We start from the raw sequence: 115343 nt of genomic DNA on the forward strand, positions 1-115343 counted from the left end.
CCGCGCCGCAGCGCCACCTGCGCTTGGGTCTGCAGCAGCGCGCGGGCACCGGCGAAGTGGCGTTCGTCGTGATAGGTGTCCAGCAGACCCTCCGGTGCCCACCCGTGGATCTCGGCGGCCAGCTTCCAGGCCAGGTTGACCGTGTCGAGCATGCCCGCGTTGAGCGCCACGCCGGTAGCAGGCAGCAGGTGGGCGGCATCGCCCGCCACCATGATCCGCCCGGCCCGGTACCGGTCGACATGCCGAGCCTTGAAGGTGAAGCGCGACAACCGAATCGGGTCGCCCAACGGAATATCCGCGCCGAGCACCCGGCGGACGCTGGCCTGGAACTCGTCCATGGTCATCGGCACGTCGTCGTCGTACTCGGTGGGCTCGTCTTCCACCGTCGACAGGAACAGCACCCCGGGCGTCAACGATCCGACCCCGAGCACGCCCCGGTCCGTCCGAGTGAAACCGGCACTGACCGTGCCGAACCCGGCAACTTCTAGGTCACCGTTGTCGAGCATGGTCACCGAATCCGGCAGGGTGACCATGGCGACCCGGTTGACCTCCGGATAGGTGACTCCGGGAAACTCGATGCCCACCAGCTCACGGACCCGGCTGCGCGGGCCGTCGCAGCCGACCAGGTATCGGGCCGTCACCTCATACACCCCGTCCGGGCCACGCACCTCCGCGGTCACCGTCGCCTCGTCCTGACGCACCCCGAGTACCTCGTGGCCGCGACGGATCTCGGCCCCGAGTTCGCTAGCACGTTCCTCGAGCACCCGCTCGAGTCCCTGCTGGGGCAGCGGCAGCGCCTGCAGCGGCGAATCCGTCAGCTGCGTGAAGTCCAGATGCACACCGCCGAACGGGAATCGGGGCGCGGGCATGGGATCGGTGGTGGCCGCCTCGAATCGGGCCAGTGCACCTCGATAACGCAGCAGTTGCAGGATCTGCCCGGCCAGACCGTGGGCTTTCGGAGTTTCCCGCGCCTGCGGGTGCCGCTCCAGCACCAGCGGCCGCACCCCGGCCAAGCCGAGCTCGCCGGCCAGCATCAAGCCGGTTGGGCCCGCGCCCACAATGATCACGTCGGTGTCCGTCACTCGCCACTCCTAGTTACGCAGTTCTTGCTCAGGACAGCGATTCTGCGGCATCACCCGGGTCTTGCGGCAAGCCCCTGGTTGCGATATAAGTTGAGAGCGGGAAGGGGGCTACCGCGGCCGAACGCGAAGCTCTGGCAATCTCCTTGACGCACCCACTCAGACGAGCGCCGCGCGACCTTGTGCGTAGGCGATAAGGTTTTCCGCGTCGATTGGTGCGTCCTGATCCGCGAGGCACGCCCGGAATCGGCTGACCGCGTCGTCCAGTTCCGGCCCCGGCCCGCGGTCGGCGAGCAGGACGATGATCGCCTCCCAGGTCGCGTAGCGCGGGTCCGGGTCGGCCAGTAGCTCATCGAGGTACATGTCCGGTTCCAGCAGTCGCAGCGCACGCCGCGCGTAAGCGTGCACCCGCTTGGGTAGCTCGGCGCGGATGGTGTCGATATCCGCCTGCAGTGCATGCCGGCCCGGCTGGCTCGGATCGACCCCCAGCGACCACAACTCGGTTAGGTGATCCGGAATGCCGTGATCGTTGATCAAGCCAGGACCGCTCGCCTGCTCGATCGGCACGGGTGGACGACCGTGCTGCGCATTACGCCAGTTGTGGAACTCCCACCAGGCGGTCGGCGTAGCGCTCAGACACAGGCCGAATCGGAGCACCTGCTGCCCGTCGGTCCAGGTGCGCAGCGTGCGGGTGCGCCCGACCGACGCCAAGCCGCCCGGCGTAACGCGCACCCACGTGTCCGCCGAGCCTTCGAAGCCGTACGGCTGTAGCAGCTTGCCTGTCTCACGCATTAGTCGGCGCAGTGCCGAGTCTGTTCCGACCATGTCAGCAGGCTAGCGCCACCTGCCGACATAATCGGATCAGCATGCATCGCACCGTGTTTCGCCCGGTACGGAGGATGTTTCTTCGGCTTACTTGGATTCGACCCGGCCGAGCGGGTCCGGGCCGCCCGTCAGCGCGTCGCACGCCGCCTGCCAAGCGGTATCGCCCGGGAAGAACTGGGCGCGCAGATAGGCGGCGGTGAGGTGCTGGACCGCGGCGACCCGCTCGGGATTGTCGTCGGTGGTCTCGGCGACGTCATATCCCGAGATGCCGCCGAGCCCGTGCTCCGCGTCGAACAGGGTGAGCAGGGACTTGGGGCCGGGGGCGAGGAAGTATGGATCGGCGTGCCAGTCGGGGCCCGCGATCGTCAGGTGGGCCGAGGCGTCCTTCTCGCCTGCGACCACCAGCGTGGGCGTCGTCATGTCGGCGAAGTCCGGGGTCGACATGAACGCATAGTTTTGCGCCACGAACTCGGTGAGTGCGTCGCCGCCGCGCCCGGGCGCGGCAAGCAGCACGCCCGCCGTGATCCGCGGCTCGACCAGGTTCACTTCCGTACCGTCCGCCGGGTCGGTGAGCCGCGCGCCGAGCAGCAGGCTCGCAGTGTGCCCGCCCATCGAGTGCCCCGCCACGGCGACCTTGCCGCGGTCGAGGCGCCCGCTGAGTTGCGGGACGGCGGCCTCGAGCACGTCGAGCTGGTCGAGGATGTGCCGCATGTCCTCGGCGCGTGATCGCCAATACATCGGAGCCCCAGGGGTATTGGGATCCAGCGTCAGCGTCGTCGAGCTCAGATGGGTGGGCTGGATCACGACAAAGCCGTGCGCCGCCCAGAAGTTGACCAGGGGGGCGTAGCCGTTCAGCGAGGAGAGGTGGTGCGAGTGGCCTTGGCCGTGCGAGAGCAGGATGATCGGCAGGTCGTTGCCGGTCACCGGCGCGGAAACTCGTACCTGCAGGTCCACGGGTCGACCGAGGCTCGGCAGCACTACCGGGCTGACCGAGAGGACCGGGGTGGGGGAGCCGAAAACGTCGGCGGGGTAAGTGGATTCACTCATGATGGTATGCCTTCCATGGCCTGAGGTTCAGCAGCGTCCACTGGGGCTCGACCTAAGCGGAGCGCTGTTCCACTAATATATGGAACGTTGCTCCGCTTTGTCAACGTCGGGCTGCTGGTCACCCAGGCAGCGGGTCAGCGCCGAGCGTCCGGGCGCCATTCGCGGCGGAGAGTCGAACCATGCGGAAGCCTTCGTCGGTCATGGCCCGCTCGTAGTCGCCCATCGATGCCAAAAGTGTTCGGCCGGTTGTCATTTCGGTCAAGGCGAGAGCGAGGGCGGCGGCATCCCGTAATGCGATGTTTGCGCCCGCGCCGGCGGCTGGGCTCATGGCGTGGATCGCGTCGCCGAGCAATGTCACATTCGACGTCGGCCACGGCGGGACCGGGACGCTGCTGCGAATACTGATCGGCGAGATCGTCGAGAGAGTCCATCTCTCGACGATCTCGGTCACCAACGGATACCAACCGGCGAGCTGCTCGAGAACCAAGTCGCGCAGTTCCCGGCCGGAAGCCGCGCGCAGTTCCTGATCGGAGCACCCGAGCCGATCGAGGCGACGACCGAACATCACGGCGAGAGTGTTCGTCGCTGGTTCGAGAGCGACCTCGGGTGCCAGCCGGACCGCGGCTGCCGTCGGTCGTTCGCGATACTCCACCGGCGCGATGCCGACGAACCGATTGCCCGGTCCGACAACCGAATTGAAGACGCTGAACATCGTCGGCGGCAGTGCGTGGCGCAGTTCTGGTGTCAGCGGTACTCGTCCGTAGATCAGGCGCGTCTGGGAGTCCACGACGCGCGCAGTCGGTAACCGCTGAGCGCGGATCACCGATCCGATGCCGTCGGCACCCACCAATACCGACCCCTGCGCGGTACTGCCGTCCGCGAATCGAGCTGTGACAATGTCGTCGCGGTCGCGGTCGTAGCCGATGCAACGGCGTCCGAAATGGACGACATCGTCGAGCCCGGTGAGCAGGATTCGACGCAGCACCTGCCGGTCGAGCACCGTGTGTGCGGGCAGCGCGTCCCCTGGCGGATCGTCGAGCGCGAACACTCCGGTCGGGCGCAGTTGATGGTCGAAACCGTTCACCTGGGGCGCCGGTCGTCCGGCGATTGCTCGGACGAGTGAGAATAGCTGCGGTGGAAGGCATTTCGACAATGCCGACCGGCCGCGCGCATCGATATGCAGACGATGGCCTTGGGTGCGCGCCGCCTCGGAGGTGTCCCGTTCGTATATGGCGACACTGATCCCCGCCCGCCGCAGACCTTGGGCCAGGCAGAGCCCGCCGAGGCCCGCGCCGATCACGACGACGTGCGGAAACAAAGATGCTTCGGGGTTGATCAAGACATACCTCACCGGAGTCGACAACGACTCCCACCTTCTCGATGCCACCTGGCACCGAGAAACCATTCGGTGAGGCCGAAGCCTACGAGCGCCCGTCGGGCCCTCCGGTGAGAAGACACCATCAACCTACAAGAAGCTGCGCGCCGCTGCCACCCGATCACGAGTGGTGCGCAACTACTTCCTTCGAGTCACACACCCGGCCGAGCGATGACTTTGGGTCGTCCGCGGCGTCCATATGGTTGAGGACTACAAGGAGGAATCGCGATGGCCAACGCACAACCCTCGGACATCCCTGGCGATAGGGATACCGCGCTCGACCGCCTCGAACCGCTCGTAGGCCGATGGGAGGTGGAGGCCAGTTTCGAGGCGGGCTTCTTCGGGCCGGACACCACGGCCGTCACCGACCGAAGTGGCCGGACAACCTTCGAATGGATGAAAACCAAACGTTTCCTGATCGAGCGATCGACCGTCGACAACCCGATAGCACCGGACACTATCGTCATCATCGGAGTAGGCAGCGACGGCGAATTCATCCGCCACCACTACGATTCCCGCGGCGTAAACCGTACCTACCAGATGAGCTTGCACCAGGACACCTTACGCATCTGGCGCACGGAACCCGGCTTCTCCCAACGGTTTACCGGCACCTTTAGTGCCGACGCCAACCAGATCGCAGGCGCGTGGGAGAAATCCACCGACGGCACCACCTGGGAACTCGACTTCAACCTCACGTACTTTCGAATCATGTCCTAGCCCGGCAGCGGGCGGATGCTGGAAACCGAATTCGCCGCGCTGCAGGACGAACTAGGTCAACCCGAAGTCGGGGTGTTCGGAATCGTTGACAGTGGTGCGGAAGGACCGAACAATGTATGACATGGTCAGTGATGAGCGGCAATTAGATCCTGCTCTTGAAAAATGGTTGCGTGATACGCTGGACGAGAAGGGGTTTCGGTTATTCCGTGACCGCCCGTTGATGGCTATGACGTTACTGCAGAATCATGACGCGATGAGTCGTATGCCGGGTAAGGTGTTGTCGGCGTGGCGGCGGTTGATCGTGGAGATGCGGCGTGAGGTAGACCAGTCTGAGGTTTGTTTCATCGACGTCGCTCTCCGTAATGAGATGACTTGGCAGGATATTGCGGACGGACTGGGCCTGCCGAGTGTCGAGGCAGCCAAGGAGCGCCGGGTCAAACTCGACGAGGAGTTGGATCGAATGCACCCGGGAAACAACCCGACACCGTGGCTGCCGTGAAATCGCCGCGGTGAGCTGAACCCTGAATGGCAGCTCACCGCAGCGTATTTGCGTCGCTATACGACGGCGACCCACTGCTCCACGATGAGGTCTGGGCTGGACGGAGCCGTCATCCAGCAGTAGTAGTCGACGTATCGCCCCTCTTTGACCGCTTCTTCACCGCTTTCAAGGCAAATTTTGCATGCGTACGGCCCATAGTATGTGTACGGTTTGGTCCGGTAATATCCCATATCGGGCGCTGCGGGATTGCACTGACCTCGTAAAAGCGCCGATTGCATCTCCGGTCCTGCGATGCGAACGGCCTCGCGATCGGGGGCTCGGGTCGGGCTCTGCGGTGTCACTGCGGACGCGGTCGGTGCGATCAAGATTGCGGCGGTGACCGCGGTTGCGCACGCCAAAGAGAATAATTTCATTTCGTGAATACTCCGATATCGTCCATGAATAGACGTATTTGTATGCGGGCAACCGGCTTCGGTTTACCGCAGTAGAGTGAACGTAGGCATGAATCCTCTGACGGTAAACATGGCAGTCGCACCTGTGTTACCGATGGAATGATCTGCTCCACGGTTACTGCCTCGATGACTCATCTCGTGGTATGGAGAAGCTTGCGCACTCCGAAAAGCCGGATGCGAGATGTGTCGATCCCCAATGAGGAATAACCGGAACCCACGTGCTGAAATCCGGCTCAGCTCTGCGCATTAGACGCGTGTGCTTGCCGGGTGGCTTCTGCAGCCTGGTTTATTTACTGGTCGCTCGAATACCCAAAGTAGCCCCCTGATGCATGATTCGCAATGCAATGCTTGTTCAGCGATCGCTGCGATATGTACAGAGGAGACGTTACCGCGTGATCCAGTTGGGTGTCCAGCGTTCTCGGATTTTTCGCTGATCATGGCAGCTTCTCAATTGCTCGAAAATTGCTTTATTTCGAGCGGGTTCGCGCATGTCCTGGAAAAGCTGGTGGCCGGTTCGTTGCCGACACGTCCGCGTCCACCGATGTCACCGGAAACCGTTGTCGGTGGGGGGAAGTCAGAGGGAGGGGGATGGAAGTTGCGGGGAGGGGAGTGCCTGTGATGCCGACGGGGTGGCTCAGGAGGCGGCCCGCGGTGGTGATCAGGAGGGTCGTGCCGTTGAACGCGACGGCGGACACGAAGCCGTCGGGGAGATTGATTGTTGTGTCGAGCTTTCCGTCCGGGGTGAACCGGGCGACGGCGCTTCCGGTGCCGAGTGCGACCCATACGCCACCTTCGGTATCGACGGCGAGGCCGTCGCATTCGCCGGACGGTGCGTTCGCGAATACGTGACGGTCGCCCTTGTCTATCAACAGGATTCGGCTTTCGGCGTATTCGCAGACGTACAGCGCCTGTCCATCCGGGGCGAAGCCGAGTCCGTTGGGCCAGCGGATGTCCTCCCGGTGACATCGGCAAACAACACACTGCCGTCGGCGCCAACGAGCGGTGCCTCGAGCAGTCCAGTCGTCGTATACAGCGATGTCGGCATGTCGTCTCCGATCGGTCCGTGGTGTCGAGACAATCCCGCGTGACGCCGGGCCAGCTTGCGCCCACACTCCGCCAGGCGCACACTCTCCCACACCATAGCCAGACATCGAGATCCGACACCCTTTGCACAACCCGCGCAGAGGATGTGCAGCTCACGCAACGGGTGTGCGGCCCCAATTCGCCACGCAGGCAGCGGGAATCCGCACCCACACTCGGGATCCGCACCGACTCTATGGCCCTATTCCGAGTGCGGATCCCGAGAGGGAGTGCGGATTTGTGGTGGCACGGGGCGGGAGGGTCAGGCGATGGCGGCTAGTGGCAGTGGGGTGGTGACGCGCCAGGTGGCCGGGGTGTTGCGCATCAGTAGGGTGCAGTCGAGAGTTGCGCTGCCGGTGGGGAATCGGGCTTGGTTCTCGAAGAAGGTCGAGTGGACGGTGTGGGTGTGGGCCGGGCGCACTTGCCATTCGGGGGTGATCAGTTCGAGGCCGTCGAGGCGGTGTCCGTCGCGGCTTGCGGAGAAACCGACGGATCCCTGACGGAAGAACTCCGAGGCCGCGGTCAGGTCGGGGAACAGCTCGCTGCCGCCGAATTCGTCGACGGTGCGCACGTCCACGCTGACCTGCGTGGCGCCGTCCTGGCTGGTGAAGGCGACGTGCAGGTCCTGTTGGCTCTCTTCCACGTCGAAGCGGGCCAAGCCGTGCACACCGGGGAACAAACGGCCGCCCAGCAGCACATTCAGCGATGACCCACTATCGCGCTGCGGAATGTAGACGCCCTTCTCGACCCCATTCGGACCGTCCCATTCGACCGCGATCCGATGCGCGGCGTTCTCACTGCGCACACCGATCGCGCCGGGCAGCCCTACCGGACGCACCTGACCGAGCCGAACGAGGCAGATCCCCGCGACCGCCCAGTCGCCGACCACCTGGGGTCGCAGCGGCGCCGGTAACAGGCTTGCCGCCACCTCGGGCTCGACTCGGTAGTTGATCAGAAGTCGTCTCTCGATGACGCTCGAAATGTGCGGCATCATGTCGCCAATCCTCCTTCGGGAGTTGGCTTCACCACTGTGGCGGCGGATGCCGACCCCTCTGCATCCGACCGTACTCAGCAACGTTCAGCAGCGCGCCGAGACGTTCGTCGCATTCACAACGAACAACGGCGGGCCCAGCCCGGTAAAGGGCCGAACCCGCCGTTGCCGACGAACTCACATCATCAGGGCAGTCGCGCCTCGATCGCCTCGATGATCCGCGGCCGGAGCTCGGCGGCGCTGATCACCGCGTCGACCGAACCGACCTCGACAGCGCGGTGAATGTTGTGCACCTTGTCGAATTCCGCGGCGACCTCACTGAGCTTCTCCGTACGGACCGACGACCGCGTCTCGTCGAGCTCGGCGGTCAGCGTCGCCCGATCGGTGCCGGACGCGTTCGCGGCACGCGCCGCCAGGTCGCGCACCCGGGAATCGGCCGCGGTACGCCGGTTGACATCACCGGCGAACACCACCGCGGCGGCCGGAGCGCCACCGAGCACCGAGGCGAACGAGCCTTCCAGCGCCAGCACGGTCATATTCGGGTTCAGCTGCTTCGAGAACACCACGAACGCGCCACCGTGGTACCGCGAGATCACGCAGAACACAATGGGCCCCTGGAAGTTCACGATCGCCCGGCCGATCTCGGCGCCGTACTCCAACTGCAGCTTCTTCATCGATTCCGGCGACCCGTCGAAGCCGGACAGGTTGGCGAGCACGACCAGCGGCCGGTTGCCGCTTGCCCCGTTGATCGCCCGCGCGGCCTTCTTCGACGACTGCGGGAACAGGGTGCCCGCGGTGTAGGTGTCGGGGCCGTCGGTGGACGGGAACCCGCGCCGCGGCACGCCCCGCGACTCGATGCCCAACAGGCACACCGGGATACCGCCGAGGTGCGCGTCCTGCACCACCGCGGTCTCGGCGTCGGCCATCCCGGCCCAGCGTTCCAGCACCGGGCGGTCCTGGTCGGAGACCGCCCGCATGACGGACCGAATGTCGAAGGGCTTCTTCCGATCCGGGTTGGCGGCGGCCGAGAAGATCTCGCCGACGGTGCGGAAGTCGCTGTCCGCCAACGCATGCGGGAAGTCGGAGATGTCGCGATCGATGGGATCACTTGTCTGCGACCGGCGCGGCCCCTGCTCGCCGGGTGCGATGTAGGTGTGGTCGTAGTGCGACATCAGCACGTCGCGTGCCGCGGCCAGATCCGGCGCCCAGTACTGCGCCTGCCCGTTCGGGCCCATCACCCGGTCGTAGCCGCCGATGCCGAAGTTGTCCTCGGCCGACACGCCACCGGAGAAGTCCAGCGCCTGCTTGCCGGTGAGCACCATCGCCGAGTCCGGCGTCATCACCAGGATGCCCTTGGTGTGCATGAGCATCGTCGCTTCGGCATTCCAGTACGGCTGCGCGCCGACGTTGATGCCGGCGACCACGATGTTGATTTCGCTGCCGTCCTGGGTGAATTCGACGATCCGCTTGAGCGCGGCCGCCACCCAGTCCATGTTCTCGGTGCCGGACTCCATGGAGATCCGAGCGCCGGAGGACAGTGCGTACCACTCCAGCGGTACCCGCATCTGTTGGGCGAGATCCAATGCGGCGATGATCCGGCGGCATTCCGGTTCCGACAGTGCGCCAAGCGATTTGGTCGGATCACCGAGCAGGATCACCCGCTTGACACCCTCGGGGTGCTGCGTGGTCGGCGTGCTGACCACGCCCGCCACGATCGCGGCGGAGTTGCGTCCCTTCGGCCGGTCGACCGGCACCAGCGTGTGGTTCGCGTCGAGGTCGTACTCGGCGAACTCACCGAGCAGACCGGTCAACTCGTAGGGGTACACCGTGCCGCGGCTGCTGGCCCGCAGCACCTTCTGCCGGTACTCGTCGAGCGGCTCGACTACCTCGTCGGTGCGTTCGCCGACGGTCACCTCGGTGGCGTCGAAGCCGATCCGCAGGGCGACCTTGGTGAGCTCGCCGGTCTTGGGATCGCGCTGGCGCGCGATGAGCAGGATCTCCTCCAGCCCGGCGCCGGCGGTGGTCGGACGCACATGCCGGACAACGGTTTCCAGCTCGGCCGGGGTGACGTCGATCGGCGGCCAGATGTACATCACGATGCGGTTGGTGTTGAACCGATTCGCGGACGGCCGCAGCGACTGCGCACGGCGGATCGAGTCCAGGCAGGTCGCGATGGCGATCTCGGCGGTCGGCAGCGCGAGCAGCCTGCCGTCCTGCTCGCGCAGCGCGGCCAGGTCGCGCACCTGCGCGAACGCGATGAGGCGCTCGTCCGCCGGGTTCTCCTTGGCGACGCAGCGGAACAGGTACACCTCCTCGTCGTCGGAGGACGGCAACCGGGTGAGGTCGAACTTGCGCAGCCGCTGCATCTGCATCCGCTGTGCGATGTACGGGTGCAGGCCGCGGATCAGTCGCTCCTCGACCATGCCGGTTGCCGACGGACGGAAGGTGAAGTGGTGGTGCATCACCGCGCCGCCGCTACCCGCGACCGCGACGGTGATCCGGTGCACCTGGCTCGGCAGCGTGTACGCGCCGAGGACATCGTGCAGCTCCGCCGCCATCGCGTCGTAGTCGGCGGGCTGCTTCTCCCAGCTGAGGTAGATGTCGGCGTCGATGGACGCGGCTCCGCTGGCCAGCTCCTTGAGCCCGCGCAACGCGGTGTCGAGCGCGTCGAAGCGCACCGCCGTGGACACCAGACTCAGGCCGCGACGTTCGGCGATCACGAAGGTGCAGCCGCCGACCTCGTGGGTGCGCACACCGGCGAGGCCCTTGTTGCCGTAGTACCGACGGGTCAGCACCTCGAGCATGACGGTGTTGTCCTGGTTGCCGCGCACCAGTCGCTGGCCGAGCAGCCGCACCAGCGGCTCGGTGCTGCGCACCATGTCGGAGATGCGCTCGGCTCGGTCGGCCGAATCCGGATGAGCGTCCAAGTGGCGCAGGTGCTTACGGATGCTGGTGTACACCCGGGCGCGATTGCGCCGCAGCAGCGGCTGGCCGTACCAGGCGTACACCAGACCGCGCGCGAGGTCGGCGATCACCGGGACGCGAATCTGGGTCGCGGCTACGAGGCGCTCCAGCGCCAGGCCGACCGGCTCGCGGAGCGCGCGATCCGGCATCGGCTCCCGCAACCATTCGCGCAGCAGCGTGGTGATGACGGTGACGGTGTCGGACGGGCGCTGCTGGGCGAGGAAGATACGGAAGACCGCGGCCTCGAGTTCGGGGGAACGTTCCAGCTCGGTGACGCCGTAGTGCCGGAGCGCATTGGCCAGCTTGGCTTGGAACGACGCCGACAGCCCGGCCCGCTCGACATCGAGACTCTGCAGGTAGGTGTGGAAGTACTCGCGTGCGCTGTGCACGTGGCCTTGGCTGCCGTCCTCATCCGCCGAGCGGTTCTGGCTCAGCTCGGCGAGGTCGGCGAACACCTCCATGAGTTCGAGTTCCTCGGCGAGCGGCCTGCGACCGTCCGCGAGGGCAGCCTGGCGCGCGGTGAGGTAGTCGCTGAGCACGCGACTGTCGTCGTGCGGGTCGACGTCGTAACCCAGCAGCAGGCTGCGCAGATCTTCCTGGCCACGAGTGGTTCGTTCGTGCGGTTGCACCTGCGCGGGACCGACGGGCAGGTCCAGCTCGACGGTCCCGACGGCCTCGGCCTCGGCCTCGTCCGCATCGCCGAGCGGCTCGAGCCACAGCAGCGGCGCACCGGTCTCCACCTGGGTACCGACGGATACGGCGCATTCCTTGACCCGGGCCTTGAACGGCGCGCGCAGCACCGTTTCCATCTTCATGCTCTCCAGCACGAGGACCGGCGCGCCGGCCTCGACCTCGGCGCCGACCTCGAGTGGTGTGGCGACGACCAGCGCGGGCGCGGGGGAGCGGACGACACCGCCCTCGTCGCGGCTGATCCGATGGGTCACTCCGTCGACATCGACGAGGTGGACCGGTCCGTGGGTGCCGGTGGTCAGGCGGTAGCGGGTGCCGTTGACCATGATCTGCCCGGTGTGCCGGTCGAAACGCTCCAGATCGACATCGGCGGTGCGGATGTCGCCGTTGGCCTCGATACCGATCCGGAACCGGTGCGCACCGATCCGCGCGACGCGCACGCGGTAGCCCGCGCCGCGCAGCTTGAGGTCGAGCGGTCGACCACTCTCGTGCTGTACCTGCGGTCGCCCGCCGGACGCGGTGGACAGCAGCCGGTGCTGCTCGGCCCGCTCGTCCTCTTCGTAGGCGTCGATGGCGGCGGCGGCCAGCGCGATGGCGGAGTGCCGATGCGAGACGAGCCTGCCTTCACCGCGGACGCGGTCGATCCAGCCGGTGTCGGCGCTGCCATCGATCACCTCGGGCTGGTTGAGCAGGTCGAGCACGAAGCTCTTGTTCGTCGCGCCGCCCTCGATGATCACCCTGGTCTGCGCGACGGCCCGGCGCAGCCTGCCCAGCGCCTGCTCGCGGTCGCTGCCGTAGGCGATGATCTTCGCGATCATCGAGTCGAAGTCGGCGGGGATGGTGTCGCCCTCGCTGACACCGGTGTCGACGCGAATGCCAGGGCCCGCAGGCAGATTCAGCCGCGCGATGCGGCCGGGGGCGGGCGCGAAGTCGCGGTCGGGGTCCTCGGCGTTGAGGCGGGCCTCGATGGCGTGCCCGCGTTCCGCGGGCATGTCGCCCTCGAGCCTGCCGCCGGATGCCACGTGCAGCTGCGCGCGGACCAGGTCGAAACCGGTGGTGTATTCGGTGATCGGGTGCTCGACCTGCAGGCGGGTGTTGACCTCGAGGAACGCGAACAGCTGGTCGCCGGGATGGTAGAGGAACTCGACGGTCGCCGCGCCGCGGTAGTCGACCGCGATGGCCAGCCGCTCGGCCGAGGCCTTGAGCTCGGCGGCCTGATCGGAGCTGAGCACCGGCGAGGCCGACTCCTCGATGACCTTCTGGTTGCGTCGCTGTACCGAGCAGTCGCGGACGCCGAGCGCCCACGCGGTGCCCTGGCCGTCCGCGATCACCTGGACCTCGACGTGCCGAGCGCCGGTGACCAGTCGTTCCAGGAACACCACGCCGCTGCCGAACGCCCGCGCGGCCTCTTGCCGGGTGCGCTCATAGGCATCGACGAGGTCTTCGTCGTTGGTGACGACGCGGATACCGCGCCCGCCGCCACCGGCGGTCGCCTTGAGCATCAGCGGGTAGCCGATCTCGGCCGCGGCGGTCATGGCGGCTTCCACGGTCTCCACCGCGCCGCGGCTCCACGGCGCGACCGGCACGCCGACTTCCTCGGCGATCAGCTTGGCGCCGATCTTGTCGCCGAGCTTGCGCATGGCCTCCGGGCTTGGGCCGATGAAGGTGACGCCGATCTGTTCGCAGAGCTCGGCGAAGGCCGGATCTTCGGCAACGAAACCCCAGCCGACCCACGCCGCGTCGGCGCGGGTCGCGACCAGCGCCTGCTCCAGCGCCTTCAGGTCGAGGTACGGCCGCGCGGACGCGGGCCCGAGATCGTAAGCGATATCGGCCTCGCGCACGAACGTCGCGTTCCGGTCGACGTCGGTGTACAGAGCGACGGTTTCGATCGGACGCGCGGTTGCCGCGGCCAAATCTCGGACGGCGTGGATGAGCCGCATTGCGGCCTCTCCCCGGTTCACGATGGCGATGCGGCTGAACACTCGCCGACTCCTTTCTCTCCAGAGCTGGCCCGATCGACGGGCGTGGGTGACAACTCACGGTCCCGCGTAGTGTGCACCTCTAATCCAAATATGTGCACAGCGAACGGGTGTTACCGGCCCGTAGCGTGCAAGAAGCCGGGGTCGGCAGGTCCAGGATGGGGCTCATCCGGCGGGCCGGTGTCCAGAATCGGGCCGGTCGCGTGGACGAATCACCTTGGGTACAAACAGTATCTGTCCTCTATGACAGATACGCCTCCGCTGGCGTGGTGCGGACCAGAACTGGTCATCGGTCCGGCGGTTGGCGGTCGCACGTTCCTGTCCCGATGATTGAGCGAAGCGGTTGCGTTTCAGTTCGCGTCCTGACCCGCGGAATTGGTCGGCAGTGCCAACTTTCGCCGGATTCAACTGGGGAGCGGTGGCATTGTCCCGTCGTCCGCGCAGCGATACTGTGCGGCTATGAGCGAATCCCGGTTCCGCCGCGGTCTCGTGCAACCGCTGTTTCTTTCCGCCGTAGTCGCGTTGCTTCTCGCCTCGGCCGCCTGCGGTGGCACCGGCGAAACCCAGGCCAAGCCAAGCGATCCGCAGGCGACCAGCGTCGAGGTGAACCAGACCGGCGGCTTCGCCGGAGTCGACCAGCGCTACGTCGTCGACGACAAGGTCGAGAACCAGCGCCGCGGTTCGTTGTTCGACATGGTCGACAGCGCGCAGTTCCAGACACTGACCGACGCCTACACCGGTCCGAACGACTGTCGCGACTCCTACTTCTACGCGGTGACCGTCACCTACCGCGACGGCACCAGTAAGCGCGTCACCACCGACGAATGCAATGAATCCCCGAAATTGCTGACCGACATCATCGCGCTCACGAAGGAAATCGGCCAGCGCCGCGACGGGAACTAGCCACTGACGCGAGTGTCCGGCGTCACTCTGCGCAGACGATTATGCGTGGTTGAATGACTTGGTCCGTATCCAGCGTCTCCTGAAGGACCGCTGAGCGAGGCCGAGTGTTGGGCGTTGCCCCGATTCAGGAGGTCGTCGTGAGCGAAAGGTTCGAGGTTCTCCTGCACGGCCCCATCGAGGCTGTTTTCGATCTGATCACCCAGGCGAGATTCTGGCCGCAGTGGCACCCGTACACCCGTTCGGTGGGCGGGGTGACCGAGCGGCCTTTTCGGCTGGGCGACGCCGTATACGAGCACGGCGTTACCGACGGAATCGACTTTCACCTGTACTGGGAGGTGCGCGAGTACGAGCGTCCGTTGCGCGTGATGCTGTATGACCGCGGGCACGATGCCACCTTGCGATACACCTTCCAGGAATGTGGTGCGGACACGCTGTTCAGTCGCGAGCAATGGATCAATCCCGACCGTGCGCAGGGAGTCGCCAACAGTCCGGTGTCGTTCACCGATCGGGTAGCGGAGGCGTCCGAAGCCGCTGTTATCTGGTTGGCAGATCACATCAATGGATTGCTGGAAGCTGAAAAGTCGAGCATTCCGCGGGTTCGAACGCTGGGGCTTCACCCCTGACGCTGATGTCCACTTCCTAACACGAATGCGGTTGACGGAGTTCGGATCTCAGGTCAGGTGGTCGAAATCGCCACGCACCCAGCCGATGTGGCGTTCGGCGGAGCGCCGGATGGCGGCGCGAGCGTCACTGTCGATGGTTTTGCCGAAATTGTCGTAGAGCCGGTCGAATTCGAACTCTTCGGCGGCCGTCGCGACACGTTCCACCACGGCGGGTGAGAGTGGAATGCGGTTGGGGTAGCTGCGCATGAAGGCAACCGTTTTGCGGTCCGGGTTGGCCTGGATGGTGTCCGCGCTGAACAGCACGCCCCTGCCCTCGGCTCCCGCCGCCCAGTGCAGCACCGAGCTGCCCTGGAAGTGTCCGCCCAACTGGCGCAAGGTAATCCCCGGCAACAGTTCGAGCCGACCGGACCACGGGCGAATCACCGGATCCGGCCGGGCGATCCACCGCAGATCGGATTCCGGGACAAGCACCGGCACGCCACCCAGCGCCCGGCTCCACTCCACCTGCACGCCGTAATGGTGCGGATGACTCGGCACGATCGCGACGACCTCGCCGAGCTCCCGCACCTGACGTGCGCCGTCCTCATCGACATAACCGGTCACGTCCCACAGCACATTCCCCGCCGGTGTCCGCACCAAGTGGGACTCCTGCCCGATCCCCACCGCCGGTTCGATCGTCACGCCGAACATGTCCGGCTCCAACTCCCGCATCACCACCTTGTGCCCCGCCGCGACGAGCTTCTCGAGCGTCATCCACTGCTGGCCCTCAGCAGGCACCCACTGCCGCTCATCAGCGCAGATACGGCAAACCTCCGCCGCAGCCTCATGCTCGACCGCACACGTCTGACAGATCTTCCACATACCCGGCATTTTAGCCTCAGGCGCCGACGATCTTTGCGGGCTTCAGTGCCACGTGCCGTTGCGGCTCAGCCGAAGCCGATCCCTTGGCGTGAATTATCTTCAGTGTCCCGCGTGCTGAGTGGCGAGCCGTCTGGGGGTTCGGCAGTGGTCCGGCTGAGTATCATTGGCGGACAGCGCAATCAACCACGCCAGGCGGGTATTGTATTGGTGCAGAACATAACTGGGGACAATTCTCTCGGTTATGCTGCTACGGTTGCGGAACGCCCAAGAAGTAGGCGGGGATGGGACCCGACGCTCGGCGTGATGGGGGCTCTGCGCGGTCTGAATTCCTTTCCGACACAAAAGGAAGTCGTGTTATGGCCGATTATCTTCGGACCGCCGAACGGCGGCCCCTCATGCCCAGGAATTGGATCATGAAACTGGCGGTAGCCACGGCGGCCGCGTTCGCGGGCGTCATCATGCTGGCCGGCCCGGCCATGGCGGACCCGTCCCTCAAACTCACGGTCGACAACAAACAGCACCTCAACGCCGACGGCAGTGCGCAGATCACCGGCACCTACACCTGCACCGCCGTCGGCCGGGCCAACACCGCCAGATTCGCCTTCTTGAGACAAGATAACGTCCAGGGCGACGCGCCTGGGGGTAGGGGAATGGTGACCTGCGACGGTGCCGCGCACCCTTACACCAGCGACGTCGCGGCACCGGTGACTTACCCCTACCAACCCGGCCCCGCCACCGTCGACGTCACCTGGGATCTGTACAGCGCCGACGGGAGCACCGAGGTCAGACTCACCGACGTCCCCGTCACCCTGCAGTAGTGCGCTCCTTGACATATGCGACCGGCCACGGCCATCGACGATGTCGGCGAATCGGTAGCTGCGCTACCCGCCGGAACCCGAGCTCTCGATACTGCCGTCTGCAGCGGGCCGTGAATGCTGGATCGCACGATTGCCCGGGCGCGAAAAGCGGTCGCCACGGCGGCTCGCCGCTGCTAGCTTGCCGCCGTGGAACTCTTCTCACGCTCGTGGACGGCATTGCGCTCCGCCGTGGCCGAACTCCCGGACCATGACTTCGCGCAGCCGTCCGGCTGCACCGGCTGGCTGGTCCGGGACCTGGTGTGTCACTTGATCATTGACGCGCAAGACGTGCTGATCACCCTGGTGACCCCCACCGAAAAAGAAACCACCCGCGACGCGGTGACCTACTGGAAAGTCGTCGAACCACCGACAGGCGACGATCCACTCGACGCCCTCATCGTCCGGCTCGCCGCCGCCTACGAGCAGCCGGAACTGCTGAAGATCCACCTCGACGACGTCGGCTCCGCCGCAGGCCGTGCCGCCGAACTCGCCAACCCCGACGCCCGAGTCAGCACCCAAGACCAGGTACTCACCGTGGCAGACTACCTCGCCGCGTACGTCATGGAATGGACACTGCATCACCTCGACTTGATCTCCCACCTCCCCAACGCCCCGGAACCGCCCACCGAATCCCTGTCGCGCGCCCGCGAGATGCTCGAAAAGATCGCCGGATCACCCTTTCCTGCCTCATGGTCCGACAAGGACACCCTCCTGATCGGCACCGGCCGCCGACCCCCAACAGCCGCCGAACAAGCCGAATTGGGCGACCTGACAACGAAACTCCCCTTCGCCCTCGGATAATCCTTCGAGATTGAAAGTGCTTCTTAAAGAATGTAAGTACGGCACTGCCGGGAGTTCATGATTCGGGAAATTGATTTACCGTGGTCCGGGATCGACCAGTCGGAGTGAGTGCAATTCGCTTGCTTCGTGGCGGCGGACGGCTCGGTGATGCGCGTGTCCGCGCGGCGATCGGACAATCGAGTTCGGCAGTGAGGGTGCAGGTGTCAGTCATGCGTTCGTCCATGCGGTATGTGGTCACCACCGTGGTGACCGTCGGTGTTGCCGTCGGTTCGTCTGCTGTCACCGTCGTCGCGAGCGCGGAGCCGAATGGCTGCGCGACGACGTTCAATTTGTTCATTCCCGGGACCTGGGAGACGGATGAGGACGCCGATCCGGCGCGACCCGTCGGCATGCTCGCGCCGATCGCGGACGCTATTCAACGCCAGCAGGGTCCGCGATCCGAAATCTATTTCACGCCTTATATGGCTCGCGCATTCGACAACGGCTACACCTATGCCGACAGCAAGAATACCGCGCTGGCCAACGCGACCGCCGCGTTGCGTGATTACGGAAGTCGCTGCCCCACCACCAGGTTCACGATCAACGGTTACAGCCAGGGTGCCGACGCCGCCGGCGATCTAGCTGCCGACATCGGCAACGATCGCGGCCCGGTCGCCGCCGACAAAGTCCTGGCCGTCGGCCTGCTTTCCGACCCGGGAGCGGGCACCAAGGGCGAGGTCGTTGTCGGACCCGGCACCGCGGGCACCGGGATCGCCGATCCCCGGCCGCAGGGTATGGGCAAACTGTCGGGTCGGGTGACCTCGATCTGCGACCCCAAGGACCTGTACTGCTCGATCCAGAAGGGCATCAACCCTTTGCTCGGGGCGTTGGGCTCGATTTTGAGCAAGACGCTGAGTATCGGTGCGCCACAGACAGACCCCAATCTTCCCGTGGCCGCCGCCCTGACCTCGGATTTCTCGAAAGCCGATCTGCCGGGCCTGGCGGCCGATGTTGCCGGTCTGACCACCGGTCTCGCCGCCCCCGCGGGCATCGACCTGGCGCGGGTCCGCACCAGCGCGAACAAGCTGTTGGACACCCTCAACCCCTTAGTCGACCTGGTCGATTCGGGTGCGGCCAACCCGGCCGCCACGGCCCGGCTGGTCGCTGCCTCCGACGGCACCGCGGAACACAACGCGGGCGAGGTTCTCACCATGGCAGGGGAATCCGACCTATCGGGTGCCGTATCCGCGGTGAGCATGATCGCCGACACCGCGACCAAACTGCTGAACCGTGGCGTCGGCACACTGCGCGCGGGCTCTCCCAGAGCGCGCTCGCTTCGCGCCGAAGCCCACGCCGTTCGCGACGGGATCGCCCCGCTGGCAGACACACCGGCCGACACCCTTGGCTCGGCGACGAGGATTCTGTCGCTGCTCAAACCGAGTGTGATGGTCGACCAGGCACTCGACGTCGCCGCCGATGTCACCTCGTTCGACTTCCCCGGCATCCTCGACAACCTCACGCTGCTGCCGCAGAAGATCGTCGCGATGGACGCCGGTGGCGCCAACGAGATCGCCGGTGCGCTGAACAACCAGCTGCGACCACTGGCCGAACTCGGCGGAAGCGTTGACCTGAAATGGATTTCGCAGGTTCTGTCGATCATCCCGGACTCGCAGGGCTATACCGAGGTCGCGGCGAAGGTGACCTCGATCATGGCCAACGTCGACATCCCGCGACTGGTGAACATCGTCAGCCGGATCCAGGACGTCGCCTGGTCGGTGCTGCAAAAGGTGGTCCCGCCGCCCGGGCAGGCACCTGACCTGATCGGCGCGGGCGTCGCGTTGTCCGGCCTGCTGCCGATCGGCGCCGACCTTGCTTCGGCGGCTGCCGACATGTTCGCGGGCAAGGCGCAGCAGGCCCCGCCGCAGGTGCTCGGCAAGAAGGCGCCCACCCCGGCGCGCACCATCGCCGCGCAGGAGGACCTCGATCTCGGCGCCCTGACGGCCCCGCTCGGCCGGATGGTGCCGTTCCACGACATCAACCTGGTCAACCTCGTCGTCGACGGCCTCAGCGCCGCGAACTTCGTCGCCTCCGGTGTACACACGAACTACGGTTCTCTCGTCGTCGACGGGTCCGGCCGCAACGCGGTCCAGTGGCTCGGCGACTGGATGAACCAGCGCATCGGATACGTCAAATAGACCCGCCGGACAGTGCCATGATGAGGGGAGCACGGTCGGTTTCCGGAAGGGGATGACGATGTCGGAACGGTCTGGCGATCCGTTCGGTGGTCGGCAACCGACCAGCCACGAGCGGATGACTGGACTGCCCTGGGACGCGTCGTATCAGGACGGTCCCGCGCCCTGGGACGTCGAAGGTCCGCAACCAGCGATCGTGCGGGCAGCCGCCGACTTCACCGGCCCGGTGCTCGATGTCGGGTGCGGTTCCGGGGAGAACGCCCTTTATGTTGCCTCGCTGGGGTTTTCGGTGCTTGGCGTGGACGTGGCGGAGACCGCGTTGGCGATCGCTCGGGACCGTGCCGCCGAGCGGGGGATCGAGGCCGAGTTCCTGGTGGCCGACGCGTTTCGACTGGACCGGTTGGGTCGCAAGTTCGAGACGGTCTTGGACTGCGGTATGTTCCACACCTGTGACGCGGCCGAACGTCCGCGATATGCGGCAAGCCTCGGCTCGGCCATCGAGCCCGGCGGCACCCTGTATGTGTTGTGCTTCAGCGACATTGGCCCCGACGTCGGTCCGCATCCGGTCAGTCGCGACGATCTCGGCTCGGCGTTCGAATCCAGCGCTGGTTGGAATGTCGTTGCCATCGAACAGGATCGAGTGCTGACGAGATTTCACGGCGACGACGGCGCCCCGGCCTGGTTCGCGACGATCAAACGGAGCTAGCCCACAGGTAGACGCGGGAAAATCTGTTGGTCGTCCTTGGCCGGGTCAATACAGTGCCTGGAAACCACTGTGAAAGGCCATCGCCATGCATATCGCCATCCTCACTTTCGAGGGCTACAACGAACTCGACTCCCTCATCGCCCTCGGCGTCCTCAACCGCGTCAAGAAGCCGGGCTGGCGCGTGTCGATCGCCAGTCCGACGGAGCGGGTCCGCTCGATGAACGGCGTGGTCATCGAGTCGATGGCCACCCTCGACGAAGCCTGCGCTGCCGACGCGGTGCTCGTCGGCAGCGGCAGCCAGACCCGCGAAGTCGTCGCCGACCAAGCGCTGATGGCGCGATTGCGGCTCGACCCATCCCGGCAGCTGCTTGCCGGACAGTGTTCCGGCACACTGGTATTGGCCAAGCTCGGACTGCTGGACGGCGTCCCCGCCTGCACCGATCTCACCACCAAGCCCTGGGTCCAAGCGGCGGGCGTCGACGTGCTCAACCAACCCCTCTTCGCCAAGGGCAACATCGCCACCGCTGGCGGCTGTCTCGCTTCGCCCTACCTCGCGGCCTGGATGATCGCCCGCTTGGAGAGCGTCGAAGCGGCCGAGGAAGCGCTGTATTACGTTGCGCCGGTGGGGGAGAAGGAAGACTACGTCGCCCGCGCGATGGGAAACATCACCCCGTACCTGCACGACGCCACCGTGCCAGCGTGACGCAACCGCCAGCAGGCCGCGAACACCGTTGACCCTGGCCTAGCGATTGCGGCTAAGCCGGAAGGTTGTCGGCGCGAATGTTGCGGAGGGCGTAGTCGACTGCGGGGTCCGCGCGGAGTTTCCAGTCCGGTCCGGTGAAATAGCTTGCGGCGGTTTTGTCGCCGTCGACGAGGTAGCGCAGCCAGGCGAGGGTGATGGTTGCCGTGGGGTTGTGGGCGGCGTCGTCGAAAGGGGTCCAGTGGGTTACGCCCTTGAGGCACACCAGGATTGCGGGGGCGTTGAACGCGAGTTCGTATTCGACCAGGCGCGGGAGGAAGTGCGGGACGATGAAATCGGCGGCGCCGGTGAGGTAGAGGGTGGGGACGTTGACGAGGAAGGCGGCCGCGACCGGCCCCGGTTGCGTGGGGACGGCACCGATGATGCGAAAATCCGGATCGATCAGCTGGTAGATGTTCGCTGGGATACCGGCGCCGTTGATCGCGGCGCCGCCGCCGCCGGAGTGGCCGCCGATCACGGTGCGACTGAGATCGAGCTTGCCGTGCAACACATTTCGGGGATCGCGATTGGCCGCCGATAGGGCTGCCGCGGCGGCGAGGGGGAGTTCGTCCAGCGAGTTGATCAGGTCGTGCGGCATCGCGACGACGAAACCGTTGCTCGCCCACAGCCGGGCGCTGGCGTCGTAATTGCCTGGCTCGGAGGTGAATCCGGGAATCCAGACGACCGTCGGCACCCGGGTCATCGTGGCGATGTCCTTCGGATAGTAGAAGTCGACGCCGACAGGCGAGTCCAGGCCGCCGGGGAATTCGCGGGTGCAGGTCATCGCCGAATGGTTACCGAGCACGTGACCGACGGCGTCGTACACCGCGTACAGCGCCTGGCACGGATACACCGCCGCCGTGCTCACCGCCTCGTGCTCGCCGGCAGGCGCGTATCGGCTCAGCGGGACGGGGCCGGGATCGTATGAATCGGCGGACGCGGGCGCGGCGAGCGACACACCGGCGAGCGCTCCAGCGGCGAGCACGGCCGCGATACCACGCCGAAATCCGAACCAGGACATACGCCACCCTCCGTAACCCAAGATCCGCAGGCCGCTCCGATCTGCCAGCGGCTGTAGGGGATCGACAATCGATCAGCACGCAGTGAACGAAACTAGGTCGACCGTCCAGTTTCCGTGATGCGTCGAAGCGGTAAATGCGGTGAGAACTTGACCGCGGTACGTGACCAATCGGGCATCACAACTGGTCGGCGCGCCGATTGTGCGGAATGCCAACTTCGGCTCGGTCCATGGAATCGAGACCTTCGCCGGTACGTCTCGGTTTACAGTGGATCGACGGTCCAGCACGAGATGTCGGGGGCGTTAGGCCTCGCCGGTGGGTTCTCGTCGGGAATCTATGGAGGTCGATCATGGGCGTCGCGGTCAGGGCGGAAGGCTGTACCAAATCCTTTGGGTCACAGCGTATTTGGCAGGACGTGTCGCTGTCGCTGCCCTACGGTGAGGTGAGCGCGTTGCTTGGCCCATCGGGTACCGGCAAGTCCGTCTTTCTGAAGTCGCTGATCGGGCTGCTGCGTCCGGAGCGCGGCTCGATCTATATCGGCGACACCGATATCACCACCTGCTCCAACAAGCAGCTCTACGAGATCCGCAAGCTCTTCGGCGTGCTTTTCCAGGACGGTGCGCTGTTCGGTTCCATGACCCTGTACGACAACGTCGCGTTCCCGCTGCGGGAGCACACGAAAAAGTCGGAGTCGCAGATCAAGAATATCGTCATGGAAAAGCTGGAGCTGACCGGTCTGCTCGGCGACGAGGGCAAGCTACCCGGTGAGATCTCCGGCGGCATGCGCAAGCGCGCGGGCCTGGCGCGCGCACTGGTTCTCGACCCGCAAATCATCCTGGTGGACGAGCCGGACTCCGGCCTGGACCCGGTGCGCACCTCCTATCTGAGCCAGCTGCTGATCGACATCAACGCGCAGATCGATGCCACCATCCTGATCGTCACGCACAACATCAACCTGGCCCGCACCGTGCCCGACAACATCGGCATGCTGTTCCGCCGCCAGTTGGTCATGTTCGGCCCGCGCGAGGTGCTGCTGACCTCCGATGAGCCGGTGGTCAAGCAGTTCCTCAACGGACGTATGCAGGGCCCGATCGGCATGTCCGAGGAGAAGGACGAGGCCCAGATGGCGCGCGAGCAGGCGATGTTCGACGCGGGCCATCATCACGGCGGTGCCGAAGAGGTCGAAGGCATCGCCCCGCAGATGCAGGCGACCCCCGGCATGCCGGTGCGTCAGGCGGTACTGCGCCGCAAGGACCGTGTCCGCGAGATCATGCACACCCTCCCGCACCCGGCCCAGGTGGCAATCCGCGAATCACTCGACCGCAACGACGATTGATCACTCGCTGATTGCCAGACGACGCGGATCGGCCGATCCTGAACAAGGGAGATGCGGTTCTACCGCCGATTTCCGGGCGGTTCGTCCTAGCGGAGGAGTGGCCGTGGCGACAGTGCGAGAAGCGTCCTACGAGGTGTTACGTGTGCACGGCATGACGACATTCTTCGGTAATCCAGGCTCCAACGAATTACCCTTTCTGCAGGATTTTCCGGCGGACTTCCGCTATATCCTCGCGCTGCACGAAGGCGCCGGACTTGCCATGGCCGACGGATACGCACAGGCCACCGGCAATCCAGTGCTGGTAAATCTGCACTCGGCCGCCGGTGTCGGGCAGGCGATGGGGAACCTGGTCAACTCCTATATGGCGGGCACCCCGCTGGTCATCATCAGCGGCCAGCAGTCCCGTCAGCTGCTCACCTCGCAGGGCATGCTCGCCAATCCCGATCCGACGACATTGCCTAAGCCACACGTCAAGTGGAGCTTCGAGGCGCCGTCGCCGCAGTCCGTCCCCGCGGTGCTCGCCCGCGCCATCGCGTGCGCGACGTCGGCGCCGACCGGCCCCGTCTATGTGTCTGTGCCGCTATCGGATTGGCAGGAAACAGCGGACTCCGACAACCAGCCGTACCTGGTCGCTCGCACGATCCAAGGGCGGCCCGTCGCCCCCGCTGCCGCGGTACAACGGCTCGCTCAGCGGTTGAACGCCGCGCGAAATCCGGTGCTGGTGCTTGGCCCCGACGTCGATGTGTGTGGCGGCTGGGACGCGGCGGTCGCGCTGGCGGAACGGGCCGCGCTACCGGTGCTGCTGGGTAGTTTCGAGTACTCGCGGATCGGATTCCCCACCGACCATCCTTGTTATCAAGGCACTTTGGGCCTTTCCGTCGAACAGATCCACGAGCAGCTCGCACCGTACGATTTCATCGCCTGGATCGGCGGAGCCGTGCTGCCGTATCACGCCTGGACGCCGGGCCCGTATCTGAAACCCGGCACCGAACTGGTGTCGGTGACCGCCGACCCGGATCATGCGGCGCGTAGCCCGGTTGGCGATGCGATAGTCGGTGACCCCGCCGATGCGCTTGCCCGGCTGGCCACACTCGTCGAATCGGGTAAACGTCGTGCACCCCAGCCGCTTTCGCGGCCATCAGGGCAGCCAGGCAGTGCTCTCACCAATACGCGACTCAAGCAGGTCCTCGCTGAGCTACGCCCCGCTGATGTCTCCTGGGTGTACGAGGCTCCGTCCCTGGGCTGCTGGTGGGACATGGTGCCGATCAACCAGCCCAACAGCTACTTCTACGCTGCGGCAAGCGGATTGGGCTACGGACTACCCGCCGCGGTCGGCGTCGCACTCGCGCAGCCGGACAGGCGGGTGATCGCGCTGATCGGTGACGGCTCCGCGAACTACAGCATCACCGGTCTCTGGTCGGCGGCGCAACAGCAGCTCGACATCACCTATGTCATTGTCCGCAACGGCATTTACCAGGTCCTCGCCGATTTCGGCTCGTGGCTGAACGCTCCCGAACTACCCGGGCTGACGCTACCGGGCATCGACTTCGTCTCCATCGCACAGGGTTACGGAGTGCCCGGCGTTGCCGTCGCGGGTCCGGACGCGCTCGCCAGTGCATTGAAGAACTCGTGCACCAGCCAGGGCCCTTCGCTGATTCAAGTCGATGTCGTGCCGGAAACGAGCGACATCTTCTCCTGATCCGGCGAGTTGTGAACGCTGCGGAGTGTGGCGAGCGGCCGTACGGGGCCGACTCGCCAATTACCTTGCTGCCCAACTATGTAACTAGGCTGGCTTGCCGAACTCCTCGATCAGCACCGGATACTGCTCGCCGCCATGCCCGGCGGCGATCGAGCGGTCGGCCATCGCTTTGAACAACTTCGGCAGTTCGGCGTTGACGCCCAGCGCCTCGCTCTCCTCGATCAGGTGCGTCATCGCCCGCGCATCGGTCTCCAGCGCCGACACCTCGGCGGGAAAGGAACCGCTGTCGATTTGCTCGGCGTAACCAGGCAGCCATTCGGCCACCCCGACCGCCATCTGCTTGGCAAACAGCGCGTACGTCGCGGCGTCAACCCCGGCCGTTCTGAGCATCGCGGTGCCTTGGAGCCAGGCGTTCAGAACGCTCCACATCATGGCCAGACCCGCCACGTCGTATAGCGACGCCAGCCCATGATCCGCGCCGAGGTAGGTGAGTGCGCCGAGTGCGCCGAGTGTCGGCTGGTGCGCCTCGAAATCCGACTCCGGGCCGCTGTGCAGAATCATCGCCTCCTCGGTCCCGATCCCCGCCGGGATGGCCATGATCGCGCCATCGAGATAACGCGCGCCGCGCTGCTCGGCCCAGCGCGCGGTCTCCCTGGCCTGGGCCGAGCTGCCCGAGGTCAGGTTGAGCAGGGTCGTGCCGTCGAGTTCGCTCGCGTCGAGCAACTCGTGCATGGTCGAGTAGTCGGTGACGCAGATGATCGTCAACGCGCTCGCCGCGAGCGCGTCGCCGACCGTCGGCGCCAGTCGTGCGCCTTGGGCCACCAGCTGATCAGCCTTGGCGGGCGTGCGGTTCCATACGGTGGTGCGATGCCCGGCCTTCAGGAACGCGCCGGCGAGTGCCTGGCCCATCAGCCCCAGCCCGAGGACGGTCACGGAGGTTTCGGTTGTCTTGGTCATGGCAGCATCATCAACGTTGATATCGGTGTGAAGGTCAAGTGAGGTTTGCGATGTTGATCGGGGAACTGAGTAGTCGGACGGGCGTCAACGCCCATCAGTTGCGCTACTACGAGGCTCAGGGGTTGCTGGAGGCCGACCGCGGCGCGAACGGTTACCGCGAGTACGACGAGACCGCTGTGTTGCGGGTGAAGCAGATCCGGCATCTGCTCGGTGCCGGTCTGTCCTCCGATGACATCGCGTATCTGCTGCCCTGCGCGGTGGGCGAGGCCCCGGAGTTGCCGGGGTGCCCGGAATTGCTGGCCGCCATGCGGACTCGGCTTGGCAGGCTGAACGATCAGCTGGACCGGCTCGCGCAATCCCGCGACGCGCTCGCCGATTACATCGATGCGGCCGAGCGAACGGGCGGCGAGAGCTATCCACCGTTCGAGAATGCTGACCCGTTGCCCGTCTCGGCCTGAGTAGCTGGCGCGCTCGGCTTCCCGAGTGCACAAATGTTTGCGGCACGTTTCTCGTGTTCGTCAATGGAAATGCGACTGGCCTGTGTAATTTGCTAATTGATAGCTCGGGTGGCCTTAATTCATTGAGACCAGGAGAGTCGATCATGGCAATCAGGAAATTCGCTGCTATCGGCCGGCGTGCGCGCCGGAAACCGGTGGCGCGACAGGTGGCGGAATGCCCGCATACGCCCGCTGATTCATGGCCGTTGGCGGTATTGGTCGCCGCGCTCGCCCTGGCCGCGATATTCGCGCCCGCATGTAGTAAGTCGGAGTCGCATACTCGGCCGGGTGACAAAGCGACCGTGCAGGAGCGTCCGGCATCGAGGGGATCGACGTGCGCGGTGTGGCGGCCAACCGATCAGTGGCCGGAAAGCTCCTGCCAGATCTGGCGTGAGGCGGCCAATGGGTTTGCGGCGACGGTGGGTTCGGAGTTCCAGATTCGGGTGAGTGACTGAGCGGGGGTGAATTCCGGCCAGCCGGGATCTCCGTTGGTGGCGAAGGAGATCCAGGAGGCGCGGAGTTGTTCGGACAGTCGCAGCAGGCTTTCCGGCGGTCGCGGGCCGCCGAGCACGAAGGAGGCCAGCGGGCTGTCGGTATTGCCGAGGGTGGCCGGGATGTCCGCGACGTGGCAGGCGCCGAGGATGCCGCCGAGAGCTGGGCTGGCCCAGGTGAAGTCGTAGACGTGGCTGCGTCCGCCCGCGGCGGTGTGCGCCTCGGCGAGCCAGATGGCGGGCATCCGGAACATCGCGTCGGAATACATCACGGTGTACAGCTGGGCGTCGGTGGCGGCCGGGTAGGCGGCGCGATAGGCGGCGGGCGCCGAGGGCGGGAGGCCGAGATGGGTTGCGGTGCTGGACACATCGACCGTGCGCAGGCGACTGCGACGGGGTGTCGGCGGCAAGCCGTTGCGGCGTAACCCGCGTGCTGCCATCCGTGCGAAGGTCGGCAGCCCCTTGAGCATTGTCGACATGCTGGGTTGAATCAGGCCGCGGCTCAACGCGAACAGGGTGAACTCGTCGTGGGTCGAACCGGAGATCAGATCGATGTCGCGGGCGACTCCCGAACCGAGTGCGAGCCATGGCTTGTCCACCACCGTGCTGCCGTCGATGACCGGAGTGAAGGCGGTGATCGCCTCGGGCGTCGCCCACGCGCCGGGGTCGGCCTCCATCGCGGCGAGCGGCTCGTCCTGTACGGAGAGCAACGCGAGAGGTGTCTGTGTCGCGAGCTCGGCAACCTTGACACCTAGTGCGCCAGCGATGATTTCGGCGATCCGCTCGGCTTCTTCCTCGGGCAGCAGCCGTGCGGCGGGGCTCTGCACGATGGCACGCCGGAACAGCCCACGTGCGCCGGGCGCGGTGAGCAGCGCGGCGATGGAGAGACCGCCGCCGGATTCGCCGAAGAGGGTCACATTGTCCGGGTCGCCACCGAAGGCGGCGACATTTTCGTGGACCCAGCGCAGCGCCGCGGTCTGGTCGAGGAAGCCACGATTGGCGGGGGCACCGGGGACAAAACCGAAGCCCTCGAAGCCGACTCGATAATTGAACGTCACCAGGACGACGCCGCCGCGCGCGAGGATCGCGCCGTCGTGCGCCGGGTCGCTGGACGATCCCGCCTTCCAGCCGCCACCGTGGATCCACACCATGACGGGCAGCCGGTCACCGGGGCCGCCTGGCGTCCAGACGTTCACACTCAGGCAGTCGAGTCCGTCGGCGGGCCGCCACAGCGGCGGCGTTCCTGGTGTCAGCGGCAGCTGCGGTGGCGCGGCACTGTATTCCAGGGCCGGCCGGACGCCGTCCCAGCCGGCTACCGGGACGGGTGCCTGCATGCGGAGCGCGCCGGACGGCGCGGCGGCGTAAGGGATGCCTTTGAAGACGAAAAGCGCACCGTCCCTGCGGCCTTCGACGGTCCCCGCCGTCGTCGTGGCAACTACTCCCATGACTCCACTCCTACTCTGCCCGCGAGTCCGGGATCACGGCGGTGACTTCGATCTCGACCTTGGCGTCCGGCTCGACCAGGCGGGTCACCTCGATGGCGGTCATCGCCGCACTGAAGTCGCCGATGACCTCGCGGAAGGCAACGCCGATCTCCCGATACGCGCCGACGTAGGCATCGACATCGGTGACGTACCAGGTCATTCGGACGATGTGCGCGGGTTGCGCACCCGCCTCGGCAAGCACGGCCACAATGTTGCGCAACGCTTGGCGCACCTGGTCCGCGATGTCGTGCGAGCGAATCACGCCCTCGGCGTCCCAGCCGATCATGCCTGCCACGAACACCATTTCCCCGCGCGCGGCAATACCGTTCGCGTACCCGCGCGGCCGCGGCCACCCCGGCGGCTGCAGCACCCTCATGCGGTCGCCGCCGAATCACCGTGCACCGCACCGATTTCACGCAGCCGGAAGCGTTGCAGCTTGCCGGTCGGCGTGCGCGGCAGCGCGTCGACGAAGGCGATGGCCCTCGGGTACTTGTACGGTGCCACTGTCTGTTTCACGAAATCCTGCAATTCCTCGACCATCCCGTCGCGTGTCTCGATCTCCGCGCGCAGCACCACATACGCCTTGACGATTTGACCGCGATCCTCATCGGGCACCCCGACCACGGCGCAGTCGGCCACCGCGAAGTGTCCGGCCAACGCGTCCTCGACCTCGGGTGCGGCGATGTTATAGCCGGACGACACGATCATGTCGTCCGAGCGCGCCTGATAGTGGAAATAGCCGTCGACGTCGATCGAGTAGGCGTCGCCGGTGTAGTTCCAGCCGTCGCGCACGTAGGCGGTCTGCCGCTCATCGGCGAGATAACGACAGCCGGTCGGGCCGCGCACCGCGAGTAGCCCGATCTCGCCGGGGCCCAGCGTATTTCCGTCCTCGTCCACCACGCGCGCCTCATATCCGGGTACCGCGAGCCCCGTCGCGCCGGGCCTGGCGTGTGCTTCGTCGGCGGAGATGAAGATGTGCAGCATCTCGGTGGCGCCGATGCCGTCGATCAGCTCGATGCCGGTCGCCTCGCGCCATCGGGCGCGGGTGCTCGGCGGCAACGATTCACCCGCCGAGACGCATTTGCGCAGCGAGGTGTCGCTCAGGTCGTGCCGGGCCAGGATGCGATACGAGGTGGGCGCGGTGAAAAGCACTGTCGCGCCGAACTTCTCGATCGCTTCGAGCAGCTGCGGTGGGCCTGCCTGCTCGAGCAGCACGGTGCAGGCGCCGACCGTCATCGGAAACAGCAGCAGCCCACCGAGTCCGAACGTGAAGGCCAGCGGCGGGCTGCCGATGAACACGTCGTCGGGTTCCGGCCGCAGAATGTGCCGAGGGAAGCAGTGGCAGATCGCCATGACGTCGCGATGGAAGTGCACGGTCGCCTTCGGCACGCCGGTGGTGCCGGAGGTGAACGCGATGAGGCAGACGTCGTCGGCGGCAGTGTCGACCGTGTCGAACCGGCCGTCGTGGCGGGCCATCAGCGCTTCGAGGCCGTCGTCGGATTCGCGGTGGAAGTAGCGCACCTGGTTCAACGTGGGGCAGGCCGCTGCCACGGCGTCGAGTCGCGCGGACAGCGCGGCATCGCAGAGCGCGTGCGTGATTCGCGCCTTGTCGACGATCTGGGTGAGTTCCTTGACCCGCAGCAGCGGCATGGCCGTCACGGCGATGCCGCCCGCCTTCATCACGGCGAACCAGCACGCCGCGAGCATGGGGTTGTTCGGCGCGTCCAGCAGCACCCGATTGCCCGGTACGAGGCCCATATCGTGCACCAGCACCGCCGCGATGCGGTTGGCCTGCTGGTGCAGGTCGGCGTAGGTCCAGCGTGGTCCGCCGGGGGCCTGTATGCACAGACGGCCGCCGTCGCCGTCGGCCAGCCGCCGGTCGAGTAGTTCTGCGGCGCAATTGAGTTGGGCCGGAAACCGCAGTTCGGGTGCGTCGAACACCAGGTCGGGCCACTGGTCGAGCGGGGGAAGGTTGTCGCGGGCGAAGGTATCTAGGTGGGCGCTTGTCATTTCGAACCTTGTGGGAGAGAAGGAAAATCAAGAAATGGTGCCGCGCAGGACTTCGCGGGCGATGATCAGTTGCTGCACCTCGGTAGCGCCCTCGTAGATGCGCAGGGCGCGGACGTCACGGTAGAGCCGCTCGACCGGCCGGTCGCTGACCACGCCGAGTGCGCCCCACATTTGCACGGCCGCGTCTATAACCCGTTGGGCGCCTTCGGTTGCGGCCATCTTGGCCATGGCCGCCTCGCGGGTGACGGGTCGTCCTTGATCGCGCTGCCAGGCGGCGCGATAGGTGAGCAGCGCGGTCGAGTCGATCGTGGTGGCCATCTGCGCGAGTTCGGCTCGGGTGAGCTGGAAGTCGGCCAGTACGCCACCGAACATGCGCCGCGAGGTCGACCTCGTGAGGGCCTCGGCCATGGCCTTGCGGGCGAAGCCGAGGGCGGCGGCCGCCACCGACGTCCGGAAGATGTCGAGGGTGCGCATCGCGAGCGCGAAACCTGTACCCGCGTCGCCGAGCCGATGGGTTGCCGGGACCCGACAGCCCTCGAAGCGTAACCGTGCCAAGGGATGCGGGGCGATCAGGTCGATGCGCTCGGCGATATGCAGGCCGGCAGTGTCCGCGTCGACGATGAAGGCCGAGATGCCCCGTGCGCCTTCGGCTTCCCCGGTGCGCGCGAACACCACGTAGAAGTCCGCGATGCCGCCGTTGGAGATCCAGGTCTTCTCCCCGTCGATGACGAACCCGTCCCCGTCGGCGCGGGCGGCGCACGACAGCGCGGCGGCATCGGACCCCGCGTCGGTCTCCGAGAGCGCGAACGCGGCGATCGCGGCACCGGTCGCCACCCGCGGCAGATAGTGTCGCTTCTGCTCGTCGGTGCCCGCGAGGCTGATCGCACCGGAGCCGAGTCCCTGCATGGCGAAGGCGAAGTCGGCGAGCGCGTTGTGTTCGGCGAGGATTTCGCGAGCCAGACAGATGGCGCGCGTGTCGATCTGGTCGCGACTGCCGCCGAACTCCGTACCGGCGACGGTGTGTCGGAGCCAGCCCGCGTCGCCGAGCGCGCGGACCAGCCGACGACATCGGGCGTCGACGTCGGTGCTGGTGCCGCTGTTCAGGTGACCGGCGGCCCAGTCCTGCAGTGCGGCGGCAAGCTTGCGGTGCTCGTCCTCGAAAAACGGCCAGTCCCAATGATCTTCGGACATGGCTAGTTCCCTTCGAACTTCGGCCGTTGCTTGTCGCGGAACGCGTGATAAGCGCGTTTGAAGTCTTCGGTGAGCATGCACAGCGCTTGGGCCTGCGCCTCGGCCTCGATGGCTTGGTCCACCGTCATCGACCACTCCTGGTGCATCATGGTTTTGGTGATGCCCTGGGCGAAGGTGGGGCCCTCGGCCAGGCGGTGCGCGAGCTGACCCGCGGTGTCGAGTAGTTGCTCCGGTTCGGCCAGTTGGTTGAAGAATCCCCACGCGTAAGCCTCGTCGCCGGTCATCGCCCGCCCGGTGTAGAGCAATTCGGACGCGCGCCCCTGCCCGATAATGCGCGGCAAGATCGCGCAGGCGCCCATATCGCACCCGGCGAGCCCGACTCGGGTGAACAGGAAAGCCGTTGCGCTGCGCGCAGTTCCGACCCGCAGATCGGACGCCATCGCGAGAATCGCGCCAGCCCCGGCGCAGACCCCGTCGACGGCGGCCACGATCGGCTGCGGACAAGCCCGCATCGCCTTGACCAGATCGCCGGTCATTCGGGTGAACATCAAGAGCTCGGGCGCGGGCAGCGCGATCAACGGGCCGATGATGTCGTGCACATCGCCGCCGGAGCAGAAGTTCTCGCCAGCGCCGTGCAGCACGATCACCGCGACGTCCTCGGCATAAGCCAAGCGGCGGAACAGGTCTCGCAACTCGGCGTAGGAATCGAAGGTCAACGGATTCTTACGGTCCGGACGATCGAGCATGATCGTGCCGACGCCCTCGTGGACATCCCACCGGAAATGAATACTCGGGTAGTCGGCGAGGGTGCTGCGGTTGGCCTCGCGCAGTGCGGGGTCGAGATGTTGGGTCATCAGCGTTCCTGGTGATTCGATACGGGGGAGTGGTCGGCCGTCGCGGCGAGATGGACCCGGAGTTGCCCGAGTAGATCGAAGAGCGCCTGCTCGTCGCCGCGGCCGAAACCGGCGAACATCTCGGTGAGCCAGCGTTCATGTTCGGCGGCCATCTCTTCGAAGCGTTCGCGCCCGAGGTCGGTCAGCCGCACCAGCGTCGCGCGTTTGTCGACCGGGTCCGGAACCCGGTCGACCCAGCCCTCGGCCACCAGCTGATCGGTGAGGCCAGTGACATTGCCGCCGGTCACCATCAGATAGCGGGACAGCGCGCTCATCCGCAGGCCGTCGTGATGCCGGTCGAGCTGGGCCAGATAGTCGAAGCGGGGCAGGGTGGTGGCGAACCGTAGCCGCAGCCGGGTGCGGATTTCCTGCTCGATCTCGTTGGTAGTGGCCAGCAATCGCAACCACAACCGCACATCGAGGTGGTCGCCGGAGACAGTGCGAGCCTCCATGCCGATGCGTTCGTCGTCGAGCTCGTGGCGGGTGGACACCTCACATCACCTCCCCGCCGCTGACCGAAATCGATTGCCCGGTAATCGAAGCCGCCGCGTCCGAGCAGAGCCACGCCGCGGTGGCCGCGACCTCGTCCGGCTCGATCAGCCTGCCCTGCGGGTTGTGCCGGGTGAACGCCGCCCGCGCTTCGCCGGGGCTCCGGCCGGTCGTCTCGGTCACGTTGGTCACGCTCTCCTGCAACAGGTCGGTGTCGGTGAAGCCGGGGCAGATCGCGTTCACGGTGATCGGGGTGTTCGCGAGTTCCAGTGCCAGCGCGCGGGTCAGGCCGATCACGCCGTGTTTGGCCGCCGCGTAGGCGGTGACGTAGGGGTAGCCGCGCAGGCCCGCCGTGCTGGCGATGTTGACGACTCGGCCACGTCCGGCGGCGAGCATGTCGATGACCGCGCTCCTGGTGCACAGGAAGGTGCCGGTGAGGTTGACCGCGAGCATGCGCTGCCACAGTTCGTCGGTGGTACGCCGCAGCGGCGCGCTTGCCGCCTGCCCGGCGTTGTTCACCAGGATGTCCACCGCGCCGTGCAGGAGCCGGGCGTCGGTGAACGCGGCGGCGACCGCCTCCGGGTCGGTGATGTCGCACGCGATGGCGTGCGCCTGCGCCGACTTCGGCAGCCGCGCAACGGTTTCGGTGGCGCGGACGAAATCACGAGACAGCAGGGTGAGGCGCGCGCCATCGCGCGCGAGTCTGTTCGCGATGGCGGCACCGATGCCGCGGGACCCGCCGGTGACGAGCGCGTGCCGGTCGGCCAGGCCGGGGGTGGAATCGGGCATGGTCAGCCTCTCCCCGCCGCGGCGGCCTGCTGGCGCTGGATGTTCGCTTCGAATTGCCGCTTGGCGGCCCGATATTGCTTGGGCCAGCCGAGCTCGGTGTAGCCGATCTTGGCCGCCTCGGTGAGCGTCCAGGACGGGTTCGCCAGGTGCGGGCGGGCGATGGCACACAGGTCGGCCCGTCCGGCGGCGACGATGCTGTTCACGTGGTCGGCCTCGGAGATCGCCCCGACGGCGATCGTGGCGATCCCCGCCTCCTGGCGCACTCGGTCGGCGAACGGCGTCTGCCACATCCGCCCGAAGGTCGGTTGCTCCTGCTTGGTCACCTGGCCCGAGGAACAGTCGATCAGGTCGGCACCCGCCTCCTTGAACCGCTTCGCGATCGTGACGGCGTCGGCCGGGGTGATGCCGCCCTCGGCCCAGTCGTGTGCCGAAATCCGCACCGACATCGGGAGTTCGGCGGGCCACACGTCGCGCACCGCGGCGAAGACCTCCAGCGGATAGCGCAGCCGGTTCGCCAGCGACCCACCGTAGTCGTCGGTGCGCTGGTTGGTCAGCGGCGAGATGAAGCTGGACAGTAGATAGCCGTGCGCGCAATGCAATTCGAGCCAGTCGAAGCCCGCGGCGGCCGTGCGGCGGGCGGCGACGACGAACTGTTCGGTCACCTGGTCCATGTCGGCCCTGGTCATCGCCCGCGACCACTGGCTCACCCCGTCCAGGTACTGCTGCGGCGACGCCGAGATCAATGGCCAGTTCGGTTCGTCATCGTCGGGTGTCAGCGGTTGATCGGTGCCGTCCCACATGCGGCGGGTGGAACCCTTCGCACCTGAATGTCCGAGCTGCATACCGATTTTCGCGTCGGTGTTGGCGTGCACCCACGCGGCGATGCGCTGCCACGCCTGCCGCTGCTCGTCGGTGTACAGGCCTGGGCAGCCGGGCGTGATCCGGCCCGTGGCGCTGACACAGGTCATTTCGGCGAACACCAGCCCGGCGCCGCCTTGCGCGCGGGCGCCGAGATGCACGAGGTGGAAATCGCCGGGCACGCCGTCGACGGCCGAATACTGGGCCATCGGTGAGACGATCACCCGATTCTTCAGCGTCACCGACCGGGCGGTGTATGGCGTGAACATCGGTGGGACGGAGGGCTCTTCGGCGGTTCGAGTAACTCCGGCGCGCGCGTCGAACCAGCGCTCGTAATCCTCTAGCCAGCCCTTGTCGCGCAGGCGCAGATTCTCGTGACTGATCCGCTGACTGCGGGTGAGCATCGAGTACATGAACTGTTCGGGTTCCAGTTGGTCGCAATAGCGTTCGCCGCACACCTCGAACCACTCCATCGCGTTCCATGCCGCGTTCTGCAGTCGTAGTGCGTCGATCGACCGGATCTCCTGGTAGTGCGTGAGCACGTCGGGCAGGTCCGCGGGGGTGTCGCCGCGCTCGCCGAGTTGGCGGACCAGCTCGATGGCGTCTTCCAGTGCCAGCTTGGTCCCCGAGCCGATGGCGAAGTGCGCGGTGTGCACGGCGTCGCCCATCAGCACGACGTGGCTGTTGCCGTTGTGCAGCCACCACTGTTCGCACTTGACCCGCTGGAAGTTCTGCCATCCCGATCCCGGCAGGTGACGAGAGTTCGTCATCAGCTTCTGGCCCCGCAGATTGTCGGCGAACACCTTCTCGCAGAACGCCACCGACTCATCCGGGGTGGCCTGGTCGAGCCCGTGGGCCCGCCACACGTGTTCCGGTGCTTCGACGATGAAGGTGCTGGTGTTCTCGTCGAACTTGTAGATATGTGCCTGCAACCAGCCGTGTTCGGTCTCGACGAAGTCGAAAGTGAAAGCGTCGTAAAGCTTCTCGGTGCCGAGCCAGATGTAGCGGTTGGGGCGCGTCACGAGGTCGGGCACGAAGACGTCTTGGTGGCGGCCGCGGATCTTGGAGGAGATCCCGTCGGCCGCGACGATCAGGTCCGCATCGGGAAACTCACTGTCGGAGTTCACCTCTCGATCGAACTCCAGCCGCACCCCGACCTCTTCGCACCGCGCCTGCAGGATGTTCAGCAGCTTCTTCCGCCCGATCCCGACGAAACCATGCCCGCCCGAACGCAAGACCCGCCCCTTGAACCGCAGCTCGATGTCATCCCAATGGTTGAACGCCGACTCGATCCGATCCGCGGTCACCCGATCCCAGACCCGCATCGTCTCCATCGTGGCATCGGAAAACACCACCCCCCACCCGAAAGTGTCATAGGGCCGGTTACGTTCGACCACGGTCACCTCGTGATCAGCATTGAGCTGCTTCATCAACAACCCGAAGTACAGTCCAGCGGGCCCGCCGCCGATGCACACGACCTTCATACATCTCCTCAGCAGCCGCGATACCAAGTACTTTATATTTAAAGCTTTAGATGTAAAGCACTTTCACCGGATTGACTGCTCGGCATACGCGACCGCTCGTTGAGGTGTGCGGGACACGTCTAGCCTCAGCTCCATGACACCGGAAGCCCGAGTCCTTGCCGAGGCGTTTATGGATGACCCCTTGATGGCCTACTTCTGGCCCGAGCCAGACCGCCGACGCCGCGCGCTACCGCACTTTTGGCACTCGCGCGTTGAGGCGAGGCGACGCAAGGGATTCGTTGACACCGCATCGGATGGAGGCGAGATCGTTAGTGTCGTACTGTGGGAAAAGCCAGGCGTTGTCTCGCCAATGGCTAAGCCGCTCAGCCTGATCCGTGCCCTCGGATCGGCGATACCACGAGCCCTGGCTGTGTCCCGCCGGATCGAGAGCCTCCGACCGGACAGTCCGCATCTGTACCTGGCGTGTGGTGGAGCGTTGCCAACTGCGCGGGGGAAGGGTTTGACATCAAACCTGGTCAAGGCGCGTATTGACGCAAGTGACACAGATATTTTCGTCATAGCAACGAACGAAACAAGTGTGATACTCGCCGAGCATGGTGGCTTCAGATCGACGGGCGAATTGGTTATCGGTCGCGACACGGTGTTGACGGGAATGCTGCGGACGGTGTAGGGAAGTCATCGATTCTACTCAGAGGGCACCAGGCGTCTCGACCATCGGAGAACATCCTGTGCGTGGGGTGCGTGCCGCCGTCGCTCACCAGATCGGCGGGGGCGCGTTGTTCCGGCGAACCAGTCTCGGCGCTGGCCCGGGCTATGGCGGTCTCATGCGTTGCGGAGTTCGTCCTCTGACGCGCCGAGGCGCCAGTAGCCGCGAAATGTGATGTCGGCCTTGGGGATATGGCGGTCGGTGACGAGGTGGCGGCGTAGGGTGCGGACGACGCTCGATTCGCCCGCGATCCATGCGTAGGGGCGGTGCTGCGGTAGCGCGGCGGCCTGGATCGCGCGGACGATCTGGCCGCGTTCCCGGTCGTCGTGCACCAGCCAGGTGATCTCGGCGTCTGCCTTGGTGCGCAGTTCGCGGCGGTCGGACTTGTGCGGCACCTCGATCCAGACCTTGGCGACGGTGCCCGCGGGTAGTGATTCGAGAATGCTCGACGCCGCGGGCAACGCCGTCTCGTCCGCGGCGATGAGCACGCATCCGGCGTCGCGGGGCGGGCGGAACGCGACGCTGCGATTGTCGCCGTCGGACGGTCCGAGGATGGTGACCCGGTGTCCCGGTTGCGCCTGCGCCGCCCACCGCGAGGCCGGGCCGCCGTCGGCGTGCGGGACGAAATCGATATCCAGCTCGCCGGTTTCGGGCCGGTGCTCGCGCGCGGTGTACGCGCGCATCACCGAGCGGACGGCGAGATCGGTGGCCCGCCACTCGGCGAACCAGTTGTCACCGGCGTCGATCGGTATCCAAGGCTTCGACTGACCCGGCTGCGGCAGGAACAGCGACAGGCTCTGATCGCGTCCGCCACTGGCGAAGCCCGCCAATGCCGCACCGCCGAAGACGATCCGGAGCTGAGAAGGGCTGAGCAGTTCGGTCCGCAGGACGGGGACATTCTCGAAGAAGCGAAAAGGTTGGGCGCGCATGATGGTTCCTTGTCAGGTGACTTTGCCGGAGCGCCGGATGGCCGCGGCCAGATCCTCGAGCAGCGGCGCGGTACCCGCGTGTGAGAACCGGTAGATCGGCTGCCAATTGCCGACCTGGTTGCCGCGCACGGCGGGCAGGCCCCGCCACACCGGGTTGGCAGCGAGCGCGTCCGGCGACAATCCGGTCGCCCTGCGATCGAGCAGGATCAGGTCGGCCGCGTATTTGTCGGTGTGCTCCCAGCTCAGTTCCTCGAAGAAGCCGTCGCCGGTGACATGGTCCGGCCCGACCATGTCCACCCCCAACTCCGCGAAATAGCTGAGGTCGGCAGCGGCTTTCGGATCGGACACGTAGAAGATGCCCGGCGCGGCGGAGGCGGCCAGTACGCGCAGCCCGGGGCGTTGCGCGACCGCGTCACGGACCGCCTGCGCCGCCGCGTCGAAGCGGGCCTTGGCTTGGATTACCTTGGGCGCGTTGAGATCAGCGCCCAGCGCACGAGCGAGCTCGGTGTAGCGGGCGATGGTCTCCGGCAGCGTCCGGTGCGCGACCCGGACCGCCGCCACATTCGGATTGATCGTCAGAATCTTCGTCTTGCTCTCGTCCGGGATGTACCAGAGTCGTTCGGGCACATACATATCGGTGACGAGCAGGTCGGGCCCGAGTGCCGCGTACTTCTCGACATTGAACTCGCCCCAGTTGTTGCCGAGCACGGTCACCTTGCCGAGGTCGAGATCGCCCCGCAGCGGCGCCAGTTCGTCCGTCGTGCGTGTTTCGCCGAAGACGCCGACGAGGCGATCTTGCAGCCCGAAGTCGGCCAGCATCGCGGCGGCGCCGACGAAGGCGACGATCCGGGACGGTATCTCCTTGGTGTGGACGGTACTGTCCCGGTCGTCGGTGAACGACCAGCCGCCCGGACCCGTGAACGATTCGTCCTCGGGGGACCGGCCACACGCGGACGCGAGGGCGCCGAGCCCGGCCGCGCAGGCGGTGGTGAGCAGGCGGCGGCGGGTGATATGGATTGTGTCCATGGCCGCCATTAGAACGACTAGTTGATAGTTAGGCAAGCCTAGCCTACGTGAGGTTGATCACGCGTGTGCCCGCATTCTTCGACGTGGTTTTCCCAATGCTGTTGCGGCGGATGATAAGCGGGCCACCCGTCAGCGCCAGCTCGGCAACCATAGATGCTGCTGCCAGCTCGACCCCGTGATCGGCATCGCGGTCAGGATCGGATAGTTCCAGACAAAGTTGGCGACGACCAAACCCAGATACAGGCAGACCACCAGCAATCCGGTATCACGACGTTCGCGGGATTCAGTGACGCGCCCGAGGATCTGCCCGAGGGCGAGTGCGACCAGCATGACCAGGAACGGGGCCATCGCGGTCGCGTAGAAGTAATACATCTGCCGGTCCAGCACCGCGAACCACGGCAACCAGCCCGCCGCGTAACCGGCCAGCACGGCCAGGTACCGCCAGTCGCGCCGGGTAACCGTCTGCCACAACGCCCACCCCACCGCGGGAAACGCCAGCCACCAGATCGCGGGCGTGCCCACCAGCATGATCGCTCGCACACACGACGATTGCCCGCATCCGGTGGTCTGCGCGGGATCGGTAAAGTGATAGAGCATCGGCCGCAATCCCATCGGCCACGTCCAAGGCTTGGACTCCCACGGATGATGGAAACCCGCGGAGTTGGTCAGATGGGTGTGCACGCCGAGCACCTCGGCATGCTGGAACCACAGGGCTCGCAACGCATCCGGCACGAAGGAGAAGAACCCGCCGGAGCCGACCTGGATCCCGACGGCGTGCCGGTTGATCGCGCTTTCGCTGGCGAACCATCCCGCGTAGGACCCCAGATACACCCCGACCGCGACGACGATCAGCGCGAACACCGCCGGTGCGGCGTCCCGCGCGAGCGTGCCGGCAAACGGTCGCCGCACGCCGTAGTGCCGTCGAGCGGCGGCATCGAACCCTAAGCACAGGACCACGAAGCAGACCATGAAGTAGGCGCCGGACCACTTTGTCGCACAAGCCAATCCGAGCAATACTCCGGCGGCGAACCGCCACCATCGCACCCCTAGCCGAGGCCCGAACGAAGTCGCTGAGACCCGTCCCGCGGCTTCGGCCGTCGCCATCCGCGCCCTGACCTCATCACGGTCGACGATCAAACACCCGAACGCCCCGGTGACCAGCACCGTCAGAAAGATATCGAGCATCCCGATCCGCGACGAAACCAACGTCACGCCCTCGGCGATCATCAGAATTCCGGCGACGGCCCCGATCATCGTCGAGTGAGCAAGCCGCCGGACGATCCGAATCACCAGCAATACCAACACGGTTCCGGCCACCGCCGCCGAAATCCGCCACCCCAGCGGGCTGTAACCGAACAGCATTTCGCCGAGCGCGATCAGCAGCTTTCCGGCCGGTGGATGCACCACGACCACATAGCCGGGATTGTCCTCGATCCCCATCCCGTTGGTCAGCATCTCCCACGCCTGCAACGCGTAATACTTCTCGTCGAAGACCGGCGTCCCGCCCTCGGTCGTCGAGCCGAGCCGCTCGAATCGAGTGACGGCCGCGATCAACGTCAGCGCGATCGTCACCCACCAGCCGCGCGCGGTGTCACCCGGTCCCGGCTCCGGCCGCATCACAGACCGACTGATCACCGGCCGGGCCCACCGGCTCACCCCCACATCAACCACGCCCCGACCGTACGCACAGTCCTGGACCATCAGTCGAATCAGGTGTCAAAGCCCAAGCGATGCAACGGTCTGCGACCTCGGTGACGGCACTGATCAATAGTCCAGGTTCGCGCCGAAATCGGGGATCGCCCCCGCATCGATCTGCTGGCGCCATTCATCCAATCGGCCGAGGTGCATCGTCCAGAACGTCCGGCACAACTCGAGATACTCCAGGACGACCTGTCGCTCGCCCCGCTCGAGCAGGTCCTTGGCCAAGCTCACGTTCGGACCGAAACTGTCCATCTGCGGGGAGCCGGGACTCTTGCCTGCGATAGTCAAGTAGCCCTTGGCATCGGTGATGTTTCCCTCGCGCACAGCGATACGCCCGAGAACCATATTGGCGTCGTGGACCGCATTGCCGTAGTTCCAATCCCCTCGGTACTGCGGCGTCATGGCTATCAATTCCCGTGCGTATTTCCGGGCGTCCTCAATTTTCCCGGCATTGAAGCTATCTTTGGCCAGCCGGCACAAAGCGTAGAATCTGTTGTCTGCCTCCTCCTGCGATGCCGGCTGCGGTGTCTTGATCTCCGGCGCCAGCGAAACGTCGGGCTGTGCCAGCCGGGTAGCGGTGACTCCTACCGCAGTCCCCACCGCCAGTGCCGCTATTACGGCCGCGACAACCATCCGTGGGCGTAGCGACCAGGTCGAAGTGCGCTTTGTCTGCGGTCGGTCGCTCGACGCGGAATGGGTGGGAGGTTGCTCTGTCATCACGGTCCCTCATCGAACAAGGTTGCGGGCCCGGTTATTCGGACCGCTGGATTCATCAACAGCTTCGCGTGGTCCGTGACCCACACCCGTCATTTTTCGATCATTTCGCTGTCCCCGGGCGCGCGCCGGACATGCGCTGGTCCGGCCAGGATCGAATGATCCTGGGCCGGGCCGCAATTCGCCTTACTCAGTTCACCAAGCTGTCGAACATGCCGGGCTGGTAGGAACCTCCCTTCTGGTGCACGATCACGGCGAGCCGGTTGGCGGCGTTGATCAGCGCTACCAGGGCGACCAGCGCCGCGATCTGGTCGTCGTCGTAGTGCTTGCGCACCTGGGCCCAGGTCTCGTCGGACACGCCCTGGTAGGCGTCGGCGAGCCGGGTGCCCTCCTCGGCGAGTGCCAGCGCGGCCTGCTCGGCCTCGGTGAACACGGTGGCCTCCCGCCAGGCGGCGACCAGTGCGAGCCGGACCGCGCTTTCGCCGGCGGCCGCGGCGTCCTTGGTGTGCAAGTCGATGCACCAGCCGCAGCCGTTGATCTGGCTGGCGCGCAGCGCCACCAACTCCTGGGTGGCCTTCGGCAGCGACGACTGCACGATCAGCATGCCTGCGTTGGCGAACCGCTTGCCGAACTTGGCGCCGAACTGGTTGGTGAACAGGTCGATACGGGGTTCCATGACTTCGTCCTCACTCGTGGTGTTGCACTGAACGACCATGAGATGCCGGCGACCCGGTCCCTGTGACAGCCGCGGTGACGTGACGAGCGCCACACGCGGGTGGTGTCACAGAATCGTCGGTTGCGGCATCTGGTGGGGTGACAGCTGAGAGCGAGACAGGAGCCACCCATGGCAGGTACGTCGAACACCGCGCCCGGAGACAGCCAGGCGGACCCCGCCACCGCCACCTTCGTCGCGCACCGCAACCTGCTCTTCACCGTCGCCTACGAGATGCTCGGCTCGGCCGCCGACGCTGAGGACGTCCTGCAGGAAACCTGGTTGCGGTGGGCGGGCGTCGATCTCGACATGGTCCGGGATCAACGGGCGTACCTGGTCCGGATCACTACCCGCCAGGCGCTCGGCCGGCTACGCACGCTCGGCCGTCGCAAGGAGTCCTACGTCGGGTCCTGGTTGCCCGAGCCGCTGCTCACCGCGCCCGACGTGGCCGAGGATGTCGAGTTGGCCGACAGCGTGTCGATGGCGATGATGTTGGTACTGGAAACGCTCGCACCGACCGAGCGGGCGGTGTTCGTGCTGCGCGAAGTCTTCGACCTGTCGTATGAGGAGATCGCCGAGGCCGTCGATAAGACACCGGCGGCGGTCCGTCAGATCATTCACCGTGCCCGGGCGCACGTGACCGCGCGCCGGCCACGTGGCGTCGTTTCGCAGACCGAGACCCGAGACGCGCTCGCCGCTTTCCAACTGGCGATCGAGACCGGCGAGATGCAGAACCTGCTCGACATCCTCGCGCCGGACGTCGTCTTCCTCGGCGACGGCGGCGGCATCAAGCAGGCCGTGCCGCGCCCGGTCGTCGGCTCCAGCACGGTGGCCCGCTTGCTCGCCGTCGGCTTCGACCGGATCCGCGCCGCAATGACGGTCGAGCCGGTGCAGGTCAACGGTTCTCCCGCGCTGCTGCTCCGACTCGACGGCGAGATCGACACGGTCATCGCGCTGCGCATCGACGACGGCCTCGTCTCCGGGCTCTACTCCGTGCGCAATCCGGAGAAGCTGTCGCACATGGACCACGAGACCGCCCTGCGCCGCTGAGTCAGTTGCCGGTGATACGCAAACGGACCATCGGCAGGTTGTGCACGGGTGTGCCGGTGGCTTGTTCGATGGTGGCGCGCAACGTGTCCCAGGCTTTCGGATGGTTGCGGATGTAGTGCTCCAGTGCGGTTGCGGCTTCCTGATCCGTCATCAGTGTGGCGATGGCGGGTGCCGCACGTTTGGTGCCCGTGGAGACCCGCACCTTGGCATCGGCGCGGACATTGCGATACCACTGGGCTTTGGTGCCGAATCCGGAGACGACGACGTATTCGTTCGCCGCGGGCCGGTCGACGACATCTAGGACCACGAATCTGCGTGCGCCGCTGCGGCGTCCGGTGTGCTGCAACATCAGCAGCCGGGAGCCGAACAGGAATCCGAGGCCGGCCCGGTAGATCCAGATCGGCGCCCGAACAAACCACCTGGTCTGTAATGCTCAGGCGCCGAGGTTGGCGGTAGTGGTCATGTCGGTCCGGGGCGACGATCGGGATCGGCAGCTACCAGTTGTTAATTCCATGCTTGTGTTGTTGGCATGGCGATAAAGCGGCCCCTCACCTCGTAAATGTTGCGTCAAGGGCCGTCCCTCGACGGCCTTATCGCGCTCTACGGTGACATTAGGACATCAGTCGAAGCGTGGAGGTCTGGTTGCATCAGCAATTCTCGATGGCGGCTTTGGAGCTACACGGCCGAACCGTCGACCGGCGGTTTCGGCACGGCGTACCAGGGCTCGTCCGGGCGGTGTCGATGGAAATCCCCGGGGCGATCGCGGTGTCCGACGACTCGGGTGAGCTGACGTATCGAGAGCTGGAGTTGCGCTCGGATCGCGTCGCACGGATGCTCCGCGCGGCCGCGCCGCGTGGCCGCACGGTCGCGATCGCCGTTCCGCGCGGCCCGGCGCTGCTCGTCGCCCTGCTCGGTGTGCTGAAAGCGGGCCTGCCCTACCTGCTGGTCGATCCGAGTGAGTCCTCGGCCCGAATGCGGCAGGTGACCGAGATCGCCGATTGCGCAGTGGCTTTGGTGGCCGGTGCCGGTAGGGAGCTGGTGGTCGAGTGCGGGTTACGCGCATTGGACATACCCCGCGAGTCCGACGCGGACGAGTTGGACCCGTTATCGGAGATGCCGTCGGGTCAACCGGCGTACGTCCTGTTCACGTCAGGATCCACTGGCGAGCCCAAAGGTGTTGTGGTGTGCGGTCTTTCGCTGTGCAATCGCTTGGCGTGGATGCGGGACACCTTCCAAGTCGACGCCGGTGACCGGATTCTGCAGAAGACCCCGGTCACCGTCGACGTGTCCGGATGGGAGCTGCTGCTGCCGCTGATCGCCGGGGCACGATGTGTCTTCCTCGCCTCGGATGAGCACCGGGATCCGGTATCGATCGCGCAAGCCATCGTCGCGCATCAGATCACCATCTGTCATTTCGTTCCGTCCATGCTGCGGGAGTTCTTGCGGTGGCCGGACGCCGCCCGGTGCACCTCGTTGAGGCACGTGTTCTGCGGCGGTGAGCCGCTGCCGGTTCCGGTGGCGCGGGAATTCGCGGCGACCCTGCCCGCGGCGCTGCACAATCTGTACGGCCCGGCCGAAGCCGCGATCGATGTGACGGCGTGGACCTGTCCGGACCGGCCGGAGGACATCGGCGCGGTGTATATCGGCAGGCCGATCGACAACTGCGTGCTGAGCGTGCTCGACGAGGACGGTCTGCCGGTGCGGCCCGGCGACGAGGGTGAGCTGCACATCGGCGGCATCCCGCTGGCACTGGGATATCTGAACCGGCCCGACCTCACCGCGCGAGCGTTCATCACCGCACCCGAAGGCTCCTCGGTGCGCACGCTCTATCGCACCGGCGATCGGGTGCGCCTGGTCGATGGCGAGTTGGAGTATCTGGGCCGCGTCAACGATCGAGTGACGATCGACGGGCAGCGAATCGAACCGGGGGAGATCGAACAGCGGCTGCTCGCCGATCCCGAGGTCGCCGCCGCGGTAGTGGTAGCGGTCGACGTCGATGACGACACCACCATGGTCGCCTGGATCCAGCCCACCGACCCGGATTGCGAACCGGAGGGTTTGTTCCGGCGGCTGCGTGCCGGTCTCTGTGGGCAGCTGCCCCCGGCGTCGGTGCCGAGCCGATTCGTGCGCACCCGCCGGATCCCGTTGACCCGCAATGGAAAACAGGATCGTGCCCAACTGCGTCGGCGCGCGATCGAGCAGGTGCACGCGCGCCCGGCGGTGTCGGTGGAAACCGGCGGCCCGCTGCGGCAATTGGCGCGGCACTAGCGCGCACGACGGCGCCGTCCGGTCGACTACGCAGAGTTGGTCGATCACCGCCGCGCACTGAATCGCCGGAGTGCCGAGGCTGCCGTTCGGATTGCCGAATGGGCGGGAGTGGGCTGAAACGGAACTGTCGTCGGCGACGCGGTAGCAAAACCGGCGGCGAATACCCCGGATGCTATGTAGAGTGCGCCCAAGCCGAGCCTTCGAGCGAACGTCGGTGCAGCGGTCTCCTGGAACGCTGGCGGAACCCGACCCGAATATCGGCGAGCATATCTTGTTCTCGCTCGGGTTCCGGCCCAATTTCGCGGGGCCCTAATCGGCGCGAACGTAGACCTACGTGACATACGACTCGATGACAGACGGCTCCTCCACGGTGACACTGGATGACGGCGTCGATCACGAACGGCCTGCTCAACCATGGTGATGCGCCACCGAATTATGTCGATCGGAAGGATGTACCCGAGCTCATGGCACCGCCGTCGCCGACCGTGGAAACGATCAAGCTCGCGCTGGAGATGGCGGTTCGCGCCCCGTCGATCCACAACACCCAGCCATGGCGTTGGCGGATCGGCGACCACGCGATCGAGCTCTGGGCCGACCCGCGCCGGCATCTCGTTTCGAGCGATCCGCAGCAGGGCAAGCTGATCGTCAGCTGCGGCGCCGCGCTGCATCATCTGCGCGTCGCGCTGGCCGTTCTCGGATGGTCCGCCGCCGTGACGCAGCTGCCCGATCCGGATGAACCGGACCACCTCGCGACCGTCGAGTTCGCGCCGCACCAGCCGACCCAGACCGATATCGAACTCGGCGCCGCGCTACTGCAGCGGCACACCGATCGCCGTGGTTACCGGTCGTTGGAAATCCCGGCCGGATACCTCAAGACCATCTCGCGCAACGCGGCGACCTTCGGTGCCGTGGTGCGCCACGTGCCGGAGAGCCTTCGCCTCCGGTTGGTGCGGCCGTTTCAGGATGCCGTGACCCGCCATGCCGAGGACCCCGACTATCAACTCGAACTTGCCGCGTGGAGCGGGCAGCGCCGGACCGCGGACGGCGTGCCTGGCTCGAATGTGCCGCTGCCACATCTGTCCGACCCGATTCCTGCCCGCGTGTTCGCCGACGCCGTACTGATCGACAACCACGTCGACGCCGACGCCGCGGAATGGATGGTGGTCTGCACCCCGCACGACGACCGCCGGTCCCAGCTGCGCGCGGGCGAGACCACCAGCGCACTGCTATTGGAAGCCACCCGCCTCGGCCTGTCCAGTTGCCTGCAAACCGAGCCGCTCGGCCTCCCCGAACTCCGCGACGACATTCGATCCGCGGTGCTCTACGACTGTGCCTTCCCGCAAGCCATGATTCGCCTCGGCTGGGTGCCGACCGATTCCGCGCCGCTGGAGCGCACCCCGCGTCGAGCCATCGACGACGTGATCGATCGGTAAGTCGTTGTCGGCCAACGCTGTTAGGTCCGCACGGCGGGTCCTGGCGCGGTCAGGGTGTGGTGGTGCGCATGGCGCGGCGGGCCGCGATCGATCCGAAGGTTTCGCGGTCGGCGAGGAAACCCTCTAGGGCGAAGGTCGCGGCGCCGAGACTGGCGGGGTTGTGCGGCAGGGTCGAAAGTTGCAGTGTCACCGCGTCGAAGGGGTCGGTCATCGCGTGATGGGCGGCGACGCGGCGGGTCACGTCCAGCAGTGGCGCGCCGAGATGATCCGCGACGAGATCGCCGAAGACGATGGTCCTCGGGTTGAACAGGTTCACCAGGTTGGCCACCGCGACACCGAGGTACTGGCCGGTCTTGTCGATGACCTCCAGCGCGACCGCGTCACCGTTGTCGGCGGCCGCGGCGATGGCCGCGATGGTGGCGGCGTCGTCGGTTTCGATCAGCCGGCTCGCCGGCGCGAGTTCGCGCAGGGTGCGCACGATGCCGGGCGCGCTGACGTAGGACTCGACGCAACCCATTCGCCCGCAACGGCATTCGCGTCCGTCGAGGACCAGGTTGGTGTGCCCCCATTCGCCCGCGCTGTTGGTGACGCCGCGATAGAGCGCACCGTCGACCACCACGCCGATGCCGACACCGGCGCGCAGCGTGACCACGATCAGATCGTCCACGTCCCGGCCCGCGCCGAACCAAAGATGCGCCGCGGTACTGGCTTTCAGCGGATTGTCCAGATATAGCGGGTAGCGCAGCTGCTCTTCGAGGAGTTGCGAGAGGGGCACGTCGTGCCAGTGCCAGTACGGCGAGAACACTGAGATGCCGCCGATGGGATCGACGAGGCCAGGCACGCTCAGTCCGACGCCGAGCACCTTGTCTGCGTCGTCGGCGGCCAGCTCGCCGATGCCGCGGGTAATGAGCGCGACGACATCGTCCGGCGTGGTGGCCGCCGGGTCGACGGGGATCTCGACCGACCGCTGCACCGTCATCGCCATATCGAAAAGGTCGAAGTGCAGCGCGGTTTCGGCGATATCGACCCCGACCAGCATGCCGCGCTCGGGATTGATCGCGAGCTGGGCGCGCGGTCTGCCGATGCCGGGTGCGTCGTAGCCGAGCTCGATGAGCACGCCGACGTCGAGCAGCTCGGAGATCATGTTGCCGACCGTGGCGAAGGACAGGCCGGTCACCCGGGCGATCTCGTGGCGGCTGCTGTGACCGACGGCGGCATAGACCGCCTGTAGTACGCCGAACCTGTTGCGGCGTCGGATGTCGCGCGCGGTCAGCTGGTACACGGGTCGGGCCTCCTCGTCCGCTGGTGGTCGCAAACATACCCAACTACTTCGAACAACAGTATTTACAACAGTTATCGGAAGTCTTACTGTAACCGGCATCACTACACGACGCGAGTGTGCGTCAGATCACCGAGGAGTGCCCATGTCCTGGACCCATCGACGACGCTGGACCAGTGCCGTGCTGTGCGGGGTGTCGCTGGCGCTGGCCGCGACCGCCTGCTCATCGGGCAAGGAGTCCGATCCGGCCGCCAATGGCCCACAGCACCAGACGGGCGCGGTCAGCCTGGTGTACGCCCAGAAACAGGGCGACCAGGAGTACTTCATCGGCGAGGCCGAGGGTGCCAAGGCGAAGGCCAAGGAACTGGGCGTCGATTTGAAGGTCGTGAACCTGGGCAACGACGCGAACAAGGCGGTCACCGAGGTCAACAACGCGATCAACCAGAAGGCCAGCGGCGTGATCGTCGTGGTGCCGGATCCGTCGGTTGGTCCGCAGGTCGCCCAGCTCACCAAGACCGGTGGCGTCGCGCTGCTCACCTCCGACGACCAGGTCTGCACCTCCGGTCCGGATCCGGCGAAATGCGCCAAAGACCAACTGGTTCCGCGCGTCGGCTTCAGCGGAACCCAGATGGGCACCGAGGTCGGCCGCCGGGCGGGCGAGGACTTCAAGAAGGCCGGCTGGAAGCCGGAGGAGACAGCCATCGTCGACGCCTGGAAGCAGGACGTGACGGTCTGCACCGACCGAGTCCAGGCCAACAAGAAGGCGTTCCGCGAGGCGGCCGGGGTCGATGTCAAGGTGATCGATGTCGGTACCGACAACACCCCGTCGGACGCGCAGAACAAGATCTCCGCGACGGTCGCGGGCAACCGGTCGGTCAAGAACTGGATCGTGATGGGCTGCAACGACGAGAACGTCAGCGGTGGTGTCGCGGCCATCCAGAACTCCGGCTACGCCGCCGACAATGTGCTCGGCGTCGGCCTCGGCGCCTACCTGGCCTGCAAGGAATGGCGCGGCGGCAAGCCGACCGGCTTCAAGGCGGCGCTGTTCATCAACGGCAAGGACGTCGGCGCGCTCGCGGTGCAGACGATGTACGACTACCTGAAGAACGGCAAGGCCATGCCCGCCGAGGCCTTCGCGCCGACCACCATGGTCGACTCCAGCAGCTGGCAGCAGGCGGGCGTCACATGCAGCTGACCGGCCTGCGCGCTACCGGCCTCAGCAAGAGCTTCGCCGGGGTGCCCGCCCTGCGCGACGTGAGCCTGGACTTCCCCGCCGGCGCGGTGACCGCGCTGATGGGGGAGAACGGCGCGGGCAAATCCACCCTGATCCGCATTATCGGTGGCGATCACCGCCCCGACAGCGGCCGGCTCGAGCTCGACGGGGTGGTGCTCGAGCCGGCCACCCCGGCCGACGCGCGGGCGGCCGGGATCCGGGTGATCGGCCAGGAACCGGAGATCGTGCCGCACGTGTCGGTCGCCGAGAACGTCTACCTCGGGGCACTGCCGCGGCGGGCGGGCCGCCTGCTCGACCGCGCGGCCTTGCACGAGCGGATGCGCACCGACCTGGCCAGGCTCGGCTTCGATCGTGACCTCGACCCGGCCACCGTCGGGTCGAAACTGACTGCCGCGCAACGACAGTTGGTCGAGATCATGCGGGCGCTGACCACCGACGCCAAGGTCATCGCCTTCGACGAGCCGACCTCGTCGCTGTCCGACCACGAGACCGAATCGCTGTTCGCGCTGATCGGCCGGTTACGTGCGCGCGGGTTGGCGGTGATCTACGTGTCGCATCGGATGCGGGAGATCTTCCAGCTCGCCGACCGGGTCGCGGTATTGCGGGACGGCGCGCTGGTCGGTGTGCGCGCGACCGAGGAGACCGACGACCAGGAGATCGTCCGGATGATGGTCGGACGAGACCTGTCCACGCTGTTCACCCGCGGGCCGAGCACGCCGGGCCGGGTCGTTCTCGACGTCGACTCGGTCACCACCGACGACGTGCGGGAGGTGAGCCTGCAGGTGCGCGCCGGTGAAGTGGTCGCGCTGGCCGGTTTGGTCGGGGCTGGCCGGTCCGAATTGGCGGGCGCGCTGGCCGGTGACCACCCGATCCGCTCCGGCGCGGTGCGGGTGGACGGCAAGCAGCTGCGGTTGCGGCAGCCGCGTGACGCGGTGCGCGCAGGCATCGGTTACGCGCCGGAGGAGCGCAAAGCGCAAGCCCTGCTGCTGCATCGCGGTGTGCGGGACAATATTTCGCTGGCCATGCTCGACCAGCTGCGGCGGCTGCGATTCGTCAAGGCGGGGGAGGAGCGTCGGCTCGCCCAGCAGTATGTCGAATCGCTGCGGGTGCGCACGCCCTCGATCGAGCAGGAGGTGCGCAAACTCTCCGGCGGCAACCAGCAGAAGGTGGTGCTGGCTCGCTGGCTGGCCCGCAAGCCCAAGGTGCTGATCCTGGACGAGCCGACCCGCGGCGTCGACGTCGGCGCGAAGGCCGAAATCTACCGAATCATCGAGGAATTGGCCGAAGCCGGGGTTGCGGTGCTGGTGATCTCCTCCGAACTGCCCGAAGTACTCGGCCTGGCCGACCGGATCGTCGTCATGCAGCACGGGCGCGTCACCGGCGAATTGGACCGCGACGCGGCCAGCGAGGAGTCCATCCTCGCGCTGGCCATGGCCGATGACCTGACGTCGCACACATCTCGAGGGAACCAATGACCGAGCAACAACTGGAAGCGCCGCCGGTGGCGGCTACCGCCACACCGGCACCCCCACTGAGCCGGTATACCGCCGCACTCACTCCGCGCCGGCTGTTACACGCGATCGGGCCGGGGAATCTCAGCCTGATCGGCGCGCTGGCGGTCATCGTCGCGATCTTCGGCTCGCTCAACGACGGCTATCTCGACCCGGCCAACCTCGCCGGAATCGGTGACGCCGTAACGGTATTCGGGTTGCTGGCGGTCGTGCAGACCGTGGTGATCATCTGCGGCGCGCTCGATATCTCGGTCGGCTCGCAGGCGGGCGTCGCCTCGGTGATCAGCGCGATGGCGTTTACCGCGACCTCCGGCAACGCGTTTCTCGGCATCCTCGCCGCGGTCGGTGTCGGCGTGGTGCTCGGCCTGGTGAACGGGCTGATCATCGTCTATGGACGGGTCAACCCGGTGATCGCCACGCTGGCCACCTTGGCGGCGTATAAGGGCCTGGCCCAACTGATTTCGGGCGGCAAGGCGCAGGGATTCGTGCTTGACAACGACCTGTTCATCTTCCTGGCGCGCGGCAAGATCATCGGGCTGCCGGTTCCGGTGATCATCCTCGCGATCGTCGCGCTGGCCGTGCACGTGCTGCTGAAATACACCGACATCGGCCGCAACATCTACGCCATCGGCGGAAACGACACCGCCGCACGGCTTTCCGGCATCAACATCAACAAATACCTGATCGCGGTGTTCGTGCTCGCCGGCGTGGTGGCCGCACTCGCGGGCATCATTCTGACCGCGCGCACCGGGTCGGGCCAGCCGGTGTCGGGCAGTGAAGGTCTGGAGCTGAAGGCGATCACGGCCGCGGCGCTGGGCGGGTGCGCGCTCAAGGGCGGCAAGGGCACCGTCGGTGGCACGCTGCTCGCGGTCGTGCTGTTGGGGGCGCTGGACAACGGACTGAACGTTGTTGGCGTCAATACATTTTGGCAAAACGTCGCGCAGGGATCGCTGCTCGTCGCCGCCGTGGTGATTCAGCAGCGGCGCAGCGGTGAACGTGCGGTCGGGCTGCCGACCTAGCTATGGCCTGCAAGCAGACGGCCGCGGGCCGACCGAGACTTCAGGAGCGAACCATGATCAGATTGCGCGCGCATTCGTGCGCTCCGGCACCGGGACAACTGTGCGAAAGCCCGGTGTGGGACAACCGAACCGGCGAGCTGCGGTGGGTGGACATCCGCGGTGGGCACATTCATCGAGCGGCACTCGACCGGGCGGCACTCGACCTCACCCATCTCGCCACGGTGAGCCTGGCGCCGCCGGTCAGCGCGGTGGTGCCCTGCATCTCCGGCAGTGTGCTGGCCGCGGCGGGCGACACCTTCTATCGGATCGACGACGACGGCACGGCCATGCCGATCGCCGTAATACCGTTGCCGGACGACGGGATTCGGCGGCGGCTCAACGATGCGAAGGTCGACCCGCACGGACGGCTGCTCGCTGGCACCATGTCCGAAGAGGGCGTCCAGGGCAGTGCCGCGCTCTACCGGCTCGACCCCGACGGTGCGCTGAGCACGCTGCGCGACGGGGTCACCATCTCCAATGGACTCGACTGGAGCCCGGACGGCACCGTCCTCTACTACGTGGACAGCCCGACCAAGCGGGTCGATGCCTTCGACTATGACATCGCCACCGGCACTTTCAGCAATGGCAGGCCGTTCGCGCGATTCGACCACGGCGAGCCCGACGGGCTGACCGTCGATGGCGAGGGCTGGGTGTGGGTAGCGGTCTGGGGCGCGGGCCAGGTGCAGGCTTTCGACCCGGATGGGCAGCGGCGCGCGATCATCGATGTCGGGCCCTCGCAAGTGTCCAGCTGTGTGTTCGCCGGTCCGGACCTGGACGTCTTGGTGATCACCACCGCGGCGGAGGGAAAGGCGGCCGGTGAGCCGCATGCCGGGCGCCTGTTCGTATGTGTCCCAGGTGTTGTCGGTTTGCAGGCAACCCCGTACGCCGACGTCGGATTGGTGCGCAGCGATGGCCGATGACCTATTGCGGCTGGACACACCGGTCATTGCGATCCTGCGCGCGCCGACCGCCGCTCGCTTCGCCGAAGTCACCGCCGTACTGCACGAATCCGGCATCACCGCAGTGGAATTCACGCTCACCACCGACGGTGCGCTGGACGCACTGCGTGACTGCGCCGGATTCGAGCGTCCGATCGGTGCCGGCACCGTCCGCACCGCCGAAGACGCGCGCCGTGCGGTCGACGCAGGCGCCGCCTACCTGATCACCCCGATCGTCAGCGACGAGGTCATTCAGGAGGGGAACCGACTGAGCGTCCCGGTCATCTCAGGTGCGTTCACCCCCACCGAGATTCACCACGCCTGGGCAGCAGGCAGCACCATGATCAAGGTCTTCCCGGCCTCGGTCGGTGGACCCGGGTATCTCCGCGCCATCCGCGCCCCGCTACCCGAAATCCCGTTGGTGCCAACCGGTGGCGTAGCACTCACCGACGCCAGGGCTTACCTGGACGCGGGCGCCACCGCCCTCGGCATAGGTTCGCCGCTCATCGGTGACGCATGCACCGGCGGTGACCTCAACGCACTACGTGACCGCATAGGCGCACTGCGTGCGGAGTTGTCATGAGTGACCGGCGGAGCGGATTGTCATGAGGGGCAAGCTGATAACGCTCGGTGAAGCCATCGGCGTGGTGGCGGCGACGGAACCGGGACCGCTGGCTCCTGGTGCGGCGATGCGAATGGATTTCGCGGGTGCCGAGGCGACCGTTGCCATCGGCGTCAGCCGTTTGGGGCACGACAGCGCGTGGGTGGGTAGCGTCGGTGCGGACGCGGTCGGCACGATGGTGCTGGATCGGTTGCGCGCCGAACGCGTCGACGTCTCCCGATGCCGGATCGATCCGCAGCTGCCGAGCGGTTTGATGCTGCGGGAACGGCGTACCGCGGACCGCATTCGGGTGAGCTACTACCGGCGCGGACTGGCCGGTTCCCGGCTGTCGGCGGCCGAGATAGACAAGGAACAGATCGCTGCCGCGGGTGTCCTGCACCTGACCGGCATCACCCCGGCGTTGAGCCCGAGCGCATGCGACGCGGTGCACGCCGCGGTGGACGCGGCGGTCGACGCCGGTGTGACGGTGTCGTTGGATATCAATTACCGCAGTGCGCTGTGGTCCCGCTCGGCGGCCGCCGCGGAGCTGGCGAAACTGGTGGCGCGATCCGACATCGTCTTCGCCGGACCGGAGGAAGCGGCACTGCTGGTGCCCACCGCGAGTGCGGCGGCAATGGCGGAATCTCTTGCCGCACTCGGCCCGTCACAGGTGGTGCTGAAGCTCGGTGCCGAGGGCGCGCTCGCGCTGCACGAAGCCAGAGTGATCAGGCAGCCGGCGATCCCGGTGACCATGGTCGATCCGGTGGGGGCGGGTGATGCGTTCGTCGCCGGATACCTCGCGGGTGTCCTCGACGGCGGGTCGGTCCGATACAACATGCGGCTGGCCGCGACCTGCGGTGCTTTCGTGGTATCCGTCCCCGGCGACTGGGCCGGACTGCCGTTCCGGCACGAACTCGACTTGCTCACCGGCACAGACATTCAGCGTTGACCACGAAAGGAAACCCATTGAGTCGTCTGGCAGACCGAGTCGCGGTAGTCACCGGCGCGGCATCGGGGATCGGTGCCGCCACGGCGCGGCGTCTTGCCGCCGAGGGAGCCTCGGTGGTCATCGCCGATATCGCCGAGACCGGCGGCGCGGAAGTCGCCGCCAAGATTCGCGCGGCGGGTCACCGTGCCGAATTCGTCCGATGTGATGTCTCGCAAGAGGATTCGTGGGCCGAGCTGCGAGACCGGGTCAACAATCTGTTCGGTCCACTGGACGCGTTGTGCAGCAACGCATCCAAGCAGGCCACCATTCCCGCGCACGAACTGACCCGGCCGCAGTGGGACGAAGGGCTGGCGATCAACCTGACGCCGCTGTTCCTCGGTGTCCGCACCTTCATCGACGATCTGCGCGCCCGCGCGGGCAATGTGGTCGCCGTCTCCAGCGTGCACGCGCAGTTCGGGCTGCCCGGATATCCGGTCTATGCCGCGGCCAAAGGTGGATTGACCGCCTTGGTCCGGCAGCTCGCCGTCGAATACGGTTCGGCCCGAGTGCGATTCAACGCCATCCTGCCCGGCCCCGTCCTCACCCCGGTCTGGGACGACGTCGACGAGGAAGGCAGACGACTCTCCGCACGGGCCACCGCCCTCGACCGATTGGGCGCGCCGGAGGAGGTCGCCGCCGCGGTCGCCTTCCTCGCCTCCGATGACGCCTCGTTCATCACCGGCGCCAACCTCGTCGTCGACGGCGGCTGGAGCGTACGAAAGGAATCACGGTGAAGATCACCGCACTGACCACCTACCTGGTCGCGCCCCGCTGGTGCTTCCTGCGCATCGATACCGACGAGGGCGTCACCGGCTGGGGCGAGCCGGTGATCGAGGGCCGCGCGCACACCGTTGCCGCCGCCGTCGACGAGTTGGCCGACTATCTCATCGGCAAAGATCCGATGAGCATCGAAGCCCATTGGCAGGTGCTCACCAAGGGTGGCTTCTATCGCGGCGGCCCGATCCTGTCGAGTGCTGTCGCGGGTATCGACCAGGCCCTGTGGGATATCACCGGCAAAGCCCTCGGCGTCCCCGTCTGGCAGCTACTCGGCGGCGCGGTCCGCGATCGGGTCCGGGTGTACAGCTGGATCGGCGGCGATCGCCCCGACGACGTCGCACAGGCCGCGCTCGAACGAAAGCAGCAGGGCTTCACCGCGATCAAGATGAACGGATCGGCCGAACTCGAGGCCATCGACACCCCACGCGCGACCACCGGCATCGTCGACCGCGTCGCCGCCGTGCGTGCGGCCACCGGCGACGACTTCGATATCGCCGTCGACTTCCACGGCCGCCTGTCCGTCGCGATGGCGCGGCGGGTGCTGCCGCTGCTCGAGCCGTACCTGCCGTTCTTCGTCGAAGAGCCGCTGGTGCCCGAGGTCAGCGACCGGATCGGCGAGATCACCCGCGCGACGAGCATTCCCATCGCCACCGGCGAACGGCTGTACTCCCGCTGGGACTTCCACGCCGTGCTCGATCAGGGCGTCGCGGTGGTCCAACCGGACCTCTCGCACGCGGGCGGCATCTCCGAGGTCCGCCGCATCGCCGCCCTCGCCGAGAGTCGCGATGTGGCCATCGCGCCGCACTGCCCGCTCGGCCCCATCGCGCTGGCGGCCAGCCTCCAGGTCGGATTCGCCACCCCCAACCTGCTCATCCAGGAACAAAGCCTCGGCATCCACTACAACACCGGCTCCGACCTACTCGACTACCTCGTCGACCCCGCCGTTTTCGCCTATCGCGACGGCTACGTCGACCTGCCGCACGCGCCGGGCCTCGGCATCGACATCGACGAGAAAGCGGTGGTCCGCGCCGCCGAACTGGGACATCGCTGGCGCAACCCCATTTGGCACCGCAAGGACGGTGCCTTCGCCGAATGGTGAGCCGGTAGCCGCTTGACCTTCCCCTCGGGGCCGACCGCACCCTGGACGGCAAGGGAAGTTCCCTTGCCATGAGGAGGCGACAGTGGAGTTGCTCGCGATCGGCGCGTTCGCCCGGCTGGCCCGGCTTTCCCCGAAAGCCCTTCGGCTGTACGCGGAATCGGGCCTGCTCCCGCCCGCACGGACCGATGCCGACACCGGCTACCGCTGGTATTCGCCCGCGCAACTACCGCGGGCCCGACAGATCGCCCAGCTGCGTCAACTGGACATGCCGCTATCTCGGATAGCCGACGTCCTGGCTCTGCCGCCGGCACAGCGGGCGGAAGAGTTGGCCGCTTACCGGGACGAGCAGCAGCGTGCGTTCACCGCTAAAGCGGCACTGGTCGGCTTCCTCATCGCGCAACTGACTGGAAAGCAGGTTGCCATGTACGACGTCGCCCTCCGGACCCTGCCTGCGCGAACGATCCTGAGCCAGACCGACCACCTCACCGCCGATCGGATCGGTGCGTTCGCCACCCCGCTCTTCGCCCGCTTCGGCGGTCCGGCCGTGCCGCGGCCCGAGGGCATCGCCGGTCTGCCGTTCCTCCGCTACCACGGCGAACTCGGCGTCGACGACGACGCTCCGGTCGAATTCTGTTGTCCGATCACCGAATCCGACGTCGACGCGGTCGCCGAGCGCTTCCCGGACATGACTGTCGGTAAGGAGCGCGCGGGCCGGGAAATCTACCTCGGCGTCCCCAAATCCGACATGATGACCGCCCTCGGCTTCGAGTCGCTGCATCAGTGGCTGCTCGACCACAACGAGGAATCCGATTGGCGGCCACGGCAGATATTCCTCCTCGATCCCACCCGCGCCGACGAATCCGACATCGTCTACGAGCTGGCGATCACCCTGACCTGACTCGTCGGCCCGCCTCTCAGCGGTGCACACACGCAGGGCGATGTCCCCGAGTCCTGACCACTACGCCAGCTCGCGAGGAGTGATCAGGCTCACGATTTGATCTTGCTGTCGGACCGGTAAAAGTAACCTGATCAGGTGTTTCAGCCGGAATCGCGGCCGGACCAGCAGGAAAATCCGGAGAAATTTGTCGGTACCAAACGGTTTACTGATGCACGCCGATGAGTTCGAGCACCTGAGTCCGTCTCATTCATTGTGGCGCCGGGACCGCAACCCAGTAGGCCACACGTACTCGCACTCAACATCTACACCCGGAGGTACCCGATGTCCGCCCACATATCCGCTCCCGCGTCGGGAGGACGGACACCGCTGGTAATCCGGGTGCTGGTACTCGCGACCTTCGTGGTGATCCTGAACGAAACCATCATGATCAACGCGATCCCCCGGCTGATGGGAGACCTGCACGTCACCGAGCGTGCGGCGCAGTGGGTCTCCACCGCGTTCATGCTCACGATGGCGGCCATCATTCCCACCACCGGCTGGTTCCTGCAACGGGTTTCGACCAGGAAGGCCTACGCCACGGCGATGGGCGTCTTCCTGGCCGGTACCGCGCTGTCGGCCGTCGCGCCGACGTTCGCGGTGCTGTTGCTCGGCCGGGTCATCCAGGCCGGCGGCACCGCGGTGATGATGCCGCTGCTGATGACCACGCTGATGACCGTCGTGCCCGAACGCGACCGCGGCCGGGTGATGGGCAATGTCACCCTTGCCATTTCGGTGGCCCCCGCGATGGGCCCGGTGATTTCCGGGTTGGTGCTGCAGGTCGGCTCGTGGCGTTGGCTTTTCGTGCTGGTGCTGCCGATCACCGCGGTGGTCGCCTGGCTCGGCCTGCGTCAGCTGGAGAACGTCGGTGAGCCGCAAGCCGGTGCGATCGACTCGATCAGCGTGGTCCTCGCCGCACTCGGCTTCGGCGGACTGGTGTTCGGGCTCAGCCGATTCGAGGCGAGCAACCTCGCCAGTCCGGCCCTGATCGTCGCCGCCGGTGTCGCCCTGATCGCCGCGTTCGTGTTCCGTCAGCTGAGCCTGCAGCGCACCGGTACTCCGCTGCTTGACCTGCGGGTGCTGCTGGCGGGCACTTACACCAAGGCGCTGGTGTTGATGTCGGTCGCGTTCATGGCGATGCTCGGGTCGATGATCCTGCTGCCGCTGTACCTGCAGAACCTGCGTGGTCTGAGCCCGCTGGCCACCGGCCTGCTGGTGATGCCGGGCGGGTTGGCGATGGGTCTGCTCGGACCGAGCATCGGGCGGCTGTTCGACCGGTTCGGCGGACGGTTGCTGGTGATTCCCGGGTCGATCGGTATCGCCGCGTCGCTGGCCGGGTTCACCCAGATCTCGATGAGCATGCCGTACTGGCAGCTGCTCGGCCTGCACATCCTGCTGATGGTCTCGCTGGCCGCGACCTTCACGCCGGTGTTCACCCTCGGCCTCGGCGCGCTCCCGCATCACCTGTACTCGCACGGCAGCTCGATGCTCGGCACCCTGCAGCAGGTTGCCGCGGCCTTCGGTACCGCACTGGTGGTGACCGTGATGTCGGCCCGCAGCACCTCGCTCGTCGAAGACGGCGTCGACGCGGTCACCGCCCACTTGGACGGCATGCGTCTCGCCTTCCTCGTGTCCGCTGTGCTGGCGCTGATCGTGATCGTCGCGGCGGTGCTGCTGCCGAACCGGTCGGCCGATCCGGAGGGGGCCGATGAATCCGATACCGCGGCACCCGAATTGATCAAGCACTGACCTCGATTCGGTACAACGAAACCCCCGGCTGCGTACGCACGCCGGGGGTTTCGGCATTTCCGGCTCCCCGCGGAACCTGTTCGCTGGCGCCGATAAATGCATCGGTATGGCCTCCGTCGAGGTGTTGAGTTCGCTCCACCGTTCGCCCGGATGGCGCACCTGCGCAACCACTTTCCCCACTTCGACTGGGGTTTCACCAATGCGCCATCCCGGCTTAACCTCCGACCATCGGGATTATTCCGTCCCTTTGGAGGAGCCCACATGCCCCACATCTTCCGCTGTGCCAGTGCCGGTCGCTTTATCGCCGCTGCCGCCGCTTTACCCCTCGCTCTCTCGCTCACCCTGGTCGGCATCGCGCACGCCGACCCGGCGCCCCCCGAGCGACAACTGGCCAACTCGGTCCAGGCGCCCAACATCAAGCGGCACCTGCAGGAGCTCCAGAAAATCGCCGACGCCAACGGCGGCACCCGCGCTTCCGGCACACCGGGCTTCGAGAAATCCCGCGACTACGTGGCAGGCAAGCTGCGCGGCGCGGGCTACCAGGTGACGGTGCAGCAGTTCGACTTCCCGTTCTTCCAGGAGAAGTCGACGGCGGCCATGGCGCAGATCTCACCCGTCGCCAAGACCTACAAGCCGACCGCGCCGGGCAGCAGCGAATTCGGCGACTTCGCCACCCTGACCTACTCGGGTTCGGGGAACGCACAGGGCACAATCCAGGCCGTGGATCTGGTTCTGCCACCCACTCCGGAACCGAGCTCGACCTCCGGCTGTGAGGCGCAGGACTTCGCCGGCTTCACCGCGGGCAACATCGCCCTAATCCAGCGTGGCACCTGCACCTTCGCCGACAAGGCACGCAACGCCCAGACCGCAGGGGCGTCGGCCGTGATCATCTTCAACGAGGGGCAACCGGGTCGCACCGACACCTTCACCGGAACCCTTGGCGGGCCAGGCTTCACCGTGCCGGTGGTCGGCACCAGCTTCGCGATCGGTCAGGAGCTCATCGCCAAGCCCAACACGGTCGTCCGGCTGAAGACCGACACCGAGAGCTCCACCCGCACCACCAACAACATCATCGCGGAGACCAAGCGGGGCAACGCCGACAAGGTCGTGATGGCGGGAGCCCACCTCGACTCCGTGCTGGCCGGTCCCGGCATCAACGACAACGGTTCCGGCAGCGCCGGACTGCTCGAAGTCGCGCTGCAACTGGCCAAGGTGCCGAACAAGAACAAGGTCCGATTCGCCTGGTGGGGCGCCGAAGAACTCGGCCTGCTCGGCTCCGATCACTACGTGACGAACCTGCCTGAGGCCGATCGCGGCAAGATCGCGCTCTATGCCAACTACGACATGATCGCGTCGCCGAACTACTCGTACATGATCTACGACGGCAGCGGTGGACCGGCCGGTTCCGCCGAGATCGAGAAGAACCTGGCTCGCTACTTCGACTTCCTTCGCCTCCCGCACGTCCCGGCCACCCTCGACGGCCGCTCGGACTACGGCCCGTTCATGGCGATCGGCATCCCGGTCGGTGGCTTGTTCACCGGCGCGGAGGGCATCAAGACCCCCGAGGAACAGAAGATGTTCGGTGGTGAGGCAGGCAAGCCCTACGACGCCTGCTACCACTCGGCCTGCGACAAGATCAGCAACATCAACGACAAGGCATTGGCCGTCAACACCGGCGCCATCGCCTACTCCGTAGCAACCTTCGCATTCAGCGACAACCCACCCGCCCGCACCCCCGCCGCCAAGTCCGCTCCGGCCCAGCGCGGAAAGACCCAGACCCAACACGGTGGACTCACCCTGTAGGTCTGGAAGGAGTTCCGGCAGAACGCAACCCGGCGGGTCACCCGCCGGGTTGCGTTCTGTCACCCTGCCAGCAAAATCCGTTGCCGGGGCCGATGAACGGGGTCGCGCGGTATCGCCCGATCCGGGATGTCTGGGGTCGTGTGCTCGCGCCGCTGACCGCGTTGGCCGCCGGGCTTGCCGCACCGTGGTTGTCCGCGCTGTACTCGAGCTCCGTCGTCGATGACATCGAACGGCCCCGAACTCCGCTGGTCGTAACCCCGCCCGCGCCGCCGGGTTGACACGGCATATAGTAGTTGCTGCGGCGGTGGGGCTCGCCGCTCCGGACTTGGATTCGGAACAACCGCGGGCATCGCCGGCCAACAGTCCCTACCCCATCACCCCGCTTTCGGGCGGCCTTGGAGTAGGAGACAGCTGTGCCCATCGACCCGCAAACATGCCTTTCCGTCGATCCCGACATCGACCTGCACAACCCGGACCAGCGGTGCGAGCTCTCCAGCACGCACGGGGTTGTCCTGGCCGTCATCGCGGTCGGTGGCGCACTCGGCGCGTTGGCTCGCTACGGTCTGACCCTCGCCTGGCCCGCGCCGGCGGGCGGGTTCCCGTGGGCGGTGTTCACCATCAACGTTGCTGGGAGTTTCCTGCTCGGCGTGCTGATGGTGGTGATCACCGAGATCCGCCCGGCGCATCCGTTGGTTCGCCCGTTCCTCGGTGTCGGGATGCTCGGTGGTTTCACGACCTTCTCCACCTATGCCGAAGACATTCGCGCGCTGCTCGACCCGGACACGGTCGTTGTCGCCGCCGTCTACCTGGTCGCCACCCTCGTCGTGGCATTGCTCGCCACCACTGCCGGTGTGCTGCTCGCCCGTGCCGCGGCGCGGTTTGTCCGGGTCGAGGTCGCGTCATGAACGTGTTGCTGGTGATTCTGGGGGCGGCCGTCGGTGCGCCGTCGCGCTATCTGCTCGACCGGACCGTCCAGTCGCGTCACGACAGCCGATTCCCTTGGGGCACGTGGGCTGTCAACGTCTGTGGTTGTCTCGTCTTGGGCGGACTGACTGCCGCGGGTCTGTCGGCACCGTGGATGTTGTTGGCGGGCACCGGGTTCTGTGGTGCGTTCACCACGTACAGCACCTTCAGCTACGAGACCTTCCGCCTAGCCGAGCAAGGCGCATACCGGCACGCGATCCTCAACGCCGTAGTGGGTGTCGCCGCAGGCGTCGCCGCTGCCGTCCTCGGCTACTCCGTCGTCCACGTCCTGCACGGATAGGTTGCGGATACGCCGCGAAATCGGTGAGTACGGCCCAGACACGTTCGCGCGGAGCGGGAATGGTGATCTCGGTATCGAGGCGTGTCATGGTGTATCCCCTCGTTCGTGGCTCATGCGGAGCGGGTCTCGGCGTCGGTGACGAGGGTGCACAGCTGCTCAGGGGAGATCGGGCCGAGCAGGGTCCGGATGGGGACCGTGGTCCCGAAGGCGGATTTGATCTTGGTGCGCAGCTCAACGGCGAGTAGCGAATCCAGACCGATGGCGCGAAGTCGATTCGCCGCGCGAACCACCGATACATCCGGAATCTTGAGGGTTTCCATGATCAGCGATTCCAGGGTGCTGATCTGTTCGTCCGAGGCGGGCGCGCCGGTGTCCGCTGGGGTGGAAGGGGATTCGGTGTCGGCGCCCGGACGCAGTTCGTGCAGCAGCCTGTCGTGCCGCAGCGCTTGGTAGCGCGCGCTGAACTCGGCCCAGTCGGCGGGATAGCAGATCGGGAATGCGGCGCTCGCCGACGTCAGAACGTTCCACAAGAACGCATGCCCTTGTGCCGCACCGATTTCGCCGACCCCGGCCGGGGTGTAGTCGCGGTCCGGATCCAGATCGCGCAGCATGCCCGCGCCGGCCCAGAATCCCCACCGCACGCCCCGTACTCGCCCCGTGCCTGCCGCCGCGAGAATGCCCTCCATCGCGGCATTGGCCGCACCGTAGTGCGCGAACTGTGGCGATGGCAGCACTGCCGACGCGGACGAATAGGCGACGAGCAGCTGCGCTCCGATGCGATCGGCCAGCTCCACCAGTTGCCGGGTGCCATCGACCTTCGGGGCAAGCACCCGAACCCAATCGGCGCGACCGAGTTCGGTGAGCGGGCCGGTCGTGAGCCGTCCGGCGAGATGGAAGATGAACACCTCGCGTTCGACCGGTTGTAAACGTTGTTCGAGCAGGTCCACGGCTGATGGGTCGCTGATATCGCAGCGCACATAGTCGAAACGATCGTCGACGCTCACGTTTGCTCGAGTTCCGACAAGGATGATTTCCGCGAAGGCCCGGGATGCGAGGTCGGCTGCGAGAGCGGAGCCGAGTCCGCCGTTCCCGCCGACGATCAGCGCGGTGCGGCGTTTTTCGGAAAGTTCTGCCGCCGAGTCGATTTCGCCATCGGAGCCGACTTGGGACAGCAAGGCGCTCTCGATGTCCGCCGGAGCGTGGCGATAGCCGACCGACCGCGGCCAGCCGCCGGTCGGCGCGAGCTCGGGCATGGCACGGAGTGTCTCGTCGGCTCGCGCTGCCGGGCTGATCCGCTGGGCGACATGCACTGCCCACAGCACGTCCGGTAGTCGCCGCGCGTGCCGATACCGCCTGGGTAGCGGCCGGATGCCGATGGCTCGCGGACCGTGCACTGGATCGGACCAGATGAGCTCGATATCGCTGGCGCGCTGGGTGTGCGGGCGCACCTCGGCCGACCAGCGGTCGAGGTGGGGGTCGGTGGGGTGCGAGTAGTACGGGCGGGACTCCTGCGGTCGCTCAGTGAGCCGCGCCGCCAAGAGGTCTCCCGCGCTGTCTCGTCGCAACCTGTGCTCACCCCGCTCGGCGAGTTCGCGAATCGAGGGGAGCTCGCCGACTGGGCGATCCGCCGCGGCACAGATGACGGCGACGGCGAGGGTCGGGAACTCGTAACGGAGTGCCCCGGCGAGGGAGAACAGGAATCCGCTTACGGCTCCGGTGGATTGGTCGGCGGGCGGGTGCTCGATATCGTCCACGACGATGCCGAGGGGCACTTCGGCCTCGGTGGCCGCGCGAGCCAGACCGGTCAGTACCTGCCCGAGCGCGGCGAGGCAGTCGGTCAGCGCCGGTGCAGGGAGGTCGGTCGGGGTCTGCGCGTACACCAACAGTTCGCGACCCATGGCGGCCGTGGAAACTACGGTGGCGCAGGCGGTATCGATCAGATCGCGTACCTCCGACTCGGCGTGTGCGGTCGAGTCGGCAGCCGCGCCGAGCGCCGCGGCGGCGCGTACGGCACGGCCGAGTACCGAGTCGAAGAGTCCGACGACGCGCTGATCGGCCTGCCCGGCTCCCTCCGCACCGGTGAGCGGCACCCAGGTTCGGTATAGCGCCGGAATCCCGGACTGATTCTCCAGCGGGCGAATCCGCACGCCTTCGCACCGAATGACGAGCCGATCGTCGCTGTCGAGGACGACGATGTCGAAACCGGCGCCGGACCGGCTCGGCGCGATGATCGAGCGCACGCGGCCGCTCATTCGCGATCTGTGGAAACTCATCCGATCGACCCCTTCGAAATAGAAGGGACAGTTAGCTTTTCCGCCTGCGGCCAGACCGAAGTGCACAGCGGCCAGCCCGTGCAGCGCCGCATCGAACAGTGCCGGATCGATCTCTCCGCCGATCGAGGTCTGCTCGCCGAGATCAGCGGTGACGGCAGCCGATTCGGCGATGACATGGGCGTGCGAGGCGGAGGCCCAGAGTTCGGAGATCGCGCGAAACGGCCCGTCCCAGCGGTTTCCCGCCGCCGTGAATTCGCGATAGAAATCGGCCACCGACAGCGGCAGGAGATTCAGCGGTAGCTCGATCGCGGAACTCGTTGCGGCGGAATCGCCGCCGGTCACAGTGGCGGTGCAGCACAGGACCGGGACCGCACCGGGATCGGTGGTGAAATGAACCTCCACCTGGTTGCCGGTGACCGATACCGTGAGCGTGAGCTGATCGGTGTCGTCGTCGAGAACGATCGCCTCCACGAACCGCACGCTGTCGATACTCAGCGGCTGGCCGGTGCGGTACAGGGTGCGCACGATATAGCTGAGCGTCAAGGTCCCCGGCGCGACCGTCTCGCCGCGCACCTGATGCCCCGCGAGCACGCGCACCTGCGGCCCGCTCAGCTGATACGTCACCGACTCGGCCGGCTCGATGCCTCGCGGCGGCACCGGCAGGTGGGCGGGCAGCGGAGTCGCCACCTTCGGTGCGGCCGGTCGCAACGAGGGGACGTGCCGCGGCGTCTGTGGCCGGATCAGTGCCGCGGCCAGCTCGGACGACCACTGCGGCAGCTGTTTCGGACGCAGCGGCACATTCGCGGTGAACAGCGCGCCGAGCAGGGTGCGCAGGAAGTCCGCGTCGTCGTCCGAGTCGGTCGCCAGTATGGTTGCGGGGGACTGGGCCCGCAGATGCCCCGCCAGTACCGCGTGCGGACCGATATCGATGATGACGTCGTATCCGTCGTCGGCCAGTCGTGCGGCCACCGGCGGCAGGTCGACCGGGGTGCGCAGGTTGTCGAGCCAATGCTGCGGTGGAATAACGGATTTCGGTGCCGCGCCCGCCGCAGTGGTGCAGGAGTAGAACGGCAGCTCGGTGACCAGGTCGCCGAGGGCGGTAGCGGGGGCGAACGCGGGCAGCGCCGGTTCGACGAATCGGCTGTGTGAACCGAAGACCACGCCAAGCACGCGCGCCTCGTGCCCCCGCGTGACGGCGAGTTCGACCAGGGCATCGACGCTGTCACCGGCGCAGGCGAGCACCATACAGCTCGGACTGTTCACCACCGCCACGTCCGCCGAATCCGGAATCCAGGCACGCTCGCGCGCCACCTGCTCGCCGGTGATTACCACCATCTTGGTGTTGTGCGAATGTGCACGGACCGACTCGGTGCGGCCGACCAGCAGCCGCGCGGCCGTGTCCAAATCGAGTGCGCCCGCGACGCAGCCCGCGGCGATATCACCGAAACTGTGGCCGAGCACCGCATCCGGCCGGACCCCGTAGTCCCGCAGGGTGAAGGCGATGGCCAGTTGCGCCGCCCAGGTGGCATAGGGCTGCAATGCCGCCGGGATGTCGGGTCCGCCGTCGAGCAGCGGCTGCTCATCCTCGGTGAGGTGGCGGCGTACGGCAGCGTAGGTCGTGTGCAGGTGTACCCGCAGAACCGGGTCGTTCGTCGTGGCCGGATCCAGCCAGTGCGCCCCGAAACCGCCGAAAGCGAAAACCACCTTCGGGGTTTCGTGCCAGAGCCCGGAGATCAAGCCGGGTCCGGGCGCACCTACCACGCCGTCGGTGTCCTGGTGGGTGCGCCGGTGCTCGGCAGTGTGATTGACCCGATACGCGAGCGCCCGGTTCATGCGGTCGGAATCGGCGGCATCGTGCACGGTGGGTAGCGCCACAGCACCGGAGATCAGCTGCGGTAGCGATGGTAGTGGCTGCGGTGTAATGCTTTTCGGCTGCGGCGGCGCGGACAGAATGGCGTGCGCGTTGGTTCCGGTGATGCCGAACGAGCTGACGCCGACGACCGCATCCGGCGCCAGCGGCAGACTCGCCCCGACATGGGCGAACAGGCCGTGCTCGGCGGTGGCGAGTTCGGGCCGCAGTTCGCCGTGCGCGAGCATCGGCGGCACCAGGGCATGGTGCAGGCTCAGAGCTGCGACCACGAGCCCCGCCATCCCGGAGGTGGCCTCGCAGTGTCCGATCCGGGTTTTGATGGAACCGATCGGCAGCGGCCGCTGCCTGGCGGCGAAAATCTCGGCGAGACTATCGATTTCGACTTGATCGCCGACCGTGGTCCCGGTGCCGTGCGCCTCGATGTAGCCGACCTCGTCGGGTGCGCGACCGGACAGCGTCAAGGCGCGGCGAACGACATCGACCTGGCCCGCGACCGCCGGGGTCGGCAGTGACCCGCTCCGGCCACCATCGTTGCCGACCGCTACGGCTTCGATCACCGCGTAGATGCGATCCTGTTCGGCCAATGCGTCTTCCAGTGGTCGCAGCACCACGGTGGCGAACCCGTCGCTGCGGACGAATCCGTCCGCAGCGGTCGTGCCGAATTTGCAGCGCCCGTCGGCGGCGAGCATCCCGGAACGGTAGAACGACAGCGTTTCGTACGGGTCGAGTATCAAGTTGGTTGCGGCGGCCAGTGCGATCGAACAGTTGCCGACCAGGATGTTATCGATGGCGACGGCTACGGCCGACAGTCCGGATGAGCATGCGGTGTCGATGGTGATGGACGGCCCGGTGAGGCCGAAAACGTGGGACAGCCGTCCGGATAGCCCGCTGCCGGTATTGCCGACATTGCTCATGGCGTCGAGACCGGCGTCGTGGCGGGCGTTCTGCCAGTAGTCGCGGGTGATGTATCCGCTCACCACCGCGGTAGCGCGGCGTTGCAGATAGTCCAGGGTGAATCCGCTGTCCGCGATAGCCTCGAACGCCGTCTCCAGCAGGATGCGCTGCTGCGGGTCCATCACCTCGGCCTCGCGAGCGGAGATGCCGAAGGCCGGGTATTCGAAATCGTCCCAGCCGTCGATGAATCCACCAGTGCGGCACACCGTGTCGAATCCGGGCTCGGTGATGTCGTGGTCGGCGAGCAAGCGCGCCCGGCTCGCCGGGGCGGCCCCGATCTCGGTATCCGGACGCTGGAGCATCCGCCAGATCTCGGCAGGCCCGCGGCCGCCAGGCAGCCGCGCGCCGATGCCGACAATGGCAATTCGTCGGTCCATGCTCAGTCACTCTCGTTGGTTCGCGGCAGCATTCGCGGACTCGGTGCGGGTCAGCGAAAGCGCCTGGCCCGGACAGCAGCTCACGGCGTGGCGCAGCAGCGCAGGGTCGGCGGCGCGGGCCGCGTCGACGTCGATGACGACGAGCCCGCTCTCGTCCTGCTGAAATACGGTCGAATCGATGAGTACGCACATGCCCGCGCCGCAGCAGCGGGACCGGTCCGCGCGGAGCACGGTTACCTCGACGGCCGCACCGACAGCCGAGTCAGACCGTGCACGATGGTGTCGGCCTTCATCTCGTACGAGTCGAGGGCGAAGGTGTCGTATCGCTCGAGGAACACCCGCAGCGCCACCGTGAGCTCTACGCGCGCCAGCTGTTGCGCAACGCACTGGTGTACGCCGAAGCCGAAGGCGAGGTGGCCGCGGTCGCGGCGGGTGATATCCAGGATGTGCGGGTCCGGGAAGCGTCGGGCGTCGAAATTGGCGGCGGGCAAGGAGACGGTGATGGTCTCGCCCGGTCCGATGATGACCCCGCCGAGCTCGACCTCTTGGAGCGCGGCGCGGGAGATGCCGAATTGGATGATCGAGAAGAACCGGAGGTATTCCTCCACGGCGTCGTTGATCGCACTCCCGTCACCGCGAATAGCGTTGGCGGCCTTCGGATTCAGCAACAGGTGTAGGTAGCTCAGGGCGATCATGTTGGTGGTCGTCTCGTGACCCGCGGTGTAGAGCTGGAAGGCGACGCTGGTCATCTCATCGCGGCTGAGCTGCCCGTCGGCGATCATATTGGTGATGAATCCTGGTGCGCGGTCCGCGCTGCGTCGCGCCACGACCTCGCCGAGTTCGTCGAAGATGATGCCGAACATCTGCCGCACCTCGTCGGCGCTGGACTCCAGCGACAGCATGCGCTCCAAGCAGCGGGTCAGGGTATGGCTGACCGCCTCCTCGACACCCAGTAGTTCGGTGATCACCAGCGCGGGCAGGGGAGAGGCGACCTTCGAGACCAGGTCGACGGTTTCGTCCGTACCCGCGTCGAACAGCGCGTTCGCCCGATCCGCGATGTCGGCTTCCAGCTTGCGCATCTCACCCAGTCGCAGCGCCGCGGCCACGATGCGACGGTAGTGGGTGTGCTCGGGCGGGTCCATGCCGACGAACATGCCGGGCCGCTCCTCCGGCGGCTGTCCGTCGCCGATGGCCTCGTGAATGGCCGAGTGCCGCAGATCAGGACGCGAGCTGAACTCCGGCATGGTCAGTACCTTGCGGCACAGCTCGAAATCGGTGACGATCCAGCCGACGTGGCCCCCCGCGTAGCGAAGCCGGTGGATGGGACCGGCGGCGGCCAGGTCCATCAGCCCGGTGGGCAGCTCGAAGACGCCGGACCGCTCGCGCGGAATGGTAGGCAGGGATGCTTCGGGCTCACCCGTCACCAAGCCACCACCGGTCATTGAGTTGTTAGGCGATGCTGTGCTCATTGCTGTTCCCTGATCTCGGTGAGTGTGTGCGCGAGCGCGTCGGCGAAACGGCGGGCGTCGGTGGGTGTGTAGTCGGCGGAGTCCGCGATGAGAGTGATGTCGAGGGCACCCGTCGCTGGGCTCTCGTTCACGGCGATCATCGGCAGCGCCGGAATCGAGGACTCCGGCAGTACCAGGACTTTGCTGGCCTCGGCCAGCCTCGAAAACCGCCGCGCCGCACCGCGTGCATTCGACACCACGAGTTGAGCGGGCGCATTGTGTTCCGGTAGATAGCAACGCCCGTCGCGGAATGGTGCGGCAGGCGTCTGCGCCTCCAACTGATCCAAGAGTTCGTTGTCGCAGTGCACGGCGGCGGCTTCCCGCTCGGCAGAAGTACGGGTCGAGCGTGGCACTCGCACCAACGCTCCATGACTGCCATTGCCGATCACGCGTGGCGGAATAGCCTGTGCCCGTGCCGGATCGATGAATACCCGGCAGTCGACCGGTGCGCCGACCAGCACGTTGTCGCTGTCGCCGGGCACGAAAGGCGCGGCGGCGGTGGCAAGCACCGCGGTCAGTGATATGGCGGCGGCCGAGCACGCGTGGTCGATCGCGCGAACCAGGTCGGCGTCGAGGTGCAGGGTCACCGGTTGCGCGGGCTTCAACGGTGCACCGACCGCCCCGCTGTAGAACAGTCGCGTCTGCCGAATGGCGTCGGCCGACTGCGGGCCGCCCAGTACTCGTTCGGCCGCGATCGGCCAATCCCGTGCCAGCTCAGCCGGTATCGAATCCGCCTCGGGCGCGATACCGATCAGCCCGAGCAGGTGATCGACCAGCGAGAGGATGCCGGTCACATCGCACAGCGCGTGGTGCACGCGGCCCGTGACCCGGATTGCGCCTGGACCCGTGACATCGACGGCAAAGGCCGACAGTGCGCCGTCCACCCGCGCACCCTGCTCTGTCCGCTCGACGGTCGGCGTGCGCTCAGGTGGTTCGAATACGAATCCCTCTGCGCTGCGGACGATTCGGCTGCCCAGCCGGGGCAGGTCCGCGTAGAGCCGCCGCATTCCGGACGCCGCCGACCGCGGTGCCACGGCCGTAAGCACCTCCACCTCGAATCCGGTCTGCCAGTCGAGGAAGGCGTGAAACACCTCGCTCGGCTCCAGAAGTCGCGTCACGACGGCTCACCCGCTGCCGTCGGCATCCGGCGCACCTGGGCATCCACGGTGCCCGGAATGATGGTGGCCAGCGGCCGCCCGTCGGGGTGCTGCGCTGTCGCTTTCTCAATGCGCACCGCCGCCAGCAGTTCCGCTACCACGATCCACATCATCTGCCAGGCGTACTGTTCGCCAACGCAGTGCCGGGGGCCGAGCCCGAACGGAGTGTAGGTGCCCTTGGCGACCGGACAACCGTTGCTGCCGAAGGTTTCCGGCTCGAAGGCCGCGCCGGCAGGGAAGTGCGTCCTGTCCCGATGCATGGCCCACGGGCTGTACATGACCTCCGTGCCGGCCGGCAAGCTGAGGCCACGAAGTTCGGTGTCGTGGGTGGTGCGCCGGGAGATGACCAGAATGGGCTGACGGCAGCGCAGCAGTTCGGAGAGCACCTGTTTGAGCACGGGCGTCTCGGCCAGATCCGGACTGTACGGCACCCCTCGGTCTTTTGCTGCGGCCGACTCGGCCCGCAGTGTCTCCTGCAGTGCCGAGTCGCGCGCCAACTCGACGGTCAACCAGGACAGTGCGGTGGCCGCCGTCTCCGCCCCGGCCATGGTGACCGCCACGATCTGATCGGCCATTTCATCGGCGGACAGTGGTTTCCCGTCGGTACCGCGTACCGTCCGCATGACCGAGATGAGATCGAGGCGATCCGGATCGGCGCCCTCCGGTGCTGTCATGGCCGTGGTAATGGCCGCGCGCAGGCGGTCCATGGCGTTGTCGTGCCTGCGATTGCGTTTGGTGGGAATGCGCAGGTACCAGGCGGGGGCCACGGTACGGAACATGATCGCTTCCAGCACCAGTCCGAGCCATTCGTGGATGCGATCGAACTCGGCGTGGCCGATCTCTGCGCCGAACATGGTTGCGGCCAAGATTTTGAAGGTCATCCGGTGCAGGGCCGCGTCGATGTCGAGGACGGTGTCCCACACCGCCAACTCCGCGCGCACCACGTCGATCATGACCTCGGACAGCCCGACCACGTGATCGCGTTTGAAGAACCGATCCAGATAGTCGCGTTGCCTGCCGTGTTCCTCGCCGTTGGCGAGTACAACGCCATTGCCCGCCAGCCGCCGGACCCGGTCGTAGAACACGCCCTTCTCGAAGTGGCCGCGCCGGTCCACCAGCATGTCGTTGATCAGCAGTGGATCGGTGAGAAAAACGAAATCCCGTCCCAGCGCAGTGAATACATGAACGGCTGCCGCCGAATTGAGCGTGGTTACCCGCGCGAGCGGATCCCGCGCGAGCGGCAGCAGTTGCCGGAGGAGCCCGAGGCCGGAGTGCACGCGGGTGGTGTACCCCGCCGCGCGCTCAGGCCAGCCCTTCGGCAAGGAGGTCGCGGTAGCACTTGTCGGTGAAGATGGTGCTGCCGTGCTCGAACCGAACGACTTGAGGATACCGGCCATCCCACCGATGCCTTTCTCCGTTGTATCGCGTTGTGCGGTAAGACCAATCAACGTTGCCGCACATCATGTTCCAGAGCAGTCCGCCGTACACACTCACCGGGTGATCACGGCCGAGGGTGCTGACGGTCGTGCCGAGTGTGCGCCGGAAATCGATTTCGTTGCGCAACACCTCGAGCCCCACCCGATCGAAAGCCTGCTGTACCGAAAGGTTCTCGCTGAGAACGAGGGTGGCGACTGCGTTCACCGCGTCGTCGGCGTCGGCCTCGGCACGGAAAGAGAACAGATCGTTCGCGAGGGCGATGTGGTCGAGCGCGTGGCCGAGTAGCCGCGCACGGAATTCCGCGCCGTCCACCGTGGCTTCCGCGAACGGTGGCGCGAGCGCCTCGCCGAGGGCGAAATACATGCCCATGCCGACGCTGTTGCGCCGCATGCGCAGATAGGTGTCGAAGTCGTAGACGATGGCGGAGTTCCGATAGTGCACCTCCTCCACGCAGCCGATGAAGAACCGCTCCACTTCGTGGTGGAAGCTGTCCCACACCGGGGGCGTCAGGTAGCGGTGCAGCGTGGTCAGGCACTCGTGCAGCGGTTTGAACCAGATGGTGAGCTCTTCGTCGGCGGGCCGATCGACGATGTTCCCGTCGAACAGGACGTCGATGGCGCCCTTCATCGCTGCCGCGTATTCCGGATCGCTGCCGAGCAGATCCTTGTCCACCAGGGCGTTGTCCAGGATGGACAGGTATTCGGTGTATCGCGCCGCGGCGACCAGGAATTCGTAGGGCGCGGTGGGCAGGACCAGGATGGTCCACAGGGAGGCGCGTTCGGCGAGCAGTGTGGTCAGCGCCGCGGGGGGCAGCAGGTCGGCAAGCCCGTGGCGGCACCACTCGTGGCTGTCGGCCACCACCTGCTCGGCGTCGGGGCGTTCCAGTGCGGGTACGCAATGCTGAAAACTCGGCAACAAGACCTGGGTGCCAACCAGTGAGTGGTTGAAATTCTTTGCCATGAGGTCAGGCGCTCTCGTCGAGATGGACCGGAAGCTGATCATGCGGATTCAGCTCGTGTTCGATTCGGCCGATGATGTGGTCACCCAAACCGCTGTCGCGCAACAGTGTTCGAGCACGATTCATGAGTTTTCGCAGGTCGACGGTGATCTGTGTAATGTGTGCGTGCACCAGCCGTCGATACTGGTCGAGGTCGCGTTCGGTGCAGTCACCGCGGCCGTACACCTGGCTGAGCCCGGCGCGTTCGGCCGGGCTGGCGTGCGCGGTCACGATATGGTGCAGCAGCGTGGCCTTGCCCGCGTTCATATCGTCGAGGGAGTTCTTGCCGGTGAGCGCCGGTTCGGCTAGCACCTCGTTGAGGTCGTCGAGCAGCTGGAACGCCTCGCCGTAGGCCGAGCCGGCGGCCACCAGCAGCGGCACGCACCGCTCGTCGGCGCCCGCGCACCGGGCGGCCAGGATCATCGGCGCGATCACGGTGTACCACGCCGTCTTGTTCACCGACATCTCCGTGATCACGGTGCGGTCGGCCCGCGTACGGCATTGTTCGAGCACCGAGTCCTGGAATTCGCCGACCACCGTGCGCAGCTGCGTCTCCTGAAAGAAATGAGCGACGCGGTCCCGCGAGGGGGTGTCGATGCGGTCGATGGCGCGGGCGGCCAAAACCAGTAGCGCGTCCCCGCCGAGCAGTCCCGCCGCGACATCGAGCCGGGTCGTAGCGAGTGCGGGCGTGTCGGCGGAGGTGAGGTCGGTGATGCCACTCCAGCCGATGTGGAACGCCGGATGGTGTCTGCGAGTGGGGCTTTCATCGATGATGTCATCGTGGATGAGCGCCGCCGTGTGAAACAGTTCGAGGGCGGCGCAGGCGTGGCCGAGCGCGATCAGGGCCGCCTCCTCGGTGCCCCGGAACCCATCCAGCGCGTGGGCCGCCACCCGAGTGCGCCGCATACTGCCGAACTGCCCGACATAGTCGCGCAACCGTTGCGTGAACACGGGTACCCCGGTCGCCGAACCGGAGGTCGAATCCGCCGCCAGTGTGGCGAATTCGGTGAGAAGCTGCGCGACATTCGCCTGGACCCGATCGACAAGTCGTGCGGCTGTCGGTGCGCCACTCACGACTCCACCTCGCTGGCGCTCGGCTCCGTCGTGCTGTGTTGATGGTTCACTCGCCGGCGCTCGCTCATAGCGGAACCACACTGCGCAACCGCATCGGCAGGGCGCCCGGCACGAGTGCGCCCATTGCCGCCGCGGGCACCTGCTGGCCCGGCTGCAGTGAAAGTTCGTAGCGCTGCAGGATATTGACGATGGCGATGGCGATTTCGATCCACGCGAAGTGCTCGCCGATGCAATTGCGCACACCGGCGCCGAACGGCAGAAAGGCGGTGCGCGGGTACTTTTTGGCGTCGTCGAGCCAGCGGTCGGGTCTGAACTCGTCGGGGTGGTCGTACACGCTCTCGTCGCGTTGGATGGCGTACACGGAGTAGAACACCTGGGTACCGGGTGGCAGTTCGAAACCGCCGAGGGTGGTGGTCTCCAACGTGCGCCGGCCCAGCGCCCATACCGGCGGATAGAGCCGCAACGATTCCTTGACCGCAGCCTGCAGCAGGGAAAGCCGCTGCACGGCCTGCACGGTGCTGTCGGTGGCCACATCGAACCCGGCTACCTCGGCGCGTATCCGCTCCTGGATCTCCGGATGCCGGGCCAGCAGATAGCAGGTCCACGCGATGGCGCTCGGCGTGGTCTCCGAGCCTGCGGTGAGGAAGGTCAGGAATTCATTGAGGATCTGAGCCCGGTCGTTGTCGCGGCGGGTGACCTCGTCGTCGGTACCGGTGAGCACGTCCATCAGGTCGGCCCGGTCGCCGGCCGCGCGCTGCGCGCTCAGCCGGGCGTCGACCAACCGATCGCCGAGTGCGCGCAGATCGGCGATGGCCGCGTAGAACGCCCGGTTCTCCGGAGTCGGGATGGTGTCGAACAGTCGGGGCGGCAGTGCTCCACGTTTCTCGATACCGGAGATGACGATGGGCATCTTGGCGCGCACCAACTCCACATCGCGGTCGGTCATGACGGTGGAGAACAGAGTGTCGATGACGACGCGAGTGGCGAGCCGGTAGAACTCCGGATACAGCTCGACCGTGTCTTTGCCGCGCCAGGACTCCACCATGGCCGTGCTGTAGGTGTGCATGGCGTCGATGTAGTCGCTGATGGACGGCTTGTTGAACATGGGCTGCATCAGCCTGCGCTGACGCATGTGCAAGTCGCCCTCCGCCAGCAGCACCCCATCGCCGAGCATGGCCCGCGCCCGCTCGTACTGGATGCCCTTGTCGTACTTCTTGGCGTCGGTGACCAGAATTTGGTACAGCAGTTCGTGATTGGAGACCAAGCAGGCGTCTTTCCAGCCGATCTTGATCCGGGACAGCGGTGCAGTGCGGGCCGCGGCGCTGAAGAATTTCAGCGGATCCTGCCAGATGTCGAGTGCGTGTCCGACCAGTGGTTTGGCATGCGGCACCAACGGGGGTTTGGGGGTCATGACGGAATTCCTCACCAGCAGATGGGTAGCGAACTGAAACAGCGGAAGACGAATCCGCCGGGAACGCGCTGCGGTGGCGCGGCGTCGTCGAAACGCGGGGCGGCCGGAACCGCGGCAAGCAGGACCTCCAGCGCGATGCGCGCCTCGGTGCGGCCCAGATGCGAACCCATGCACCGGTGGATACCGTGGCCGAAGCCGATGTGCCTGTGGCCGTTGGCTTCCGGGTCGGCTGTGCCGTTGTCGGAGCCGGCCAGCGCGCCGAAAGCGCCGATCGCCAGGTGCAGCCGTGCACCGGCCGCCACGGTGACACCGCGGATCTCGGTGTCGCGCTCCACCGATCGGGGCGCACTCTGCACCGCGGGGTCGGCGGCCATCGTCTCCTCGATGAAATCCGGTACAGCCGTGGGATTGTCGGCGAGCTCGGCCCAGCGACCGGTGTCGATGAGCCGGGCCACCGCGTTGCCGATGAGGCCGGAGGTCGTCTCGTGTCCGGCGGCGATCATGACCCGGATGGCGACAATGATGTCATCCACGTCGTGTACCGCGCCGGAGCCGCCGATGGCATCGACCATCTCCAGCAGGAGGCAGGGGCGGTGTTGCGCCACGGTCTCCTGGATCAAGCGCCGCACGTACTCCTCGTAGACACGCACGGCCTCGGCCGCCTGGACCTGCGCCTCCGGCGGGAGGGGGGCGAGCTGCAAAGCCAGCCACAGGTCGTTCCACTGTTTGACCTGCGCACGGTCCTCGGTCGGGATGCCGATCATGTCCGAGATGATCGTGATGGGGAGCGGGAAGGCGAGCTCACGCATTACGTCGAAACCAGTGCGCGTGCCGAGGTCGGCGCACATATCGACGGCCAGCGCGCGGATCGTCGGGGCCAGCTTGTCCACCGCCGCGGGTGTGAACGGCCGGATGAAGGTCTTGCGGAAGGCCGTGTGCTTCGGCGGCGGCTCGTTGAACAGGGCGCTGCGATAGAACAACGTACCCGCCAGGATCGCCCGTGCCTCATCGCAGACCGGCACCTGGCCTTCCAGATTGTGCACGCTGGTGTAGGTCTGGTGATCCTCGAAGATCTCGAGGATGAGGGCAGGATCGGTGACGACATAGTCGGTCGGACCGACCGGGGTCAAAGGTGCGTCCGAATTCATGGCTCGATACACCGAATATGGATCGGCCGTGAAGTCTTCAATGGTACCGGTGAACGACACGGAAATCCCTCCAACTCCCAATCTGATTCACCGCCGCGACACTATTGGGCGGTGCGATAGAGAGAAGTCGCGCACCGGCCATCCTCCGGGAACCGTTCCCGAACCCCACCGCCGGTTCCGGCTGCCCCGTTGTCCGGGGCTCAGCCGGTGACCTCTCCAGATCGGACATTAATCCGTCCCCAGTGGAGTCGCAACCTGTTTGGAAGCCCCAAAACTAGTGTCCCGCAATGAGTGCCGTCGGATGGTATGGTGCCAGCGAATGCTGGGACATGGTGCTGCCGGCGGGTAGTCGTGCGTCCAACTCGCGGGCTGCCTCCCTCGGGGAGGGCGCCCGACGAGCCATGCGGACTGCGCCTGACTTGGGGAACTGCTATATCACATAACTATTTCTGTGACTATTGATGTTGTAGCACTGTTTGTGGTATTGGGTAACGCGGGTGATGGCAAGGAATTCGTCGCTCGAACCGGGTGTGGATCAGCCGGTTTCGGCCGCGCCTGCTGCCGCCGGTGTTCGGTGAGCGGCATCTGCTCTGCCATACCGACACTCTGGCAGCCGCTTCGGACGTCCGGTAGCGCAATTCGCTAGCTGGTGACGGCGTAGGGATCTGTCAATGTCGTTGGCGTGCTAGCGATCTCCAACGCGCCCGGTGCGCCTTGTACCTGGAAATGCAGCTCATCCTGCAGACGTTCCACGTCGGACAACACACGTTCGTCGGCGTTGCTCAACGGGGGCGTCGGAAACAGCACGGGACGAGAATAGTGGCGCAGGCATTACGTCAGGTGTCGTGAGCTTATATAAGACCGGCTTACAGGTTTATTCAGGTCACCTTTATCTGCAAATGTTGTGAGGACATTGTTGGCAAGAGTTGGTAAGAATGCGTCCCATGATAGGGACTGCCTCCAGTGAGTTGATCGTTCGGTCGGGGGATGCGGGTGAACGGGCGGGGGCGGGGTTTCGGCCGGACGTTGAGGGGTTGCGGGCGGTTGCGGTGTTGGCGGTGGTGGTGTTTCATGCGGGGGTTTGGGGGGTGGGGGGTGGGTTTGTCGGGGTTGATGTTTTCTTTGTGATTTCTGGGTTTCTTATTACCGGGATGTTGTGGCGGGAGGTGGCGGCTACCGGGACGGTCCGGCTTGCGCGGTTTTATGGTGGGCGGGCGCGGCGGTTGTTGCCCGCGGCGGGGATCGTGTTGGTCGCTACCGCGGTGGGGGCGGCGATGTTGTTGCCGCCGTTGCAGGCTCGAGCTGTGCTCGGGGATGGGATCGCCAGTGCGTTGTATGCGGGGAATTATCGGCTGGCGCTGAATGGGACGGATTATCTTGCGGCTGATGCGCCGCCCTCGCCGTTTCAGCATTATTGGTCGCTGGGAGTGGAGGAGCAGTTCTATCTGTTGTGGCCCGCGTTGATCATCGGTGTGGCCTGGTTCGCGCATCGCCGGCGGCGGGCGGGGGTTGCTGCCTCGCCGGTTCCGTATCTGATTGTTCTCGCGGTGGTTGCCGTGGTTTCGTTCTCGGTGTCGCTGAATTGGACGCGCACGTTGCCGCCGTGGGCGTTCTTCGCGCTGCCTGCGCGGGCGTGGGAGCTGGCGCTCGGGGGAGTTGTGGCGCTCTCGATTCCCGTGTGGCGGCGATTGCCGGAAGCGCTGGCTACTGTCGCGGGGTGGTCGGGGCTGGGGTTGATCGTGTATGCCTGTACTCGATTGGACGGGCTGACACCGTATCCCGGAACGGCGGCGCTGCTCCCCGTCCTCGGCGCGACGCTGGTCATTGTCGCGGGCTGTGGGGTGACTCGGTGGGGAGTCGGTCGGGCACTGTCGGTGGGTCCGCTGCGGTCGCTCGGTCGTCTTTCGTACTCCTGGTATCTCTGGCATTGGCCGGTGTTGCTGCTCGCACCGCGGTTGCTTGGTCATGGCCTCGATCAGGTCGGTGCGGTGGGCGCGGTGGTCTCGGCCGGTGGTCTTGCGATGCTCACGCTGTGGTTCATCGAGGACCCGATCCGATTCGCCGCACCGCTGCGGCGTTCGCCGGTGCTGAGTCTCACCAGCGGTGGTGCCGTCACCGGGGTGGCTGTCGGGGTCGCGGTGGCGTTGCTCGTGTACGTGCCCGCCCCGGTCGGCCATGGGGCGGCCGCTGAAGCGCTCAGCGTGGCACTCGTGGCACCGTCGGCGGCGGCCGTCGATCCGCACGATGCGGCGGTCCAACAGCTGACCGCGCAGGTACAGGCTGCCGTGGTGGCATCGGCCGAACAGCAGGCCGTCCCCTCGAATCTCTCTCCGGCACTCGCCGACGCACCGGCCGACAAGGCGGCGGTATTCGGAAACGGCTGCGTGCGTTCGTGGCTCGAGGTCGGGCAGCCCGAATGTGTTTCGGGCGATCCGGATTCGACAACCAGGGTCGCCCTGGTCGGCGATTCGCATGCCGCGATGTGGAGCCCCGCGTTCGAACAGGTTGCCGAGCAACGGCATTGGCGACTGGAGACGATGAGCAAGGTCACCTGCCCGCTGATGGAACTGCCGATCACCAGCCCCTATCTCGGCCGGGACTACACCGAATGCGTGCAGTGGCGCCACCAGATCCTGACCCGCCTGCTAGCCGAGCACCCGCGGTTGATCGTGCTGAGTATGTCCCGCCGATACGGCGGCGACTTCGGCTTCACCACCTACGACCAGGCCTGGATCGATAGCCTGTCCCGCCTGACGGCCCAGCTACGCGCGACGGGCGCGAATGTCCTTGTCCTCGGCCCGATCCCGGATCCCCACACCACCGCGCCGACCTGCCTGTCCGACCATCTCGACGACGCATTGGCCTGCTCGCCGACACGCCAGATCGCCGTGCACGACGAAGGCCTCACCGCCGAACGGGCCGCGGCGACAGCAGGCGGCGCACAGTACGCCGACCTCACCGAACTGTTCTGCACCACCGCCCGCTGCCCACTCATCACCCGCAACACCCTGATCTACCGCGACGACAACCACCTGACCGTCACCTACGCGAAAGCCCTCACCCCGATCGTCGCCGCACTGGCCGACCGCGCACTGGACGCGTCCGAGTAAGTCAGCGATCCGCACGCTCTAGGTCGGTGCGCAAATACTGTGCCGTTACGGATTTTTTGTCGGAGGTGAGTCGTTCGGGGGTGCCCTCGAAGAGGACTCGGCCGCCGTGGCGACCCGCGTCGGGGCCGAGGTCGATGACCCAGTCGGCGTGTTTGACGACCTCGAGATCGTGTTCGACCACGATGACGGTGTTTCCGTCGTCGACGAGGCGATCGAACAAGGTGAGTAGGCGGTCGACGTCGGCCATGTGCAGGCCGGTGGTCGGCTCGTCGAAGACGAAGACAGTGCCGGTGTCCTGGAGCCGAAGCGCGAGCTTGAGTCGCTGACGCTCGCCACCGGACAGGGTGGAAAGCGGCTGGCCCAGTGTCAGATACGACAAGCCGACCTCGCGGAGCAGCGCGAGCTTCCCGGTCACCTTCTCCTCGGTGAAGTAGGAGAGACCGTCTTCGACGGTGAGTCCGAGTACCTCGGCAATGTTCTTGCCACGCAATGTCTTCTGCAGCGCCTCGTCGTTGTACCGGCTACCTTCACACACCTCGCAGGTCACCGTGACGGGGTCCATATAGGCAAGGTCGGTCTCGATCACACCGCGCCCCTTGCACGCCGGGCAGGCACCGGTGGAGTTGAAGCTGAACAGACCGGGCTCGGCGTCATTGGCTTTCGCGAACAACGTGCGGACGGTATCCATGATGTCGACGTAGGTGGCTGGCGTCGATCGCGAGGAGATGCCGATGCCCGACTGGTCAACCATCACCGCGTCGGGATGCTGGGCGGCGAAAGCCCCTGAGATGAGCGAACTCTTGCCGGAACCTGCCACGCCGGTCACCGCGGTCAGCACGCCGGTGGGAATGCTGACGGACACATCGTGCAGGTTGTTCAGCGTGGCTTTGGTGATGTCCAGCGTGCCAGTGGGTTTGCGTACCTCGTCCTTCAAACCGGTGTGCTGACGCAACCTTTGGCCGGTGAGCGTGTCGGCTTTCCGGAGCTGGCGGTACGTCCCTTCGAATACGATCTCGCCGCCGTGCGAGCCCGCTCCGGGACCCATGTCGACGATGCGGTCGGCGACGGCCATCACGTCGGGGTTGTGTTCGACGACGAGCACGGTGTTGCCGTTGTCGCGCAGCTGGGCTAGAAGTTCGTTGAGCCGGTGCACATCTCGCGGATGCAGGCCGACGCTCGGCTCATCGAAGATGAAGGTCAGATCGCTCAGGCTGCTGCCGAGATGACGCACCGTCTTCAGCCGCTGGCCTTCGCCGCCGGACAGGGTGGACGTCTCGCGGCCGAGACTGAGGTAGCCGAGTCCGATCGACTCCAAACGGGTCAGCGCCGTGACGGCGGCCTCGACGACGGGCTTGGCGACCCGATCATCGATGTGCCCCAACTCGGCGATCAGTTCGCTCACTTCCAGTTCCGCGTAGTCGGCGATGTTCTTGCCGTTGATCTTCGAGGCGAGCGCGGCCTTGTTGAGCCGCCCGCCGCCGCACACTTCACAGGTGCCGGTCGTCACGACCTTTTCAACGTCCTTGCGCTCCTTGTCCTTCAGCGCATCGAGACCGTTCTTGAGGTACCGGCGATTGAACCGGACGACAATGCCTTCGTACTCGTTGGAATGCGTCACGTCCTTGCCGGGCCGCCGCACTTTGAAACCCCCACCGTGGAGCAGCTTTTCCCATTCCTCGGCGGTGAACTTCTGCAACGGCTTGTCCGGATCGAACACCCCGGACTCCGCGTAGGTGATCCACGGATAGCCGCCGACCGCGAACAGCGGTGAGGTGATCGCGCCCTCGTTCAGCGACTTCTTCCGGTCGAGCAGCAGATCGAGGTCGAGTCGCGCGGTACGCCCCAGGCCTTCGCACTCGGGGCACATGCCCTGCGGAACGTTGAACGAGTACATGGTCGACTCGCCGGCGCTGGGCTTACCGTGTCGCGAAAACAACACGCGCAGAATGGGATTGATCTCGGTCATGGTGCCGACGGTCGATCGGGAACTGCCGCCGATCTGCCGCTGGTCCACCACGATCGCGGTGGACAGGTGGGACATGCCCTCGGCGTGCGGCCGCTCGTACTTCGGCAGCCGGTTGCGGATGAACCAGGGAAAGGTCTCGTTGAGCTGGCGCTGGGATTCGATCGCGATGGTGCCGAACACCAACGACGACTTACCGGAACCCGACACTCCCGTGAAGACGGTCAGCCGCCCCTTCGGGATTTCCAGGGACACGTTCTTCAGGTTGTGCTCTCGGACGCCTTGCAGCGTAATACTGTCGTTCGCTTGCCGTCCGACTCGATCCGACATTTCCACTCCCCTCGGCGTGACCAGAACTAGTTTCCAATTGGAAATTATATCATTACGTGCACGTCATAGGCGGCCAGCCACTCGGCCAGCCGAATCGGGGTCTCGTTGTATAGGCCCCTTTCCTGCATCGATGACGCGCTGTCGACCGGTGCGTTGAGATGCTTATCGATCGCGTCGAGATCGAACAAAGGTAGTGCCGGAGAACTGGGTTCCGCGACGATCTTCTCCAGTATCTGCTTGATCGCCCGGTCATATCCGGAATCCTGGGTGGACGGATAGGGCGCCTTGCGGCGTTTCACAATGGACGCGGGCAGTAGATCGGCGGTGGCGGCGCGCAACAGGCTTTTCTCCCGCCCATCGAAGGTCTTGATCGACCACGGCGCGTTGAACACATACTCGACCAGACGATGATCGCAGAACGGCACCCGAACCTCGATCCCGCTTGCCATGCTCAACCGGTCCTTGCGATCCAGCATCACCGGTAGCCACCTGGTGAGATTCAGATAGCTCGCGATCCGCATCCGCCGGTCGTGCCCGGTTTCGCCGGCCAGATGCGGAACCTCTTGCAGCGCTGTGTGGTATTGGTCGGCGATGTATTCCGGCAGGTTCAGTTTTACCGTCAGATCGGGATCGAGGAATGCCGTCGATTGCTCGGTGATCGAGCGTTCGCCGAGCGCGTGCCACGGAAAAGTATTGGCCTGCACGGCTTTCTCGTCGTGGAACCACAGGTATCCGCCGAACACCTCGTCCGCGGATTCGCCGGAGAGCGCGACGGTGGACTGCGCGCGAACCGCCCGGAACAACAGATAGAGCGACGGACCGAGATCGCCGTCGCCGAAGGGCAGGTCCCAGGCCCGCGACACCGCCGACCGGATGTTCGGCGCGACGAGATCCGCGTTGTTCAACAAGATGGTCTGATGGTCGGTACCGACGTGCCGCACCAATTCCGCCGCGAACGGTTGATCGGGGGCCTCCCGAAGCGGCTCCGGCGCGAAGTTCTCCACCTGCCCCTCGAAATCCACCGAGAAACTCCGGATACGTTCGCCTCCATCGGCGTCGAGCCTGCGCTGCGCGAGCGCGGTCAACGCGCTGGAATCCAAACCACCGGACAGCAAGGTGCACAGCGGAACATCGGCGACCAGCTGCCGGGCGACAATGTCTTCCAGCAACTCCCGGACCTTACCGACGCTCGTGGGAATGTCGTCGGTGTGCGGCCGGGATTCCAGTTCCCAATACTTCTCCTCGGTCCGCCGTCCATTCCGCACCCGGACCACATGCCCGGGACGCACCTCGTACATGCCCTGCAACGGCGTCTGCCCGGGCACCCGAACAAACGACAGCACGTCGCGCAGTCCGTCCAGGGTGAGCACCGCCCGGCTCTCCGGATGGGCGAGAATCGCCTTCGGCTCGGACCCGAAGAGCACCCCATTCGGCGTCGGATAGTAGAACAAAGGCTTGACGCCCAACCGATCCCGATACAGCAGCAATTCCTCGACGCGGCTGTCCCAGATCGCGAACGCGAACATCCCGTTCAGCCGCCGCACGAATTCCGCGCCCCACTCCAGATACGCCCGCAGGACGACCTCGGTGTCGCTCCTGGTCATGAAGCGGTGACCGTGCGCCTCCAGTTCGTCGCGAAGCTCGGTGAAGTTGTACACCTCACCGCTGTAACTGATCGCGGCCAGCGGCGTTCCGTTGGGCAGCGTTTCCGGCGTGACCATCGGCTGCTTGCCGCCTTCGATATCGATCACCGAAAGTCGCCGATGTCCTAAAGCGCAATGCGGATGCGACCACAGCCCTTCGGCGTCCGGACCGCGTAAAGCCATGGTGTCCACCATCTTCTGGACAACTCGGTGCTCGGCAGTGAGATCACGATCGAAATCCAGCCAACCGACGATTCCACACATCGTCTTCTCCTTCCGCTGTTCTCACGCGAGGGTCGCCCACACGGTCTTCGGTTCGAGATACGCGTCGAGTCCGGCGCGCCCCATTTCCCGGCCGACGCCGGACGCCTTGACTCCGCCGAACGGTGCGGCCGGATCGCCAGGCGCCCAGGTATTGAGATACACCGAGCCCGCCTGCAGGCGAGCGGCGAGAGTATGTGCGCTGCTGAGGTTTTGGGTCCAGACCCCGGCCGCGAGACCGTAGTCGGTGTCATTGGCCATGCGCACCGCATCGTCGACGCTGTCGAACGGAGCCGCCACCAGCACCGGTCCGAAGATCTCCTCCCGGCAGATCCGCATGTCCGGTGCGACATCGGTGAAAAGCGTTGGGCGAATGAAGTATCCGCCATGCGGAACCGGCTCGGGGAGATCGCCCGAGGTCAAGGTCGCACCGGCGGCAACCCCGTCGTGGATGTAATCACGCACCCGCCGGTACTGTTCGGCCGATACCACCGGCCCGCACTCGGTCGCCGGATCCAGCGCCGGACCGACCTGCGCGCGCTTCGCCCGCGCCGCCAGTCCCTCGATGACCTCGTCATACACACTCTGGTGCACGAACAGCCTTGATGCGGCGTTGCATGCCTGACCGGTATTGAAATAGATCCCCTGGTAGCTCCCGGCGATCGCGGAGTCGAGGTCAGCGTCCGGCAGAATGATGTTCGCGCTCTTCCCGCCGAGCTCCAACGTGACCCGCTTGAGCTGCGCGCCCGCCTTCGCGCCGATCTCGCGCCCCACCGGGGTCGAGCCGGTGAAGACGATCTTGTCGACGCCCGGGTGATCGACCAGCGCGGCACCGGTCTCGCCATCACCGGTCAGCACATTGACGGTGCCCGCGGGAAAACCGGCCTCGTCGACCAGCTCGGCGAAGCGCAATGCGGTAAGCGGTGTCTGCTCCGCGGGTTTGAGCACCACGGTGCATCCGGCGGCCAGCGCCGCCCCGACCTTCCACGCCGTCATCAGCAACGAGAAGTTCCACGGGATGATCTGCGCGCAGACCCCTACCGGCTCTTTCCTGGTGTAGCACAACGTATTCGGCACCGCGACCGGTATCGTCTCGCCGTCGATCCGTGCGGGCCAGCCGCTGAAGTAGCGGAACTGCGCTGCCGCCGCCGGTACATCGAGCGCGCGGGTCATGGTGATCGGCTTGCCGCCGTCGATGGCCTCGAGCTCGGCAAGCTCGTCGCCGTTGCTGTCGATCAGGTCCGCGAGGCGAGCGATGAGCAGGCCGCGATCGGCCGCGGACAGCCGACTCCACGGTCCGTCGAGCGCGGCGCGCGCCGCGGTGACCGCTGCCGCTACGTCATCCGGTCCCGCATAGGCGATCTCGGACAGGTACCCGCCGGTCGACGGGTCGACGGTGGTGAATGTCCGTCCCATCGCCGAGGCGACGAACCTACCGCCGATGTACAGCAGGTGCTTGCGGGACAGGAAGTTTCGGGCCGCAACGCCCACGGTGTCGCACAAGGTATCCACGAGTCCTCCCGGTCCGCGTCAGAAGCGGTCGATGACGGTGATGCCGGTGGTGGTGAAATCGCTCATCGCAGTGAGGACTTCCCCGGCTCGGTCCAGCGAAACGGTGCGCTGCACCAGCGTTTGCGGGGTGAGCCGACCGGAGGAGACCAGCGAGAGTAGTCGCGGATAGCTGGAATGCGGATTGCCGTGCGAGCCAACGACGGTCAGCTCGCCGATGGTGATGGTGTCCATCGGCAGCCCAATCTCACCGGCGTCCGCCGCGCTGGTCAGCCCGACCTGGACGTGACGGCCGCGTTTGCGCAGCGAGCGTACGGAATTCAGCACCGTCGCCCGGGTGCCGAGCGCGTCGATGGAGACGTGCGCACCGCCGCCGGTGACTTCCCGCACCGCCGCGGGCACGTCCTGCTCGACGCTGGCGTCGACGGTGTGCGCCGCGCCCTGCTCCTTGGCGAGCGCGAGCTTGGCCGGGTCGATATCCACCGCGACCACGCAAGCCCCTGCGGCACTGGCGATCTGCACGGCCGCCAGCCCGACACCGCCGACACCGTGCACCGCCAGCCATTCGCCGGGGCGAACCTGCCCCTGCTCGGTGACCGCGTGGAAGGCGGTCATGAACCGGCACCCGATCGCGCTGGCCGCGACCGGCGTGAGTTCCTCCGGTACCGGCACGCAGTTGAAGTCGGCGTTCGCGATCTGGACGTACTGGGCATAGCCGCCGTCGCACCAGAACCCGAGCACCTGCATGTTGTCGCAGACATTGGCCTGTCCCGCACGGCAGTACGCGCACGACCCGCAGGCCAGGTGGAACGGCGTGGTGACCCGGTCGCCGATGCGCACGCCGCGCACCTCGGTGCCGACAGCGGTTATCGTGCCGACGATTTCGTGTCCCAGCGTGCGCGGCAACGCGACCTGTCCACCCATCCAGCCCCAGTCACCCATCCACGCGTGCCAGTCGCTGCGGCAGATGCCGGTGGCGAGCACTTCGAGCACCACGCCGTCCGGTTCCGGTGCGGGATCGGGGATTTCGCGCATTTCGAGTGGCGCGCCGTACTCGACAACCTGTGCCGCTCGCATGATCGCCCCTTTCAGCAGATGCGGATGGGGAGCGTGTCCAGTCCCCGGGTGATGTTGTTCGGTTCCCGGATGGGGTCGCCGGTGAGCTCGATCGTGGCGGCTCGTTTGGCGAGCGCGCCGAACAAGGCATGCGCCTCCATCGAAGCGAGGGTTCGTCCGGGGCAGTTGTGGATGCCGAAGCCGAAACCGACTGTGTCCGCCGGGTTTCGGTCCGCCAGGAAACAGTCCGGGTCTGGATAGTGGCGTTCATCCCGGTTGGCCGCGGCATAGGAGACCAGGACCCGGGCACCTTCGGGAATCGTCACACCGTCGACGTCACGGTCTTCGGTGGTCACCCGGGAAAAATGCTGGATCGGTGTCTCCAGCCGAACCCCTTCCAGGAAGGCACCGGGGACGAGCTTCGGGTCCTGCCGGATGGCCGCCCACTGATCCGGGTTCTGGGCCAGCAGCCAGAGGGTGCTTGCCACCCCGGCGATGGTGGTGTCCAGCCCGGCGCAGGCGTAGGCGCTCATCGTCATCAGCGCTTCGTTCTCGCTGATCTCGCCGCGGTTCGCTGCCTCCCAAACGATTTGGCCGAAGCTGTCGGGCAGCAGTTTGTCCGGTGTCGCGTCGGTGACGAGGTACTGCATGAGCGCCTCGACGTCGGGGAAGGTCGACAGCTGCCGCTCACCGGGCGGCCCGAAGTAATTGAACGCGCCGAGCGCCCAGACCAGAATCTTGTCCCGCTGTTCGTCGCGGGGGAAGCCGATCAGGTCCATCACGATGTCCACCGGCAGCTTGGCCGCGAAATCGGTGACACCGTCGAAGGTTTCGCGCCGCATCAGATCGTCCACGAGATCGTCGGCGAGCTGCTCGATGTTGCCTGCCACCTGGCGCACGTATTTCGGCCGCAGAGCGTCGTCCATGACCTTGCGCACCGCGCGGTGCCGCGGCGGGTCCATCGAGAGCAGCGAACCGTCCGAGAGTTCGTTGGCCGTAGGGTTCATCGCGATCCCCTGCGCGGAGCTGAACCCCGCCCAGTCGGTAAGCGCCGCGCGCACCTGGTCGTACCGGAACAGGCCGTAGAGATCGTGTTCGGTCATGTGCACGACGGGGCCGAGGTCTCGCAACGTCTGATAGCAGGGGGCCGGGTCGAGGAGCGCTTCGGTCGAGAACAGGTCGAGCTCGGTCTCGACCGCGGCGGTCCTGGTCGAGCTGGTCACGACCGGTCCTTTCCGGCCAGATCGTAGAAGCACAACCGGGGCCCGGCCTCCGGCCGCGTGTACATCCGGCGACAGGTCAGTTCGGACTTCTCGAACACGTCGAACCAGGCGGCCCGATCGCGGGGCAGGCCCTGCCCGGTCAGCACGTGGATCAGGAAGAAGTCGTCGTCGTTTTCCCTGCTGTCGTAACGGATTTCGGGCTCGCCGACGAGCAGGATCTTCAGCTCGGGGAAGGTCGCGGAGATCTCGTTCAACAGGTCGATGACCGCCTGCTCGCCGTGCCGGAAGTGCTCGTGTAGCGCGCTCATCATGCAGAGCCCGTCGGCCTCGAAGCATTCCTTCGGCCAGGTCTTGGGGGCGAAGGCGTCACCGACCACGAACGTGACCCGGTCCGCTACGCCGGAGGTGCGGGCGTGCTCGTTGGCCACCGCGACGGCGTCGGCATCGATGTCCAAGCCGATGCCGGTCAGCGAGGGGTCGCGCAGACAGGCGTCCACCACCAATTGCCCGCCACCGCAACCGATGTCGAGGATGCGCTGGACATTCCGGCCGCGCATGGCGGTCAGCAGCGTCGGCGTGTGGAACGCGGAGAACAGAGTGTCGCAGTGCGCGCCGAGCTTGCCGCCGTCGCGGACTACGTCCTTGCCGTAGACCGCCTTGCCGGTGAGCAGATCGCCGGTCCGGCTGGTCACCATGCCATACGCGTCGACGTAGACGCCGAGGCGGGCCAATGACACGTCGGTGGTGAGGAACTCGCCGAGCCGGGTCAGGTAGTACTCCTCGCCTCGGGTTTCGAGGATGCCGCGATTGACCAGGTAGCGCAGGAAGCCGGGCCCCATGTCGGGATCGATCCCGGCCAGCAGGCCGTCGGCGGGGTTGCGCGGGCCGTTGCGGAGCCGCTCCAGCAACGGGGTGTCGGCAATCGCCCGCACCGCGTGGCAGGCGTGCATCGCGCTGATCATCTCGGGCAGATCGGACAGCGTGAACGCCTGCCATTCCCGGCGTTGCTGCTCATCGGTGAGTTCGATGATCTCCGGACGATGTTCGGTGATCGTCATCGTTGTTCCTTTCGAAAATGTTGTCGCCCAGCGCTATTCGGCTACGGCGTAGGCGTGCCGCTTGCGTGGGCTCGCGGCCGCCCGGACGAACTCGTTGTCCTCGGTGAACCCGGCGGCGCAGACCCGGCCGAGCGAGTAGGCGGGGACCAGTTCCACCTCGTGGCCACGTTGTTCCAGCTGCTGGACCACCGCCGGATCGCAGGTCTCCTCGGCCACCAGCACGCCGGGACGATGCGCGTGCGGTGTGAAGGACGCCGGCACCTGATCGGTGTGGAAGGCCGTGGTTTCGGTCGCGGTCTGGAAATCGAGCCCGAAGTCGACGACGTTGAGGAAGAACTGCAACGTCCACTGGTCCTGCCGATCGCCACCCGGCGTGCCGAAGGCGACGTACGGGCGGCCGTCGCGCAGCACCACGGTCGGGCTGAGCGTGGTGCGCGGCCGCTTGCCCGCCGCGAGCGAGTTCGGGTGGTCGGGGGTGAGGTATCCGCACTGTCCGCGGGTGCCGAGCGGGAAGCCGAGGCTCGCGATGGCGGGCGAACTTTTCAGCCAGCCGCCACTGGGCGTCGCGGCGACCATGTTGCCGTGCCGGTCGACGGCGGTGACGGTGACGGTGTCGCCCTTGGTGGTGGTCTCCAGCAGGATCGTCGGTAAGCCGTTGCGCAACTGGGACATCCACTCCGTCTCGGCCTCGGGATAGTCCGGCGTGGACCGTTCTGGAATGAACGAGGTGCGCCCACCGGGCGCCCCGGGACGCAGGTCAAGCGCGGCACGCGGACCGACAAGTGCCCGCCGCTCGCGGTTGTAGTCCGCGGCGAGCAGCGCGTCCAAGGGCACATCGCTGAAGGCGGGATCGCCGTACCAGGCCTCACGGTCGGCCATCGCCAGCTTCGTGCACTCCGTCACGGTGTGCAGGTAGTCGGCGCTGCCGTGGCCCATCTTCGCCAGATCGAAGCCGTCGAGCAGCGCGATCTGCTGCAGGAACACCGGACCCTGCGACCACGGTCCCGGCTTGAACACCTGGTACGGGCCGTAGCCGTAGCTCGGCGCCGTCTCCACGGTCGCCTGCCACCCCGCGAGATCGTCCGCGGTCAGCAGTCCACTGTGTCGCCTGCCGGTCGAGTCGAGCATCGGCCCGGACGCGAGGAACTCCGAGATCTCCTCCGCGACAAAGCCTTTGTAGTAGGCATCATGCGCGGCCTGGATCTGGGCCTCCCGGTCGGCCGAGGCGGATTCGGCCGCTTTGATCAGCCGCTGGTAAGTATTGGCGAGCGCGGGATTCCGGAAACGGCTGCCCGCGGCCGGGGCGAGGCCGCCCTGCAGGTACGTCTGAGCCGACCCGGTCCACTCCTCGCGGAACAGCGGCGCGAGCACGTCGATGGCCTGCGCGGTCTCCGGCAGCAACGGAAAACCGTTGTCCGCGTAGCCGATCGCGGGCTGCAGGACATCGGCGAGGCGCATGGTCCCGAACTCGGCGAGCAGCCGCATCCAGCCGCCGAACGCGCCGGGCACGCAGGCGGGCAGCAGGCCGGAGCCGGGGATGCCGTTGAGTCCGAGATCGGCGAAGGTATCGATGCTGATCGCCTGTGGCATCGGCCCCTGGCCGCAGATCTGCTGTACGTCAGCGCTTTTCGCGCGATGTGCCACCACGGACAGGTCGCCGCCGAGGCCGTTGAAGTGCGGTTCCACCACCTGCAGCACGAATCCGGCGGCGAGAGCGGCGTCAAAGGCGTTGCCGCCGTTGGCCAGGATGCGCATGCCTGCCGCGGAGGCAAGCCAATGGGTGCTGGCTACGGCACCGGTGGTGCCGGTCAGTTCGGGTTTGGATGGAGGCATGGGGGTTCTCCCGGTCACTCGTCCTGGAATATCTGCAGACCGGGCGCGAGAATGGCGCTCGGGTCGTACCGTGTTTTCGCGGCGCGCAACGCCGTCCATTTGTCGCCGTAATGGGCCCGCCAGTCCTGCGCGGTGAAGCGCAGCGAGCCGATCGGGTAGAGCACGGCGCCGTACTGCTCGCGCGCGTGGGCGAACATCCGATCGTTGCGATCGAGCATTTCCTCGATGAATTCCGGATCGACACCGGGAGTTTCGGCCACGGTGTTGATATCGAGAACGAAGACCCAATCGGAGCCATTTGCGGCCGGGACCGGCGGATACGGCCTGGTCATGTGTGCACGCCGTTGCGGGTAGATCAGGCTGATGCCGAAGGGCCCGATGTCGCGCGCGGTGAGCTGTGCCTGCACCTCGCCGACATACTCCTCGACGACGGAACCGGACAGCCAGACGTCGTACCAGGGCTTGACGAGCTGATCCCAGCCCACTTCGGCCCGCATACCGTCGACAAGCGTGTCGATCTTGTACACGTAGTCCAGGTAGCTGGTGTCGTCGATGAGCGGCTCGGTGGTCAGACCCGCCGCCGCGACCTGGTCGTCCGGCGGCGTGGCGGGGTCGTAAAGGACTGTGGCATACAGCCGGTGGGTCGGCGCGGACTCCGGCGAGTACATCTCGGCATAGACGTGGTCGATGGCGGGCCGCTCGATGAGCGTGCGCATGTCCTGGAAGAACTCGCCGTTGTCGGTGTACTCGAGCACGTAACTGCGGGCGCGTTCGGTGGCGGGAACGAGGTCGAGCACGGCCTTGGTGATGACGCCGCACTGGCCGAGCCCGCCGAGTACCGCCTCGAACAGATCGGGCTTGTGCGCGGGCGAGCAGCGCTCGATCGCACCGGTCCCCGTCACGACCTCGAGCTCACGCACGTGATCGACCTGCAGGCCGGTGTTCAGCGCGCCGACGAGACCGCCGAGGCCGCCCACCGAGAGCGTCCCGCCGACAGTCAGCGAGGTGTAGCCGGTGATGGCCGGCGGTGTCAGCCTCGGTGACTGCGCGTAGGTGGCGTTGATCAGGTCCTTCCACAGGATGCCTGCGTCGACTTCGGCGACGTCCTTGCCGATGGAATGGATACGGTTGAGGTACTTGTTCTCGATCACCAGGCCGTCGGTGAGGCCCTGGCCGAGGGTGGTGTGCGCGGCGCCTCTGGTCGACACGTTGACGTCGTGCGCGCGGCAGAAGCGGACCATCGCGGCGATGTCGTTCGCCGAGCGTGGCCGCAGTACCGCGGCGGGCACGTGGTTGGTGATGTTGCCCAGATCGGTGGCGACCGCTTGGCGCGACTGCTCGTCGACGAGTAGCTCACCCTCCAGCGCGGGCGCGGTAGCGAACGACAGGCCCGCATTCTCGCCGGTGACCCAGCTGCGTTCGAGCGGATCGAAACCTACGATCGCGGACTGTATAGTGCCGGCGCTGAATTCAGGCACGGCAAACTCCTTTCGACGCAATGGTTTTGACCGACGACAAGCGCGATGGCCGCGGCCGATTTCCACTACATCGAACATATCCGGACTGCTATGCCCGGCACATCCAGAGAATCCTCAAATTACTGTCAAAAGCTCTTGAAACCGTAAAACGGTGCAGGTTATGACGATATCGGTGCCGGTTGCGCGGCCGAATTGATGGCCGCGGCCACCTTGCCGCACAGTTCGGCGAAGACGGACTGCTCGGCCGGGGTGAGTACGGACTCGGCGATGGTGGCGTTGTCCCGTCTGCATTCCGCTGCGCGGTCCAGGAATTCGCGTCCAGCAGGGGTAAGCGAGGTCGTCTGTTCCCGGCGGTCGGTACCCAGTGTCGCCTGCCGGACGAGGTCCTGATCCTTGAGCACGCGAAGGGCTTTCGACATCGTCGGGCGGGACACGCGCAACGAGTCGCTGAGCGATGATGGCGTCATCGGTCCACGTAGACGCAACATTTCGAGCACGTCGTACTGTTGCCAGGTCACCCGCTCGGGTGTCGTCCGAGTCCGTTGCGCCACCAGCACGCAGGTCAGGTGGGCCAGCGCGTTCTCTATCCCGTCCTGCCAGTCGAGTACCTGGCTGTTTTCGTTTTCGTCAACAGGCACTGGCCTCTCCTCACCCGGTCGTGGACTTGATTTCCCGCTGGAAACTAGTTTACGGTATCAATTGCTACACCAACTCGTACTCTGTCATACAGGAGGAGTGGTTATGAGCACCTCGGGTACTCACCCGACGACCGTAGGGTGGTTTGAAATCGCCGCCACCGAACCGGAGCTCGATAGGCAGTTCTACCAGCGCATATTCGACTGGGAATTCACCTCGTTCGGCCCCGGCTATGACACGATCACCGCCCCTGGCGCGTCGGCCAGCATGGGCGCGCTGCGTCGCGGCGGCAGTGACGCGCTGTGGATCAGCGTGGTCTGCGACGATATCGCGGCGACCATTTCGCGACTGGAAACATTGGGCGCCAAGGTTTTCGAGAGCCCCGCGCGTACCGCGGCGGGGGACAAGCACGCGGTGATCACCGACGTGCAGGGAAACAAGCTGGGGCTCTTCGAACCCGCTGTGCGCGAAGAACATTCGGCCCCGGTGCCGAACGGCACGGCCTGGTTCGAAATCGGGACAACGGATTTCGCGGCCACCCGGAAGTTCTACGAACAGGCCTTCGGCTGGACATACCAGCGGGACGAGGCCGCCGAAGGCGCGGTCTACTACAGCATCCACCCCGACGGGGCCGAGGAGCCGATCGGCGGCACGATGGACGTGTCGGCCATGCCGAGCCCGACCGATTACGCGATTCCGGGACTGCTCGTCACCGACGTCCCCGACCTGCTCGCGCGCTGCGAACAGGCAGGCGGACAACGCCTGATGGATCCGTTCTCCGACGCGGCCGGCCTGATCATCGGACAGTTCACCGACCCCTTCGGCAACCGGTGGACCGCGTTCGCCAAGCCGTAAGGGGAGTCATGCCTTTTGCCGTATTTGTGTTGGGCCTGGGCGTTTTCTGCCTCAACACCACCGAAATCATGGTCGCCGGACTCATTCCCGGCATGTCGAGTGACCTGGGTGTCTCCATCGCCGCCATCGGTTACCTCGTCTCGATCTTCGCCTTCGGCATGGTCATCGGCGGCCCGGTCCTGATCGTCGGCTTATCGAAAGTGCCGCAGAAGAAGTCGTTGATCTGGCTGCTCGTGGTGTTCGTCGTCGGGCAGACGATCGGTGCGCTGGCCCAGGATTACTGGGTGCTGGTGGTGGCGAGAGTCGTTACCGCGCTGGCCGCCTCGGCGTTTTTCGGGGTCGCCGCCGCGGTCTGTGTGCGACTCGTCGGCGCCGAGCGACGAGGGCGCGCGATGTCGGTGTTGTACGGCGGCATGATGGTCGCCCAGGTGGTCGGCTTGCCGGTGGCCACTTTCATCGAGCAGCATTTCGGCTGGCGGGCCAGCTTCTGGCTGGTCGACGCGTTGGCGGTGGTGTGTATCGCGGCGGTCGTGCTGCTGGTTCCGTCCGGCGGCAACACCCAGACCATGGACTTCCGATCGGAGATCCAGGCCTTCCGGAACCTGCGGCTGTGGGGCGCGTACGCGACCAACGCCCTCGTCATCGGCTCGGTCGTGGCCGGATTCACTTACCTCTCACCGATTTTCACCGACGCGACACACTTCGCGCCTGCGACGGTGCCGCTGCTGTTCGCCGTGTACGGGATCGCGACGGTGGTGGGCAACGCCGTCGTCGGCCGGTTCGCGGACCGCTATACCCGGCCGATCCTGTTCGGCGGGCTGATCGCGCTGATGCTGGTACTCACCGCTTTCGCGCTGTGTGTCGAATACAAGGCGCCGACTATCCTCGCCACCGTGCTGCTCGGCCTGGTCGGCCTGCCGCTCAACCCGGCGATGGCGGCCAGGGTGATGTCGGTGTCGAACGAGGGTGCGCTGGTCAACACCGTGAACGGATCCGCCATCAACATCGGCGTCGTGATCGGTCCGTGGCTGGGCGGCATCGGGATCAGCGCCGGCCTCGGTCTCGCGGCACCGCTGTGGATCGGCGCGGCAATGGCGCTGTGCGGGCTGCTCACGCTGCTACCCGACCTGCTGCAACGCGCGCACGCGTCCACTAAGGACACTGGCGCGCTGGCGCCCGCGGCCGCCGAGAAGCGTGGGTGAGGATCGCCGATAGCGCTGCGGCGTAATATGTTTGTGGACGAAATCGTCCATTTCGAATGTCCACCGTGGCCACGCCTCGGTGGACGTTCTATCGAATCCCATTGTGCGCTGGAGTAGCCCGTCCAGAACGTGCTAAACCGCTGGCAGGCAAAGGTTTCAGGCAAGCCTCGACAATTGTTGTCTGACAGTGATTTAAGAGTTTCTTGAACCTCATTTGATTGCCCCGGACGTCGCCGTCCGTCGACTATGGAAGGTGCTGGGACAACCCCTCCCACTGCGGTGCGGGGCCCCCACCATGAGCACATTCGCGACGGAAAGGCATCCGATGCACGGGCTTGACATCGCGCCGAGATTTCACCACCTCGCCATTCAGACCGACGACGTGGACTCCACGATCAGGTGGTACCAGGAATTCCTCGGCGCCACGGTGGAATGGAAGCTCAACAGCTTCTCGCCACTCACTCTCGAGCGACTGCCGGGAATCGAGAAACTGGTTGAGCTGAAAACGGGGGACGTGCGATTCCACGTCTTCGACCGGGCCGAGCACACCCAAGACGGCCCGGACCCGCTCGGCTACCAATATCAACACGTCGGTATCACCGTGAACCGACCGGAAGACCTTGTCGCGCTGCGGGAGCAGTGGCTGAAGGCGCGCGCGTCGACCGATATCGCATGGGCAAGGGACGAGGCACCGTCCGACATCGTGACCGACCCCGACGGCATGCAGAGCCTGTACGTCGTCGACCCGAACGGTCTCGAGATGGAGTTCATCTACTTTCCTGGAGCAGGGTCGTGAGCAGCCGCAACGGACATGAGTCGAATGGGCGTCGTCCGCCCCCATTGCACCCGCATGTGTTGTTCATGCCGCCGCTCGGCGACGATTTCGAGGAATCCTCGGAGGCGTCGGACGACAGTGTGGCCGCGGAGCGGGAAATGTTGGAGTACAACGTCTTCGGTGCCCGGCCGGTCGAGCAGGAGCGGCTGTTCTGGTACCGCTGGATCGCGGGCCACCAGGTCTCGTTCCTGCTGTGGCGGGCCATGTGCGACGTCGTGTGGCAGCACTCCGACGACGAGGGCGACGGACCCGGCGAGCGCGAGCTCGACCTGCTGTCGGCCTGTATCGACGGTTACAGCGCGATGCTGCTCTATTCGTCCACCGTGCCGAGGGACCATTATCACGCGGACATCCGGGCGCGAATGGCGTTGCAGCACCCCGCATTCAGTGGCACCTGGGCGCCGGACTATCGACCGGTCCGCCGACTCTTCCGCGGCAAGATGCCCTGGCAGGACCACCCGTCGTGCGCCGCGCTCGGCGAAGCGGTCGCGCGCAACGAGGTGACACACAGCCACATCGCCGATCATCTTGTGCCGGACGGTCATTCGCTGCTGCAGAAGTCGGCGGGCGCGCCAGGTGTGAGCGTCTCCCGGGAGAAGGAAGACCTGTACGACAACTTCTTCCTGACCGTCCGGCGCCCGGTGAGCCACGCCGAATTCGTGGCGCAGCTCGATTCCCGCATCGCCGACCTCGCCGCCGACCTGGCGCACAACGGGCTGTATCCCAACGTCGACGGCCGGCATCACCCGGTCGTCACCGCCCAGTCCGACGAGGCGATGCGACCGCTGGTCGGCGACATCCTGCACGTGCTCGACCGGGCGGCTCGGCTGGTATCGGACCTGCGACTCGAGGAGGCGCGCCGATGAAACACGGCATAGTCCTACTGCCCGAGCATGAATGGAAGGTCGCCGCCGATCGGTGGCGGGCCGCCGAACAGCTCGGCTACCAGCACGCCTGGACCTACGACCACCTGATGTGGCGCTGGCTGGCGGATCGCCCGTGGTACGGCGCGATTCCGACCCTCACGGCCGCCGCCACCGTCACCAGCTCCATCGGCCTCGGCATGCTCGTGGCCACCCCGAACTTCCGCCATCCGGTCGCGCTCGCCAAGGAACTCGTCACCGTCGACGACATCGCGAGCGGCCGGTTGATCTGCGGACTCGGCTCCGGCGCACCGGGATTCGACGCAAGCGTCCTCGGTGGGCCGGACCTCGGCCCTGCTGAGCGGGCCGACCGATTCGAGGCGTTCGTCGAACTCCTCGATACCGTGCTCGTCCGCGGCTCCGTGACAAAGGTGTCACGCTGGTACACCGCGGCGGGCGTGGATTTCCATCCGCGCGCCGACGACGCCCCGCGCCTACCCTTCGCCGTGGCCGCAACCGGTCCGCGAGGCATGGCGCTGGCCGCCGGATTCGCGCGGTACTGGGTAACTTCCGGGCCGCCCAACGACTTCCGCATGCGGCCGCTGCGCGAGGTCGTCCCGCTGTTGCGAGCTCAGGTGCGCGGCATCGACGCCGCGTGCGAGCGGGCGGGCCGGGACCCAGCGACCCTTGGCAAGTTGTTCGTCGCGGATGCGGCGGCGGGCGGGATCACCAGCTCGCTGGCCGCCTATGAGGACGCCGCCTGCGAGCTCGACGAGATCGGCATCACCGATCTCGTGGTGCACTGGCCGCGCCTCGACCAGCCCTATCAGGGCGACGAACAGGTTGTCGTCGACTTCGCCGAGAAACATCTCGGAGGCGAGTGATGCGAGTATTGCGAGTAGACATGTTCGGTGCCGCACCCGGCCGGGGCAGCACCCTGGACGTGCTCATCCCCGAGGGCCGGTGCGACGAAGCAGTGGTGGCCGAGGCGGCCGAGTATGCGCGCCAAGGCAATTCGGACGAGAGCGCGTTGGTGAGCGAATGCTCCCGAGCGGACAAGACTTTCGCCTCGCGCATCTTCAACACCGACGGCGAGACACCGTTCGGTACGCACTCGCTGGCCGGCGTGGCCGCCTGCCTGGTCGGCACCGGTCGGCTCGACCCGGGTGAGCTCGGCCGGACCGCCGAGGTCGGCTGCCAATGGCTGTGGACCGACGGCACCGCGGTGCGGGTGCCGTTCGAGGGACCCGTTGTGCACGAACAGATTCCGTACGATCCCGGGTTGTTCGGCTGGCACCTGGGTATATCGCACGCAGGTGGCGTCGGCCGGGCTTTCAACTTCGTGCGCGTCACCGAGGACCCGCGATCCCTGCCCATTCCGGATCTCGATCGGATGCGGGAAGTAGGGCTCACCGATCTCACCGCGTTCCGCTGGGATCCGGATCGACAAGAGGTGCTTGCCCGAGTGTTCGCGCCCGGGTTCGGCATTCCGGAGGACGCCGGTTGCCTGCCCGCGGCGGCCGCGCTCGGACTCACCGGGCTCGGCTTGACCGCCGACGGCCGGTCGCCCGTGACGGTCCGCCAGGTGACGGGAGACGGCAACGAATCCGTCTTCGGCTGCACCGGTTCCGTCCGTGACGGCACCGCGAGCGTGCGGATCACCGGGCAGGTCTGGGTTCCCGCAATCGACGACGAGCAGAAGGCGAGTGAGGCATGACAAGACGACCGGAAGCCGGAGTGACAATGCCGAGCGCGGGCGGCATGGTCGACGAGGCGCGGCGTCGCGACGACGTCGATCCGCTCGCCAAGTACGCGCGGGAGTTCGCCACCGAAGGTGCCATTCACCTCAACGGCAATTCGCTGGGCCCGCCGCGCGCCGGCCTCGCGGCCGAGCTCGATCGCGTCGTGTCCGGCCAATGGGCGCCTCGACAGGTACAGGCCTGGTTCCAGGACGGATGGCTGGATCTGCCTCGTACGGTGGGCGACAAGCTGGGCACCCTGCTCGGCGCGGGTCCCGGGCAGGTGCTGGTCGCCGGGGAGACGACCTCGACGACCCTGTTCAACGCGTTGACCGCCGCCTGCCGCCTGCGTCCGGACCGCCCTGTGCTGCTGATCGAAGCCGAGTCGTTCCCGACCGACCTGTACATCGCGGATTCGGTGGCCGAGCTGCTGGACCGTGAGCTGGTCGTCGAGACGGGTACCGGCTTCGATGAATACTTGCGGGACAACGGCACTCAGGTGGCCGTTGCGCTCGCCGCGCCCGTGGATTTCCGCACGGGGGAGCGGCGCGAGATCCGCCCGATCACCGCGCTGTGCCACGCTGTCGGGGCATTGTCAGTGTGGGACCTCAGCCACGCGACGGGTGTCCTCCCGGTCGATCTCGATGCCAATGCGGTCGATCTCGCCGTCGGATGCGGGTACAAATATCTCGGCGGTGGCCCTGGGGCGCCGGCGTTCACCTACGTCCCCATCCGGCTCCAGTCGACAGTGGACTTCCCGCTCGCGGGTTGGCACGGACACGCCAAGCCATTCGCGATGGTGCAGACGTTCATACCCGCCGACGACATCGATCGGGCACGGACGGGCACACCACCGCTGCTCAGCCTCGTCGGCCTGAATCACGCTCTCGCCCCGTTGGTCGAGGTCGGCATCCACGAGTTGCACCGGCGCTCAAAGGAACTCAGCGGGTTCTTCCTGGAATGCCTCGCGAACCGCAGCCCGGAATTGCTGGCTCAGCTCGCGTCCCCCGAGGACGCGGACCGCCGTGGCGGACACCTCGCACTGCGAGTTCTCCAGGCGGACAGGGTCGAAAGCGCGCTCGCCGACAGCGGCGTGCTCGTCGACGCACGGCCACCCGACCTGATCCGCTTCGCCTTCGCGCCGCTGTACGTGACGCACGAGCAGGTGTCGCGCGCGGTCGATGTGCTGTGCCGCGCCGTGGAAGGAAAGTCATGACAAGCGCCCCGGAGTATCTCGCTCCCGAGTACGTCACCTACGCCCATATGGACGAACTGCACGAACTGCAACGCCCGCGCAGCGATGCCCGCGGCGAGCTGAACTTCATCCTGATCAGCCATGTGAAGGAGTTGCTGTTCCGCGCGGTGATCGACGATCTCGACGTCGCCCGCCGCGCGCTGGAACGCGACGACGTGGCAGGCACCTGCCTGGCGCTGGCCCGGGCGACCCGCACCCAGCGAGTCCTGGTGGCCTGCTGGGAGTCGATGAACGGCATGTCGGTCGACGAGTTCATCGCGTTCCGGCATGTGCTCAACGACGCGTCCGGCACCCAGTCCTTCGCCTATCGCGCTTTGGAATTCGTGATGGGCAACCGGCCCGAGCGTCAGGTAGAGGCGGCGGTCCGGGACGGGCACCCGTTGCTGCGCGCCGAACTGGAGCAGCCGTCGCTGTACGACGCGGTATTGCAACACCTTGCCAGGCAAGGATTTTCGGTTCCGGCCGAGTGCCTCGCGAAACCGCCTGCACAGCAACATGAATCGCACCCGCTCGTCGAAGACGTGTGGCTGGAGATCTACCGGTACCCGGAGCGTCATCGCGACGCGCACCGGCTGGCGGAGAGCCTGCTAGAAGTCGCCTATCAGTTCTCGCACTGGCGGGCCACCCACCTGCTGGTCGTCGAACGGATGCTCGGCGGCAAGAGCGGCACCGCGGGCACCGACGGAGCACCGTGGCTGCGCGCCATCAACGAACACCGCTTCTTCCCGGAACTGTGGACCTTCCGCACCCGGATGTAGACGCGCCGATACCGATCAAGAACACCTGCTGGAGGAACGAATCACGATGACGGAACTGAAGACCGAGCTGACGAAACCGGTCGACCTCACCTCGCTTGTCCCGGTGTTGTTCGGGTTTGCCGCCTTTCAGCAGCTGCGTGCTGCCTCGGAATTGCAACTGTTCGAATACCTCGACCTGAACGGCCCGTCCACCAGCGACCAGGCCGCCGCGGGGTTGGGGCTACCCGCCAAATCCGCGCGCCAGCTGCTGCTCGGCACCACCTCGCTCGGCCTGACCGACCGCGAGGGGGAGCAGTACACGCTGAGCGCGATGCTGCACGACGCGATGGCCGACGGCACCTGGCCGCTCATCCGCAACATCATCGACTTCCAGCAGCGGCTGTCCTACCTGCCCGCGAAGGAGTACGCCGAGTCGCTGCGGACCGGGAAGAACCTCGGCCTGAAACACCTGCCGGGCAAGGGCAATGACCTGTACACCCGGCTCGAGCAGACACCGGAGCTGGAAGCGCTGTTCTTCCGCGGCATGCACTCCTGGTCGGAACTGTCCAATCCGGTGCTGCTGCACCAGGTGGACTACAGCGGCGTGACCAAGCTCCTCGATGTCGGTGGTGGCGACGCGGTCAACGCGATCGCGCTCGCCCAGGCGCACCCGCACTTGAAGATCACGGTGTTCGACCTCGCGGGCGCGGTCGAGGTGGCCGGTGACAATATCGCGGCCGCCGGACTCGGCGACCGGATCGATGTGGTGGCCGGTGACATGTTCGGCGATCCGCTGCCCGGTGGATACGACATGGCGCTGTTCGCCCATCAGTTCGTGATCTGGTCACCTCAGCAGAACCAGGCGTTGCTCGAACGGGCGCACGCGGCGCTGCCGCCGGGCGGCCGGGTGATCGTCTTCAACGCGTTCGCCGACGACGACGGGCGTGGGCCGCTCTATACCGCTCTGGATAATGTGTACTTCGCGACATTGCCTGCAGAGGAATCCACGATTTACCCGTGGCGCGAACACGAAGAGTGGCTCGTCGCCGCCGGGTTCGTCGATATCAAGCGGATCCGCAACGAGGGCTGGACGCCGCACGGCGTCATCGAAGGGCGTAAGGCCGATGAGTAAGCTACTCGACCGCGAATACTCGCCGAGCTCGGTCGCGCGCGATACCGCCCGGTCGCTGCGGCGGTACCGGACGCACAGCGACGCCGCTCGCTCCCGGCTCGACGTGCACATCGCGGTGCCGTACGGCGAGGGGCACGGCGAGCGGTGCCACGTGTTTCCCGCGGTTCCGCAGGGCACCCGAGGGCCGCAGACGCCCGCGCTGGTGTTCGTGCACGGCGGGCACTGGCAGGAGTCCGGCATCGATGACGCCTGCTTCGCCGCCGAGCACGCGGTGGCGCACGGATGTGCCTATGTCGCAGTGGGTTACGGGCTCGCCCCGGATCGCACGGTGCCCGGCATGATCGCCTCGGTGGCCAGGGCGCTGGAATGGCTCGTCACCACCGGGCCGATGCTGGGGATCGACCCGGAGCAGTTGCACGTGGCAGGCAGCAGCGCGGGCGCGCATCTGCTCGCCGCGGCGCTCACCGGCGACGGCGCGCCACAGGTGCGCAGTGCGTGCCTGCTGAGTGGGTTGTACGACCTCACCGAGATTCCGCAGACCTACGTCAACGACGCCGTCCGGCTCACGCCCGAGCTCGCTCTCGCGTGTAGCCCGCTGGGGATGCCGCCGCCCCGGTGCGATTCGGTCCTGCTCGCCGTCGGCAGGCACGAGACGCGCACCTATCTGCGCCAACACGAGACATACGCGGAATTACTTTCCGCACAGTCGATCCCGGTGACCGCGCAGATCGTGCCTGAGCGCGACCACTTCGACCTGCCGCTGGACCTGGTTGACCCGTCGACCCCGTTCGGCCGGACCAGCCTGCGGCACCTCGGCCTGGCGCCGCGCCGCCGAGCCCCATCCACACCGGAAGGAACGGTGACATCAGCGCGATGAAACAGACACTGACCGCCCCGGTCGAGTCCGCCACGGCGGGCCCGGCCGAGGGTGCGACAACCGAAACCATCGTCGACGCCTTCGTGCGAACGGCGCGCGAACATGCCGACCGCGAGGCGATCTCCGACGGCACCACCACCCTGACCTACGCGGAATTGGACAACCTCAGCAGCCAGATCGCGCGGTCACTGAGCGCGCGTGGCCTGACGACAGGGGCGCGGGTCGGGGTGCATCTCGACCGCGGCCTCGCTACCTATCAGGTGTTCCTCGGCATTCTCAAGGCCGGTCTGGTGGTGGTCCCGTTCAATCCTGTCCACCCCGCGGACCACAAGTCTCGGATGTTCCAGGTCGCCGAGCCGGCCCTGACGGTGACCGATACCGGTGCGGCAGCGGGCATTCCGGCGCGGACGTGCTTGCCGATCGGTGAATTGTTGTCGGCCGCGGCATCGTTGTCCACGGAATCCGGGCCGTCCGCGGTGACCGCGGCCGCGCCGGCGTTCATCCTGTTCACGTCGGGCTCGACCGGCGTGCCCAAGGGTGTGGTGATCGCCCATCGCGGGATCTCCCGGGTTTCCCAGCAGCTGATCGGTTTCACGCCAGGACCGGACGACCGGTTCCTGCAGCTCGCGCAGCCGGCGTTCGCCGCGTCGACCACGGATATCTGGACCTGTCTGCTGCGTGGCGGCCGCCTCACGGTCGCGCCGCAGGAGATGCCGCCGCTCGGCGACCTCGCGAGACTGATTGCCCGCGAGCGGATTACCGTGCTCAACCTCTCGGTCGGCCTGTTCAACCTGCTCGTCGAGCACCACTCGGAGCACCTGTCGCACGTCAGGACCGTAATCGTCAGCGGCGACTTCCCCTCCGCGTCGCACCTCGAGCGCGCACTGGCCGTTGTCGACGGCGATGTGTTCAACGCCTTCGGATGCACCGAGAACTCCGCGTTGACCGCGGTGCACAAGATCACCGCGGCGGACCTGTCCAATGCCGAGATCCCGGTGGGCCGACCCATGCCCACCGTCGAAATGACCGTGCGTGACGAGGCATTGGAAGTATGTCCGCCCGACCGCATCGGCGAGCTGTGCATCGCGGGCGATGGTGTAGCCGCCGGATATCTCGGCGACCCGGAGCAGACCGAGCGGAAGTTCGTCCGGCACGACGGTCAGCGACTGCTGCGGACCGGCGATCTGGCCAAGCAGACCACCGACGGGGAGATCGTGCTCGCCGGGCGGACCGACCAGATGGTGAAGGTGCGCGGATTCCGGGTGGAGCCAAGGCATGTCGAGCTGACGGCCGAGGCGTTCCCCGGCGTCCAGCAGGCGGTCGCGCAGGCGGTCCCGAGCGGTGGGGCCGCCGATCAGCTCGCGCTGTGGTGTGTGCCGACCACCGGCAAGGAAATCGCCGAAGCCGACCTGCTGGAACATCTGCGAAATCAGCTGCCCGACTACATGGTTCCGTCGATGGTGTTGGTGGTCGACGCGTTTCCGCGCAACGCCAACGGGAAGATCGATCGAAAGGAGCTCGGCTCGCGGCTCGCGGCACACAGTGCGGACGAAGCCGACGAGGACGTCGGCGACAGCGCCGCATCCAGCGTGACCCCGGACCGGCTCGCAGCGGTCGTTCGTTCGTCGCTGGCGGACATCACCAAAACCGACGAGCTCGACCTGGACGCCGGTCTCATCGAAAGCGGGGTCACCTCACTGCAATTGATCGACCTCGGCGCCCGGCTCGAGGACGTGCTGGGCGTCGCGCTGGCACCCGACGACATTGTCGGCGCAGGCACCGTGCGCGGTGTCGCCGACCTGATCCGCACCAAGCGTGCCCGAGGCTGACATGACGGCTACCGATCAACACACCGCGAACGGCACGCAGCGCCTGCCCGCGTCGCCGGCTCAACCTGGACTGTGGTTCGACAGCATCTACGGGGCCGATCCCACGGCGTACAACCAGCCACTGGTGTTGCGTCTGGGAACCCGGTTGGACCACGAACATCTCCTAGCGGCCCTGGACGTCGTCCACCGAGAGCATGCCGCGCTGCGCACCACCTTCGAGATGGCTGCCGACGGCGAGCTGCGGCAGGTGGTGCATCGCGAGCTGGCACCGACCGTCGATGTACGCGACCATGCCGGTGGCGAGACCGAGGCGTGGGTGGCCGAGCAGGTGCACGAGATCGCCAGCGCCGCTTTCGATCTGCGCGCCGGACCGCTCGCGCGGGTACGACACCTCCGGTTCGGCGACGCGGGCAACAGCGTGCTGGTGTTCAACATCCACCACACCGTCTTCGACGGCATGTCGTGGAGGCCGTACCTCAGTCAGGTGGAAGCGGCCTACACCGCGGTGCTGCGCGGCGACGCACCGTCACGGCAGGATCGGCGTCAGGCCATCGAGGCCTATGAGCGGTGGACCGAATTGTCCACCGACGCCGAGACATTGCGGTACTGGCGAGACAAGCTGGCCGACGCGCCGGCGGCGGCCCCGCTCGGCCTGCCTGCCGAGGGCACCGCACGGCATGTCACCCGGCAGGTGCTGCTCGACGAGCGGGTGTCGGCGCGCGTGCGTGAGTTCTGCGCCGCAGCGGGCGTCACCACCAGCATGTTCTTCGTCGCGCTCAGCTTCGTGCTGCTGCGCCGGCAGACCGGTCAGGACGACGTGCTGCTCGGCCTCCCGGTTTCCGTGCGCGGTGCCGGTGACGCCGAGGTGCTCGCACATCTCACCAATACCGTTGTGCTGCAACATCGGTTCGACCGCCAGTCGACTGCCCGCGACGTGCTGCGCGCGGTGAAACGGGAAGTGCTGGACGCACTTCGGCACCGGCACGCGCCGCTGGAAGCCGTCCTCGGCGAGCTGCGCGCGGCCGGGGGCAGCCAGGACGGCGCCCTGTTCAACGCGATGGTCACCGTAATGCCCGCCGCCGCCCGGCGTTTGGACCTGCCCGATTGGGGAGTCGAGACGTGGGAGCACGAGACGGGCGGAGCCAAGTACGACTTGGCGATCACGGTGGACGAGACCCCCGACCACTACACCCTGGTCGTCGAGCACGCGACCGCCGCGGCCGACGGCGAGAAATTCACCGAATACCTGGCGCAGCGCCTGCAGGTCCTGCTGGACAGCGTGCTCACCGACCCCGACGCGCAGGTCGACGACCTGCACTGGACGAGCGAGGAGGAGCAGCGCGCGATCGCCGAGCTGTGCGCGCGCCGGACCGACGCTCCCGAGCTCGGCACCGAGTTGACCGCCGACCTGTTCGCGGCGACTACGGCGTCGGCGAGTGTGGACCCCGCGATCACCGTGGACGGCACCGTCGTCACCTACGCCGAATTGGCGAGGCGCGCAGACGAGTTTGCGGCGACCCTGGCGGACCGCGGCGTCCGCGACGGGCAGCCGGTCGCGGTATTGATGCGGCCGGGGCTCGACCTGATCGCCTCGGTGCTCGGGATCTTGCGGGCGGGCGGCGGTTACGTCACGCTCGATGCCGATCAACCGTGGGATCGACTGAACTTCACCTTGAACGACTGTGGCGCAACGATTCTGGTGCGCGCGCCCGAGATCGACATCACGGATGCCTCGCTGCCCGACGCGCTCGAGGTCATCGATGCGACCGAAATAGCCAGTGCGGAAACCTCCTTCGAGCAGCCGAGGAAGACGCCGGAGGATACGGCCTACATCGTGTACACCTCGGGCTCCACCGGCCGCCCCAAGGGCGTTCGGATGCCGGAGATCACGCTGGCCAACCTCGTGCACAACCAGGCCCTCTTCACCTCGGACCGCCGGATGCGCACGCTGCAGTACATGCCACCCGCCTTCGACGTATTCGCCATCGAGGTGTTCGGAACACTGTGTAACGGCGGCACTTTGGTCATTCCACCCGCGCGGGCCCGCACCGATTTCGAGGCCTTGGCCACGCTGCTGGCCCAAGAGCGGGTCGAGCGGGCGTATCTCCCGTATGTCACCCTCCGCGAGCTCGCCGCCGTGCTGCGGTCGTCCACGGTGGAACTGCCGGACCTGCGCGAGGTGTATGTCACCGGCGAGCGGCTGGTGATCACCGGCGACGTGCGGGCGATGTTCCGGCGGAATCCGGACGCCCGGCTGATCAACGCGTACGGGCCGTCGGAGGCCCACCTGTGCAGCTGGGACGAGCTTCCCGCCGATCCTGAGACGTGGCCGACCATCCCGTCCATCGGCCGGGTGGTCGCGGGGGTCGACGCGTACGTGCTCGACGCCGATTCGACCGGCGCGGCCCGGCGGGCGCCGTTCGGCGTCGAAGGGGAACTGTGCGTTGCGGGACCGGTCGTCTCGCCCGGATACCTTGGGCTGCCGGACAAGACGCGCGAAGCCATGGTCCCGGATCCGTTCGTCGCCGGGCAGCTGATGTACCGCACCGGTGACGTGGTGGTGCTGGCACCGGACGGGCGCCTGCACTACCGCGGCCGCAAGGACGACCAGGTCAAGATTCGCGGTTACCGCGTCGAACCCGGCGAGGTCGAGGCCGCGCTCGAGCGCGAGTTGGACGTGGACGCGGCCGCCGTGATCGTGGTGTCCGACGGGGGTGACCGCGCGCTGCACGCATTCGTGCAGAGCGACGCGGAGCCGCCGCGGGATTGGCGCACTCGGCTCGGTGCGGTGCTGCCCGGATACATGATTCCGCGACAGGTCACCCGGCTGGACACCATCCCGGTGACACCGAACGGGAAGACCGACCGCCGTGCCCTGGAGTCGTTGCCTACTGAGGCGCCCGAACCCGCCGCGAATTCCGATGTCGCATGGACGGATTCGGAACGGACGATGGCCGAGCTGTGGAATGAGGTGCTCGGACAACACCCGGGCACCCCCGAGGACGACTTCTTCGTACTCGGCGGCCACTCGCTGCTCGCCGCGCGCCTGCACCGGCTGGTCAAGCAGCGCTTCCACACCGACGTCGCGCTGTCCACGCTGCTGAGCACGCCGACACCGCACGGCATGACCAAGAGCCTTGCCGACCGCAATGCGGCCGCGGCACCGGACCTCAGCGCGGACACCCGCCTGCCCGACCTGGTCGTCGGGGAGCGGGAGGAACCGGTCGGCGGCGCGGTATTCCTCACCGGCGCAACCGGATTCCTCGGCAGCCACCTGCTCGACGAGCTGCTGCGCACCGGGCACCGCGTGCATTGCCTGGTCCGTGCCGACAGCGTCGCGGACGGGCGGGACCGCCTGCGCCGGACGTTCCGGAAGTTCGCGCTCGACCCCTCCGGGCTCGACGAGGTCGGCGTATGCCTCGGCAATCTCGACCAACCGCGATTCGGTCTCGGCAACGACTACGAGGCCTTGGCGCGTGCGGTTACCGATGTCTATCACGCGGCCGCGCATATCAACTTCGTCGTGCCCTATCACACGGTCAAGCGCACGAACGTCGACGGACTGCGCAACCTGCTCGACTTCTGCGGGATCAACCGCACACCCTTGCGGCTGATCTCCACGCTCGGCGTCTTCCCGCCGGATTCCACCTCCGGCCAGGTCGGCGAGGACACCGTGCCGGGTGACCCCGCGTCGCTCGGCATCGGGTACTCGCAGAGCAAATGGGTTGCCGAGCAGCTCGCGTTCCGGGCACGGGACGCCGGGCTACCGGTCACCGTGCACCGCGTCGGCCGCATCGCCGGTCACCGCCGGACCGGAGCATGCAGGCACGACGACTTCTTCTGGTTGCAGATGAAGGGATTCGCGCTGCTCGGCTGCTACCCGGACGACATCGTCGAGACCCCGGCCATCGATCTGCTGCCGGTGGACTACGTCGCGCGAGCGATCATCCGCCTGTCGGAAGACAAGCCGGACAACGAGAATTGGCATCTGTACCACCCGGACGGACTCGACTGGCCAACCATCGTCGAGGCCATTCGCGCGGAGGGTTACGCGACCGTCTCGACCAGCGGATCCGAGTGGATGGCCGCGCTGGAACGGGAGGCCGCCGAGAACGACGATCAGCGCCGCGGACTCGGCCCGCTGGTGCCGCTCATGCGCGAGGGCGTGATGCGCCTGGGCGCGCATTCGTTCGATAACGCGAAATCCGGGCGCGCCCTCGCCGACGTCGGATGCCCTTACCCGCAGGCGGATCCGGGATGGATTCACCGGATGTTCGAGTATTTCCGCGCCGTCGGCGCCATCGCGCAGCCCGCACATGGAGGAGACAACGATGACTGAATTAGCGATGCGCTCGGTAGTGATCATCGGCGCCGGGCCGGTCGGCTGCGCGCTGGCCACACTGCTGCGGCGGCAAGGGCTGCAGGTCGATCTGTTCGAGCGGCAAACGGAGTCGGCGGGCACCGGGTCCGGTCACTCGTTCAACCTGACGCTCACCTCACGCGGGCTCGACTGCCTGCCGCTCTCGGTCCGGCGCCGCCTGTATCTGCAGGGTTCGGTGCTGGCCAAACGGATCATCCACCATCGTGATGGCGCGATCTCCACGCAGGCGTACGGGACGAGTCACAACCATCACCTGCTGTCCATCCCGCGCGGGATCCTGCAGGACCTGCTGCGTGATCAGGCGTTGCGTGCGGGCGCTCGAATCCACTACGGACGGGAGTGCGTCGACGTCGACACCGCGCGTGCCGCGGCGCTGCTGCGGGATCGGGACGGTTCCTCGACCTGGGTCGCCGGTGATCTGCTCGTCGGCTGCGACGGCGCGAACAGTGCGGTGCGGGACGCCATCGTCGCCGCGCATCCGGATGACATGCGGATGACGCGCGACACCATCGCGCACGGCTATGCCGAGATCACCATGGACTACCGGGATGCCGACCCGACGGGCATGCACCTGTGGCCGCGCGGCGACCACTTCCTGCAGGCCCAGCCGAATCGGGATCAGACCTTCACCACCAGCCTGTTCAAGCCGACGGCCGGTACGGGTGCGGGACGGCACTTTTCGGATCTGCCGTCGGCGGCGACGATCAGCGACTACTGCGCGAGGGAATTCCCCGATGTCTTCGGGCGGATGGCCGAGGTCGGCAACGAACTGGCCGGTCGAAGTCCAGGACAGCTCCGGATCATCAACACCGCGCCCTATCACCATCGGCGCGCGGTGCTGGTCGGCGATGCCGCGCACGCCGTTGTCCCGTTCTACGGACAGGGCATCAACTGCAGTTTCGAGGATGCCGCCACGCTGGCGAGTCTGCTGGAGAAGTTCCAGGCCGCGGTCCGGTCCGAGGGTGGCACCGTCCGGACGGTCGCGGAAGTCGTTGTCGACGAATACAGCGACGTGCGGGTCAAGGCCGGGCACGCGCTCGCCGAGTTGTCGATGCGAAACCTCGAAGAACTCTCCGACCACGTGAACAGCCCGCTGTTCCTGGCACGCAAGGCGCTGGAACGACGGCTGCACGAGCTGCGTCCCGATTTGTACACGCCGCTTTACCAATTGGTGGCGTTCACGCACATGCCCTACGACGCCGTCCAACGGGTGCAGCAGGAGTCGAGCGCGGTGCTGGACGCGCTGTGCCAGGGGCGCGACGTTCGAGCCGAGCAGGACGCCATCATCGAGGAGTTCGCCGAGTCGTACGGCGGCACGTTCACGCCGCAGTTCACTCCGTCCACGGCACGGATGGGGTGAGGGCGGCGGGTTATCCGGCCGGGTTATCCGGCCGCCCCGCCGGCCCGGACCGGCTCGGCGGTCGGCGCCGACTTGCCGCGGGTCGCTTCGTCATTGAAGCGGAACCCGACGCCGTGCACGGTGACGATCCAGTCCGGGGAGCCGAGCTTCTTGCGGACACTGCTGAGGTGGGTGTCGATGGTCCGGCTGGCCAGCGACGTCACCTCGGCGTCCACATCGTCATATCCCCACACCCGCTGCAGCAGTTCGGCCCGGCAGAAAACCTTCTGCGGTTCGGTGGCGAGCAGGCGAAGCAGCTCGAACTCCTTGCGGGTCAACTCGATCAGCCGATTACCGACCCTGACCTCGCGCAGCGCCGAGTCGATCTCCAGTTGGCCGACGATGAGTGCCGGTTGGGACATCATGTGCACGCGGCGCAGCAGGCCTCTCAGCCGCGCCATCAGCTCACGGCTGTGATACGGCTTCACGACGCAGTCGTCGCAACCGGCTTCCAGCGCGAGCACCTGATCCAGCTCGAAGGACGAAAAACCGATGATCGGAATATCGCTGGCCCGGCGGATTTCCCGGCACAGGGTGAGTCCGTCGAAATCGGTGAAGTCGAGATCGATGAGGATCACGTCGAAATCGGGGTAGGCGGCCAGGACTTCGGCTCCGGTGGCGATGGGCTCGGGTTCGAAACCGTGCCGCTTGAGGTCCATGACCGTATCCTCGATCCCCTCACAGTCCGCCACGATCAACAAGCGCGGATGCAGCACAGCCCTACTCCGTTCCGGACGAGAGTTCGAGGAGAACTCGAATAGATGACTCCAATGCGTAGTTCATCGAGCCGCCGTTCGGTTCGAACGCGGTGTGCTCGCCTGCGAAATGTATTCGGCCCTCCGATGTTCGGGTGTGCTCCATGAGTTCGCTGTGGCCCACCTCCGGCAGCACGTAGGCACCTCCGGCGAATGGCTCGTTGTCCCAGGCCACGGAGGCGCCGACCTCGAAGTTGTCGCGCGCCCCCGGCAGCATCGACTCCACTTCGCGCAGTGCGAAATTCACCCGCTCGTCCTCGCTCATGCTCGCCGCCGCCTGAGCGGGCCAGCCGGTGAGCCAGCATTCGAGGATCTTTCGGGGGCCCGGTTGCCGTGGGGTGGCGTCGCGGACTGTGCAGATCGGGGTATCCGTCGATAACATCAGGCGGTTTTCCGGCCAGAATTTATTGCGCATCTGCAGATATATGCGCAGGACCGATACGTATCTGAGTTGGCGAATAGCCGAATGCTTTGCCGCCGATAGCCGGGCCATCGACAGGTTGAGTCGCCGGACACTGCTGAACGGTGCGGTGACGATGACCCGGTCCGCGCTCAATGTCTGTAGCCGGTCGCGATCCAGGAAAGTGACCTGTGCTTCGTGGTCGGTCTGGCTGATGCGGACGACCGGCTTCCGGTAAAAGACACGGTCTTTGACCTTGTCCGCGAGTGCCCGGGCCAGCAGGTCGGTGCCGCCTTTCACCTTGTACCACTTGGCGTCCGCGGTGGAGAAGGAGCGGGGGCTCGACTCGTAGCGGGCCCACGCCATCGCCGAGGCGGATTCCAGTTCGCCGCCGCGCATTTCGAGGAACAGCGGCTCGATCAGGCCGATCGCGGCGGGAGACGCGCCTTGGTCCTCGAGCACCTGGCGCACCGAGATCTGGTCGAGTTCCAGGAGATTGGGCGTCGGGGTCCAGTCGAGTGCGGCGACCTCGGGGCCGATGTTCTCGTTGAACTTGGTGACGTATCTGGCGAACAGGTCGGTGACGGTGAGGTTCCGCTCGTCCTGGTGCAGCCCCAAGGTTTCGGCATGGTCGGCGACCTGGTCCGGTCGGATCCGAATACCGTTGCGGTAGTAGCTGAAATCGGTGTCGACGAGATCGCTCGCTTCGGTCTCCAGGCCCATGGCACCGAGATAGTGCATCGTGTAATGGCATTGTTCGGTCACCGTCATCGCGCCGGCTTCCGCATGCAGGCCGTCGGCGAAGGGGTGACGGTAGGTCCACGTCCGCCCGCCCGGGCGATCATTCGCTTCGAGAACGGTGACCTGCGTTCCCTGCTTTGCTAATTCGAATGCGGCCGCGAGTCCGGCGAGACCGGCGCCGACAATGATCGCGGAATCGATGTTGTTCCTCGACGGGAGCCCCCCGTCGAACGTATGTCGGACATCTTCTTGCGTAAGCCCCTGCACTGCATTCCCTCCGGTGAACTGCGCTTGATTTTCACCGGCTCATCCGTGGTATTCTGAACCGAAATCATTGATAAATCATCACGCTCACGGAAAATAGCTTCATCATTGATCTTCAACCAATGGTTGAATGAAACAATCGTATCAAGATGTGCTGAGCGCAGCAAACAAGTTTCAGTAGCTGGAATTTAACTCGGCCGGGGTGGTTGAGACCTCTCTGGACGGATGGTGTTTGCTTGTGTCGGTGTGACCGTTATCACACTATGGCTTCTGTTTGACTCGTAACTAATCGCAGGCGACTGCCGTCGGAGTGGTCTATTTATGCGCGGATGTGCCTCGTCAAATGTGGTACTGGACATGACATCTCGACTTTGCATGCCTGTTCGGCGGATCGTAGGCAAACCTACTGCAACCGCCGGAGTGTTATATCGGACCGAAGGGTCTGTCATTCTCCGCCGCAGATGCTCAGCGGCTGCGCGGGCGGGCCGTAGTGAACTCCTGTCGCCAATCCTGACAAGTCGTAAACGGCGTGCCCACATTTTCGATCGCGCGATAATTGACAAGTTTCGCCGCCAATACGGAACCCGCCGGACGACCCACAGAGCCCTCATGTGTCTCACGGGGAGCGGAATAGGGCACTAAACCGGGGGCGGATCCCAAGAGGGCGTGCGGATCTCGGTGTGGTTGGGCCGGGGTGTGGGCACGGGCGCTACGAGGTTGTCGACCACGGCGGTAGGGGCTCGCGGGCGGCCAGCCAATACTCCGGGACGCCTCGGATTTCGTCGCGTTGGCCGATTCCGGTGTGGGCCGCGACTATTCCGCCGACGATCGCGGCCGTGGTGTCCGCGTCGCCACCGGCCTCTATGCACGCGGTGATGGCGGACGGGTAGTCCGTGAGGAATGTCGCGGCTGCCCACAGGGTGAACGGCACCGTGTCCTGGGCGCTGACCGCCGCGCCGTTGCCGAGCTTGTACGCCGCTTCGGCTACCGGTCGGCCGAGTAGGTTTCGGGCTCGACGGATACCGTCGGCGGTACGGCCGTCGACCAGGTACGGCTCGACCGACTGTAGTAATCCGCTTGGCGTGCAACTGGTTTCGCGTGTCGCGGCGGCGTGGGCGGCCGCGACGGCGATCACCATGGCACCGACGATCGCTTCCGGATGTCGGTGGGTGACCTCGGCGGACAGCGCCGCCTCTGTTGCCGCTCGGTCCGGGTCGTCGGCGAAATACGCCCCGAGCGGGGCGACCCGCATCGCGGCGCCGTTGCCCCACGATCCGCCACCGCCGAATGCGGCGCCTGCCGCTTGGGCCCACGGGCGGCCATCGCGGATCTCGTGCAGCACAACGACTGTGCCTGCGCCGTAGCCGCGATAGGGTTCGCAGCGGTCGGCGAAGACGGCCGCGAGGGCGTCCTGGTCGATGTGGCCGCGGCCGCGGATTTCCGAGTAGACCGAACAGGCCATCTCGGTGTCGTCGGTCCACGGCCAGGGGGCGGCCGGCGGACGCCCGGCTAGCAGATCGGGGACGGACCGGCCGGGCACGAAGAACTGTGCACCCAGCGCATCGCCAACGGACAAACCATCGAGGCTGTCGGAAACGGGATCGGAAAGCAGCGGCATAAGTGCGGCAATCGTGCCAAACCGCAACCGGTTAGCGCAACCGCCGATTACACGATGCGCTGCTCCATGCCGGACGTCATGTGATCGACGATGCACTTCTCGAGGTGCGCGAGCCACTCGTAGCCCTGCGTAGTGCCTGAGATCCACGCCGCCGTCGCGCCGCTGAGCACGTCGCGCGGGTGCGGGGGTTCGGGATCGTCGGCCGGCACCGCCGGTTCCTCGCGACGATGTCTCCCGGCGGGCTCGGGCGCAACGGGCTGCTGGGTTTCCGCGGGCGGGCGGTCACTATTCGGGACCTCCGGTATCGCTTCCGGCTCGCCGACCGATGGCACGGAGAACGGTCCACTCGGCTCACCCACGGTGGTGAGGCCGCGACTCGCGGTCGGCTCGCTGCTCTGGGACCCCTCCCGGTCGGCAGCGATCAACGCGGTGATCAACGCGGCGGTCGACACCATTGCCAACCGCATCGGAACGTCGGGCTTTCGTGGTGCGCGGTGCTTACCCATCGGCTACTTTCCGTCGAATACCGTCGGGATTGAGAGTTTAAGACGCGCAACCAATTCGGGCCAGCAGTGTAAGTTTCACTTCACGGAAGTTAAGTCGCAAACGGACTTTCCACGTATAGCTTCCGTGGTTTCGTGGGCCTGTGCGATTATTCGGAATTCATCTCGATTCCTCGGGCGCGCAGGGTGTGAGATCAGCTACCCACGTCCGCCACCGACGGGATCATTCTGGCAATTTCGCGGACGATGAGATCGGGCTCGGTGACCGGAACGTAGTGGCTGGAGTTTTCGGCGACGACGTGGCGGCCGTGCGGCGACTGCGCGGCGCGGTAGGCGTGTGCGGAGATGGCTTCGGCGCGGATCGCTGCGTTCATGCCGTCCCCGGCACGGGCGCCCGAGATGACGGTTACCGGGACGGACCCGAGGTCGGGCGATCCGTCGCGCCACGTGGCCAGCTCATCGATGAAGGTGCGGGCCTGCTGCCGATGCGTCCGAATTACGCTGGGCTCGAACGCCTCTCGTGCCATATCGCGGCGAACGTCGGCAGGTACGTCGCGCATATGGTTACGAAACAACACCTCCAGCAAACCGAGTCGAGCAAGGGTGAGATTGACGGCGATCGCGCCGCGCTCCATACGGCGAAACATGCGACCGAACAGCACATCTGCGGCTTCATCGGCCGGGTCGACGAGCACGAGACCGCCGATCCGATCGAGGCGGCCCGCGGCCGCGAGGCGCACAATCGGACCGCCGGCACTATGGCCGACAAGAATGAACGGCCCAGGGCCGAAGTGATCGAGCACCTCATTCAAATCATCGGCCATGTGCCGCAACGTCCGATCCGCCACATCGGGTGCACTGCGCCCCAGTCCCGACCGGTCATACACAATCGCCCGCGCAAACCCCCCGACCTCCGGCTGCACCCGCGCCCACGACGACCGATCGGCCGCCGCCCCCGCCTCGAACACCACAGTCGGCCCCGCAATACCCCCCCTGCGGCCCACCCGCCACCATCGCGTGCAACCACCGCCCATCCCGAGTCCCCACCCACTCCGACACCCCCAGTGTGTGCACCGCACTACCAGCCACGATTCCCCCATTTCGCACTACACGGCGCGACCTTCGCGCTCCCCAACTAGCCACCGTGAATCCGATTGCCGCCGAATGAACTCCACGTCAACGGCGAGATCTGAAGGGTTACGTCGTCTTCACCAGCACACGTTAGTTCATGGCGGCGGGTGCGACCTGACTCCAATCGAAGACCAGCTCGCCCTTGGTGGCGATGATCGGTTAGGTCAGGCTACGACTGAGCGTTGGGGGAC

General features: G+C 66.3%; 94 protein-coding genes (2 of these 94 cut by a window edge). 44 read left to right on the forward strand and 50 right to left on the reverse strand.

The window, feature by feature from the left end; translation table 11 throughout:
* The 4 genes from ACIA8C_RS20095 to ACIA8C_RS20110 all read right to left on the reverse strand — a co-directional run.
* Nucleotides 1-1082 carry the 5' portion of an FAD-dependent monooxygenase gene (locus tag ACIA8C_RS20095; protein ID WP_397136711.1) on the reverse strand. The gene continues 442 nt to the left of window position 1, outside the view, so only the first 1082 of its 1524 coding nucleotides appear in the window; the start codon lies at nucleotides 1080-1082; its stop codon lies off the left edge, out of view.
* A 156-nt stretch (nucleotides 1083-1238) separates the two neighbouring features.
* Nucleotides 1239-1904, reverse strand: a complete 666-nt coding sequence (locus ACIA8C_RS20100; protein ID WP_397136713.1) for a hypothetical protein — start codon at nucleotides 1902-1904, stop codon at nucleotides 1239-1241.
* A gap of 87 nt (nucleotides 1905-1991) precedes the next feature.
* The gene (locus tag ACIA8C_RS20105) at nucleotides 1992-2951 is read right to left on the reverse strand and encodes an alpha/beta hydrolase family protein (RefSeq protein WP_397136715.1); all 960 of its coding nucleotides are present in this window, start codon (nucleotides 2949-2951) and stop codon (nucleotides 1992-1994) included.
* A gap of 118 nt (nucleotides 2952-3069) precedes the next feature.
* Nucleotides 3070-4314, reverse strand: coding sequence for an FAD-dependent oxidoreductase (locus ACIA8C_RS20110; protein WP_397136717.1), 1245 nt, complete (start codon nucleotides 4312-4314; stop codon nucleotides 3070-3072).
* A 240-nt stretch (nucleotides 4315-4554) separates the two neighbouring features.
* Here ACIA8C_RS20110 and ACIA8C_RS20115 point away from each other — a divergent pair, with 240 nt between their 5' ends.
* Both ACIA8C_RS20115 and ACIA8C_RS20120 read left to right on the forward strand, forming a co-directional pair.
* On the forward strand, nucleotides 4555-5043 hold the full coding sequence (locus ACIA8C_RS20115; protein WP_397136719.1) for a hypothetical protein: 489 nt from the start codon (nucleotides 4555-4557) through the stop codon (nucleotides 5041-5043).
* 112 nt (nucleotides 5044-5155) lie between these two features.
* Nucleotides 5156-5542 (forward strand): hypothetical protein, encoded by a 387-nt coding sequence (locus tag ACIA8C_RS20120; RefSeq protein WP_397136721.1) that lies wholly within the window; start codon nucleotides 5156-5158, stop codon nucleotides 5540-5542.
* Nucleotides 5543-6461: 919 nt separating this feature from the next.
* On the opposite strand, the gene ACIA8C_RS20125 is transcribed toward ACIA8C_RS20120, so the two are convergent.
* From ACIA8C_RS20125 to ACIA8C_RS20135, 3 genes are all read right to left on the reverse strand, one after another.
* A complete protein-coding gene (locus ACIA8C_RS20125; RefSeq protein WP_397136723.1) occupies nucleotides 6462-7145 on the reverse strand; it encodes an SMP-30/gluconolactonase/LRE family protein in 684 nt (227 codons plus the stop codon).
* 191 nt (nucleotides 7146-7336) lie between these two features.
* The gene (locus ACIA8C_RS20130; protein WP_397136725.1) at nucleotides 7337-8068 is read right to left on the reverse strand and encodes a DUF2071 domain-containing protein; all 732 of its coding nucleotides are present in this window, start codon (nucleotides 8066-8068) and stop codon (nucleotides 7337-7339) included.
* Nucleotides 8069-8250: 182 nt separating this feature from the next.
* Complete coding sequence (locus ACIA8C_RS20135; protein ID WP_397136727.1) at nucleotides 8251-13701, reverse strand: carboxyl transferase domain-containing protein; 5451 nt, start codon at nucleotides 13699-13701, stop codon at nucleotides 8251-8253.
* Between the two features lie 456 nt (nucleotides 13702-14157).
* On the opposite strand from ACIA8C_RS20135, the gene ACIA8C_RS20140 reads away from it, so the two are divergent.
* Complete coding sequence (locus ACIA8C_RS20140; RefSeq protein ID WP_397136730.1) at nucleotides 14158-14601, forward strand: protealysin inhibitor emfourin; 444 nt, start codon at nucleotides 14158-14160, stop codon at nucleotides 14599-14601.
* A 104-nt stretch (nucleotides 14602-14705) separates the two neighbouring features.
* The gene (locus ACIA8C_RS20145; RefSeq protein WP_397136732.1) at nucleotides 14706-15224 is read left to right on the forward strand and encodes an SRPBCC domain-containing protein; all 519 of its coding nucleotides are present in this window, start codon (nucleotides 14706-14708) and stop codon (nucleotides 15222-15224) included.
* A 48-nt stretch (nucleotides 15225-15272) separates the two neighbouring features.
* Here ACIA8C_RS20145 and ACIA8C_RS20150 read toward each other — a convergent pair whose 3' ends face one another.
* A complete protein-coding gene (locus tag ACIA8C_RS20150) occupies nucleotides 15273-16085 on the reverse strand; it encodes an MBL fold metallo-hydrolase (RefSeq protein ID WP_397136734.1) in 813 nt (270 codons plus the stop codon).
* A gap of 413 nt (nucleotides 16086-16498) precedes the next feature.
* On the opposite strand from ACIA8C_RS20150, the gene ACIA8C_RS20155 reads away from it, so the two are divergent.
* From ACIA8C_RS20155 to ACIA8C_RS20175, 5 genes are all read left to right on the forward strand, one after another.
* On the forward strand, nucleotides 16499-16903 hold the full coding sequence (locus tag ACIA8C_RS20155; protein WP_397136736.1) for a DUF6299 family protein: 405 nt from the start codon (nucleotides 16499-16501) through the stop codon (nucleotides 16901-16903).
* Between the two features lie 186 nt (nucleotides 16904-17089).
* Nucleotides 17090-17743: a maleylpyruvate isomerase N-terminal domain-containing protein gene (locus ACIA8C_RS20160; protein WP_397136738.1), complete on the forward strand. Its 654-nt coding sequence runs from the start codon at nucleotides 17090-17092 to the stop codon at nucleotides 17741-17743.
* Between the two features lie 209 nt (nucleotides 17744-17952).
* Nucleotides 17953-19917 (forward strand): cutinase family protein, encoded by a 1965-nt coding sequence (locus ACIA8C_RS20165; protein WP_397136740.1) that lies wholly within the window; start codon nucleotides 17953-17955, stop codon nucleotides 19915-19917.
* 58 nt (nucleotides 19918-19975) lie between these two features.
* On the forward strand, nucleotides 19976-20620 hold the full coding sequence (locus tag ACIA8C_RS20170) for a class I SAM-dependent methyltransferase (RefSeq protein WP_397136742.1): 645 nt from the start codon (nucleotides 19976-19978) through the stop codon (nucleotides 20618-20620).
* An 85-nt stretch (nucleotides 20621-20705) separates the two neighbouring features.
* The gene (locus ACIA8C_RS20175; RefSeq protein ID WP_397136744.1) at nucleotides 20706-21323 is read left to right on the forward strand and encodes a DJ-1/PfpI family protein; all 618 of its coding nucleotides are present in this window, start codon (nucleotides 20706-20708) and stop codon (nucleotides 21321-21323) included.
* Nucleotides 21324-21375: 52 nt separating this feature from the next.
* On the opposite strand, the gene ACIA8C_RS20180 is transcribed toward ACIA8C_RS20175, so the two are convergent.
* Entirely contained in the window at nucleotides 21376-22380 is a 1005-nt protein-coding gene (locus tag ACIA8C_RS20180; RefSeq protein ID WP_397136746.1) for a hypothetical protein, read from the reverse strand.
* Between the two features lie 347 nt (nucleotides 22381-22727).
* On the opposite strand from ACIA8C_RS20180, the gene ACIA8C_RS20185 reads away from it, so the two are divergent.
* On the forward strand, nucleotides 22728-23714 hold the full coding sequence (locus ACIA8C_RS20185; RefSeq protein WP_397136748.1) for an ABC transporter ATP-binding protein: 987 nt from the start codon (nucleotides 22728-22730) through the stop codon (nucleotides 23712-23714).
* Between the two features lie 103 nt (nucleotides 23715-23817).
* Nucleotides 23818-25413: a benzoylformate decarboxylase gene (mdlC, locus tag ACIA8C_RS20190; RefSeq protein ID WP_397136750.1), complete on the forward strand. Its 1596-nt coding sequence runs from the start codon at nucleotides 23818-23820 to the stop codon at nucleotides 25411-25413.
* A gap of 84 nt (nucleotides 25414-25497) precedes the next feature.
* Here mdlC and ACIA8C_RS20195 read toward each other — a convergent pair whose 3' ends face one another.
* Entirely contained in the window at nucleotides 25498-26370 is an 873-nt protein-coding gene (locus ACIA8C_RS20195) for an NAD(P)-dependent oxidoreductase (protein ID WP_397136752.1), read from the reverse strand.
* Between the two features lie 50 nt (nucleotides 26371-26420).
* Here ACIA8C_RS20195 and ACIA8C_RS20200 point away from each other — a divergent pair, with 50 nt between their 5' ends.
* Nucleotides 26421-26828 (forward strand): MerR family transcriptional regulator, encoded by a 408-nt coding sequence (locus ACIA8C_RS20200; protein WP_397136754.1) that lies wholly within the window; start codon nucleotides 26421-26423, stop codon nucleotides 26826-26828.
* Between the two features lie 397 nt (nucleotides 26829-27225).
* Here ACIA8C_RS20200 and ACIA8C_RS20205 read toward each other — a convergent pair whose 3' ends face one another.
* The 8 genes from ACIA8C_RS20205 to ACIA8C_RS20240 are packed head-to-tail and all read right to left on the reverse strand — an operon-like array spanning nucleotide 27226 to nucleotide 36556.
* The gene (locus ACIA8C_RS20205; RefSeq protein WP_397136756.1) at nucleotides 27226-28803 is read right to left on the reverse strand and encodes a carboxylesterase/lipase family protein; all 1578 of its coding nucleotides are present in this window, start codon (nucleotides 28801-28803) and stop codon (nucleotides 27226-27228) included.
* Nucleotides 28804-28813: 10 nt separating this feature from the next.
* On the reverse strand, nucleotides 28814-29218 hold the full coding sequence (locus ACIA8C_RS20210; RefSeq protein WP_397136758.1) for a RidA family protein: 405 nt from the start codon (nucleotides 29216-29218) through the stop codon (nucleotides 28814-28816).
* Entirely contained in the window at nucleotides 29215-30852 is a 1638-nt protein-coding gene (locus ACIA8C_RS20215; RefSeq protein ID WP_397136760.1) for an AMP-binding protein, read from the reverse strand. The genes ACIA8C_RS20210 and ACIA8C_RS20215 overlap by 4 nt, the downstream gene beginning before the upstream one ends.
* Before the next feature lie 27 nt (nucleotides 30853-30879).
* Nucleotides 30880-32043, reverse strand: a complete 1164-nt coding sequence (locus ACIA8C_RS20220; RefSeq protein ID WP_397136762.1) for an acyl-CoA dehydrogenase family protein — start codon at nucleotides 32041-32043, stop codon at nucleotides 30880-30882.
* A 2-nt stretch (nucleotides 32044-32045) separates the two neighbouring features.
* Nucleotides 32046-32897, reverse strand: a complete 852-nt coding sequence (locus ACIA8C_RS20225) for an enoyl-CoA hydratase family protein (RefSeq protein WP_397136764.1) — start codon at nucleotides 32895-32897, stop codon at nucleotides 32046-32048.
* Nucleotides 32897-33427, reverse strand: a complete 531-nt coding sequence (locus ACIA8C_RS20230) for a MarR family winged helix-turn-helix transcriptional regulator (protein ID WP_397136766.1) — start codon at nucleotides 33425-33427, stop codon at nucleotides 32897-32899. The genes ACIA8C_RS20225 and ACIA8C_RS20230 overlap by 1 nt, the downstream gene beginning before the upstream one ends.
* Nucleotide 33428: 1 nt before the next feature.
* The gene (locus ACIA8C_RS20235; protein WP_397136768.1) at nucleotides 33429-34214 is read right to left on the reverse strand and encodes an SDR family NAD(P)-dependent oxidoreductase; all 786 of its coding nucleotides are present in this window, start codon (nucleotides 34212-34214) and stop codon (nucleotides 33429-33431) included.
* Between the two features lie 2 nt (nucleotides 34215-34216).
* Nucleotides 34217-36556, reverse strand: coding sequence for a bifunctional salicylyl-CoA 5-hydroxylase/oxidoreductase (locus ACIA8C_RS20240; protein WP_397136770.1), 2340 nt, complete (start codon nucleotides 36554-36556; stop codon nucleotides 34217-34219).
* A 133-nt stretch (nucleotides 36557-36689) separates the two neighbouring features.
* Between ACIA8C_RS20240 and ACIA8C_RS20245 the strand changes: the two genes are divergently transcribed.
* Entirely contained in the window at nucleotides 36690-37226 is a 537-nt protein-coding gene (locus ACIA8C_RS20245; protein ID WP_397136772.1) for a hypothetical protein, read from the forward strand.
* Nucleotides 37227-37378: 152 nt separating this feature from the next.
* Here ACIA8C_RS20245 and ACIA8C_RS20250 read toward each other — a convergent pair whose 3' ends face one another.
* The 5 genes from ACIA8C_RS20250 to ACIA8C_RS20270 form a co-directional block, all read right to left on the reverse strand.
* Nucleotides 37379-38191, reverse strand: coding sequence for a siderophore-interacting protein (locus tag ACIA8C_RS20250; RefSeq protein ID WP_397136774.1), 813 nt, complete (start codon nucleotides 38189-38191; stop codon nucleotides 37379-37381).
* Between the two features lie 12 nt (nucleotides 38192-38203).
* On the reverse strand, nucleotides 38204-39217 hold the full coding sequence (locus ACIA8C_RS20255) for an ABC transporter substrate-binding protein (protein ID WP_397136776.1): 1014 nt from the start codon (nucleotides 39215-39217) through the stop codon (nucleotides 38204-38206).
* Between the two features lie 129 nt (nucleotides 39218-39346).
* The gene (locus ACIA8C_RS20260) at nucleotides 39347-40834 is read right to left on the reverse strand and encodes a dolichyl-phosphate-mannose--protein mannosyltransferase (RefSeq protein WP_397137427.1); all 1488 of its coding nucleotides are present in this window, start codon (nucleotides 40832-40834) and stop codon (nucleotides 39347-39349) included.
* Nucleotides 40835-40981: 147 nt separating this feature from the next.
* A complete protein-coding gene (locus ACIA8C_RS20265) occupies nucleotides 40982-41635 on the reverse strand; it encodes a tetratricopeptide repeat protein (RefSeq protein WP_397136778.1) in 654 nt (217 codons plus the stop codon).
* A 187-nt stretch (nucleotides 41636-41822) separates the two neighbouring features.
* Nucleotides 41823-42308, reverse strand: coding sequence for a carboxymuconolactone decarboxylase family protein (locus tag ACIA8C_RS20270; RefSeq protein ID WP_396994496.1), 486 nt, complete (start codon nucleotides 42306-42308; stop codon nucleotides 41823-41825).
* 168 nt (nucleotides 42309-42476) lie between these two features.
* Here ACIA8C_RS20270 and ACIA8C_RS20275 point away from each other — a divergent pair, with 168 nt between their 5' ends.
* On the forward strand, nucleotides 42477-43394 hold the full coding sequence (locus ACIA8C_RS20275) for an RNA polymerase sigma-70 factor (protein ID WP_397136780.1): 918 nt from the start codon (nucleotides 42477-42479) through the stop codon (nucleotides 43392-43394).
* A gap of 1 nt (nucleotide 43395) precedes the next feature.
* On the opposite strand, the gene ACIA8C_RS20280 is transcribed toward ACIA8C_RS20275, so the two are convergent.
* Nucleotides 43396-43794, reverse strand: a complete 399-nt coding sequence (locus tag ACIA8C_RS20280; protein WP_397137429.1) for a nitroreductase family deazaflavin-dependent oxidoreductase — start codon at nucleotides 43792-43794, stop codon at nucleotides 43396-43398.
* 242 nt (nucleotides 43795-44036) lie between these two features.
* On the opposite strand from ACIA8C_RS20280, the gene ACIA8C_RS20285 reads away from it, so the two are divergent.
* Nucleotides 44037-45662: an amino acid adenylation domain-containing protein gene (locus ACIA8C_RS20285; protein WP_397136782.1), complete on the forward strand. Its 1626-nt coding sequence runs from the start codon at nucleotides 44037-44039 to the stop codon at nucleotides 45660-45662.
* A gap of 380 nt (nucleotides 45663-46042) precedes the next feature.
* Nucleotides 46043-47095, forward strand: coding sequence for an Acg family FMN-binding oxidoreductase (locus ACIA8C_RS20290; protein ID WP_397136784.1), 1053 nt, complete (start codon nucleotides 46043-46045; stop codon nucleotides 47093-47095).
* Nucleotides 47096-47144: 49 nt separating this feature from the next.
* On the opposite strand, the gene ACIA8C_RS20295 is transcribed toward ACIA8C_RS20290, so the two are convergent.
* The gene (locus ACIA8C_RS20295; RefSeq protein WP_397136786.1) at nucleotides 47145-48377 is read right to left on the reverse strand and encodes an ROK family protein; all 1233 of its coding nucleotides are present in this window, start codon (nucleotides 48375-48377) and stop codon (nucleotides 47145-47147) included.
* 142 nt (nucleotides 48378-48519) lie between these two features.
* Here ACIA8C_RS20295 and ACIA8C_RS20300 point away from each other — a divergent pair, with 142 nt between their 5' ends.
* The 14 genes from ACIA8C_RS20300 to crcB (ACIA8C_RS20365) all read left to right on the forward strand — a co-directional run bounded on the left by ACIA8C_RS20300 (nucleotide 48520) and on the right by crcB (ACIA8C_RS20365) (nucleotide 62330).
* Nucleotides 48520-49569, forward strand: a complete 1050-nt coding sequence (locus ACIA8C_RS20300; protein WP_397136788.1) for a substrate-binding domain-containing protein — start codon at nucleotides 48520-48522, stop codon at nucleotides 49567-49569.
* A complete protein-coding gene (locus ACIA8C_RS20305; protein ID WP_397136790.1) occupies nucleotides 49560-51083 on the forward strand; it encodes a sugar ABC transporter ATP-binding protein in 1524 nt (507 codons plus the stop codon). The genes ACIA8C_RS20300 and ACIA8C_RS20305 overlap by 10 nt, the downstream gene beginning before the upstream one ends.
* The gene (locus ACIA8C_RS20310; RefSeq protein WP_397136792.1) at nucleotides 51080-52138 is read left to right on the forward strand and encodes an ABC transporter permease; all 1059 of its coding nucleotides are present in this window, start codon (nucleotides 51080-51082) and stop codon (nucleotides 52136-52138) included. The genes ACIA8C_RS20305 and ACIA8C_RS20310 overlap by 4 nt, the downstream gene beginning before the upstream one ends.
* 53 nt (nucleotides 52139-52191) lie before the next feature.
* On the forward strand, nucleotides 52192-53097 hold the full coding sequence (locus ACIA8C_RS20315) for an SMP-30/gluconolactonase/LRE family protein (RefSeq protein ID WP_397136794.1): 906 nt from the start codon (nucleotides 52192-52194) through the stop codon (nucleotides 53095-53097).
* Nucleotides 53087-53698, forward strand: a complete 612-nt coding sequence (locus ACIA8C_RS20320) for a bifunctional 4-hydroxy-2-oxoglutarate aldolase/2-dehydro-3-deoxy-phosphogluconate aldolase (RefSeq protein WP_397136796.1) — start codon at nucleotides 53087-53089, stop codon at nucleotides 53696-53698. Before ACIA8C_RS20315 ends, ACIA8C_RS20320 begins: the two co-directional genes overlap by 11 nt.
* A gap of 22 nt (nucleotides 53699-53720) precedes the next feature.
* Nucleotides 53721-54665 carry a sugar kinase gene (locus tag ACIA8C_RS20325; protein ID WP_397136798.1) on the forward strand — a complete coding sequence of 315 codons (945 nt, stop codon included), beginning with the start codon at nucleotides 53721-53723 and terminating at the stop codon, nucleotides 54663-54665.
* Nucleotides 54666-54682: 17 nt separating this feature from the next.
* A complete protein-coding gene (locus ACIA8C_RS20330) occupies nucleotides 54683-55438 on the forward strand; it encodes an SDR family NAD(P)-dependent oxidoreductase (protein WP_397136800.1) in 756 nt (251 codons plus the stop codon).
* Entirely contained in the window at nucleotides 55435-56580 is a 1146-nt protein-coding gene (gene dgoD, locus ACIA8C_RS20335; RefSeq protein WP_397136802.1) for a galactonate dehydratase, read from the forward strand. Before ACIA8C_RS20330 ends, dgoD begins: the two co-directional genes overlap by 4 nt.
* Before the next feature lie 82 nt (nucleotides 56581-56662).
* Nucleotides 56663-57478, forward strand: coding sequence for a MerR family transcriptional regulator (locus ACIA8C_RS20340; protein ID WP_397136804.1), 816 nt, complete (start codon nucleotides 56663-56665; stop codon nucleotides 57476-57478).
* Between the two features lie 321 nt (nucleotides 57479-57799).
* Complete coding sequence (locus ACIA8C_RS20345; RefSeq protein ID WP_397136806.1) at nucleotides 57800-59263, forward strand: MDR family MFS transporter; 1464 nt, start codon at nucleotides 57800-57802, stop codon at nucleotides 59261-59263.
* A 261-nt stretch (nucleotides 59264-59524) separates the two neighbouring features.
* Nucleotides 59525-61066 carry a M28 family metallopeptidase gene (locus tag ACIA8C_RS20350; RefSeq protein ID WP_397136808.1) on the forward strand — a complete coding sequence of 514 codons (1542 nt, stop codon included), beginning with the start codon at nucleotides 59525-59527 and terminating at the stop codon, nucleotides 61064-61066.
* Between the two features lie 92 nt (nucleotides 61067-61158).
* The gene (locus tag ACIA8C_RS20355) at nucleotides 61159-61344 is read left to right on the forward strand and encodes a hypothetical protein (protein ID WP_397136810.1); all 186 of its coding nucleotides are present in this window, start codon (nucleotides 61159-61161) and stop codon (nucleotides 61342-61344) included.
* A 135-nt stretch (nucleotides 61345-61479) separates the two neighbouring features.
* On the forward strand, nucleotides 61480-61971 hold the full coding sequence (gene crcB / locus ACIA8C_RS20360; protein ID WP_397136812.1) for a fluoride efflux transporter CrcB: 492 nt from the start codon (nucleotides 61480-61482) through the stop codon (nucleotides 61969-61971).
* Nucleotides 61968-62330 carry a fluoride efflux transporter CrcB gene (crcB, locus tag ACIA8C_RS20365; protein WP_397136814.1) on the forward strand — a complete coding sequence of 121 codons (363 nt, stop codon included), beginning with the start codon at nucleotides 61968-61970 and terminating at the stop codon, nucleotides 62328-62330. Before crcB (ACIA8C_RS20360) ends, crcB (ACIA8C_RS20365) begins: the two co-directional genes overlap by 4 nt.
* Nucleotides 62331-62440: 110 nt before the next feature.
* Here the strand turns inward: crcB (ACIA8C_RS20365) and ACIA8C_RS20370 are convergent, their stop codons facing one another.
* The 10 genes from ACIA8C_RS20370 to ACIA8C_RS20415 all read right to left on the reverse strand — a co-directional run bounded on the left by ACIA8C_RS20370 (nucleotide 62441) and on the right by ACIA8C_RS20415 (nucleotide 77343).
* Nucleotides 62441-67804, reverse strand: coding sequence for an SDR family NAD(P)-dependent oxidoreductase (locus tag ACIA8C_RS20370; RefSeq protein WP_397136816.1), 5364 nt, complete (start codon nucleotides 67802-67804; stop codon nucleotides 62441-62443).
* A 6-nt stretch (nucleotides 67805-67810) separates the two neighbouring features.
* On the reverse strand, nucleotides 67811-68035 hold the full coding sequence (locus tag ACIA8C_RS20375) for a ferredoxin (protein ID WP_397136818.1): 225 nt from the start codon (nucleotides 68033-68035) through the stop codon (nucleotides 67811-67813).
* A 2-nt stretch (nucleotides 68036-68037) separates the two neighbouring features.
* Nucleotides 68038-69273, reverse strand: coding sequence for a cytochrome P450 (locus ACIA8C_RS20380; protein ID WP_397136820.1), 1236 nt, complete (start codon nucleotides 69271-69273; stop codon nucleotides 68038-68040).
* Complete coding sequence (locus ACIA8C_RS20385) at nucleotides 69270-70430, reverse strand: hypothetical protein (protein ID WP_397136823.1); 1161 nt, start codon at nucleotides 70428-70430, stop codon at nucleotides 69270-69272. Before ACIA8C_RS20385 ends, ACIA8C_RS20380 begins: the two co-directional genes overlap by 4 nt.
* Nucleotides 70427-71791 carry a cytochrome P450 gene (locus tag ACIA8C_RS20390; RefSeq protein WP_397136825.1) on the reverse strand — a complete coding sequence of 455 codons (1365 nt, stop codon included), beginning with the start codon at nucleotides 71789-71791 and terminating at the stop codon, nucleotides 70427-70429. The genes ACIA8C_RS20385 and ACIA8C_RS20390 overlap by 4 nt, the downstream gene beginning before the upstream one ends.
* Nucleotides 71772-72866, reverse strand: a complete 1095-nt coding sequence (locus ACIA8C_RS20395; protein ID WP_397136827.1) for a terpene synthase family protein — start codon at nucleotides 72864-72866, stop codon at nucleotides 71772-71774. Before ACIA8C_RS20395 ends, ACIA8C_RS20390 begins: the two co-directional genes overlap by 20 nt.
* A 4-nt stretch (nucleotides 72867-72870) precedes the next feature.
* Nucleotides 72871-73977, reverse strand: a complete 1107-nt coding sequence (locus ACIA8C_RS20400) for a polyprenyl synthetase family protein (RefSeq protein ID WP_397136829.1) — start codon at nucleotides 73975-73977, stop codon at nucleotides 72871-72873.
* 64 nt (nucleotides 73978-74041) lie between these two features.
* Nucleotides 74042-75388: a cytochrome P450 gene (locus tag ACIA8C_RS20405; RefSeq protein WP_397136831.1), complete on the reverse strand. Its 1347-nt coding sequence runs from the start codon at nucleotides 75386-75388 to the stop codon at nucleotides 74042-74044.
* An 11-nt stretch (nucleotides 75389-75399) separates the two neighbouring features.
* Entirely contained in the window at nucleotides 75400-76596 is a 1197-nt protein-coding gene (locus ACIA8C_RS20410; RefSeq protein ID WP_397136833.1) for a hypothetical protein, read from the reverse strand.
* A gap of 582 nt (nucleotides 76597-77178) precedes the next feature.
* The gene (locus tag ACIA8C_RS20415) at nucleotides 77179-77343 is read right to left on the reverse strand and encodes a hypothetical protein (RefSeq protein ID WP_397136835.1); all 165 of its coding nucleotides are present in this window, start codon (nucleotides 77341-77343) and stop codon (nucleotides 77179-77181) included.
* Nucleotides 77344-77480: 137 nt separating this feature from the next.
* Between ACIA8C_RS20415 and ACIA8C_RS20420 the strand changes: the two genes are divergently transcribed.
* Nucleotides 77481-79646 carry an acyltransferase family protein gene (locus ACIA8C_RS20420; protein ID WP_397136837.1) on the forward strand — a complete coding sequence of 722 codons (2166 nt, stop codon included), beginning with the start codon at nucleotides 77481-77483 and terminating at the stop codon, nucleotides 79644-79646.
* A 1-nt stretch (nucleotide 79647) separates the two neighbouring features.
* Here ACIA8C_RS20420 and ACIA8C_RS20425 read toward each other — a convergent pair whose 3' ends face one another.
* The 9 genes from ACIA8C_RS20425 to ACIA8C_RS20465 all read right to left on the reverse strand — a co-directional run bounded on the left by ACIA8C_RS20425 (nucleotide 79648) and on the right by ACIA8C_RS20465 (nucleotide 92638).
* The gene (locus ACIA8C_RS20425) at nucleotides 79648-81939 is read right to left on the reverse strand and encodes an ATP-binding cassette domain-containing protein (protein WP_397136839.1); all 2292 of its coding nucleotides are present in this window, start codon (nucleotides 81937-81939) and stop codon (nucleotides 79648-79650) included.
* A 44-nt stretch (nucleotides 81940-81983) separates the two neighbouring features.
* Nucleotides 81984-83846, reverse strand: a complete 1863-nt coding sequence (asnB, locus tag ACIA8C_RS20430) for an asparagine synthase (glutamine-hydrolyzing) (RefSeq protein WP_397136841.1) — start codon at nucleotides 83844-83846, stop codon at nucleotides 81984-81986.
* Between the two features lie 21 nt (nucleotides 83847-83867).
* On the reverse strand, nucleotides 83868-85355 hold the full coding sequence (locus ACIA8C_RS20435) for an aldehyde dehydrogenase family protein (protein WP_397136843.1): 1488 nt from the start codon (nucleotides 85353-85355) through the stop codon (nucleotides 83868-83870).
* 18 nt (nucleotides 85356-85373) lie between these two features.
* Complete coding sequence (locus tag ACIA8C_RS20440; protein ID WP_397136845.1) at nucleotides 85374-86429, reverse strand: zinc-dependent alcohol dehydrogenase family protein; 1056 nt, start codon at nucleotides 86427-86429, stop codon at nucleotides 85374-85376.
* Nucleotides 86430-86440: 11 nt separating this feature from the next.
* On the reverse strand, nucleotides 86441-87631 hold the full coding sequence (locus tag ACIA8C_RS20445) for a cytochrome P450 (protein WP_397136847.1): 1191 nt from the start codon (nucleotides 87629-87631) through the stop codon (nucleotides 86441-86443).
* On the reverse strand, nucleotides 87628-88689 hold the full coding sequence (locus ACIA8C_RS20450) for a methyltransferase domain-containing protein (protein WP_397136849.1): 1062 nt from the start codon (nucleotides 88687-88689) through the stop codon (nucleotides 87628-87630). The genes ACIA8C_RS20445 and ACIA8C_RS20450 overlap by 4 nt, the downstream gene beginning before the upstream one ends.
* 33 nt (nucleotides 88690-88722) lie before the next feature.
* Entirely contained in the window at nucleotides 88723-90522 is a 1800-nt protein-coding gene (locus ACIA8C_RS20455) for a gamma-glutamyltransferase family protein (protein WP_397136851.1), read from the reverse strand.
* Between the two features lie 14 nt (nucleotides 90523-90536).
* The gene (locus ACIA8C_RS20460) at nucleotides 90537-92000 is read right to left on the reverse strand and encodes an FAD-binding protein (protein WP_397136853.1); all 1464 of its coding nucleotides are present in this window, start codon (nucleotides 91998-92000) and stop codon (nucleotides 90537-90539) included.
* 158 nt (nucleotides 92001-92158) lie between these two features.
* Entirely contained in the window at nucleotides 92159-92638 is a 480-nt protein-coding gene (locus tag ACIA8C_RS20465; protein WP_397136855.1) for a MarR family winged helix-turn-helix transcriptional regulator, read from the reverse strand.
* A 103-nt stretch (nucleotides 92639-92741) separates the two neighbouring features.
* Between ACIA8C_RS20465 and ACIA8C_RS20470 the strand changes: the two genes are divergently transcribed.
* The 13 genes from ACIA8C_RS20470 to ACIA8C_RS20530 all read left to right on the forward strand — a co-directional run bounded on the left by ACIA8C_RS20470 (nucleotide 92742) and on the right by ACIA8C_RS20530 (nucleotide 109701).
* Nucleotides 92742-93491 (forward strand): VOC family protein, encoded by a 750-nt coding sequence (locus ACIA8C_RS20470; protein WP_397136857.1) that lies wholly within the window; start codon nucleotides 92742-92744, stop codon nucleotides 93489-93491.
* A gap of 8 nt (nucleotides 93492-93499) precedes the next feature.
* Entirely contained in the window at nucleotides 93500-94693 is a 1194-nt protein-coding gene (locus ACIA8C_RS20475; RefSeq protein ID WP_397136859.1) for an MFS transporter, read from the forward strand.
* 295 nt (nucleotides 94694-94988) lie between these two features.
* The gene (locus ACIA8C_RS20480; protein ID WP_397136861.1) at nucleotides 94989-95489 is read left to right on the forward strand and encodes a VOC family protein; all 501 of its coding nucleotides are present in this window, start codon (nucleotides 94989-94991) and stop codon (nucleotides 95487-95489) included.
* Complete coding sequence (locus ACIA8C_RS20485; RefSeq protein WP_397136863.1) at nucleotides 95486-96394, forward strand: L-tyrosine 3-hydroxylase; 909 nt, start codon at nucleotides 95486-95488, stop codon at nucleotides 96392-96394. The genes ACIA8C_RS20480 and ACIA8C_RS20485 overlap by 4 nt, the downstream gene beginning before the upstream one ends.
* Nucleotides 96391-97275, forward strand: a complete 885-nt coding sequence (locus ACIA8C_RS20490) for an LLM class flavin-dependent oxidoreductase (RefSeq protein ID WP_397136865.1) — start codon at nucleotides 96391-96393, stop codon at nucleotides 97273-97275. Before ACIA8C_RS20485 ends, ACIA8C_RS20490 begins: the two co-directional genes overlap by 4 nt.
* Nucleotides 97275-98108: a phenazine biosynthesis protein PhzF gene (locus ACIA8C_RS20495; RefSeq protein ID WP_397136867.1), complete on the forward strand. Its 834-nt coding sequence runs from the start codon at nucleotides 97275-97277 to the stop codon at nucleotides 98106-98108. Before ACIA8C_RS20490 ends, ACIA8C_RS20495 begins: the two co-directional genes overlap by 1 nt.
* Nucleotides 98105-99346 carry an aminotransferase class V-fold PLP-dependent enzyme gene (locus ACIA8C_RS20500; protein ID WP_397136869.1) on the forward strand — a complete coding sequence of 414 codons (1242 nt, stop codon included), beginning with the start codon at nucleotides 98105-98107 and terminating at the stop codon, nucleotides 99344-99346. Before ACIA8C_RS20495 ends, ACIA8C_RS20500 begins: the two co-directional genes overlap by 4 nt.
* Nucleotides 99343-100143, forward strand: coding sequence for a tryptophan 2,3-dioxygenase (locus ACIA8C_RS20505; protein WP_397136871.1), 801 nt, complete (start codon nucleotides 99343-99345; stop codon nucleotides 100141-100143). The genes ACIA8C_RS20500 and ACIA8C_RS20505 overlap by 4 nt, the downstream gene beginning before the upstream one ends.
* Before the next feature lie 46 nt (nucleotides 100144-100189).
* Nucleotides 100190-101254, forward strand: a complete 1065-nt coding sequence (locus ACIA8C_RS20510) for a methyltransferase (RefSeq protein WP_397136873.1) — start codon at nucleotides 100190-100192, stop codon at nucleotides 101252-101254.
* Nucleotides 101247-102131, forward strand: coding sequence for an alpha/beta hydrolase (locus ACIA8C_RS20515; RefSeq protein WP_397136875.1), 885 nt, complete (start codon nucleotides 101247-101249; stop codon nucleotides 102129-102131). The genes ACIA8C_RS20510 and ACIA8C_RS20515 overlap by 8 nt, the downstream gene beginning before the upstream one ends.
* Nucleotides 102128-103960: a non-ribosomal peptide synthetase gene (locus ACIA8C_RS20520; protein WP_397136877.1), complete on the forward strand. Its 1833-nt coding sequence runs from the start codon at nucleotides 102128-102130 to the stop codon at nucleotides 103958-103960. Before ACIA8C_RS20515 ends, ACIA8C_RS20520 begins: the two co-directional genes overlap by 4 nt.
* Nucleotide 103961: 1 nt before the next feature.
* A complete protein-coding gene (locus ACIA8C_RS20525; RefSeq protein ID WP_397136879.1) occupies nucleotides 103962-108299 on the forward strand; it encodes an amino acid adenylation domain-containing protein in 4338 nt (1445 codons plus the stop codon).
* Complete coding sequence (locus ACIA8C_RS20530) at nucleotides 108292-109701, forward strand: FAD-dependent oxidoreductase (protein ID WP_397136881.1); 1410 nt, start codon at nucleotides 108292-108294, stop codon at nucleotides 109699-109701. The genes ACIA8C_RS20525 and ACIA8C_RS20530 overlap by 8 nt, the downstream gene beginning before the upstream one ends.
* Nucleotides 109702-109724: 23 nt before the next feature.
* Here ACIA8C_RS20530 and ACIA8C_RS20535 read toward each other — a convergent pair whose 3' ends face one another.
* The 6 genes from ACIA8C_RS20535 to ACIA8C_RS20560 all read right to left on the reverse strand — a co-directional run.
* Nucleotides 109725-110399, reverse strand: a complete 675-nt coding sequence (locus tag ACIA8C_RS20535) for a response regulator transcription factor (RefSeq protein WP_397136883.1) — start codon at nucleotides 110397-110399, stop codon at nucleotides 109725-109727.
* 61 nt (nucleotides 110400-110460) lie between these two features.
* The gene (locus ACIA8C_RS20540) at nucleotides 110461-111903 is read right to left on the reverse strand and encodes a flavin monoamine oxidase family protein (RefSeq protein WP_397136885.1); all 1443 of its coding nucleotides are present in this window, start codon (nucleotides 111901-111903) and stop codon (nucleotides 110461-110463) included.
* Between the two features lie 706 nt (nucleotides 111904-112609).
* A complete protein-coding gene (locus ACIA8C_RS20545; RefSeq protein ID WP_397136887.1) occupies nucleotides 112610-113476 on the reverse strand; it encodes an ADP-ribosylglycohydrolase family protein in 867 nt (288 codons plus the stop codon).
* An 89-nt stretch (nucleotides 113477-113565) separates the two neighbouring features.
* On the reverse strand, nucleotides 113566-114024 hold the full coding sequence (locus ACIA8C_RS20550) for a hypothetical protein (protein ID WP_397136889.1): 459 nt from the start codon (nucleotides 114022-114024) through the stop codon (nucleotides 113566-113568).
* Between the two features lie 191 nt (nucleotides 114025-114215).
* Nucleotides 114216-114944, reverse strand: coding sequence for an alpha/beta fold hydrolase (locus ACIA8C_RS20555; RefSeq protein ID WP_397136891.1), 729 nt, complete (start codon nucleotides 114942-114944; stop codon nucleotides 114216-114218).
* Between the two features lie 372 nt (nucleotides 114945-115316).
* Nucleotides 115317-115343, reverse strand: partial view of a bifunctional 2-methylcitrate synthase/citrate synthase gene (locus ACIA8C_RS20560; RefSeq protein ID WP_397136893.1) — the final stretch only. 1143 nt of this gene lie beyond the right edge of the window; the window shows 27 of its 1170 coding nt (coding positions 1144-1170); its start codon lies off the right edge, out of view; its stop codon occupies nucleotides 115317-115319.

Source organism: Nocardia sp. NPDC051321 (genome assembly GCF_044455225.1).
Taxonomy (GTDB): domain Bacteria; phylum Actinomycetota; class Actinomycetes; order Mycobacteriales; family Mycobacteriaceae; genus Nocardia.

What these genes read in the sequence shown, in the direction of transcription:
- ACIA8C_RS20100 (WP_397136713.1), bottom strand. Translation starts at nt 1,904, where the DNA reads ATGGTCGGAACAGACTCGGCACTGCGCCGACTAATGCGTGAGACAGGC.
- ACIA8C_RS20105 (WP_397136715.1), bottom strand. Translation starts at nt 2,951, where the DNA reads ATGAGTGAATCCACTTACCCCGCCGACGTTTTCGGCTCCCCCACCCCG.
- ACIA8C_RS20115 (WP_397136719.1), top strand. Translation starts at nt 4,555, where the DNA reads ATGGCCAACGCACAACCCTCGGACATCCCTGGCGATAGGGATACCGCG.
- ACIA8C_RS20120 (WP_397136721.1), top strand. Translation starts at nt 5,156, where the DNA reads ATGTATGACATGGTCAGTGATGAGCGGCAATTAGATCCTGCTCTTGAA.
- ACIA8C_RS20125 (WP_397136723.1), bottom strand. Translation starts at nt 7,145, where the DNA reads ATGTCTGGCTATGGTGTGGGAGAGTGTGCGCCTGGCGGAGTGTGGGCG.
- ACIA8C_RS20130 (WP_397136725.1), bottom strand. Translation starts at nt 8,068, where the DNA reads ATGATGCCGCACATTTCGAGCGTCATCGAGAGACGACTTCTGATCAAC.
- ACIA8C_RS20140 (WP_397136730.1), top strand. Translation starts at nt 14,158, where the DNA reads ATGAGCGAATCCCGGTTCCGCCGCGGTCTCGTGCAACCGCTGTTTCTT.
- ACIA8C_RS20150 (WP_397136734.1), bottom strand. Translation starts at nt 16,085, where the DNA reads ATGTGGAAGATCTGTCAGACGTGTGCGGTCGAGCATGAGGCTGCGGCG.
- ACIA8C_RS20155 (WP_397136736.1), top strand. Translation starts at nt 16,499, where the DNA reads ATGAAACTGGCGGTAGCCACGGCGGCCGCGTTCGCGGGCGTCATCATG.
- ACIA8C_RS20165 (WP_397136740.1), top strand. Translation starts at nt 17,953, where the DNA reads ATGCGTTCGTCCATGCGGTATGTGGTCACCACCGTGGTGACCGTCGGT.
- ACIA8C_RS20170 (WP_397136742.1), top strand. Translation starts at nt 19,976, where the DNA reads ATGTCGGAACGGTCTGGCGATCCGTTCGGTGGTCGGCAACCGACCAGC.
- ACIA8C_RS20175 (WP_397136744.1), top strand. Translation starts at nt 20,706, where the DNA reads ATGCATATCGCCATCCTCACTTTCGAGGGCTACAACGAACTCGACTCC.
- ACIA8C_RS20180 (WP_397136746.1), bottom strand. Translation starts at nt 22,380, where the DNA reads ATGTCCTGGTTCGGATTTCGGCGTGGTATCGCGGCCGTGCTCGCCGCT.
- ACIA8C_RS20185 (WP_397136748.1), top strand. Translation starts at nt 22,728, where the DNA reads ATGGGCGTCGCGGTCAGGGCGGAAGGCTGTACCAAATCCTTTGGGTCA.
- ACIA8C_RS20195 (WP_397136752.1), bottom strand. Translation starts at nt 26,370, where the DNA reads ATGACCAAGACAACCGAAACCTCCGTGACCGTCCTCGGGCTGGGGCTG.
- ACIA8C_RS20200 (WP_397136754.1), top strand. Translation starts at nt 26,421, where the DNA reads ATGTTGATCGGGGAACTGAGTAGTCGGACGGGCGTCAACGCCCATCAG.
- ACIA8C_RS20205 (WP_397136756.1), bottom strand. Translation starts at nt 28,803, where the DNA reads ATGGGAGTAGTTGCCACGACGACGGCGGGGACCGTCGAAGGCCGCAGG.
- ACIA8C_RS20210 (WP_397136758.1), bottom strand. Translation starts at nt 29,218, where the DNA reads ATGAGGGTGCTGCAGCCGCCGGGGTGGCCGCGGCCGCGCGGGTACGCG.
- ACIA8C_RS20215 (WP_397136760.1), bottom strand. Translation starts at nt 30,852, where the DNA reads ATGACAAGCGCCCACCTAGATACCTTCGCCCGCGACAACCTTCCCCCG.
- ACIA8C_RS20220 (WP_397136762.1), bottom strand. Translation starts at nt 32,043, where the DNA reads ATGTCCGAAGATCATTGGGACTGGCCGTTTTTCGAGGACGAGCACCGC.
- ACIA8C_RS20225 (WP_397136764.1), bottom strand. Translation starts at nt 32,897, where the DNA reads ATGACCCAACATCTCGACCCCGCACTGCGCGAGGCCAACCGCAGCACC.
- ACIA8C_RS20235 (WP_397136768.1), bottom strand. Translation starts at nt 34,214, where the DNA reads ATGCCCGATTCCACCCCCGGCCTGGCCGACCGGCACGCGCTCGTCACC.
- ACIA8C_RS20240 (WP_397136770.1), bottom strand. Translation starts at nt 36,556, where the DNA reads ATGAAGGTCGTGTGCATCGGCGGCGGGCCCGCTGGACTGTACTTCGGG.
- ACIA8C_RS20245 (WP_397136772.1), top strand. Translation starts at nt 36,690, where the DNA reads ATGACACCGGAAGCCCGAGTCCTTGCCGAGGCGTTTATGGATGACCCC.
- ACIA8C_RS20250 (WP_397136774.1), bottom strand. Translation starts at nt 38,191, where the DNA reads ATGCGCGCCCAACCTTTTCGCTTCTTCGAGAATGTCCCCGTCCTGCGG.
- ACIA8C_RS20255 (WP_397136776.1), bottom strand. Translation starts at nt 39,217, where the DNA reads ATGGACACAATCCATATCACCCGCCGCCGCCTGCTCACCACCGCCTGC.
- ACIA8C_RS20260 (WP_397137427.1), bottom strand. Translation starts at nt 40,834, where the DNA reads ATGCGGCCGGAGCCGGGACCGGGTGACACCGCGCGCGGCTGGTGGGTG.
- ACIA8C_RS20265 (WP_397136778.1), bottom strand. Translation starts at nt 41,635, where the DNA reads ATGACAGAGCAACCTCCCACCCATTCCGCGTCGAGCGACCGACCGCAG.
- ACIA8C_RS20270 (WP_396994496.1), bottom strand. Translation starts at nt 42,308, where the DNA reads ATGGAACCCCGTATCGACCTGTTCACCAACCAGTTCGGCGCCAAGTTC.
- ACIA8C_RS20275 (WP_397136780.1), top strand. Translation starts at nt 42,477, where the DNA reads ATGGCAGGTACGTCGAACACCGCGCCCGGAGACAGCCAGGCGGACCCC.
- ACIA8C_RS20290 (WP_397136784.1), top strand. Translation starts at nt 46,043, where the DNA reads ATGACGGCGTCGATCACGAACGGCCTGCTCAACCATGGTGATGCGCCA.
- ACIA8C_RS20300 (WP_397136788.1), top strand. Translation starts at nt 48,520, where the DNA reads ATGTCCTGGACCCATCGACGACGCTGGACCAGTGCCGTGCTGTGCGGG.
- ACIA8C_RS20305 (WP_397136790.1), top strand. Translation starts at nt 49,560, where the DNA reads ATGCAGCTGACCGGCCTGCGCGCTACCGGCCTCAGCAAGAGCTTCGCC.
- ACIA8C_RS20310 (WP_397136792.1), top strand. Translation starts at nt 51,080, where the DNA reads ATGACCGAGCAACAACTGGAAGCGCCGCCGGTGGCGGCTACCGCCACA.
- ACIA8C_RS20315 (WP_397136794.1), top strand. Translation starts at nt 52,192, where the DNA reads ATGATCAGATTGCGCGCGCATTCGTGCGCTCCGGCACCGGGACAACTG.
- ACIA8C_RS20320 (WP_397136796.1), top strand. Translation starts at nt 53,087, where the DNA reads ATGGCCGATGACCTATTGCGGCTGGACACACCGGTCATTGCGATCCTG.
- ACIA8C_RS20325 (WP_397136798.1), top strand. Translation starts at nt 53,721, where the DNA reads ATGAGGGGCAAGCTGATAACGCTCGGTGAAGCCATCGGCGTGGTGGCG.
- ACIA8C_RS20345 (WP_397136806.1), top strand. Translation starts at nt 57,800, where the DNA reads ATGTCCGCCCACATATCCGCTCCCGCGTCGGGAGGACGGACACCGCTG.
- ACIA8C_RS20350 (WP_397136808.1), top strand. Translation starts at nt 59,525, where the DNA reads ATGCCCCACATCTTCCGCTGTGCCAGTGCCGGTCGCTTTATCGCCGCT.
- ACIA8C_RS20355 (WP_397136810.1), top strand. Translation starts at nt 61,159, where the DNA reads ATGAACGGGGTCGCGCGGTATCGCCCGATCCGGGATGTCTGGGGTCGT.
- crcB (WP_397136814.1), top strand. Translation starts at nt 61,968, where the DNA reads ATGAACGTGTTGCTGGTGATTCTGGGGGCGGCCGTCGGTGCGCCGTCG.
- ACIA8C_RS20370 (WP_397136816.1), bottom strand. Translation starts at nt 67,804, where the DNA reads ATGGACCGACGAATTGCCATTGTCGGCATCGGCGCGCGGCTGCCTGGC.
- ACIA8C_RS20380 (WP_397136820.1), bottom strand. Translation starts at nt 69,273, where the DNA reads ATGAGCACAGCATCGCCTAACAACTCAATGACCGGTGGTGGCTTGGTG.
- ACIA8C_RS20395 (WP_397136827.1), bottom strand. Translation starts at nt 72,866, where the DNA reads ATGGCAAAGAATTTCAACCACTCACTGGTTGGCACCCAGGTCTTGTTG.
- ACIA8C_RS20405 (WP_397136831.1), bottom strand. Translation starts at nt 75,388, where the DNA reads ATGACCCCCAAACCCCCGTTGGTGCCGCATGCCAAACCACTGGTCGGA.
- ACIA8C_RS20420 (WP_397136837.1), top strand. Translation starts at nt 77,481, where the DNA reads ATGATAGGGACTGCCTCCAGTGAGTTGATCGTTCGGTCGGGGGATGCG.
- ACIA8C_RS20425 (WP_397136839.1), bottom strand. Translation starts at nt 81,939, where the DNA reads ATGTCGGATCGAGTCGGACGGCAAGCGAACGACAGTATTACGCTGCAA.
- asnB (WP_397136841.1), bottom strand. Translation starts at nt 83,846, where the DNA reads ATGTGTGGAATCGTCGGTTGGCTGGATTTCGATCGTGATCTCACTGCC.
- ACIA8C_RS20440 (WP_397136845.1), bottom strand. Translation starts at nt 86,429, where the DNA reads ATGCGAGCGGCACAGGTTGTCGAGTACGGCGCGCCACTCGAAATGCGC.
- ACIA8C_RS20450 (WP_397136849.1), bottom strand. Translation starts at nt 88,689, where the DNA reads ATGACGATCACCGAACATCGTCCGGAGATCATCGAACTCACCGATGAG.
- ACIA8C_RS20455 (WP_397136851.1), bottom strand. Translation starts at nt 90,522, where the DNA reads ATGCCTCCATCCAAACCCGAACTGACCGGCACCACCGGTGCCGTAGCC.
- ACIA8C_RS20470 (WP_397136857.1), top strand. Translation starts at nt 92,742, where the DNA reads ATGAGCACCTCGGGTACTCACCCGACGACCGTAGGGTGGTTTGAAATC.
- ACIA8C_RS20475 (WP_397136859.1), top strand. Translation starts at nt 93,500, where the DNA reads ATGCCTTTTGCCGTATTTGTGTTGGGCCTGGGCGTTTTCTGCCTCAAC.
- ACIA8C_RS20480 (WP_397136861.1), top strand. Translation starts at nt 94,989, where the DNA reads ATGAGCACATTCGCGACGGAAAGGCATCCGATGCACGGGCTTGACATC.
- ACIA8C_RS20490 (WP_397136865.1), top strand. Translation starts at nt 96,391, where the DNA reads ATGAAACACGGCATAGTCCTACTGCCCGAGCATGAATGGAAGGTCGCC.
- ACIA8C_RS20495 (WP_397136867.1), top strand. Translation starts at nt 97,275, where the DNA reads ATGCGAGTATTGCGAGTAGACATGTTCGGTGCCGCACCCGGCCGGGGC.
- ACIA8C_RS20500 (WP_397136869.1), top strand. Translation starts at nt 98,105, where the DNA reads ATGACAAGACGACCGGAAGCCGGAGTGACAATGCCGAGCGCGGGCGGC.
- ACIA8C_RS20505 (WP_397136871.1), top strand. Translation starts at nt 99,343, where the DNA reads ATGACAAGCGCCCCGGAGTATCTCGCTCCCGAGTACGTCACCTACGCC.
- ACIA8C_RS20510 (WP_397136873.1), top strand. Translation starts at nt 100,190, where the DNA reads ATGACGGAACTGAAGACCGAGCTGACGAAACCGGTCGACCTCACCTCG.
- ACIA8C_RS20515 (WP_397136875.1), top strand. Translation starts at nt 101,247, where the DNA reads ATGAGTAAGCTACTCGACCGCGAATACTCGCCGAGCTCGGTCGCGCGC.
- ACIA8C_RS20520 (WP_397136877.1), top strand. Translation starts at nt 102,128, where the DNA reads ATGAAACAGACACTGACCGCCCCGGTCGAGTCCGCCACGGCGGGCCCG.
- ACIA8C_RS20525 (WP_397136879.1), top strand. Translation starts at nt 103,962, where the DNA reads ATGACGGCTACCGATCAACACACCGCGAACGGCACGCAGCGCCTGCCC.
- ACIA8C_RS20530 (WP_397136881.1), top strand. Translation starts at nt 108,292, where the DNA reads ATGACTGAATTAGCGATGCGCTCGGTAGTGATCATCGGCGCCGGGCCG.
- ACIA8C_RS20535 (WP_397136883.1), bottom strand. Translation starts at nt 110,399, where the DNA reads ATGGACCTCAAGCGGCACGGTTTCGAACCCGAGCCCATCGCCACCGGA.
- ACIA8C_RS20550 (WP_397136889.1), bottom strand. Translation starts at nt 114,024, where the DNA reads ATGGGTAAGCACCGCGCACCACGAAAGCCCGACGTTCCGATGCGGTTG.